At 59.8% G+C, this 112044-nt stretch carries 116 protein-coding genes (1 of these 116 only partly in view); 26 read left to right on the top strand and 90 right to left on the bottom strand.

Annotation, left to right across the window (positions count from 1 at the left end; all coding sequences use genetic code 11):
* From AC07VO_RS13745 to AC07VO_RS13730, 4 genes are all read right to left on the bottom strand, one after another.
* A protein-coding gene (locus AC07VO_RS13745) for a DsbA family protein (RefSeq protein ID WP_172901241.1) crosses the window boundary here: on the bottom strand, window positions 1-360 show its 5' portion. 243 nt of this gene lie to the left of the window's left edge; the window shows 360 of its 603 coding nt (coding positions 1-360); it begins with the start codon at window positions 358-360; its stop codon lies off the left edge, out of view.
* A 36-nt stretch (window positions 361-396) separates the two neighbouring features.
* Entirely contained in the window at window positions 397-1338 is a 942-nt protein-coding gene (gene trhO, locus AC07VO_RS13740) for an oxygen-dependent tRNA uridine(34) hydroxylase TrhO (RefSeq protein WP_018929865.1), read from the bottom strand.
* A gap of 102 nt (window positions 1339-1440) precedes the next feature.
* Window positions 1441-1740: a BolA family protein gene (locus tag AC07VO_RS13735; RefSeq protein ID WP_007939900.1), complete on the bottom strand. Its 300-nt coding sequence runs from the start codon at window positions 1738-1740 to the stop codon at window positions 1441-1443.
* Between the two features lie 12 nt (window positions 1741-1752).
* On the bottom strand, window positions 1753-2283 hold the full coding sequence (locus AC07VO_RS13730; protein WP_018929867.1) for a DUF2059 domain-containing protein: 531 nt from the start codon (window positions 2281-2283) through the stop codon (window positions 1753-1755).
* Window positions 2284-2475: 192 nt separating this feature from the next.
* Between AC07VO_RS13730 and AC07VO_RS13725 the strand changes: the two genes are divergently transcribed.
* Window positions 2476-3870: a class II fumarate hydratase gene (locus AC07VO_RS13725; RefSeq protein WP_086944621.1), complete on the top strand. Its 1395-nt coding sequence runs from the start codon at window positions 2476-2478 to the stop codon at window positions 3868-3870.
* A gap of 131 nt (window positions 3871-4001) precedes the next feature.
* Here AC07VO_RS13725 and AC07VO_RS13720 read toward each other — a convergent pair whose 3' ends face one another.
* Complete coding sequence (locus AC07VO_RS13720) at window positions 4002-4961, bottom strand: DMT family transporter (RefSeq protein ID WP_064621206.1); 960 nt, start codon at window positions 4959-4961, stop codon at window positions 4002-4004.
* A gap of 201 nt (window positions 4962-5162) precedes the next feature.
* Between AC07VO_RS13720 and AC07VO_RS13715 the strand changes: the two genes are divergently transcribed.
* Window positions 5163-5366 (top strand): DUF6316 family protein, encoded by a 204-nt coding sequence (locus tag AC07VO_RS13715; RefSeq protein WP_138867015.1) that lies wholly within the window; start codon window positions 5163-5165, stop codon window positions 5364-5366.
* 86 nt (window positions 5367-5452) lie between these two features.
* On the opposite strand, the gene AC07VO_RS13710 is transcribed toward AC07VO_RS13715, so the two are convergent.
* Window positions 5453-6637 (bottom strand): thiolase family protein, encoded by a 1185-nt coding sequence (locus tag AC07VO_RS13710; RefSeq protein ID WP_192350935.1) that lies wholly within the window; start codon window positions 6635-6637, stop codon window positions 5453-5455.
* A 105-nt stretch (window positions 6638-6742) separates the two neighbouring features.
* The gene (pap, locus tag AC07VO_RS13705) at window positions 6743-8266 is read right to left on the bottom strand and encodes a polyphosphate:AMP phosphotransferase (RefSeq protein ID WP_028938966.1); all 1524 of its coding nucleotides are present in this window, start codon (window positions 8264-8266) and stop codon (window positions 6743-6745) included.
* 320 nt (window positions 8267-8586) lie between these two features.
* Here pap and mnmC point away from each other — a divergent pair, with 320 nt between their 5' ends.
* The 5 genes from mnmC (at window position 8587) to AC07VO_RS13680 (ending at window position 15737) form a co-directional block, all read left to right on the top strand.
* Window positions 8587-10569: a bifunctional tRNA (5-methylaminomethyl-2-thiouridine)(34)-methyltransferase MnmC2/FAD-dependent 5-carboxymethylaminomethyl-2-thiouridine(34) oxidoreductase MnmC1 gene (gene mnmC / locus AC07VO_RS13700; RefSeq protein ID WP_495007590.1), complete on the top strand. Its 1983-nt coding sequence runs from the start codon at window positions 8587-8589 to the stop codon at window positions 10567-10569.
* Between the two features lie 122 nt (window positions 10570-10691).
* Window positions 10692-12464, top strand: coding sequence for an N-acetylglutaminylglutamine amidotransferase (locus AC07VO_RS13695; RefSeq protein WP_495007589.1), 1773 nt, complete (start codon window positions 10692-10694; stop codon window positions 12462-12464).
* Between the two features lie 3 nt (window positions 12465-12467).
* Window positions 12468-14216: an N-acetylglutaminylglutamine synthetase gene (gene ngg, locus AC07VO_RS13690; RefSeq protein WP_495007588.1), complete on the top strand. Its 1749-nt coding sequence runs from the start codon at window positions 12468-12470 to the stop codon at window positions 14214-14216.
* Between the two features lie 37 nt (window positions 14217-14253).
* Window positions 14254-15444 (top strand): osmoprotectant NAGGN system M42 family peptidase, encoded by a 1191-nt coding sequence (locus AC07VO_RS13685; protein WP_064616633.1) that lies wholly within the window; start codon window positions 14254-14256, stop codon window positions 15442-15444.
* Between the two features lie 65 nt (window positions 15445-15509).
* On the top strand, window positions 15510-15737 hold the full coding sequence (locus AC07VO_RS13680) for a YheU family protein (protein WP_003199186.1): 228 nt from the start codon (window positions 15510-15512) through the stop codon (window positions 15735-15737).
* Window positions 15738-15742: 5 nt separating this feature from the next.
* Here AC07VO_RS13680 and csrA read toward each other — a convergent pair whose 3' ends face one another.
* The 3 genes from csrA to AC07VO_RS13665 all read right to left on the bottom strand — a co-directional run bounded on the left by csrA (window position 15743) and on the right by AC07VO_RS13665 (window position 17295).
* Window positions 15743-15928 carry a carbon storage regulator CsrA gene (gene csrA, locus AC07VO_RS13675; protein ID WP_064616631.1) on the bottom strand — a complete coding sequence of 62 codons (186 nt, stop codon included), beginning with the start codon at window positions 15926-15928 and terminating at the stop codon, window positions 15743-15745.
* 153 nt (window positions 15929-16081) lie between these two features.
* Window positions 16082-16414 (bottom strand): YnfA family protein, encoded by a 333-nt coding sequence (locus tag AC07VO_RS13670; RefSeq protein WP_495007587.1) that lies wholly within the window; start codon window positions 16412-16414, stop codon window positions 16082-16084.
* Between the two features lie 65 nt (window positions 16415-16479).
* Window positions 16480-17295, bottom strand: a complete 816-nt coding sequence (locus AC07VO_RS13665; RefSeq protein WP_018929879.1) for an SDR family oxidoreductase — start codon at window positions 17293-17295, stop codon at window positions 16480-16482.
* Between the two features lie 288 nt (window positions 17296-17583).
* Between AC07VO_RS13665 and AC07VO_RS13660 the strand changes: the two genes are divergently transcribed.
* Window positions 17584-17742, top strand: a complete 159-nt coding sequence (locus AC07VO_RS13660) for a DUF3309 family protein (RefSeq protein ID WP_172901242.1) — start codon at window positions 17584-17586, stop codon at window positions 17740-17742.
* A 60-nt stretch (window positions 17743-17802) separates the two neighbouring features.
* Here the strand turns inward: AC07VO_RS13660 and AC07VO_RS13655 are convergent, their stop codons facing one another.
* From AC07VO_RS13655 to AC07VO_RS13610, 10 genes are all read right to left on the bottom strand, one after another.
* Window positions 17803-19896: an LTA synthase family protein gene (locus tag AC07VO_RS13655; protein WP_018929880.1), complete on the bottom strand. Its 2094-nt coding sequence runs from the start codon at window positions 19894-19896 to the stop codon at window positions 17803-17805.
* A 353-nt stretch (window positions 19897-20249) separates the two neighbouring features.
* Window positions 20250-20852, bottom strand: a complete 603-nt coding sequence (locus AC07VO_RS13650) for an START domain-containing protein (RefSeq protein ID WP_018929881.1) — start codon at window positions 20850-20852, stop codon at window positions 20250-20252.
* 41 nt (window positions 20853-20893) lie between these two features.
* Window positions 20894-21148: a YkgJ family cysteine cluster protein gene (locus tag AC07VO_RS13645; RefSeq protein WP_495007586.1), complete on the bottom strand. Its 255-nt coding sequence runs from the start codon at window positions 21146-21148 to the stop codon at window positions 20894-20896.
* 167 nt (window positions 21149-21315) lie between these two features.
* A complete protein-coding gene (locus AC07VO_RS13640) occupies window positions 21316-21783 on the bottom strand; it encodes a hypothetical protein (RefSeq protein ID WP_026286700.1) in 468 nt (155 codons plus the stop codon).
* 87 nt (window positions 21784-21870) lie between these two features.
* Complete coding sequence (locus AC07VO_RS13635; protein ID WP_018929883.1) at window positions 21871-23310, bottom strand: aminotransferase-like domain-containing protein; 1440 nt, start codon at window positions 23308-23310, stop codon at window positions 21871-21873.
* A 202-nt stretch (window positions 23311-23512) separates the two neighbouring features.
* Window positions 23513-24325 carry an OmpA family protein gene (locus AC07VO_RS13630; protein WP_192350925.1) on the bottom strand — a complete coding sequence of 271 codons (813 nt, stop codon included), beginning with the start codon at window positions 24323-24325 and terminating at the stop codon, window positions 23513-23515.
* Entirely contained in the window at window positions 24322-24678 is a 357-nt protein-coding gene (locus tag AC07VO_RS13625; protein ID WP_064616625.1) for a DUF4398 domain-containing protein, read from the bottom strand. Before AC07VO_RS13625 ends, AC07VO_RS13630 begins: the two co-directional genes overlap by 4 nt.
* Window positions 24679-24687: 9 nt before the next feature.
* Window positions 24688-25536 carry a substrate-binding periplasmic protein gene (locus tag AC07VO_RS13620; RefSeq protein ID WP_086944613.1) on the bottom strand — a complete coding sequence of 283 codons (849 nt, stop codon included), beginning with the start codon at window positions 25534-25536 and terminating at the stop codon, window positions 24688-24690.
* An 80-nt stretch (window positions 25537-25616) separates the two neighbouring features.
* A complete protein-coding gene (locus AC07VO_RS13615; RefSeq protein ID WP_086944612.1) occupies window positions 25617-26546 on the bottom strand; it encodes an electron transfer flavoprotein subunit alpha/FixB family protein in 930 nt (309 codons plus the stop codon).
* A 2-nt stretch (window positions 26547-26548) separates the two neighbouring features.
* Complete coding sequence (locus AC07VO_RS13610; protein WP_007903904.1) at window positions 26549-27298, bottom strand: electron transfer flavoprotein subunit beta/FixA family protein; 750 nt, start codon at window positions 27296-27298, stop codon at window positions 26549-26551.
* Window positions 27299-27845: 547 nt separating this feature from the next.
* On the opposite strand from AC07VO_RS13610, the gene AC07VO_RS13605 reads away from it, so the two are divergent.
* Window positions 27846-29510, top strand: coding sequence for an electron transfer flavoprotein-ubiquinone oxidoreductase (locus tag AC07VO_RS13605; RefSeq protein WP_018926183.1), 1665 nt, complete (start codon window positions 27846-27848; stop codon window positions 29508-29510).
* A gap of 83 nt (window positions 29511-29593) precedes the next feature.
* Here the strand turns inward: AC07VO_RS13605 and AC07VO_RS13600 are convergent, their stop codons facing one another.
* Window positions 29594-30484, bottom strand: coding sequence for an AraC family transcriptional regulator (locus tag AC07VO_RS13600; RefSeq protein WP_018926184.1), 891 nt, complete (start codon window positions 30482-30484; stop codon window positions 29594-29596).
* 190 nt (window positions 30485-30674) lie between these two features.
* Here AC07VO_RS13600 and AC07VO_RS13595 point away from each other — a divergent pair, with 190 nt between their 5' ends.
* Window positions 30675-31727, top strand: a complete 1053-nt coding sequence (locus AC07VO_RS13595) for an NAD(P)-dependent alcohol dehydrogenase (protein WP_019650465.1) — start codon at window positions 30675-30677, stop codon at window positions 31725-31727.
* Here AC07VO_RS13595 and AC07VO_RS13590 read toward each other — a convergent pair.
* The 10 genes from AC07VO_RS13590 to AC07VO_RS13545 form a co-directional block, all read right to left on the bottom strand.
* Entirely contained in the window at window positions 31724-32527 is an 804-nt protein-coding gene (locus tag AC07VO_RS13590) for an IclR family transcriptional regulator (RefSeq protein WP_018926186.1), read from the bottom strand. The two genes, AC07VO_RS13595 and AC07VO_RS13590, sit on opposite strands and share 4 nt — an antisense overlap.
* A gap of 60 nt (window positions 32528-32587) precedes the next feature.
* A complete protein-coding gene (locus tag AC07VO_RS13585) occupies window positions 32588-33898 on the bottom strand; it encodes an MFS transporter (RefSeq protein WP_495007585.1) in 1311 nt (436 codons plus the stop codon).
* Window positions 33899-33981: 83 nt separating this feature from the next.
* Window positions 33982-35130, bottom strand: coding sequence for a galactonate dehydratase (gene dgoD / locus AC07VO_RS13580; RefSeq protein WP_007903915.1), 1149 nt, complete (start codon window positions 35128-35130; stop codon window positions 33982-33984).
* Between the two features lie 47 nt (window positions 35131-35177).
* The gene (locus tag AC07VO_RS13575; protein WP_018926189.1) at window positions 35178-35798 is read right to left on the bottom strand and encodes a 2-dehydro-3-deoxy-6-phosphogalactonate aldolase; all 621 of its coding nucleotides are present in this window, start codon (window positions 35796-35798) and stop codon (window positions 35178-35180) included.
* 19 nt (window positions 35799-35817) lie between these two features.
* Window positions 35818-36810, bottom strand: a complete 993-nt coding sequence (locus tag AC07VO_RS13570) for a 2-dehydro-3-deoxygalactonokinase (RefSeq protein WP_495007584.1) — start codon at window positions 36808-36810, stop codon at window positions 35818-35820.
* A 349-nt stretch (window positions 36811-37159) separates the two neighbouring features.
* Entirely contained in the window at window positions 37160-37657 is a 498-nt protein-coding gene (locus AC07VO_RS13565; RefSeq protein WP_019650460.1) for a hypothetical protein, read from the bottom strand.
* A gap of 2 nt (window positions 37658-37659) precedes the next feature.
* On the bottom strand, window positions 37660-38397 hold the full coding sequence (locus AC07VO_RS13560) for an alpha/beta hydrolase family protein (protein ID WP_495007583.1): 738 nt from the start codon (window positions 38395-38397) through the stop codon (window positions 37660-37662).
* Window positions 38398-38403: 6 nt separating this feature from the next.
* Window positions 38404-38898: a PAAR domain-containing protein gene (locus AC07VO_RS13555; protein WP_064616611.1), complete on the bottom strand. Its 495-nt coding sequence runs from the start codon at window positions 38896-38898 to the stop codon at window positions 38404-38406.
* A 14-nt stretch (window positions 38899-38912) separates the two neighbouring features.
* Window positions 38913-39557 carry a hypothetical protein gene (locus AC07VO_RS13550; protein ID WP_064616609.1) on the bottom strand — a complete coding sequence of 215 codons (645 nt, stop codon included), beginning with the start codon at window positions 39555-39557 and terminating at the stop codon, window positions 38913-38915.
* 155 nt (window positions 39558-39712) lie between these two features.
* A complete protein-coding gene (locus tag AC07VO_RS13545) occupies window positions 39713-40195 on the bottom strand; it encodes a GNAT family N-acetyltransferase (protein ID WP_018926195.1) in 483 nt (160 codons plus the stop codon).
* 245 nt (window positions 40196-40440) lie between these two features.
* Between AC07VO_RS13545 and AC07VO_RS13540 the strand changes: the two genes are divergently transcribed.
* The 3 genes from AC07VO_RS13540 (at window position 40441) to AC07VO_RS13530 (ending at window position 41910) form a co-directional block, all read left to right on the top strand.
* Complete coding sequence (locus AC07VO_RS13540) at window positions 40441-41094, top strand: HD domain-containing protein (protein WP_019582749.1); 654 nt, start codon at window positions 40441-40443, stop codon at window positions 41092-41094.
* Between the two features lie 127 nt (window positions 41095-41221).
* On the top strand, window positions 41222-41476 hold the full coding sequence (locus AC07VO_RS13535) for a hypothetical protein (RefSeq protein ID WP_018926197.1): 255 nt from the start codon (window positions 41222-41224) through the stop codon (window positions 41474-41476).
* A gap of 53 nt (window positions 41477-41529) precedes the next feature.
* Complete coding sequence (locus AC07VO_RS13530; protein WP_477743477.1) at window positions 41530-41910, top strand: Rho termination factor N-terminal domain-containing protein; 381 nt, start codon at window positions 41530-41532, stop codon at window positions 41908-41910.
* Window positions 41911-41952: 42 nt separating this feature from the next.
* Here the strand turns inward: AC07VO_RS13530 and AC07VO_RS13525 are convergent, their stop codons facing one another.
* The 10 genes from AC07VO_RS13525 to AC07VO_RS13480 all read right to left on the bottom strand — a co-directional run bounded on the left by AC07VO_RS13525 (window position 41953) and on the right by AC07VO_RS13480 (window position 52850).
* Window positions 41953-42882, bottom strand: coding sequence for a PfkB family carbohydrate kinase (locus AC07VO_RS13525; RefSeq protein WP_495007582.1), 930 nt, complete (start codon window positions 42880-42882; stop codon window positions 41953-41955).
* Window positions 42875-44341, bottom strand: a complete 1467-nt coding sequence (locus AC07VO_RS13520) for a purine-cytosine permease family protein (RefSeq protein WP_018926200.1) — start codon at window positions 44339-44341, stop codon at window positions 42875-42877. The genes AC07VO_RS13525 and AC07VO_RS13520 overlap by 8 nt, the downstream gene beginning before the upstream one ends.
* A gap of 154 nt (window positions 44342-44495) precedes the next feature.
* Window positions 44496-45494, bottom strand: a complete 999-nt coding sequence (locus AC07VO_RS13515) for an ADP-ribosylglycohydrolase family protein (protein WP_495007581.1) — start codon at window positions 45492-45494, stop codon at window positions 44496-44498.
* Window positions 45491-46204 (bottom strand): GntR family transcriptional regulator, encoded by a 714-nt coding sequence (locus AC07VO_RS13510; protein WP_026286427.1) that lies wholly within the window; start codon window positions 46202-46204, stop codon window positions 45491-45493. The genes AC07VO_RS13515 and AC07VO_RS13510 overlap by 4 nt, the downstream gene beginning before the upstream one ends.
* A gap of 198 nt (window positions 46205-46402) precedes the next feature.
* Complete coding sequence (gene araH / locus AC07VO_RS13505) at window positions 46403-47371, bottom strand: L-arabinose ABC transporter permease AraH (RefSeq protein WP_018926203.1); 969 nt, start codon at window positions 47369-47371, stop codon at window positions 46403-46405.
* A 9-nt stretch (window positions 47372-47380) separates the two neighbouring features.
* A complete protein-coding gene (gene araG / locus AC07VO_RS13500) occupies window positions 47381-48925 on the bottom strand; it encodes an L-arabinose ABC transporter ATP-binding protein AraG (RefSeq protein ID WP_495007580.1) in 1545 nt (514 codons plus the stop codon).
* 65 nt (window positions 48926-48990) lie between these two features.
* Window positions 48991-49995 carry a substrate-binding domain-containing protein gene (locus AC07VO_RS13495; RefSeq protein WP_018926205.1) on the bottom strand — a complete coding sequence of 335 codons (1005 nt, stop codon included), beginning with the start codon at window positions 49993-49995 and terminating at the stop codon, window positions 48991-48993.
* A 130-nt stretch (window positions 49996-50125) separates the two neighbouring features.
* On the bottom strand, window positions 50126-50944 hold the full coding sequence (locus tag AC07VO_RS13490; protein ID WP_018926206.1) for an SDR family oxidoreductase: 819 nt from the start codon (window positions 50942-50944) through the stop codon (window positions 50126-50128).
* 273 nt (window positions 50945-51217) lie between these two features.
* Window positions 51218-52093, bottom strand: coding sequence for an SMP-30/gluconolactonase/LRE family protein (locus AC07VO_RS13485; RefSeq protein ID WP_018926207.1), 876 nt, complete (start codon window positions 52091-52093; stop codon window positions 51218-51220).
* Window positions 52094-52133: 40 nt separating this feature from the next.
* Window positions 52134-52850 carry a FadR/GntR family transcriptional regulator gene (locus tag AC07VO_RS13480; RefSeq protein WP_495007579.1) on the bottom strand — a complete coding sequence of 239 codons (717 nt, stop codon included), beginning with the start codon at window positions 52848-52850 and terminating at the stop codon, window positions 52134-52136.
* A gap of 243 nt (window positions 52851-53093) precedes the next feature.
* On the opposite strand from AC07VO_RS13480, the gene AC07VO_RS13475 reads away from it, so the two are divergent.
* Window positions 53094-53966: an esterase/lipase family protein gene (locus tag AC07VO_RS13475; protein WP_019582740.1), complete on the top strand. Its 873-nt coding sequence runs from the start codon at window positions 53094-53096 to the stop codon at window positions 53964-53966.
* 57 nt (window positions 53967-54023) lie between these two features.
* Here the strand turns inward: AC07VO_RS13475 and AC07VO_RS13470 are convergent, their stop codons facing one another.
* The 17 genes from AC07VO_RS13470 to AC07VO_RS13390 form a co-directional block, all read right to left on the bottom strand.
* Entirely contained in the window at window positions 54024-54584 is a 561-nt protein-coding gene (locus AC07VO_RS13470; protein ID WP_064616598.1) for a DUF1285 domain-containing protein, read from the bottom strand.
* Window positions 54585-54600: 16 nt separating this feature from the next.
* Complete coding sequence (locus tag AC07VO_RS13465) at window positions 54601-55206, bottom strand: DUF4823 domain-containing protein (protein ID WP_064616596.1); 606 nt, start codon at window positions 55204-55206, stop codon at window positions 54601-54603.
* A 246-nt stretch (window positions 55207-55452) separates the two neighbouring features.
* Window positions 55453-56421, bottom strand: coding sequence for a GTP 3',8-cyclase MoaA (locus AC07VO_RS13460; protein ID WP_018926212.1), 969 nt, complete (start codon window positions 56419-56421; stop codon window positions 55453-55455).
* 146 nt (window positions 56422-56567) lie between these two features.
* A complete protein-coding gene (locus tag AC07VO_RS13455; protein WP_007942012.1) occupies window positions 56568-57206 on the bottom strand; it encodes a TetR/AcrR family transcriptional regulator in 639 nt (212 codons plus the stop codon).
* A gap of 383 nt (window positions 57207-57589) precedes the next feature.
* Window positions 57590-58381: a TatD family hydrolase gene (locus AC07VO_RS13450; protein ID WP_018926213.1), complete on the bottom strand. Its 792-nt coding sequence runs from the start codon at window positions 58379-58381 to the stop codon at window positions 57590-57592.
* A 14-nt stretch (window positions 58382-58395) separates the two neighbouring features.
* Window positions 58396-58752: a PilZ domain-containing protein gene (locus tag AC07VO_RS13445; protein WP_018926214.1), complete on the bottom strand. Its 357-nt coding sequence runs from the start codon at window positions 58750-58752 to the stop codon at window positions 58396-58398.
* Between the two features lie 32 nt (window positions 58753-58784).
* On the bottom strand, window positions 58785-59771 hold the full coding sequence (locus tag AC07VO_RS13440) for a DNA polymerase III subunit delta' (RefSeq protein WP_018926215.1): 987 nt from the start codon (window positions 59769-59771) through the stop codon (window positions 58785-58787).
* Window positions 59764-60396 carry a dTMP kinase gene (tmk, locus tag AC07VO_RS13435; RefSeq protein ID WP_018926216.1) on the bottom strand — a complete coding sequence of 211 codons (633 nt, stop codon included), beginning with the start codon at window positions 60394-60396 and terminating at the stop codon, window positions 59764-59766. The genes AC07VO_RS13440 and tmk overlap by 8 nt, the downstream gene beginning before the upstream one ends.
* A gap of 19 nt (window positions 60397-60415) precedes the next feature.
* On the bottom strand, window positions 60416-61606 hold the full coding sequence (gene mltG, locus AC07VO_RS13430; RefSeq protein WP_495007578.1) for an endolytic transglycosylase MltG: 1191 nt from the start codon (window positions 61604-61606) through the stop codon (window positions 60416-60418).
* 3 nt (window positions 61607-61609) lie between these two features.
* A complete protein-coding gene (pabC, locus tag AC07VO_RS13425) occupies window positions 61610-62425 on the bottom strand; it encodes an aminodeoxychorismate lyase (RefSeq protein ID WP_064616590.1) in 816 nt (271 codons plus the stop codon).
* Window positions 62425-63669 (bottom strand): beta-ketoacyl-ACP synthase II, encoded by a 1245-nt coding sequence (gene fabF, locus AC07VO_RS13420; RefSeq protein ID WP_026286429.1) that lies wholly within the window; start codon window positions 63667-63669, stop codon window positions 62425-62427. Before fabF ends, pabC begins: the two co-directional genes overlap by 1 nt.
* Before the next feature lie 109 nt (window positions 63670-63778).
* A complete protein-coding gene (gene acpP, locus AC07VO_RS13415) occupies window positions 63779-64015 on the bottom strand; it encodes an acyl carrier protein (protein WP_003175607.1) in 237 nt (78 codons plus the stop codon).
* Window positions 64016-64207: 192 nt separating this feature from the next.
* Window positions 64208-64951, bottom strand: a complete 744-nt coding sequence (fabG, locus tag AC07VO_RS13410; protein WP_064616588.1) for a 3-oxoacyl-ACP reductase FabG — start codon at window positions 64949-64951, stop codon at window positions 64208-64210.
* Window positions 64952-64967: 16 nt separating this feature from the next.
* Window positions 64968-65906 (bottom strand): ACP S-malonyltransferase, encoded by a 939-nt coding sequence (fabD, locus tag AC07VO_RS13405; protein ID WP_026286430.1) that lies wholly within the window; start codon window positions 65904-65906, stop codon window positions 64968-64970.
* Between the two features lie 125 nt (window positions 65907-66031).
* Window positions 66032-67042: a phosphate acyltransferase PlsX gene (gene plsX / locus AC07VO_RS13400; protein WP_018926222.1), complete on the bottom strand. Its 1011-nt coding sequence runs from the start codon at window positions 67040-67042 to the stop codon at window positions 66032-66034.
* A gap of 3 nt (window positions 67043-67045) precedes the next feature.
* Window positions 67046-67228 (bottom strand): 50S ribosomal protein L32, encoded by a 183-nt coding sequence (gene rpmF / locus AC07VO_RS13395; protein ID WP_003179396.1) that lies wholly within the window; start codon window positions 67226-67228, stop codon window positions 67046-67048.
* A 13-nt stretch (window positions 67229-67241) separates the two neighbouring features.
* A complete protein-coding gene (locus AC07VO_RS13390; protein ID WP_007942001.1) occupies window positions 67242-67769 on the bottom strand; it encodes a YceD family protein in 528 nt (175 codons plus the stop codon).
* Between the two features lie 105 nt (window positions 67770-67874).
* Here AC07VO_RS13390 and AC07VO_RS13385 point away from each other — a divergent pair, with 105 nt between their 5' ends.
* On the top strand, window positions 67875-68453 hold the full coding sequence (locus tag AC07VO_RS13385) for a Maf family protein (protein WP_442115304.1): 579 nt from the start codon (window positions 67875-67877) through the stop codon (window positions 68451-68453).
* Between the two features lie 59 nt (window positions 68454-68512).
* On the opposite strand, the gene sppA is transcribed toward AC07VO_RS13385, so the two are convergent.
* The 3 genes from sppA to rluC are packed head-to-tail and all read right to left on the bottom strand — an operon-like array spanning window position 68513 to window position 71135.
* Window positions 68513-69502 (bottom strand): signal peptide peptidase SppA, encoded by a 990-nt coding sequence (gene sppA, locus AC07VO_RS13380; RefSeq protein ID WP_064616586.1) that lies wholly within the window; start codon window positions 69500-69502, stop codon window positions 68513-68515.
* A 24-nt stretch (window positions 69503-69526) separates the two neighbouring features.
* Window positions 69527-70189 carry an HAD-IA family hydrolase gene (locus AC07VO_RS13375; protein ID WP_018926225.1) on the bottom strand — a complete coding sequence of 221 codons (663 nt, stop codon included), beginning with the start codon at window positions 70187-70189 and terminating at the stop codon, window positions 69527-69529.
* On the bottom strand, window positions 70176-71135 hold the full coding sequence (rluC, locus tag AC07VO_RS13370) for a 23S rRNA pseudouridine(955/2504/2580) synthase RluC (RefSeq protein ID WP_007941997.1): 960 nt from the start codon (window positions 71133-71135) through the stop codon (window positions 70176-70178). Before rluC ends, AC07VO_RS13375 begins: the two co-directional genes overlap by 14 nt.
* Window positions 71136-71835: 700 nt before the next feature.
* Between rluC and rne the strand changes: the two genes are divergently transcribed.
* Window positions 71836-75030 carry a ribonuclease E gene (rne, locus tag AC07VO_RS13365; RefSeq protein WP_230139462.1) on the top strand — a complete coding sequence of 1065 codons (3195 nt, stop codon included), beginning with the start codon at window positions 71836-71838 and terminating at the stop codon, window positions 75028-75030.
* Window positions 75031-75121: 91 nt separating this feature from the next.
* Here the strand turns inward: rne and AC07VO_RS13360 are convergent, their stop codons facing one another.
* The 12 genes from AC07VO_RS13360 to AC07VO_RS13305 all read right to left on the bottom strand — a co-directional run bounded on the left by AC07VO_RS13360 (window position 75122) and on the right by AC07VO_RS13305 (window position 86581).
* The gene (locus tag AC07VO_RS13360; RefSeq protein ID WP_230139491.1) at window positions 75122-75715 is read right to left on the bottom strand and encodes a nucleotidyltransferase family protein; all 594 of its coding nucleotides are present in this window, start codon (window positions 75713-75715) and stop codon (window positions 75122-75124) included.
* Complete coding sequence (locus AC07VO_RS13355; RefSeq protein WP_018926228.1) at window positions 75712-76695, bottom strand: XdhC family protein; 984 nt, start codon at window positions 76693-76695, stop codon at window positions 75712-75714. The genes AC07VO_RS13360 and AC07VO_RS13355 overlap by 4 nt, the downstream gene beginning before the upstream one ends.
* Window positions 76695-79016 carry a xanthine dehydrogenase family protein molybdopterin-binding subunit gene (locus AC07VO_RS13350; RefSeq protein WP_495007577.1) on the bottom strand — a complete coding sequence of 774 codons (2322 nt, stop codon included), beginning with the start codon at window positions 79014-79016 and terminating at the stop codon, window positions 76695-76697. Before AC07VO_RS13350 ends, AC07VO_RS13355 begins: the two co-directional genes overlap by 1 nt.
* A complete protein-coding gene (locus tag AC07VO_RS13345; protein WP_007941956.1) occupies window positions 79013-79483 on the bottom strand; it encodes a (2Fe-2S)-binding protein in 471 nt (156 codons plus the stop codon). Before AC07VO_RS13345 ends, AC07VO_RS13350 begins: the two co-directional genes overlap by 4 nt.
* Window positions 79484-79726: 243 nt before the next feature.
* On the bottom strand, window positions 79727-80746 hold the full coding sequence (murB, locus tag AC07VO_RS13340; protein ID WP_495007576.1) for a UDP-N-acetylmuramate dehydrogenase: 1020 nt from the start codon (window positions 80744-80746) through the stop codon (window positions 79727-79729).
* Complete coding sequence (locus AC07VO_RS13335; RefSeq protein ID WP_018926232.1) at window positions 80743-81207, bottom strand: low molecular weight protein-tyrosine-phosphatase; 465 nt, start codon at window positions 81205-81207, stop codon at window positions 80743-80745. Before AC07VO_RS13335 ends, murB begins: the two co-directional genes overlap by 4 nt.
* Complete coding sequence (gene kdsB / locus AC07VO_RS13330) at window positions 81207-81971, bottom strand: 3-deoxy-manno-octulosonate cytidylyltransferase (protein ID WP_495007575.1); 765 nt, start codon at window positions 81969-81971, stop codon at window positions 81207-81209. The genes AC07VO_RS13335 and kdsB overlap by 1 nt, the downstream gene beginning before the upstream one ends.
* Window positions 81968-82153: a Trm112 family protein gene (locus tag AC07VO_RS13325; RefSeq protein ID WP_003179363.1), complete on the bottom strand. Its 186-nt coding sequence runs from the start codon at window positions 82151-82153 to the stop codon at window positions 81968-81970. Before AC07VO_RS13325 ends, kdsB begins: the two co-directional genes overlap by 4 nt.
* Window positions 82154-82178: 25 nt before the next feature.
* The gene (lpxK, locus tag AC07VO_RS13320) at window positions 82179-83189 is read right to left on the bottom strand and encodes a tetraacyldisaccharide 4'-kinase (protein ID WP_138866993.1); all 1011 of its coding nucleotides are present in this window, start codon (window positions 83187-83189) and stop codon (window positions 82179-82181) included.
* Entirely contained in the window at window positions 83189-83617 is a 429-nt protein-coding gene (locus tag AC07VO_RS13315) for an ExbD/TolR family protein (protein WP_018926235.1), read from the bottom strand. The genes lpxK and AC07VO_RS13315 overlap by 1 nt, the downstream gene beginning before the upstream one ends.
* The gene (locus tag AC07VO_RS13310; RefSeq protein ID WP_007941964.1) at window positions 83614-84249 is read right to left on the bottom strand and encodes a MotA/TolQ/ExbB proton channel family protein; all 636 of its coding nucleotides are present in this window, start codon (window positions 84247-84249) and stop codon (window positions 83614-83616) included. Before AC07VO_RS13310 ends, AC07VO_RS13315 begins: the two co-directional genes overlap by 4 nt.
* 97 nt (window positions 84250-84346) lie before the next feature.
* Window positions 84347-86581 (bottom strand): DNA internalization-related competence protein ComEC/Rec2, encoded by a 2235-nt coding sequence (locus tag AC07VO_RS13305; protein ID WP_495007574.1) that lies wholly within the window; start codon window positions 86579-86581, stop codon window positions 84347-84349.
* Window positions 86582-86717: 136 nt separating this feature from the next.
* Between AC07VO_RS13305 and AC07VO_RS13300 the strand changes: the two genes are divergently transcribed.
* A complete protein-coding gene (locus AC07VO_RS13300; RefSeq protein WP_018926237.1) occupies window positions 86718-87239 on the top strand; it encodes a DUF2062 domain-containing protein in 522 nt (173 codons plus the stop codon).
* Between the two features lie 71 nt (window positions 87240-87310).
* On the opposite strand, the gene AC07VO_RS13295 is transcribed toward AC07VO_RS13300, so the two are convergent.
* From AC07VO_RS13295 to AC07VO_RS13280, 4 genes are all read right to left on the bottom strand, one after another.
* Entirely contained in the window at window positions 87311-88090 is a 780-nt protein-coding gene (locus tag AC07VO_RS13295) for an ABC transporter permease (RefSeq protein ID WP_018926238.1), read from the bottom strand.
* Entirely contained in the window at window positions 88087-89019 is a 933-nt protein-coding gene (locus tag AC07VO_RS13290) for an ABC transporter ATP-binding protein (protein ID WP_018926239.1), read from the bottom strand. Before AC07VO_RS13290 ends, AC07VO_RS13295 begins: the two co-directional genes overlap by 4 nt.
* Before the next feature lie 133 nt (window positions 89020-89152).
* A complete protein-coding gene (locus AC07VO_RS13285) occupies window positions 89153-89776 on the bottom strand; it encodes a glutathione S-transferase family protein (protein ID WP_018926240.1) in 624 nt (207 codons plus the stop codon).
* Window positions 89777-89819: 43 nt separating this feature from the next.
* Entirely contained in the window at window positions 89820-90479 is a 660-nt protein-coding gene (locus AC07VO_RS13280) for a transglutaminase-like domain-containing protein (protein ID WP_495007573.1), read from the bottom strand.
* A gap of 237 nt (window positions 90480-90716) precedes the next feature.
* Between AC07VO_RS13280 and AC07VO_RS13275 the strand changes: the two genes are divergently transcribed.
* Together AC07VO_RS13275 and AC07VO_RS13270 are read left to right on the top strand one after the other, a co-directional pair.
* A complete protein-coding gene (locus AC07VO_RS13275; protein WP_495007572.1) occupies window positions 90717-93173 on the top strand; it encodes an acyl-CoA dehydrogenase in 2457 nt (818 codons plus the stop codon).
* A gap of 108 nt (window positions 93174-93281) precedes the next feature.
* A complete protein-coding gene (locus AC07VO_RS13270; RefSeq protein ID WP_007938686.1) occupies window positions 93282-93689 on the top strand; it encodes a PA2817 family protein in 408 nt (135 codons plus the stop codon).
* A gap of 69 nt (window positions 93690-93758) precedes the next feature.
* On the opposite strand, the gene AC07VO_RS13265 is transcribed toward AC07VO_RS13270, so the two are convergent.
* Window positions 93759-94757 carry a LysR family transcriptional regulator gene (locus AC07VO_RS13265; protein WP_064616565.1) on the bottom strand — a complete coding sequence of 333 codons (999 nt, stop codon included), beginning with the start codon at window positions 94755-94757 and terminating at the stop codon, window positions 93759-93761.
* Between the two features lie 90 nt (window positions 94758-94847).
* On the opposite strand from AC07VO_RS13265, the gene AC07VO_RS13260 reads away from it, so the two are divergent.
* The 6 genes from AC07VO_RS13260 (at window position 94848) to AC07VO_RS13235 (ending at window position 99909) form a co-directional block, all read left to right on the top strand.
* Window positions 94848-95474: an alanyl-tRNA editing protein gene (locus AC07VO_RS13260; protein WP_018926244.1), complete on the top strand. Its 627-nt coding sequence runs from the start codon at window positions 94848-94850 to the stop codon at window positions 95472-95474.
* 92 nt (window positions 95475-95566) lie between these two features.
* Window positions 95567-96337, top strand: coding sequence for a 2OG-Fe(II) oxygenase (locus AC07VO_RS13255; protein ID WP_019581187.1), 771 nt, complete (start codon window positions 95567-95569; stop codon window positions 96335-96337).
* Between the two features lies 1 nt (window position 96338).
* Window positions 96339-96977, top strand: coding sequence for a LysE family translocator (locus AC07VO_RS13250; RefSeq protein ID WP_495007571.1), 639 nt, complete (start codon window positions 96339-96341; stop codon window positions 96975-96977).
* 572 nt (window positions 96978-97549) lie between these two features.
* Window positions 97550-98779 (top strand): type II and III secretion system protein family protein, encoded by a 1230-nt coding sequence (locus AC07VO_RS13245; RefSeq protein WP_064616561.1) that lies wholly within the window; start codon window positions 97550-97552, stop codon window positions 98777-98779.
* Between the two features lie 122 nt (window positions 98780-98901).
* On the top strand, window positions 98902-99618 hold the full coding sequence (locus AC07VO_RS13240; protein ID WP_026286433.1) for a tetratricopeptide repeat protein: 717 nt from the start codon (window positions 98902-98904) through the stop codon (window positions 99616-99618).
* A gap of 18 nt (window positions 99619-99636) precedes the next feature.
* Window positions 99637-99909, top strand: coding sequence for a DUF3613 domain-containing protein (locus AC07VO_RS13235; protein WP_018926249.1), 273 nt, complete (start codon window positions 99637-99639; stop codon window positions 99907-99909).
* Window positions 99910-100342: 433 nt separating this feature from the next.
* On the opposite strand, the gene AC07VO_RS13230 is transcribed toward AC07VO_RS13235, so the two are convergent.
* From AC07VO_RS13230 to AC07VO_RS13175, 12 genes are all read right to left on the bottom strand, one after another.
* The gene (locus AC07VO_RS13230) at window positions 100343-101311 is read right to left on the bottom strand and encodes a type II secretion system F family protein (protein WP_477743489.1); all 969 of its coding nucleotides are present in this window, start codon (window positions 101309-101311) and stop codon (window positions 100343-100345) included.
* A 29-nt stretch (window positions 101312-101340) separates the two neighbouring features.
* Window positions 101341-102327: a type II secretion system F family protein gene (locus tag AC07VO_RS13225; protein ID WP_064616557.1), complete on the bottom strand. Its 987-nt coding sequence runs from the start codon at window positions 102325-102327 to the stop codon at window positions 101341-101343.
* Window positions 102324-103763 carry a TadA family conjugal transfer-associated ATPase gene (locus AC07VO_RS13220; protein WP_111455151.1) on the bottom strand — a complete coding sequence of 480 codons (1440 nt, stop codon included), beginning with the start codon at window positions 103761-103763 and terminating at the stop codon, window positions 102324-102326. The genes AC07VO_RS13225 and AC07VO_RS13220 overlap by 4 nt, the downstream gene beginning before the upstream one ends.
* A 3-nt stretch (window positions 103764-103766) precedes the next feature.
* Window positions 103767-104987 (bottom strand): AAA family ATPase, encoded by a 1221-nt coding sequence (locus tag AC07VO_RS13215; RefSeq protein WP_064616555.1) that lies wholly within the window; start codon window positions 104985-104987, stop codon window positions 103767-103769.
* Entirely contained in the window at window positions 104981-105475 is a 495-nt protein-coding gene (locus AC07VO_RS13210; protein ID WP_018926254.1) for a TadE family protein, read from the bottom strand. The genes AC07VO_RS13215 and AC07VO_RS13210 overlap by 7 nt, the downstream gene beginning before the upstream one ends.
* Window positions 105475-105954, bottom strand: a complete 480-nt coding sequence (locus tag AC07VO_RS13205; RefSeq protein WP_064616553.1) for a TadE/TadG family type IV pilus assembly protein — start codon at window positions 105952-105954, stop codon at window positions 105475-105477. Before AC07VO_RS13205 ends, AC07VO_RS13210 begins: the two co-directional genes overlap by 1 nt.
* A gap of 8 nt (window positions 105955-105962) precedes the next feature.
* Window positions 105963-107306: a TadE/TadG family type IV pilus assembly protein gene (locus AC07VO_RS13200; protein ID WP_477743490.1), complete on the bottom strand. Its 1344-nt coding sequence runs from the start codon at window positions 107304-107306 to the stop codon at window positions 105963-105965.
* Between the two features lie 75 nt (window positions 107307-107381).
* A complete protein-coding gene (cpaB, locus tag AC07VO_RS13195) occupies window positions 107382-108188 on the bottom strand; it encodes a Flp pilus assembly protein CpaB (RefSeq protein WP_064616549.1) in 807 nt (268 codons plus the stop codon).
* Window positions 108189-108203: 15 nt separating this feature from the next.
* Window positions 108204-109529 (bottom strand): DUF8689 domain-containing protein, encoded by a 1326-nt coding sequence (locus tag AC07VO_RS13190; RefSeq protein ID WP_111455155.1) that lies wholly within the window; start codon window positions 109527-109529, stop codon window positions 108204-108206.
* A gap of 2 nt (window positions 109530-109531) precedes the next feature.
* Complete coding sequence (locus AC07VO_RS13185) at window positions 109532-110062, bottom strand: A24 family peptidase (RefSeq protein WP_018926259.1); 531 nt, start codon at window positions 110060-110062, stop codon at window positions 109532-109534.
* 27 nt (window positions 110063-110089) lie between these two features.
* Entirely contained in the window at window positions 110090-110284 is a 195-nt protein-coding gene (locus AC07VO_RS13180; RefSeq protein ID WP_018926260.1) for a Flp family type IVb pilin, read from the bottom strand.
* A 155-nt stretch (window positions 110285-110439) separates the two neighbouring features.
* Entirely contained in the window at window positions 110440-110634 is a 195-nt protein-coding gene (locus AC07VO_RS13175) for a Flp family type IVb pilin (protein WP_018926261.1), read from the bottom strand.
* A gap of 412 nt (window positions 110635-111046) precedes the next feature.
* Between AC07VO_RS13175 and AC07VO_RS13170 the strand changes: the two genes are divergently transcribed.
* Window positions 111047-111910, top strand: a complete 864-nt coding sequence (locus AC07VO_RS13170) for a helix-turn-helix transcriptional regulator (protein WP_064616543.1) — start codon at window positions 111047-111049, stop codon at window positions 111908-111910.
* Window positions 111911-112044 lie beyond the last annotated feature (134 nt).

Below are 112044 nucleotides of genomic sequence, written 5' to 3'. Positions count from 1 at the left end.
CAACACGCTGGCACGGGTAACGTCGCGACCTTCAGCATAGAACGCATGCTGGATCAGCCCGAGCAGTGTCCAGGCGCAATCCGGCGCCAGGCTGCGCGCAGTCACCAGCGCCCGACAGGCAGGCTCGGTGTCGTAGACAAACCCGTCGGGCAACGCGCCTTCAAACTTGAACGGCTGGCCGGTGGCCTCGTGAACCGCCTGCCAGTGCTCAAGGATATAGCGCCGGGTGGTCGGCTCCAGCGCCGCGCCACTGCCGGTGCGCAAACCACCCACCACCAGATGCAACTCCACACCCGCCGCCTGCGCCTGCTCAACCAGCGCTTTGGCCACCGGAGCGAAGCCCCAGCACCAGGAACACATCGGATCCATCACATAGAGCAGGCGTGCAGACATGGTTCAAGCCTCGGAAGCGGATTGCTTGTAGTTGTAACCGATCGGGTGCGGCATGTTGCGCGCCTTGGCCAGTTCGATCTGCTTCTGCCGGTCGATGGCACTGCGACGGGTTTTCTCGCTCAGCTTATCCCAGCAGTGCGGGCAACTGATGCCGGCCACATAGTGCTCGGATGCGCGGTCTTCAACGCTGACGGGCGTACGACAGGCATGACATTGATCGTAGTCGCCTTCGCTGAGATCGTGACGAACGGTCACGCGGTTATCGAACACGAAGCAGTCGCCCTGCCATTTGGTTTCTTCCTGCGGCACCTCTTCGAGGTACTTCAGGATGCCGCCCTTGAGGTGATAGACCTCGTCGAAACCCTGGCTGAGCATGTAGCTCGACGCCTTCTCGCAGCGAATGCCGCCGGTGCAGAACATCGCGACTTTCTTGTGCACGGCCGGGTCGAAGTTGGCTTTGATGTAGTCGGGGAATTCGCGAAAACTGGTGGTCTTCGGATCGATGGCGCCTTCGAAGGTGCCGATCGAGACTTCGTAGTCATTGCGGGTGTCGATCAACAGCACTTCCGGATCGCTGATGAGTGCGTTCCAGTTCTGCGGATCCACATAGGTGCCGACCTTTTTGTTCGGGTCCACGCCCTCAACGCCCAGGGTGACGATTTCTTTCTTGAGTTTGACTTTGGTGCGGTAGAACGGCTGTTCGTCGCAGTACGACTCTTTGTGGTCGATGTCGTCCATGCGCGGGTCGTTCTTGAGCCAGGCCATCAGCCCGTCGATGCCTTCGCGGCTGCCGGACACGGTGCCGTTGATGCCTTCTTCGGCGATCAGCAGCGTGCCTTTGATGCCGTTGTCGATCATCGCTTGCAGCAGTGGCTCACGCAGATCAACGTAATTTTCCAGGGTGACGAACTTATACAGTGCCGCCACGACAATCTGTTGTGTCATGGGTAATTCTCCAGGTGGCTACCCTCGTAAGGGGTGAACCGGATGCGAAAAAAAACGCGCCGGGTAAGCGGCGCGTTGCGGATTCTAGCAAAAAACCAAGGGTTAATGCTTGCTGCCGCCAGCACAGGTCGGCGAGGCCGGAGCCGCATCGATCTGCGCCCATTCCTCCGGCGTGTAGGTATGCAGCGCCAACGCATGGAACTCGCCCATCAGTTCGCCCAAAGTGCCGTACACCTTCTGGTGACGCTTGACGCGATTGAGCCCTTCGAACTGCCGGCTGACCACCACCGCCTTGAAGTGGGTCTGCAACCCACGGCTGTGCATATGGCTTTCATCCAGCACTTGCAGGTGCTCGGGCTGTAGCAGCCCCAGCGTCGATTCGATGCGTTGTTGCATGGTCATACCCGGCTCCGCTTAAGGCTTTTTCTTGGCTGCAGGAGCAGCGGCGCCGGCTTTAGGATCCAGCTCGTTAGTCATGTCAGCCAGCAGTTTGTTGACCACAGGCACCGCGCTTTCCAGCTTGGCTTGAGTCATCTGGGCCGATTGCTGAGTCAGCTGCGGCATTTTTTCCAGGACTTTCTTGCCCAGTGGCGACTGGTAGAACGCCACCAGATCCTTGAGCTCGGATTCGCTGAAGTTGGTGGTGTAGAGCTTGACCATGTCCGGCTTCAGCTTGTTCCAGCCAATGGCTGCGTCCAGCGCTGCGTTGGCCTTGGCCTGATAAGTTTCCAGAACGGCTTTCTTCGACTCAGGGGCTTTGGTCTGTTCAAAGCGCTGAGCGAACATTTGCTGCACTTGCATGTACACCGGAGTGCCCAGTTTGTCAGCGTGCGCCAGGGTCAGGAAAGCTTCGGCACTGGCGTTGTGGCTGGCGGTATCGGCAAAAACCTGGCCGCTGGCGCAAACCAGTGCAACCGCGGTACAGATGGCACGAAGACGAGTCATCGAGTTTCCTTTTCTAGCAGGCGAGGTATAACCCCAAGGGCGCCCATTCTGCGCCTAAAAAAGTGTGTCGCTCAACCCCAAGCCTTGTCGCGACTGATTTAGAGGGGTTGAACGGTCAAATTCCAGACTGATGGAACCACAACCGGCGATCACAGCCTAAACTGCGCTATCAGACCTACAGGAGTGTGCATGATGAGCCGTATCGAAACCGACAGCCTGGGCCAGGTGGAAGTCCCGGATGACGCTTACTGGGGCGCTCAGACGCAACGCTCGCTGATTAATTTCGCCATTGGCAACGAACGCATGCCGCTGGCTGTGTTGCATGCCCTGGCCCTGATCAAGAAAGCCGCGGCACGCGTCAACGATCGTAATGGCGACCTGCCCGCCGACATCGCCCGCCTGATCGAACAAGCGGCCGACGAAGTGCTCGATGGCCAACATGACGACCAGTTCCCGCTGGTGGTCTGGCAGACCGGCAGCGGCACCCAGAGCAACATGAACGTCAACGAAGTGATCGCCGGTCGCGCCAACGAACTGGCCGGCAACCCACGCGGTGGCAAGAGCCCGGTGCACCCCAACGATCACGTCAACCGCTCCCAGAGTTCCAACGACTGCTTCCCCACGGCCATGCACATCGCGACGGTTCAGGCGGTGCAACAGCATTTGCTGCCGGCGATCGCTGAGTTGTCCGGCGGCTTGGCGGAGCTGTCCGCGCGGCACATGAAACTGGTCAAGACCGGTCGTACCCACATGATGGACGCCACGCCGATTACCTTCGGTCAGGAACTCTCGGCGTTCATCGCACAACTGGATTACGCCGAGCGGGCGATCCGCAACGCGTTGCCGGCGGTTTGTGAACTGGCCCAGGGCGGCACCGCGGTCGGCACCGGGTTGAACTCCCCCCACGGTTTTGGCGAAGCGATCGCCGCCGAACTGGCCGCCCTCTCCGGCCTGCCGTTCGTCACCGCGCCGAACAAATTCGCCGCACTGGCCGGTCATGAGCCACTGACCACGCTGTCCGGCGCCCTGAAAACCCTCGCCGTGACCCTGATGAAAATCGCCAACGACCTGCGCCTGCTGGGCTCCGGGCCACGTGGCGGACTTGCCGAAGTGAAACTGCCGGCCAACGAGCCGGGCAGCTCGATCATGCCCGGCAAGGTCAACCCGACTCAGTGCGAAGCCCTGTCGATGCTGGCCTGCCAAGTGTTGGGCAATGACGTCGCCATCGGTTTTGCCGCCAGTCAGGGGCACCTGCAATTGAACGTGTTCAAACCGGTGATCATCCACAACCTGCTGCAATCGATCCGCTTGCTGGGCGACGGCTGCAGCAACTTCCAGCAGCATTGCATCGCCGGCCTGGAACCGGATGCCGAGAAAATGGCCGAGCATCTGGAACGAGGCTTGATGCTGGTGACGGCGCTGAACCCGCACATCGGCTACGACAAATCAGCCGAGATTGCCAAGAAGGCCTACAGCGAGGGGCTGACACTGCGTGAGGCGGCGTTGAAGTTGGGGTATCTGACCAATGAAGAGTTCGATGCGTGGGTGAGGCCGGAGAATATGCTGGAGGCAGGGGCCAAGGGCTGAGTTCTCTAGCGCCCGACAGTCAGTCATCGCGGGCAAGCCACGCTCCCACAGGATTTGTGTCAATCACAACACCCGTGAGCGACCCAAAACCTGTGGGAGCGTGGCTTGCCCGCGATGAACGATAACGCGGTCTAACTGGCTGCCATCCGCACCCGCCGTGCCCTGAGCCCGGCGATCAACGATGGCCCCAACGCCACCAGCGCCGACCCGAGCACCACCAGCACCGCCCCGCCATAACCCAGACCGTTGATCGTTTCGGCATGCACAAAATCAGGCCATAACCAGGCAGCCACGGCCACCGCGGCAAAGGTCACCAGCGGCGTGATCGCCAGCGTCGCGCTGACCCGCGACGCTTCCCAATGGGCCAGGGCTTCGGCGAAGGCGCCATACGCGATCAGGGTGTTCAAGCAGCACGCCAGCAGCAACCAGCCTTGCAGCGGGCTCAGTTGCAGCGCTTCCAGCGGATGCACCCACGGCGTCAGCAACAGCGCGCAGAACAGGTAAATCACCATCATCACCTGCAACGAGTTCCACACCGTGAGCAACTGCTTCTGGCCCAAGGCATAGAAGGTCCAGACCGTCGACGCCAACAGCACCATCAGCACACCCGCGGTGTAATCGGTCAGGGAGGTGAGCAACTCGCCCAGGCGCTGATTGAAGAACAGTGCAAAGCCGATCAGCAGCACCAGCAGGCCAATCCCCTGCCCCACGCTGAAACGCTCCTTGAACACGAACAGACTGGCGATCAGCAACATGATCGGGCCCATCTGCACCACCAGTTGTGCGGTGCCGGCGCTGAGCAGGTTCAGGCCCATCAGGTACAGCACGTAGTTGCCGACCAGTCCGAGTACCGCCATCAACACCAACCAGCCACCGCGCGGGCCGAGGACTTTGCGACTCGGCAAGCGTCTGGTCGCCGCCAGATATATGAACAGGCACCCGCCGGACACCATCAGGCGAAACCAGGTCACTGTCACTGGGTCCATCACCAACAGCACTTGCTTGAGTTTGATCGGCAGAATTCCCCACAACAACGCGGTCAGCAAGGCCAGGAATAAACCGTACACCCAGCGACCCGATGAAATATGCATGCTGCCCCCGAAGCCCATTGGCAAGAATGCTCATTCTAGGCTCAGACCGAAGCGCGACACAGGGACAGTTGCCCTCGGGCCGCGAATGAAACTGTGCGGGTCGCACCATGACATTGACGGGATGCCGTCGATCAGCTCGCCAGGCGTTGCAAAGGGTTCATGCATAAGCTCATTGAAACCGCCCTCTGCAGGAGATCGCCCATGTACGGCATGCGCGCCCAGGACACCACCCCCGCCACGCACTTTCGCTGTGACCGGTTGTGTCGTGTCAATGGGGAGTTGTATTTCACCACCCGGGAACAGACCCTGGAGGGGCCGTTCGATAATCCGGCGACGGCCGAGAAGGAGATCCAGGCTTATATCGAGCGGATGCAGGCTTTGAGCATGAACATGTCATCGAGATGACAACACCCGCGAGCATAACTGCTCTCGCGGGGTGTAAGCGCAACATACAAGGAGCGAGGCTTGCCCGCGAAGGCGACCTCACGGAATTACCGCACCGCCTCAAACAACCCCGTAGCCCCCATCCCGCCCCCCACGCACATGGTAACGATGCCGTAACGCAGGTTACGCCGCTGCAACTCGCGCACGATGTGCCCGACCTGACGCGAACCGGTCATGCCGAACGGGTGGCCGATGGAAATCGAGCCGCCATTGACGTTGTATTTGTCGTTGTCGATTTCCAGCCGATCGCGGCTGTACAGGCATTGCGAGGCGAACGCTTCATTGAGCTCCCACAAATCAATGTCGGCAATCTGCAACCCCTTGGCCTTGAGCAACTTCGGCACCGAGAACACCGGGCCGATGCCCATCTCGTCCGGCTGGCACCCGGCCACGGTGAAACCGCGAAAGAAGGCTTTGGGCTTGAGCCCCAGCGCCAGGGCTTTTTCCAGGCTCATCACCAGGGTCATCGAAGCACCGTCGGACAGCTGCGAAGAGTTGCCGGCCGTTACTGAGCCGTCTTCGGCAAACACCGGTTTCAATCCCGCCAGGCTTTGCAGGGTGGTGTCGGGGCGGTTGCAGTCATCGTGATCGACAATGCCGTCGAGGATCTGCACCTGGCCGGTGGCCTTGTCTTCAACGCGATACTTCACCGCCATCGGCACGATTTCATTGTTGAACAACCCGGCGGCCTGCGCCAGAGCGGTACGTTGCTGGCTTTGCAGGGCGTACAGATCCTGCTCCTCGCGGCTGACGCTGTAACGACGCGCGACGATCTCGGCCGTCTGGCCCATGGGGAAATAGATACCTGGCACCTGCTCTTTCAGCAGCGGGTTGATCAGGTGATCAGTGTTGACGCTTTTCATGGTCAGGCTGATCGACTCGACACCACCGGCGACGATGATGTCGCTGCAACCGGAAGCGATCTGATTGGCGGCAATCGCGATGGCCTGCAAGCCCGACGAACAGAAGCGGTTAAGGGTCATGCCACCCGTGCCGATGCCCAGGTGCGACAGCACCGCGACGTTGCGACCGATGTTGTAACCCTGGGCACCTTCGTTGGAACCGGCGCCGACGATGCAATCCTCGACGCTGGCCGGGTCGACGTCATTGCGCGTGAGCAGCGCGTTGACACAGTGGGCCGCCATGTCATCGGGACGGGTCATGTTGAACTTGCCGCGAAAGGATTTGGCCAGGCCGGTCCGCACGCTGTCGACGATCACCACTTCACGCATGGCATACACCTCATTGTTGTTGTCAGTCGGGAGTTGGATCGAGCATAAGCCCCACTCATGACTGACCGCGACAATCATTCACCCCGCGTATGCGTAACCATCGGCTCAGCGCTTGCGCTTTTGCAGTTTCTTCTCCCGTTTGTCGGACTTTTCGAATGCTGCTTCCAGCGCCTCATTGAGGGTGCGCAATACCTTGACCCGCGCCCAGCGCTTGTCGTTGGCCTCCACCAGGGTCCAGGGCGATACCTCGGTGCTGGTGCGGTCGACCATATCGCCGACCGCAGCGCGGTAATCGTCCCACTTGTCGCGGTTACGCCAGTCGTCTTCAGTAATCTTGAAACGCTTGAAGGGGATCTCTTCGCGCTCCTGGAAGCGCTCCATCTGAGTCTGTTTGTCGATGGTCAGCCAGAACTTGACCACGATCACCCCGGCATCGTCGAGCTGCTCTTCGAAGTCGTTGATCTCGCTGTAGGCACGCAACCAGTCCGCCTCGCTGCAAAAACCCTCGATGCGCTCCACCAGCACCCGGCCATACCAGGAACGATCGAACACAGTGAATTTTCCCCGCGCCGGAATATGCCGCCAGAACCGCCAGAGATACGGCTGCGCCCGTTCTTCTTCGGTAGGCGCGGCGATCGGCACGATGTTGTACTGACGTGGGTCGAGTGCCGCGGCCACCCGACGGATCGCCCCGCCCTTGCCTGCCGCGTCGTTGCCCTCGAACACCGCGATCAACGCGTGACGACGCATGCGTTTGTCGCGCATCAGCCCGGAAAACCGTGCCTGCTCGGTAATCAGTTGCTCTTCGTAATCGTCCTTGTCCAGGTTCAGGGTCAGGTCCAGGCTGTCGAGCAGATTCACGTGATCGACGCTGGGAGACAAGGGCGCGGCACTGACTTTGTGCGGGTGAATCCTGGGTCTCTTGAGCGCGCTCTGCAGGCCCTCGAGCAGAATCTTGCCAACCGCCAGGCTGCGATAACGCGCATCCAGGCCAGCAATCACGTGCCACGGCGCGTAGTCGCGGCTGGTGCGGCGCAGTACCCGTTCGCCGTACTTCACGAACTTGTCGTAGGTCGCGGATTGTTGCCAGTCCAGCGGGCTGATGCGCCAGCTGTGCAGCGGATCGTCGTTCAGCGCCTTGAGCCGCGCTTTCATTTGCTTCTTGGAGAGGTGAAACCAGAACTTGAAGATCAGCGCGCCTTCGTCGCACAACATCTTCTCCAGTCGCTCGGCGCCGTTGATGGCTTGATCGAGTCGCGGATCCTTGAACAAACCATGAACCCGCCCTTGCAGCATCTGGCTGTACCAGTTACCGAAGAAAATCCCCATGCGCCCCTTGGCCGGGAGCATCCGCCAGTAGCGCCAGGCGGGTGGTCGAGCCAGCTCTTCGTCAGTCTGCTGGTCGAAGGTGCGGACCTCGATCAGGCGCGGGTCCATCCATTCGTTGAGCAACTTGACCGTCTCGCCCTTGCCGGCCCCTTCGATGCCGTTGATCAAAATGATCACTGGAAAACGGTGTTGCTGCCGAAGTTCGAACTGCGCTTCGAGCAAGGCTTCACGCAGGGCCGGCACTTCGGCTTCATAGGTTTCTTTGTCAATGGCATGACCGATTTCGGCGGATTCGAACATGGAGACGCTCCTTCCAGGATTGAGCAAGACTAGCGGATTGACGTCTCATGCGCAGGACAAATCCATCTTTGAGACTGATACGAACCCTGTGGCGAGGGAGCTTGCTCCCGCTGGACGGCGAAGCCGTCCCGATACCAAAAAACTTGTACTCCGGGGGTACATAGACAACCAACTTGCGGCTGCTTCGCACCCGAGCGGGAGCAAGCTCCCTCGCCACAAAACGACGATTCTCCCTGCCCCCCGAATGTGGCACTTGCCACGGATCAAGCACCACCGTGGCGATCGGCTAGAATGGCGGTCTTGCCGTTGCCGAGCCTGCCATGAAACCTGTATTGCCCCACGCCCAGCTCGACTGGGACGACCAAGGTCGCCCGCGTTCGCGGGTGTTCGATGATGTGTACTTTTCCGACCAGTCAGGCCTTGAAGAAACCCGTTACGTGTTTCTGGAGCAAAACGATTTGCGCGACCGCTTCGCCGCATTGCCGGCGGGCGGGCGTCTGGTGATTGGCGAAACAGGTTTCGGCACCGGACTGAATTTTCTCTGTGCCTGGCAGTTGTTCGAACAGCACGCAGTGGCCGGTGCGCGGCTGCATTTTGTCAGTGTCGAAAAGTACCCGCTGAGCACCGCCGATCTGCAACGGGCCCTGGCGTTATGGCCGGATCTCAAGCCGTTCGCCGATCAATTGCTGGCGCAATACGTGGCGATTCATCAAGGTTTCCAGCGCCTGGTGCTGGGCAATGGCCGCGTCACACTGACCCTGCTGATTGGCGATGCACTGGAGCAGTTGCCACAACTGGACGCTCAGATCGACGCCTGGTTCCTCGACGGTTTCGCCCCGGCGAAAAACCCCGACATGTGGACTGCCGAGCTGTTTGCCGAACTGGCGCGTCTGGCGGCACCCGGCTCTACCATCAGCACGTTTACCAGCACCGGCTGGGTACGCCGTCTGTTGAACGCCGCAGGCTTCAAGATGAAACGCACGCCAGGCATCGGTCACAAGTGGGAGATCCTGCGGGGCACCTTTCTTGGCTGGCCTGAAGAGACCGCATCACCTGCCGCGACTAAACCCTGGTTCGCTCGCCCAACCCCGCCGACCGGCGAGCGCCGCGCCCTGGTGATCGGTGCCGGGCTGGCCGGTTGCGCCAGCGCCGCCAGTCTCGCCGCGCGGGGTTGGCAAGTGAGCCTGTTGGAGCGCCACGAAGCACTGGCGCAGGAAGCCTCGGGTAACCCTCAGGGTGTGCTGTACCTTAAGCTTTCGGCCCACGGCACCTCGCTGTCGCAATTGATCGTCAGCGGTTTTGGTTACACCCGGCGCCTGCTGGAACAGTTGCAGCGCGGCGTCGACTGGGACGATTGCGGGGTCTTGCAACTGGCCTTCAATGCCAAGGAAGCCGAACGTCAGGCGCAATTGGCCGCGGCTTTTTCGCCAGGCCTGGTACACCTGCTCGATCAACCGCAAGCACAGGCCCGGGCCGGCATCGAACTGGAGCACGGCGGCCTGTTCTTCCCCGAAGGCGGCTGGGTTCATCCTCCTGCGTTGTGCCAGTGGCAGGCGTCTTCAACGAACATTCAGTGGCTGCCCCATCGCGAGGTGCTGGAACTGCGCAAGGTGGAGGATCAATGGCAGGCCTGGGACGGCGAGGCACTGCTGGCCAGCGCGCCCGTGGTGATTCTGGCCGGCGCCGCCGAGATCAAGCGTTTTCCCCAGAGCGCCGAGTTGCCCCTCAAACGCATTCGCGGCCAGATCACCCGACTGGCGCAAACCCCTGAAAGCCAGAGCCTGGCAACCGTCGTCTGCGCCGAAGGCTATGTGGCACCGGCACGTCTGGGCGAACACACGCTTGGCGCCAGCTTCGATTTCAAGAGTGATGATCTGACCCCGACCGTCGCCGAGCACCTCGGCAACCTGGCGTTGCTCGAAGAAATATCCACCGACCTGGTCACCCGCCTGCATGTTCAAGACCTGGACCCGCAGCAGCTTGAAGGGCGCGCGGCGTTCCGCTGCACCAGTCCCGATTACCTGCCGATCGTCGGACCACTGGCCGATCAGGCCAGCTTCGCCAATGCCTATGCCGCGCTGAGCAAAGATGCCCGGCAAGTGCCCGACGTGCCCTGCCCGTGGCTTGATGGGTTTTACGTCAACAGCGGTCATGGTTCTCGCGGTTTGATCACCGCGCCATTGTCCGGCGAACTGTTGGCGGCATGGCTTGAGAACGAGCCTTTGCCCTTGCCCAAAGCCGTGGCCGAGGCCTGCCATCCCAACCGTTTTGCCTTGCGCCAGTTGATTCGCGGAAAAGTCTGATACACCGACTTATAACTTATCGGTCTAAAACTCCAGGGATTCAGCCGGGTCAGTTTCCGGGTACCCGCCGTTTTTGGCGGGTATCGATTGACCCTCCCCAACGGAAAAACCGGTAAGGACTTATGTGCGGATTAGCTGGAGAATTACGTTTCGACCATCAGCCTGCGGACCTCGCAGCCATTGAACGAATCACCCATCACCTGGCTCCACGCGGCCCTGACGCGTGGGGGTTCCACAGCCAGGGGCCGATAGCCCTCGGCCATCGGCGCCTGAAAATCATGGACCTGTCGGACGGCTCGGCGCAGCCGATGATCGATAACCAACTGGGTCTGTCCCTGGCCTTCAACGGCGCCATCTACAATTTCCCGGAACTGCGCACCGAGCTGGAAAGCCTCGGTTATGCCTTCTACTCCGGTGGCGACACCGAAGTGCTGCTCAAGGGCTATCACGCCTGGGGTGAAGCGCTGTTGCCCAAGCTCAACGGCATGTTCGCCTTCGCCATTTGGGAGCGCGACGCCCAGCGTCTGTTCATCGCCCGCGACCGTCTCGGTGTGAAGCCGCTGTACCTGTCGCGCACTGGCCAGCGCCTGCGCTTTGCCTCGGCATTGCCGGCATTGCTCAAGGGCGGCGACATCAACCCGATCCTCGATCCAGTGGCGCTCAATCATTACCTGAACTTCCACGCGGTGGTCCCGGCCCCGCGCACCTTGCTGGCGGGAATCGAGAAGCTGCCGCCGGCGAGCTGGATGCGCATCGAAGCGGACGGCACCACCGAGCAGAAAACCTGGTGGACCCTGCCCTACGGCCCACACGCCGACGAACTGAATCTGACCCTCGAAGACTGGCGCGACCGCGTGCTCGATAGCACCCGTGAAGCGGTGGCGATCCGTCAACGGGCGGCGGTCGACGTCGGTGTGTTGCTGTCCGGTGGCGTCGATTCCAGTCTGTTGGTGGGGCTGTTGCGCGAAGTCGGGGCCGAAGACTTGTCGACCTTTTCCATCGGTTTCCAGGATGCCGGCGGCGAGCGCGGTGATGAATTTCAGTATTCGGACTTGATCGCCAAACACTACGGCACCCGGCACCATCAACTGCGTATCGACGAGCAAGAGATCATCGAGCAACTGCCGGCGGCGTTCCGCGCCATGAGCGAGCCGATGGTCAGCCATGACTGCATCGCCTTCTACTTGCTGTCCCGGGAAGTGGCCAGGCACTGCAAAGTGGTGCAAAGCGGCCAGGGCGCGGACGAGTTGTTCGCCGGGTATCACTGGTATCCGCAGGTGGACGGCGCGAGCGATCCCTATGCAGCGTATCGCGATGCGTTTTTCGACCGCAGCCATGCCGACTATGCCGCCACAGTGCAGCCGAAATGGCTGACAGCCAACGATGCCGCCGGCGACTTCGTGAAGGAACATTTCGCACAACCCGGTGCCGACGCGGCGGTGGACAAAGCCCTGCGCCTGGACAGCACGGTGATGCTGGTGGACGACCCCGTCAAACGGGTCGACAACATGACCATGGCCTGGGGCCTGGAAGCGCGCACGCCGTTTCTCGACTATCGCCTGGTGGAATTGTCAGCGCGGGTGCCGGGCAAATTCAAACTGCCGGATGGCGGCAAGCAAGTCCTGAAAGAAGCGGCGCGGCTGGTCATTCCAAGCGAAGTGATCGACCGTAAAAAGGGCTACTTCCCGGTGCCCGGCCTCAAGCATTTGCAAGGCGACACACTGAACTGGGTGCGTGAACTGCTGCTCGATCCGAGTCAGGATCGCGGCTTGTTCAACCCCGCCATGCTCGACCGCCTGCTGACCGATCCGCAAGGCCAGTTGACCCCGTTGCGCGGCTCCAAGCTGTGGCAATTGGCGGCCCTGAACCTGTGGCTCAGTGAACAAGGAATCTGATCGATGAAACCCCACGCCACGGCTTACAGCCAACGCCTGTTGCGCGGTCAGGCGCCCTCCTACGAACGCTTGCAGGCACGCCTGGCCGAAGACGGCAGTGCATTGAGCGCCGCGCCCATCGCCGTGCATTGCGGTTGGGGCCGGTTGTTGATCGGCCATACCTTTCCCGATGCGGCGAGCCTCGCCCAAGAGTTGCTCAATGAGCAGCCCGGTGAGCGGGACATCGCCTTGTACGTCGCCGCCCCCCAGCAAGTGTTGGGGCTGGAACCGGCGCAACTGTTTCTCGACCCGTCCGATACTTTGCGCCTGTGGTTCAGCGATTACCGTCAGGCCACCCGGGTGTTTCGCGGTTTTCGCATTCGTCGGGCGCAAAGCGAGGCGGACTGGCAGGCGATCAATCAGCTGTATCAGGCCCGCGGCATGCTGCCGATCGATGCAGGTTTGCTGACGCCCCATCATCAGGGCGGCCCGGTGTACTGGCTGGCCGAAGACGAGGACAGCGGCGCGATTATCGGCAGCGTCATGGGCCTCAATCACCACAAGGCATTCAACGATCCGGAAAACGGCAGCAGCCTGTGGTGCCTGGCGGTGGATCCGCAATGTTCCCGCCCAGGCGTCGGTGAAGTGCTGGTGCGGCACTTGATCGAACACTTCATGAGCCGTGGGCTGAGTTACCTGGACCTGTCGGTGCTGCACAACAACCGTCAGGCGAAGAGTCTTTACGCCAAGCTCGGTTTTCGCAACTTGTCGACCTTTGCGATCAAGCGCAAGAACGGTATCAACCAGCCGTTGTTTCTCGGCCCCGGCCCCGAAGCCGAGTTCAATCCGTATGCGCGGATCATCGTCGAAGAGGCTCATCGGCGCGGTATTGAGGTGCAGGTGGATGACGCGCAAACCGGTCTGTTTACCTTGATCCACGGCAGTCGTCGGGTGCGTTGCCGCGAATCCCTGAGCGATCTGACCAGCGCCATCAGCATGACCTTGTGCCAGGACAAAAGCCTGACTCACAAGGTGCTGAAAAACGCCGGCCTCAAACTGCCCGCACAACAACTGGCGGGAAGCGCGGACGACAATCTGGCGTTTCTCGACGAGCACGAACGGGTGGTGGTCAAACCGCTGGACGGTGAACAGGGCCAAGGGGTGGCGGTGGATTTGCGCAGCATTGAGGAGGTCCAGCAAGCCATCGAAAACGCCCGTGCATTCGACAGTCGAGTGCTGCTGGAAAGTTTTCACGAAGGCCTCGATTTGCGGATTCTGGTGATCGGCTTCGAGGTGGTCGCGGCTGCCATTCGCCGGCCGGCGGAAGTGGTGGGCGATGGTCAGCATTCCATCGGTGCGCTGATCGAAGCCCAGAGTCGTCGCCGCCAGGCGGCAACCAGCGGCGAAAGCAAAATCCCGCTGGATCAGGAGACCCAACGCACCTTGCAGGCGGCGGGTTATGACTACGGCAGCATTCTGCCGGCCGGCGAGCACTTGTTCGTACGGCGCACGGCGAATCTTCATACCGGCGGCATCCTTGAAGACGTCACGGCGATTCTGCATCCAGCCTTGGTGGACGCGGCGGTGCGCGCGGCGCGAGCGCTGGATATTCCGATGGTCGGGCTCGACCTGATGGTACCGGCCGCCGACCAGCCGCAGTACGTGTTTATCGAAGCCAATGAACGCGCCGGCCTGGCCAACCATGAACCGCAGCCGACGGCCGAGCGGTTTGTAGATTTGTTGTTTGCACATAGTCAGCCGGCAGTCCCTTAGTGATGTGTTGTCTGTACCAACACCATCAGGAGTTTCCATGACCAGCAAAATTCCCGAACCGGATCTCGATTACCTGCAAAAAGTCCTGCTGGAAATGCTCGCCATTCCCAGCCCGACCGGGTTCACCGACACCATCGTGCGGTACGTGGCCGAGCGCCTTGAAGAGCTGGGCATTCCCTTTGAAATGACCCGTCGCGGCACTATCCGCGCGACTCTCAAGGGCAAGAGGAACAGTCCGGACCGAGCAGTCTCCGCTCACCTGGATACCATTGGCGCGGCGGTTCGCGCGATCAAGGACAACGGACGCCTGACCCTGGCGCCTGTCGGCTGCTGGTCCAGCCGTTTTGCCGAGGGCAGCCGCGTCAGCCTGTTCACCGACAACGGCGTGATCCGCGGCAGCGTGTTGCCGCTGATGGCTTCCGGGCACGCGTTCAACACCGCCGTGGATGAAATGCCGATCAGCTGGGATCACATCGAATTGCGCCTGGACGCCTATTGCGCCACCCGCGCCGATTGCGATTCGCTGGGGATCAGCGTCGGCGATTTCGTCGCCTTCGACCCGTTGCCGGAGTTCACCGAAAGCGGCCACATCAGCGCCCGTCACCTCGACGACAAGGCTGGCGTTGCCGCACTGCTGGCGGCACTGAAAGCGATTGTCGACAGCGGCGAAGAGTTGATGATCGACTGCCATCCGCTGTTCACCATCACCGAGGAAACCGGCAGTGGTGCGGCGGCTGCCCTGCCCTGGGATGTCAGCGAATTCGTCGGCATCGACATCGCGCCGGTCGCGCCCGGCCAGCACTCCAGCGAACACGCGGTGAGCGTGGCGATGCAGGATTCCGGCGGGCCTTATGACTATCATCTGTCGCGGCATCTGCTACGCCTGGCCGCTGACAACGAACTGCCGGCACGTCGGGACCTGTTCCGCTATTACTTCAGCGATGCTCACTCGGCCGTCACCGCCGGCCATGACATTCGCACCGCCCTGCTGGCCTTCGGTTGCGACGCCACTCACGGCTACGAACGTACCCACATCGACAGCCTTGCCGCTCTCAGCCGTTTGCTCGGCGCCTACATTCTCAGCCCGCCGGTATTCGCCAGCGATGCACAACCAGCCACGGGATCGCTGGAGCGGTTCAGTCACCAGATCGAGCACGAGACGCAGATGGAAAGCGATACCCGGGTACCGTCGGTGGATAGCCTGCTGGGACAGCGCACAGAAAGCTGAGGCGAACACTGGTGATGTGTTCATATCCGCCGTAGCATCGCGCCAATGTTTAACCGAGGTGCCTTATGCTGATCCCCCACGACCAACTTGAAGTCGACACCCTGACCCGCCTGATCGAGGATTTCGTGACCCGTGACGGCACGGACAACGGCGATGACACGCCGCTGGAAACCCGTGTGTTGCGTGTGCGTCAGGCATTGACCAAGGGCCAGGCGCTGATCGTCTTCGATCCGGAAAGCGAGCAATGCCAGTTGATGCTCAAGCACGACGTGCCCAAGCACCTGTTCGACTGAAGCCCTTAACGAGCCTTGGCTTTTGCCTGTTTGATCTGGATGCGCTCGTAGACTTCGGCGCGGTGTACGTTGACCTGCTGTGGCGCTTCAACACCGAAGCGCACACTGCTTCCGTTGACGGCGAGCACCCGCACGGAAATGTTGTCACCAATGGATATCAATTCGCCCACAACGCGACTGAGTACAAGCATGGCATTCATCCTTCAGGGTTACCGGTCCCTGAAGATGCCCTGCGCAGAGCGGGTCTTCAATGCAACGACCGCAAAACAGTCCCGCCCTACAATGCAGGCTGCATCACCCTGACGGACGTGTCTGACAAACCGCTTGAATGAAGGATCGATCCGTCAGGAAGCGGTAAGGCGCGGACCAAACAAAATGACAGTCGCCCCGAGTACACACAGCGCCACGCCGATCCAGTCCGAGCCCAATGGTCGAATCCGCTCGACCACCGCCAGCCAACCAACCGACGAGATGATGTAGATGCCGCCGTAGGCGGCATAGGCGCGACCGGCGTAGTTCGCTTCGACCCGGGTCAGCAGTAGCGCGAATAACGTCAGGCTGAACAAGGCCGGGATGACCCACCACACGCTTTTACCCTGGCGCAGCCACATCCAGAAAGCGAAGCAGCCGGCGATTTCGAACAGCGCGGCGAGGAAAAACCACAGGTAATTGAGCATGCAGACGTCTCGTTGGGATGGCCGGTTGGCGGCCACCCTAACGACGGTGTTGCGCACAGGCAAGTTCAGCCTGCGTTTTGTTTGGCCTTGGCGCGCATTTTGTCGGCCATCACAGTCATTTCGTTGTAGAGCAATTGCGGGTCTTTCTGTTTGATCGCCCAGGCCATACGGCCCTGCTCGTGAGGCAGGATCAAGAATTCGCCAGCGGCGACCTGCTGATAGATGTAGTCGGCAATGTCAGCAGCGGTGATCGGTGAGCTTTCCAGCAATTTGCCGACCTGGGCTTTCATGGCCGGGGTCGGGCCACGGAAGGAGTCCAGTAGATTGGTCTGGAAGAACGACGGGCAAACTACATGCACGCTGACTTCCTCATGGGCCAGTTCAATCAGCAAACTTTCGGACAACGCCACCACACCCGCCTTGGCCACGTTGTAGTTGCTCATGGCCGGGCCTTGCATCAGCGCCGCCATCGAGGCGATGTTGATGATTTTGCCTTTGCTTTTCTCCAGCAGCGGCAGGAAGGCCTTGCAGCCCTTGACCACGCCCATCAGGTTGATCGCGATTTGCCAATCCCAGTCCTCCAGCGACAGTTCACTGAAGAACCCGCCCGAGGCCACGCCGGCATTGTTGACGATGACATCGATACCGCCAAGTTTCTCTTCGCAGGCTTGGGCGAAGGCGGTCAACTGACTGTAGTCGCGCACATCGCAGCGCTGAATGAAGCCGTCACCGCCGGCTTCGCGCACCAACTTGAGGGTTTCCTGCAGACCGGGCTCACTGACATCCGACAAGGCCAGCTGCCAGCCTTCACGCGCCCAGCGCAGCGCGATTTCGCGACCCAGGCCTGAGCCCGCGCCAGTGATCATCATGCGATTTTGCATAGCAAACAGCCTTGTTGTTCCGGGGAAGATGCACCGAGTGTAGCGAAGGATAATGCGCGACCCACGCTCCATCAGAGTGCTGAATGGCCAGCGATGAACCACGGCGCGGTGCGGTTGTTTCAACTTCGAAACAGAGCAAAAGAAATAAACATACTTTCCAAAAACATTAAAAAAACTTGGAATTTTTCTTCATAGCCATGAGTCGGATTTTTTAAGCAGCTAGGATTAATACAAGTCCAGCTGATGGCTAAAACGCCAGGTCAAACCCACAACGCTTCCAACAAGGAAATAGACATGGGCACAATTCTTATCGTTATTCTTATCCTGTTGCTGATAGGCGGCCTGCCGGTCTTCCCGCACTCCAGAAGTTGGGGTTATGGCCCGTCCGGTATCATCGGCGTGGTGTTGGTGGTGCTGTTAATCCTATTGCTGCTTGGCAAGATATAGAGATTCTACCGGCGAAAAAAAGAGGCCCTGCGAAGGGCCTCTTTTGTATTCCGGAAAAACTTAGTCCGGTTTGCCGTCAACCACACCGGCGGTGTTGTCCAACAGGCTCTTGGTAGCCGTCTGGATGAACGACTCGAGCTTCTGCTTGAGCGCCGCTTCGTCAGCCGATGCCGGGATCACTTCACCTTTCGGGTTAGCGCCCAGTTCGTATTGATACAACCTTGGCGGCATCTCTTTAGGCAGTACCAGCACGCGGTCCGCGGTGAGCAAGGCGACCGTCTGATCGCTGCCCGACGGCTTGATCATGCCGAAACCCTTGTCACCTTCCGGCAGGTTCAGCAAGTCACGCCCCCAGCATTGATGGACCACATCGCCACCCACGCGGCCCATGATGGTCGGCACGATGTCGATCTGGGTGCCCACAGTGTGGTCGACCTGACCGAATTTTTCCTGTATGCCCGGCCCGATCATCAGCATCGGCACGTTGAAGCGGCCCAGGTCCATTTCGGTGATCTGTTGTTCGTTGCCAAAACCGTGGTCGCCGACGATCACGAACAGGGTTTCCTTGAAGTACGGCTCTTTGCGAGCCTTTTCAAAGAACTGACCCAATGCCCAGTCGGAGTAGCGCATGGCGGTCAAGTGTTCGTTGAGGCTGCCACGATCGGTCACCCGCTCCACCGGCAATGGTGTCGGCAAGGCGTATGGCGTGTGGTTGGACAGGGTTTGCAGCAAGGCATAGAACGGTTTCTTGTCCTTGCCGTCGCGGGCTTTCAACTCTTCCAGGCCACGGTTGAACATGTCCTGGTCAGACACGCCCCAGGTCGGGTCGGAGAACACCGGGTTGACGAAGTCATTGCGCCCGATGAAGTTGGTCATGCCCTGGTTGCTGAAGAAGCCCGACTGGTTGTCCCAGGCGAAGTCGCCGTTATAAACATACACATCGTCGTAGCCACGAGTGCTGAGCAACTGTGGCAGGCCGGACAGTTTGTGGCTGCCTTCCGGGGTCTGCATCAGGTATTCGAAACCTGGCAGGTTCGGGAAGCAGGCCATGGTGGCGAACATACCTTGGTGGGTATGGGTGCCGTTGGAGAAGAAACGGTCGAACAACAGACCTTCTTTCGACAGTTTGTCGAAGGAAGGCGTGATCTCGCCCGGACGTCCCAGAGCGCCCACCGAGTGACCGGCGAAGCTTTCCATCAGGATCACCACGACGTTCTTGATCGGCAGTGTCTTGTTGGCGTCGGGGGTGTAGTTGCGACGCACCGCGGCGGTCTCCGGGTTCACCAGTTTGTCGCTCGGAGTCAGCAGCATATCGCGCACGGTCTGCTGGGCCAGAGGTTGTTCCAGTGTGGCTTTCCAGATGTTGTCGCGCTCTTCGGACATCCGGCTCTTGGCCGCGGCGATCAGCGACAGCGTGCCGTTGAGGCCCAACTGGTTGGCGAAATTCGAGTCGGTGGTGTAGACGTCACCCCAACGCAGCGGCGGGCCCTGGCGCAGGGTGCCACGCGCCGCGACCACACAGACCATCAGGCAGACCACGAACACCACGCCGCGCGCATACCACGGAGCGACCTGGCGCGTGCCGATGCTGCCACCGCTGAACGGCCCGCGAGGACGTGTGGCGCGGTCGGCGCCCTTGAACGCGAGGGTCAGAATCAACGTGCCCACACCCCAGGCCAACAGGTAGCGAACTACCGGAAAACCGTACCAGAGCATGCTCATCACGGTTTTCGGGTCTTCTTTCACATACTGGAAGACCAGGCCGTTGAGGCGCTGGTGGAACTCGCGGTAAAAGTCCATCTCCATCAGGCCGAGGAACAGCGCGATACTCGAGGCAACAGTCAACCAGAGCCGGAAGAACCCGCGGGCCGCCATGGCCCGGGCGCTGAACAGGGCCAGCAGCAGCGGAACGCTGAGGTAAACCACCAGGCGCAAGTCGAAACGCAGGCCATTGGCGAACGCTTCCAGGAAGGTCGAAGCCGGTGTGTCGAGGATCATCGAGCGGTTGTAGACCAGCAGCGCGACGCGCAGCAGGCTGAACATGACCATCATGATCAGGGCGCACAACAGCGTGTAGGCCAGATGCGATTTGACGGTCGGTTGCAGCAGGCGACTAGTAGCTCGCTGCTGATTCAGGGCGTCCGGGTTTGCCATGTCGTTTTAGGACCCATTGGAAGTTGAAGTTACAAAAATACAGTGGCGCCTTGCCCTCTGTTGGCCATCCTCGGCCCCGGGGCGTGCGCGGTGCGCAAATGTTGCACGATCAACCGCGGCATTGCCATTGATTACTGCCCGACAGCCAAACTGCCGCTCATAGCGGTCAGGGACAAGCGGCGTGGGCGCAAAGTTGTGGGGTTGATTCGTTGAGGCGAATTGTCTTGGAGAGATTGTGAAAATTTCGTTCAACGCATATCCGGAAACAAAATAACTCCCCTCCCCTGGTAGAAATGAAACGCCCCGATTTGATCGGGGCGTTGTTGAACAGGCCGCATCAACTGGATACGCGGCTACTTCTCGGCGCGTTCTTTCAGGGCTTTGAGAGTATTGAACGGCGCATCGACCACGAACTTGTTGGCCAACCACGACGGCACGCTGCCGCCTGGATCAGTGTGAACCTGATAAGTCACTTCGACTTGATCGCCTTTAGGCACGAACTTCCAGAAACCCTTGACCTGGGCGACCCGTACAAAACCCTTTTCTTCCGGAAGGTACTTCGGCTGCCCTTCCAGCTCGCGGGTCAGGCTGCCATCAGCGCCGTCAACGGTAGTGACATGCAACACCGAATCGCGAGCAGTGACCGGCCAGGGTGTATTGAACTGAGTGTAGGTCCAGCTCTGGTTGCCTTCGTGCTTGAGCAGCTTCTGGACCTTGCACTCGTGAATCCAGGCGCAGGCTCCCGGAACATCTTCCTGCAGTGCACGCAGTTTGGCCATGGTGGTCTTCATGATCGTTACACCACGGTAAGCCTTGTATTGGGAACCGGCCACCTCACTCAAGGACACCTTGATGCCATCTTCGTCCTTGGCGGTTTTCCAGTCTTCGGCCTGGGCCGTGGAGGCCAGCAAAACCGTCAAACCACACAGCACAGCGATACGATGCAGCGAACCCATAGTCTTATTCCTTATTGTTGAAGTTCCGTTCGTTGAACACATCACGCGGCCGTCATTTGCTCCCACCAGCCCAGCAATTTGATCGCTTCGTCGCGGCTGCTTCCGCAAACCTCGACATCGGCCTCAAATGCCAAACACACCGCGGGGCGTTCCGGCTTGCCGAAAATGCTGCACAGGTTATCGGCAGACAGTTGTACGCATCGTTCTCCGGCGGCTTTGCCATTGGGCATGCCGGGAATCGGTGAACTGATGGAAGGGGCAATGCAACAGGCGCCACAGCCTTCACGGCATCTCATGACGACAAGCTCCTCGCGACGAGCAATGTGTTAAAGGGACGCGGCACAGAGTAACGGCTAAAACAGTTGTTTTAAATTACCCGGGCCCGGGTTTTTACGCTCAAACGAACGTGACTGACCAGTCTCCGACAAAGCGTCTGTTTCGCGGGTCACGAACTGGGGGAAATTTACTGCTTGAACTCGAATTCCAGTGCCGCGCCTTCAACGTCCCGGCGCTCTTCATTGCGCCGTTGCAGCTGCATTTCGTTGCTGATCAGGCGACCGTTCAGCTGAAACGGACTGCTTTTGCCACCGAACATTTGCGGCAACACCGCATCGTGTCGAGGCAACGGTACCGTGCCGACCGGTTTCAATTCATCGACCTTATCCTTGGGCAAGCTCAAGTCGAGATTGGCGGGAGGGAGGTTGGTTTTCAACACTTCGCTGGCTGGTTTTGACTTGGAAGCAATGGGAGAACGCTTTTTGACCGGGGCAGCCTTTTTTTTGACCGGAGCGGTTTTTATAGCCGTCGCCGGTTTTTTCGCGGTTGCGGCGGCTGTCGGTTTTTCCTGAACGGAAGCCGCCATGACACCTTCCGCATGACAAGTCATCAACAGGCAGATCAATAACCAGGCAGAAGGAAAAATCGGCTTCATGGACCCAACGACGCGAACGGCAGAAGGTTATATGCTCGCCTGTTGGAGGCGACAAGACAAGCGGGCAGTTCATAACTGCCCCGCAAGTCAAAAACCGCTCGTTGTCTCCTGACACAATTGCGTCGCCAGCAGCCCCAGTGTCATCAATGCACGCTCGGCCTCGCGGTTCCAGGGGATGCCGCAGTTCAGGCGAATGCAGTGATTGAATTGCTCGGTGTTACTGAAAATAAGCCCCGGCGCAATGCTGATGCCCTGCTGCAGCGCACGCACATGCAACTCTTGCGTATTGACCCGCCCCGGCAAACTGACCCACAGAATGAAACCGCCGGTAGGCCGGGTCATCTGTGTGCCTTCCGGGAAGTATTGCTGCACTGCCAGTTGGAAAGCGCTGAGGTTCTTGCGGTACTCCTGACGGATGTAACGCAAATGCCGGTCGTACCCGCCGTTCTCCAGATAGGCGGCAATGCCCATTTGCGTGACACTGCAGGCCGAATGCGTGCTGAACGTCTGCAAGCGCTGAATTTCCTGCTGGTACTTGCCGGCAATCATCCAGCCGATCCGCACGCCGGGCGACAGGGTTTTGGAGAAGCTGGAGCAATAAATCACCCGATCCAGCCGGTCATAGGCCTTGAGCGATTTGGTGCGCCCCTGCTCGAACATCAGCTCGCCATAAATATCGTCTTCAACGATCTGGATATCGAAATCCGAGGCCAGGCGCAGCAGTTGTTTCTGCCGCTCTTCGGGCATGGTGCCGCCCAAGGGATTGCTCAGGCGCGTGGTCAGCACCAGTGCCTTGATCGACCACTGGTTGGCCGCCAATTGCAAGGCTTCGAGGCTCATGCCGGTGGCCGGATCGCTGGGGATCTCGATGACTTTCAGCCCCAGCAGATCGGCCAGTTGCAGCAACCCGTAATAGGTCGGCGACTCGGCGGCGATCAGATCGCCCGGCCGGGTCAATACGCGCAGAGACATCTGCAATGCATCGACGCAGCCGTGGGTGATTACCACTTCCGACGGATCAACCACCACGCCGGCATCGCGCATGCGGATCGCCACTTGCCGACGCAACGGCTCGAAACCAGGGCTGAACATATAGCTGAACGCGCGCGGACTATGGAAACGGGTGACTTTGGCCAGTTGCTGATGCAGTGCCCGCACCGGCAGATAATCGACACTCGGTACAGCCGCGCCCAACGGGAAGACCCCCTCACGGCGGGATTCGACCAGGACTTGCTGAATGATGCTGCTGCGGGTGACCAGGCCTGGGCGCTCGACCCGGGCGATGTCCGGGGTCGGTGCCGTCAGGGCGGGTGTCTGGTGCACGTAGTAACCGGATTGCGGCCGGGCACGGATCAGCCCTTGATCTTCAAGGTTGGCGTAGGCCTGCAACACCGTCGCATGGCTGACGTTGAGCTGCGAGCTCATCTTGCGCACTGAAGGCACGCGCTCTCCCGGCTGATAGACGCCACGGCGGATGTCTTCGGCCAGTTGCTGAGCAATACGTTGATAGAGCAAGAGATTGGTCATGACGCAGCACTCGATTTCACGGGCATTTTATTCTTGTGTGAAACAATACCGGAACAGTTTAGAAGTGTACTGGGACAGTTACTACAATAGTCGACCATACAGTGCGGTGTCAGCAAAAGCTGTACTGTTTTACGACGCATTTGACGGGCGCAAAAAAACCCGGCGCTGCTGAGCAGGCCGGGTTTTTCCAGTGACGCAGCCCTTAACGGGCCGCGCCGAGCTGGCCTTTTTCGTCGGAGAACACAATTTCCACCCGACGGTTCTGCGCACGACCGCGCTCGGAAGCGTTGGCGTCCACCGGGTACTCATCGCCGTACCCTTCAACCTGGATGCGTTTGTCGTCGATGCCCAGGTCTGTCAATACATCAGCCACCGATTGCGCCCGGTCGCGGGACAGCTTGAGGTTTTCCTGTTTACCGCCAGTGCTGTCGGTATAACCCTCGATCCGCACCACACGCTTAGGGTTGAGCTGCAAGAACTGGACGATTTTCAACACCACGCGGTTCGCCGAGCTCTTCAGCTCCGCTTCACCGGTATCGAACAGCACATCACCCAGGGTCATCACCAGACCACGGTCAGTCTGGGTGGTCGCCAACGCCACGATCTGCTCTTCGAGCCACTTGCCCTGTTGCTGCACGCTAAGCAACTTGGACTCACGCAGCGCCAATTGCAGGCGCTGACGCTCGAGTTCGAGCTTCGCTGCGCGCTCTTCGTTGAGCACTTGATTGGTATGTTCCCGGGCGATTTCGCTGTAGCGCTGGCTCAGGTAGGCGTAATGGGCCACGTCCGAACCGCTGCCCCAGTAGCTGGACAGTCGATCGGCGCGGGCCAGGGACTCGCCGGCACGGATCACGTCCTTGGGCGCGATACGCAACACGTTGGAGTCTTCCTTGACCTTCTGGAAGTCGGCACCGGCCTGCTGCAACGCCACTTCGCTGTGTTGACCGGCGCAGCCATAAAGGCTTGCGCAGCCGACCAGGATCAAGCCGCCGAGTGCTTTGGTCTTCAGGTTCATTGAGCATCTCCCAGTTGCTTGCGCAGGCGGGCGATGCGGGTATTGAGCACGTTCAACTGCGCCTCACTCTTGAGGGTCAGAACCCGGGCTTCGGCCAGGCGCGCGTCCAGCTCGGCCTGCTCGGCCCGCATGCGCGCATTCTTGAAGGACTGGTCGGCCATGTTGCCCTTGGCGCGGTTGAACTTGTCCTGGGCCAGTTTCAGCTCCGGCACTTCCTCGGCGGTAGCGCCCACGGCCTTGGCTTGTTCGAGGGCCTGTTCGGTCAGGCGTATTTGTTCATTCGGCGCCGGATCGGCTGCACAACCCGCCAGAGCCAGAACGGCCAGGGCAGCGAAAAGAGGTCGAATACTCACTAAAAATCCCTACTGTTTTGGGGTACTGACAGGTTGTGGCTGCGGCTGTGAGCCTTGCGCTTTCCAACGCTCGATATTGCGCAGCAACGCAGCTTCCGTCAGTCCGGAGGCGGGCAATTCTGTCATCTTTTTGGCCAGCTGTCCGCGCAACCAAGGATCGTTACAGGCGGAGTTATGGGAAACCGCGACGTACAGGCCGGGTTTGTCGATGGGTTGTGAGTGGGCCATCAAGTCATTGGCCATCCCCAGCGTTTGCACCATGGCCATGCCCGAGTAGCGACCGGCGAGGACAAACTCCACCTCGCCCAGCAGCAATTTCTGAAAGGCCTGAGTCAGATTGGGTGTGCGCAAGAGGGTCAATTGCTGCTCGGCGAAAGTGCCGAATGAAGGGCTCACTCGAGCCTTTTCCGACAACGCGCCGGGATGACCGTGGAGGTCCTGCGCTTCGTTGTAAACCAATAACGAGTCGTTGCGAGTCCAGACCAGATAATCGTTTTCCAGCATCGCAGGATGGATGTAATCCAGATTTTCCAGTTCAGTGACCATCAACGGCGCATCGGCCAGCATGTCCATCCGCCCGCTGCGCACTTCATCCAGGGCCTGGGAGCGTTTGCCGGCATAGAGCAGCTCAACCTTGATGCCCAACTCCCCCGCCACTTGTTGCAACAAATCAGCGCTGGCGCCAATCAGGTGCTTAGGGTTTTGCGGGTCTTGCCACAGGTACGGCGGTGCGTCGGGACTGCCGGTCACGATCAAGCGTTCGCATTTGCCTGCAGCGCTGGACAGCCCCGGCATCAGCGCCAGACTTAAACACAATCCTGGCAAAAAAGAGCAGCCAAACCAGTGGCGCAGATCCATGGCAACACTCTCCCCACTCAAATCCGGAACAAAAAAAACCCGACCAAAAGGCCGGGCTCTTTATAAGTCAAGCCGCCGGATTAGACCAGCTTCTCGAACTCAGGGATGGCTTCGAACAGGTCTGCCACCAGGCCGTAATCGGCCACCTGGAAGATCGGCGCTTCTTCGTCCTTGTTGATCGCCACGATCACTTTGGAGTCTTTCATGCCGGCCAGGTGCTGGATCGCGCCGGAGATCCCGACGGCGATGTACAGCTGTGGCGCAACGATCTTGCCGGTCTGACCGACCTGCATGTCGTTGGGTACGAAACCTGCGTCAACCGCAGCGCGCGAAGCACCGACGGCAGCGCCCAGCTTGTCGGCCAGGGCGTACAGGTGTTTGAAGTTGTCGCCGTTCTGCATGCCACGACCACCGGAAACGACGATCTTGGCAGCGGTCAGTTCCGGACGATCGGACTTGGCCAGTTCTTCGTTGACGAAGCTGGAAGTGCCGGCGTTGTGAACAGCGGCAACAGCTTCAACGGCGGCCGAACCACCTTCAGCCGCCACCGGGTCGAAACCGGTCGCACGCACGGTGATCACTTTCACTGCAGCATTCGATTGCACAGTAGCGATGGCGTTACCGGCGTAGATCGGGCGCTTGAAGGTATCGGCGCTTTCTACCGAGATGATCTCGGAGATCTGGTCAACGTCCAGCTGAGCGGCGACGCGCGGCAGGATGTTTTTGCCGTTGGAAGTGGCGGCAGCCAGGATGTGGCTGTAGCCCTTGCCCAACTCGGCTACCAGTGGAGCAACGTTTTCCGGCAGCTGATGTGCGTAAGCAGCATTGTCAGCGTTCAGGACTTTGCTCACGCCAGCGATTTTCGCAGCGGCTTCAGCCACGGCGCCAGCGCCCTGGCCTGCAACCAGAACGTGGATGTCGCCACCGATCTTGGCGGCAGCAGCAACGGTGTTCAGCGTGGCCGGGGCCAGCACTTTGTTGTCGTGTTCGGCGATTACCAAGATAGTCATGATTAGATTACCTTCGCTTCGTTTTTCAGTTTCTCGACCAGTTCAGCCACCGACTTGACCTTGATACCCGCGCTGCGTGCAGCTGGCGCTTCGACTTTCAGGGTCTTGTTGGTGGAGGCGGTGGAAACGCCCAAAGCGTCTGGAGTCAGCACTTCGAGAGGCTTCTTCTTGGCTTTCATGATGTTTGGCAGGGACGCGTAGCGCGGCTCGTTCAAACGCAGGTCGGTGGTGACGATGGCCGGCAGTTTCAGGGAAACCGTCTGCGCGCCGCCGTCGATTTCGCGGGTCACGGCAACTGTATCGCCGGACACTTCGACTTTCGACGCGAACGTGCCCTGACCGTAGCCGCTCAATGCCGCGAGCATCTGGCCAGTCTGGTTGTTGTCGCTGTCGATGGCTTGTTTACCGAGGATCACCAGCTGTGGCTGCTCCTTGTCGACCACTGCCTTGAGCAGCTTGGCCACGGCCAGGGAAGTCAGGTCTTCAGCGGATTCGACGAGGATGGCGCGGTCGGCGCCCAGCGCCAGCGCGGTGCGCAGTTGCTCTTGAGCGGTGGACGGGCCGATGGAGACGACGACGATTTCAGTCGCCACGCCTTTCTCTTTCAGACGTACGGCTTCTTCCACGGCGATTTCGCAGAACGGGTTCATCGACATCTTGACGTTGGCGAGGTCGACGCCGGAATTGTCCGCCTTGACGCGAACCTTGACGTTGTAATCCACAACGCGTTTGACAGCTACAAGAACCTTCATGGATTCCTCGTTACTCTCCGGTGAAAAGAAAGTCGCCTAGGCGAACCTGGCGGTTGATGCACATGGGGCACAAGGGCACCTCTAAAAACGCTGGCAGGTGTATCGGGTGAACCTTGCTCACGAGACTGATGACCGTTCGTCAGGGGTGACCGACAAGTCATTCATTACCGTGGCGTGTAAACTGCGCGCGATACCTGCGCGGCGCTTCACCTTGTACTGCCATCGCCCTGTCTTTAGAGGTGCTCTTGAAACCTGTATTCAGCCTACGGCGAGCGCAAAACCGCCCGTATCTTGACCGGAACACCTATTCCGGTCAATACGGCAAAATGGCCAGTCATAAGCCGCGTGACTTTGATTTATCTGGCTTTGAGCCGATTCAAACAAACGTTTGTATTGGACGCTAAGAGTGGTGTAGATATAATGCGCCACCCAAAGAGAAAGGTGGTTCATCGATTGTCCTCTGTGCCGAACTATGGGGAATTCATGAATGCGACACCCAACCTCCAATTAGAAAAAAAACTGTTGAGCCTTGAGTAGGAGATAGCCTGTGGAACGCGAATACATGGAATTCGACGTGGTCATCGTCGGTGCCGGCCCCGCTGGCCTGTCCGCCGCCTGCCGTTTGAAGCAGAAGGCCGCCGAAGCCGGTAAGGAAATCAGCGTCTGCGTGGTCGAAAAAGGCTCCGAAGTCGGCGCTCATATCCTGTCCGGTGCCGTGTTCGAACCACGGGCCCTGAACGAACTGTTCCCGGACTGGAAAGAACTCGGCGCGCCGCTGAACACGCCAGTTACCCGCGATGACATCTTCGTTCTGAAAAACGCTGACAGCGCGCAGAAGATTCCAGACTTCTTTGTGCCCAAGACCATGCACAACGAAGGTAACTACATCATCTCCCTGGGCAACCTGTGCCGCTGGCTGGCCCAGCAGGCCGAGAACCTGGGCGTGGAAATCTACCCGGGCTTCGCCGCCCAGGAAGCGCTGTTCGACGAGAACGGCGTAGTCCGCGGGATCATCACCGGCGATCTGGGCGTTGACCGCGAAGGCAATCCGAAAGAAGGCCTGTACACCCCAGGCATGGAACTGCGCGCCAAGTACACGCTGTTCGCCGAAGGTTGCCGCGGCCACATCGGCAAGCAGCTGATCAAGCGTTTCAACCTCGACAGCGAAGCCGACGCCCAGCATTACGGCATCGGCCTGAAAGAAATCTGGGAAATCGACCCGGCCAAGCACCAGCCTGGCCTGGTGGTCCACACCGCCGGCTGGCCGCTGGACATCATGGGCACCGAGAACACCGGGGGCTCGTTCCTCTATCACCTGGAAAACAACCAGGTGGTGGTCGGTCTGATCGTCGATCTTTCCTACAGCAACACCTTCCTGTCGCCGTTCGATGAGTTCCAGCGCCTCAAGCATCACCCGGTGCTCAAGCAATACCTGGAAGGCGGCAAGCGCGTCAGCTACGGCGCTCGCGCCATCTGCAAAGGCGGCCTGAACTCGCTGCCGAAAATGGTCTTCAAGGGCGGCGCTCTGATCGGTTGCGACCTCGGCACCCTGAACTTCGCCAAGATCAAGGGCAGCCACACGGCGATGAAGTCTGGCATGCTCGCCGCTGACGCGGTGGCCGACGCGCTGTTCGCCGATCTGGACGGCACGCAAGAGCTGACCACTTATGTCGAAGCATTCAAGAAGAGCTGGCTCTACGACGAACTGTTCGCCAGCCGCAACTTCGGCCCAGCGATCCACAAGTTCGGCGCCATTGTCGGCGGCGGTTTCAACTGGATCGACCAGAACATCTTCGGCGGCAAACTGCCGTTCACCCTGCACGACACCAAGCCGGATTACGCGTGCCTGAAACTGGCGGCCGACTGCAAGAAGATCGACTACCCGAAACCGGACGGCAAGATCAGCTTCGACAAACTCAGCTCGGTGTTCATCTCCGGTACCAACCACGAAGAAGAGCAGCCGTGCCATCTGAAGCTGGCCGACGCGAGCATCCCGATCAGCAAGAACCTGCCGCTGTACGATGAACCTGCCCAGCGTTACTGCCCGGCCGGCGTGTACGAAGTGGTCACCCAGGAAGACGGCGAGAAGCGCTTCCAGATCAACGCCCAGAACTGCGTTCACTGCAAGACCTGCGACATCAAGGACCCTGCACAGAACATCACCTGGGTGGCGCCGGAAGGCTCCGGCGGCCCGACTTATCCGAACATGTAAGTCGACCGTCTGAACAACAAGGCTCCCTGAACGGGGGCCTTTTTGTTGCCCGCAATTCAAGCGTCACCACAAGAACCTGTGGATCAGGCAGCGCGCTCATCCCCCGGATTACGCTCGAAGTAGCGCTTGTACTCACGGCTGAACTGCGACGTGCTCTGATACCCCACCCGATGCGCCACCTGGGCCACGCCCAATCCTTCGCCCTGCAGCAAGCGCTGGGCCTTGAGCAAGCGCAAACGCTTCAGATACTGCACTGGCGACAACAAGGTGCAGCGTTTGAAATGCTCATGAAACGTCGACGCGCTCATGTTCGCGCAACTGGCCAGGGCGTCGACGTTCAGCGGCTCGGTGTAATGGGCATGCAGATGGCTCAGGGAGGCCGCGATCCGGGCGAACTGCCCCTGTTGCTCCACCAGCGCCCGCAATACATCAGCTTGCGGCCCACGCAAGGCGACGAACAACAACTCACGCAATCGCGCCTGTCCCATAACCTGGCTCTCCAGCGGGTCGTGCAGACAGCGCAACAGCCGCTCAACACAACCCCGCATCGCATCATCGAGCACCGCCGAAGTCATGGACTCTGGCGTCTGCGCCGCGATACAGCGCCCCGACGCCAGCCCCATGGCCAACACCAACTCACCGAGCAACACCCGGTCAATGGCGATGGAAATGCCCAGCATCGGGCCATCGGGCGCGGAAAACGTCTCGCACTCGAACGGCACCGGCAGCGCCTGAATCAAATAATGCCCGGCACCGTACTCCAGAGTACGCGACCCCAGATACGCCAACTTACTGCCCTGGGCGATGATGACCAGGCTTGGCTCGTAGATTTGCGGGCCACGGGCCAAATCACAACTGGCCCGCAAAATCTGCACGCCCGGCAACGTGGTAGGCGTGAAACCATCGCGGGTGGTCAGCGGCTGGATCAGCGAAACCAGCGTGGCATTGGCATCGAGATGACGGGTCAACAACATGGAGAGCTCTTCACAAAAAAGTCGCGAAAAAAGGGATGAAAACATCATCGCAGGTCTGAACGCCAATGCGGCCAATCAACGGCGCATACCGGAGGATTAGGCATGACACCCGGAGGAATCGCCATGGCCGGTCACCCGTGCGGTGCCCAGAATGGCTCGCCTCACCTGTCACTGCTTTGCGAGGTTCACCATGTACACCGCCATCGGATACGCCGCTCAGTCGCCCACCACTCCCCTCGCCCCGATGAAATTCGAACGCCGCAGTCCACGGCCCGACGACGTCGCAATCGAGATTCTCTACTGCGGCGTCTGCCATTCCGACATCCACCAGGCGCGCAACGAGTGGGGCATTGCGGTTTACCCGCTGATGCCCGGCCATGAGATCGTCGGCAAAGTGACCGCCGTCGGCGCGAACGTTACTAAACACAAAGTCGGCGATCTGGTCGGCGTCGGTTGCATGGTCGACTCGTGCCGCCATTGCGAAGCCTGCCAGGCCGATTTGGAGCAATACTGCCTCGAAGGCCCGACCATGACGTACGCCACCCCGGACCGGGTCGATGGCAGCAACACGATGGGCGGTTACTCCGACAGCATCGTGGTCAGCGAGCACTTTGTCGTGCGCATCCCGGAGAAGCTCGACCTGGCCAGCGCCGCGCCGATTCTATGTGCCGGCATCACCACCTACTCGCCGCTCAAGCACTACGGTGTGAAGGCCGGTGACAAGGTCGGGATTCTTGGCATGGGCGGTCTCGGTCACATGGGGATCAAGTTCGCCAAGGCGATGGGCGCTGAGGTGACCTTGTTCACCCGCTCGGCGAGCAAGGCTGAAGAAGGTCGTCGCCAAGGCGCGGACCACGTGATCGTGTCCACCGATGCCGAACAGATGAAGGCCGCCGCCGGACAATTCGACTTCCTGCTGGACACCATTCCGGTGCAGCACGACCTCAACCCCTACCTCGATACCCTGCGTTTCGACGGCGTGCACATTCTGGTGGGCTTGATCGAGCCGATCGATCCGCCGGTGCATGCTGCCAAACTGGTATTGGGTCGTCGCATGCTGGCCGGCTCACTGATCGGCGGCATCGCCGAAACCCAGGAAGTACTGGACTTCTGCGCCGAGCACGGCATCTCCTGCGACATCGAAATGCTCGACATCCGCCAGATCAACGAGGCTTACACCCGCATGATCGCCGGTGACGTGAAATACCGCTTCGTGATCGACATGGCGACGCTGAAACTCTAAACCTTCAGGCCCAATTCCGCCGACAGCCGGGCTGTGACCCCTTTGATCAGGGGAATCAGCTCGGCCATTTTTTCCAGCGGCATGTACGGCACGGTGCTGGCGATGCTGATGCCGGCGACAATGCGCTTGCTGGCATCGCGAATCGGTGCCGCCACGCAGCGGATCGACGGTTCGTTGTCTTCCAGGTCGAAGGCGTAACCGCCGGCCACGTACTCGATCATGCGCTGCTGAAACTGCTCCCAGGATTGCTCTGGGTGCTGCGGCCAGAACTGATTTTTCCCGCCCACCGGCAAGCTGATTTCATACAGCCGTTGCCATTCTTCCTGCGAGTCATCGAGCATCAGCGCCTTACCAATCCCGGTACGCGCCAACGGCATGCGATGGCCGACCCGCGAACGCATTTCCGGGCCATTGCGCCCCGGATTCTTGAGCAGGTACAGCACCTCGTCGCCTTCACGAATCGCCAGGTGAATGGTGTCGCCGGTCAATGCCGACAACTCATCCAGATACGGCCCGGCCAGCGTCACCAACGGCAGCTCTTCGCGCGCCTGAAAACCCAGCTCGATCAGTTTCGGCCCCAACAGATAGCCGACCTGCGGCACGACCCGCAGATAACGCTCGTCCACCAGGCAACTGGCCAGACGATGGGTGGTGCTGCGCGTCGTGCCGATCAGCCGGGCGATTTCCTTGAGATCGCGGGCGCCACTGGCCACCGCCTGCACCACACCCAGGCCGCGAAGCAGTGTCTGGGTGCCGGTCGGCGCGGCGTCCTTGGCGATTTTTGGGGCGTCTTCCTGCATATCCAGCCTTTACCGTTGAGCGAGGGAACGGGCGGCATTATGGTCGCCGGACGGCTGCGACTACAACTTGATACGCTCGACCTTGCCCACCAGCAACACGTAGGACAGAGCACCCAGCAACGCAAGAACAGAGATATAGGTGATCGCCGGGGCAAACGAATCACCGGAGGCAAGGAAACCGATGACAATCGGCGTGGTAATCGCCGCCAGGTTGCCGATGAAATTGAACACCCCACCGGTCAGTCCGAGCAAGCGTGCCGGGGCCAGGGTCGACACCAGCGACCAGGTGATCGAGGCCAGACCGTTGCCGAAGAAAGCCAGCGCGAGGAAGGCAATCACCAGCGGCGTCGACTCGACGAAGTTGGCGCCGATGATCGAGGTGGAAATCAGCAGTCCGCCAATGATCGGTAGCTTGCGGGCGAAGCCTACGGTGTAGCCGCGACGGATCAAAAAGTCCGAGAAGAACCCCGAGCACAGCACGCCGACAAACGCTGCGAGAAACGGCAGCGACGCCAGCAAGCCAGACTTGATGAAGTCCATGCCGCGATATTTCACCAGGTAAGTCGGGAACCACGTCAGGAAGAACCATAAAGTCGAATTGAGGCAGAACTGGCCGAGGTAAATGCCCCACAACTTGCGCTTGCTCAGGACAATTCCGAGGTCGATCCAGTTGAATTTCGCCTTGGCCCTGGCGGCTTCGGCCTGAATATCCACCAACCCGCCACCCTCGCGGATCAGCTCGATTTCCGCGTCATTGGCGCCCTTGAAATCCCGTGGTTCGCGATACACCGCGTACCAGATCACCGCCCAAAGAATGCCCACCACACCAGTGCTGACAAACACCATGTGCCAGCCATATTGGTGTTGCAGCCAGGCAAGCACCGGCGTCAGGAACGCCAGGCCGACGAACTGCCCGGAGGTGTAGAAACCGATGGCTGTTGCGCGTTCGCGCTCGGGGAACCAGGTTGTCACTACGCGGCTGTTGATCGGGTACGCCGGCGCTTCCAGTGCACCGACCGCCATGCGCAGCACGAACAATGCAATAAAACTGGCGGCGAAACCGAGCATCACCGTGGCCAGCGACCACAGCAGCAATGCAACGCTATAGAGAATGCGCGGCGGCACCCGGTCCACCAGCCAGCCGCCGGGGATCTGCATGACGGCGTAGGTCCAGCCGAATGCGGAAAAAATCAGCCCGACATGAATCGGATCGATGCCCAGGTCGCTGGTCAGCGCCGGGGCGGCGATGGACAGGTTGCTGCGGTCCAGGTAGTTGATCACCACCGTGATGAACAACAGAACCATGATGAAAAAACGCTTGCGACTGGGCGTCACCAACGACGCCTGCCCGGTGAGGGTTTGCGGTTGCATGGAGGTGCCTCTTCTTATGTTTATTGAGGTCATGGTGGTTGATCGTCCCTACGCTCTGCGTGGGAACGATCACCGCGTGAGTTTCACCACTCAGCAAAACTGCCATCGGCATGGCGCCAGATCGGGTTGCGCCAGCGGTGGCCGACGGCAGCACGCTCAATCACGTATTCCTCGTTGATCTCGATCCCCAAACCCGGCCCATTGGGGATCTTCACGAAGCCTTTGTCGTAGTCGAACACCCGCGGATCTTTCACATAGTCGAGCAGGTCATTGCTCTCGTTGTAATGGATGCCCAGGCTTTGTTCCTGAATGAACGCGTTGTAGCAAACCGCGTCCAGTTGCAGGCACGCCGCCAGGGCAATCGGCCCCAATGGGCAATGCAGCGCCAGCGCCACGTCGTAGGCTTCGGCCATGTTGGCGATCTTGCGGGTTTCGGTGATGCCGCCCGCATGGGACGCATCAGGCTGGATGATGTCGACGTAGCCTTCGCTGAGCACACGCTTGAAATCCCAACGCGAGAACAACCGCTCACCGAGGGCAATCGGTGTGCTGGTCAGCGGCGCCAGCTCCTTCAGCGCTTCGTAGTTTTCACTGAGCACCGGTTCTTCGATGAACATCAGTTTGTACGGGTCGAGTTCCTTCATCAGCACCTTGGCCATCGGCTTGTGCACCCGACCATGGAAGTCCACGCCGATGCCGACATTCGGGCCTACCGCATCGCGCACGGCGGCAACGTTGGCCAGCGCCAGGTCGACTTTCTCAAAGGAATCGAGGAATTGCAGCTCTTCGGTGCCGTTCATTTTCACCGCGGTGAAACCACGGCTGACCGCTTCTTTCGCGGCGCGAGCAGTGTCCGCCGGGCGATCACCACCGATCCAGGAATAAACCCGGATCTTGTCCCGCACCTGGCCACCCAGCAAATCGCTGACCGACACACCCAGCGCCTTGCCCTTGATGTCCCACAATGCCTGGTCGATACCGGCCAGCGCGCTCATGTGGATCGCCCCGCCCCGGTAGAAGCCGCCACGGTAGAGCACCGTCCAGATGTCTTCGATGTTGCGTGGATCTTTACCGATCAGGTAGTCGGACAATTCCTCGACCGCAGCAGCGACGGTGTGCGCGCGGCCTTCGACCACGGGCTCGCCCCAACCGGTCACGCCCTCGTCGGTCTCGACCTTGAGGAAGCACCAGCGCGGCGGAACGATGAAGGTGGTGAGTTTGGTGATTTTCATCTCTATTGTCTCTCTTGTAGATGCAGCGCTCACAGCGCCAGAAAGTCTTAACGCAGAGCGTTCCATGCAGCGACATATGCCTTGGCGCGCACCGCTACTTCGTCAGCCGTCATGCCCGGTTTGAACAACCCGGAGCCGAGACCGAAACCTTTGACGCCGGCCTCGACAAACACCTGCATGTTGTCTGGCGTAATCCCGCCCACTGGCACCAGCACCGTCCCCGCAGGCAACACCGCCAGCCAGGCTTTCACTACAGCTGGGCCCATCTGCTCGGCCGGGAACATCTTCAGCACATCCGCCCCTTCGGCCAGCGCGGCAAAGGCTTCGGTCGGCGTCGCCACGCCCGGCGACAGGAACAGCCCCGCTGCCTTCGCCGCGCGCAACACCTTGGCATCGCTGTGGGGCATGACGATCACCTGGCCGCCCGCCGCTTTCACCTGCTCGACCTGTTCCGGCGTCAACACCGTGCCCGCGCCGATCAGGCAATCGGCGGGTAATGTGCTGCGCAGGATGCGGATACTTTCGTACGGTTCAGGGGAATTAAGCGGCACTTCGATGACGCGAAATCCGGCCGAATACAGGACTTCGCCGACGGCTGCCGCCTCTTGCGGACGCAGGCCACGCAAGATCGCGATCAGACCGTTTTGTGCCAATGCTTGCTTGAGCATGTCAGACCTCCAGTCAGGTTTAACGGGATGAGGATGTCGTGATCAGTCCGGCGGCGACCGCCAACTGCCACAAGCCGCGTTCGGTAGCCTGCTCGGCCAGGGTCACCCGGGTAAAACCGCAGGCGTCGAGCGCCCGGCTGTAGCGAGCGCAGAGTTGAGCGTTGCCGATGAGGATGATCGAGGGCAGGTGCACGCTGTTGCGCCGACGTCGCTGAACGGTGGCCAGGGCCGACAGTTCATGGCCGATCAGCAGGCCGGACAGATAGTCCGGCTGAGCGGTGGCACTCAGCTCGCCGGTCAGCCCCAGACTGCGGGCACTGAACAACGTGGACAGCGGCCCGATCTCGCCATCCGCCGACAGCGCCACTTGCACGCCACGGTCAAACGCTTCGCCATCAAAAGACCCGCCGCGCTGCTGGGTGCGCCCGAGAATGCTGTGTTCGCTGAGTACGGCGAAGACTTCGCCGGTCATGAAGGTATCGAAATGCACGATGCAGCCGTCGGCCACTTGCACCCATTTCGAATGACTGCCCGGCAGGCCTATCAGCAGATCCCTACCCGCCTCGCCCGGCAGATTCTGCAATACGCCGAGGACCTGGGTTTCCTCGCCACGCATAACGTTGGGCAAGTGCGAACGCTGAATCACACCCGGCACGATGTGCACATCGACACCGCGAAGACTGCGAACGGTTTGTAGGGAAGTTCCGAGATTGGCGACATTCGCCGGCGTGTCGCAGTAAGCCGCTTCGCGCCAGCCCTGAGCACTGCCGACCATGCCACAGGCAATCACCGGAACGTCGGGCTGCGCGTCGAGCCAGTCACCGCAAGCCTCATCAAAGGCCAGTTCAAAACCGTCGGCGCATGCCTGACCGGCGATGGTTCGCGGCGTCTTGGGCAACTGCATGATCCCGGACGACAGCGCACGCTGTTCCAGCACCTGGCCACCGAAGCCGAGTTTGTAAGCACGTAATGAGGTTGTCCCCCAATCGAGCGCGATCAATTGCGCCAGCATCGCTTCACCTGTTTTGTTTTTTGGCAGTGAGTGAGCTGGACTATAGACCTGGACGCAGAGAAATCTCAATATATAAATATCATTCCCACATTATGGGATTTACAAATATAGCTAGATTTTCTTCGCCAAAGCTCTGCAACTCGGCCTCACCCACCGCGTGGGTTAGACCGCCGAGATTGCTGATTTCAGTCAGGGGTATACGTACTGGAAATCGGCCTTCGATGAGGGAAAGGCCGGGGTTTTCAAGATCACCGTGAGGCAGGCACTTGATGGTTTGATGAGCGGTAACTGGGAAGCGAGTGTGCAGTAAGGCTGCTTGCTTTCTGACAAGAAGCCTAACCGTTCGCTATTACTCTTTAGCAGCTGCCTTCAACAGATCTGCTGTCGGCACGCGCATAACATTTGAGAAGTATGTTTTGTAACGAGTGGTATGAACTCTGAACGTGCACAACATGAACTCACGCTTATCGAGAATCTCACGCAGTGCTTGACCGGTGAGAATAGTCTCTTTCCCTTGCAGTTCCTCAGCCTCGCGGAAGAGGATCATTGAAATATAATGCTCACCTGAAGAGTCTTTCACAAATTCGACAGTCCCTCTTCCAGAGCGTTTTATGTAATGCCCGACGGAAAAGTCAAGATCATCTTCCAGCGCACATACCAATCCCTCACCGATCTTGGACTTGAACAAACCCAAAAGCTCTGTATCACTGGTAAACCTTATCTGATAGGAATTACCACTCGGTGAAGTTTCCACCTTCTCGTAATGAAGCGTCGCGATGGGTCTTCCGTGATTTGAAGAGCACGAAGCACACAACACCATAAAAAGACAAAAAACAAAATTGCGCATAGTTATTTCTCTTTAAAGTAGCTGAGTATGGACTCCGCCAACAACTGGCGAGCAGACTTTCCACCGCCTAACGGCTTCGCGAACATAATGTTCGCATCTGCATGATTGACATCCACCCTGCCACTTACATTCGGACCCGACGTAATCTCCCATTGCTCACCGAAGTCCGCAACAAAGTCAGACACGTTCCGGTCGTTTACTTTTGCAGCTCGGACATTGATCCAGAATTCTGCTTTGGGTTTAGGAGTCAACCTGTAAATATTGGAAATGCCGTAGACAATTTTCCCTTCGCCCACCGGGTCCAGAGTAATCAACATCCTTATTTTGTACCCCTTATCCGTCAATACACTGGAGAGGTGTGCACCGTTCCAGCCACCCAGACTGTGTCCAACAATATAAACCGCTGTGGAGGTGTCAGGAATTTCACTCAGAACATTTTTTGCCAAATCTTCATCAGTTATAAATTTATTGTAGGCCATTGCCCGTACAGGGCACCGACAGAGATAGTTCAGAGCATCAGCATCCGCCAACACGTCGTCACGAACATAACTGACGTTCCAGTTAGGACCACTCAAGTAGTAACTTTCCTGATCCCCAGCCCCACCGATAAAAAAGATAAATATTTTCTTTACCGTAATGGCAACCTGCTTCACCGAAGTGTCTTTTGGGTCTGTCAGTGGATGATCGCAAACCTGTCTTTTCGGCAACGCTTCCTTCGCTGCCGCGTTTTCACCTGGCATCCCCAATTACTCCACAAACAATTTAATGGTTTCAGCCAAATGCGAACTGACAGTATGGGTAAACCCGGACGCATCCGTGATGCCATGCTCTTCGCTGCCGTCCCCACGCTGAATGGTGTAGGGGTGATAGGGAACCGGCTCTCCAGTCGCCTCATTGACCACTTGCAACCTGTCCGTGAAATGCACCGGCATCGGCAACAACCCACTGAACGTGGCGCCTCCCCCGCTTTGCCCAATAATGACGGTGCCGGAGCCTCCAACCACCACGTTGCCATGCCCGCCCGTACTATCGAGCGTTGCAGCGTTGAGGCCATTGATAAATACCGTGCTGGAGACCGCGCCGGTGATCGGGCTGCCGCAGGCGGATTTATCGGTCATTCGGGCAGCGCCGAGGCCGTCGAAGAACACGTCCGGGGAACCAGACACGATCGGGTTGGTGCCATGGCCCGGCAACGGGCACGCGGTCGGGTCGGTGACGCGCGCAGCGGGTTTTCCACTCAAGTCAAAGCTCCTTGCTACTGAGGTTCAGGGTGAGGCTGATAGATATCAATGTCGGCCGCGGCGAAGCGCCAGCGGTTATCGACCGGGTCGAATAGCGCGTGACAATCGTCATGGCTGTCGGGAGATGAAACGTTGTGAAGGGTTTGCCAGGCTTCGGCGACTTGCCATTCCATATCCGCATCCGAGACGCTGTCGAAGTCATTGAGCCAAGCGTTGTAGTCGCGCAAGCCGATCCGGTTATAGGACGTCTGCAGCAGGCTAGTCATTTGCGGGCCGAAGTCGATGTAATGCTCTGCGGTCCATTGACCGATGTCGGAATAGACGTACCAGCCCATGGGCAACAATGTGCCATCGTTCAATAACGATTGATCCGCCAGGACAACGAAGCCACAGCAGACGTGCAGCGTCAGCCAGCCCTGATGATCCTGGATCAACTGATTTGGATCGAACGTGCGAAGCGGGACAACGCGGTACTCCTCAAGACCGCGACTGCGCGCCATCAACTCGGCATCCAGACGCGAGACGAACGCCCGGATCGCCTTACCGCCCGTGCGATTGAGGGTGCAAAGGATGTCCACCGGCTGGCGATGGCGGTCGTCCGTGGAGCCGAGTTTTTTCACCAGGCCATACAAACGCATCGTCGCCCGAAGTCCGCTCATCGCCAGTCACTCATTGACGCGGCGAAGGCTCCACGGGCGTGGAGAAAGGGTGCCAAAGGCATTGCAAGTGTCGTCCGTGAGCGCGCAAAAGGCGCACAGAATGCAGGACTAGAGCGGTGTAGACAACCGATGCGTATCAGATCGCCATCAATCGATCAGCCGCCCTCGGCAAAATCCCTTAGCACCGCCCCATCCATCCGATACCGCACCCACTCTTCCTGCGGTTGTGCGCCTAGGGATTTGTAGAATTCAATCGCCGGTTTGTTCCAGTCCAGCACGCTCCATTCGAAACGGCCGCAGTCATTGGCACAGGCGATTTTTGCCAGGTGGCGCAGCAAGGTTTTACCGGCGCCGCCGCCCCGTTGTTCAGGGGTGATGTAGAGGTCTTCGAGGTACAGGCAATTGCTGCCCAGCCAGGTGGAATAGCTGAAGAAGAACACCGCGAAGCCGATCGGCAGGCCATCGCGCAGGCAGATCAGGCCATGGGCGGTGGCGCCTTCGCTGAACAGGCTGCGCTCGATGTCGGCGACGCTGGCGATGACTTCGTGGCGGGCACGTTCGAAGTCGGCCAGTTCAGTGATGAACGCGAGGATTTGCGGAGCATCGCTGGGGGTTGCCGGGCGGATTTCGATCGTCATGGACGTGCCTTGTCAAAAGTTGAAAACGCCATACTAAGTCCGCGCGCGGCGCTCGTCACATTTGAAATGATGGAGGGGGCCTTTGTGGCTAATGTCGCTTCGCTAAGTAATCTCAGCCGTAACACACTCTCCGTAGCAGCAGCCTCGCAGGCTCGGCAGCTGCTACGGATTGCATTTACGGTTTAACTTACTGGCATTGGAGCAAGCTCCCTCCCCACAAAAGCGTTTTCATACTTAGGACATTTATGAGCACCGCTGCTTTCGCACCTCTGCAGAATCTGGCTTCTGAACTGCTGCCCCATGCGCTGGAACCTGGCGAGGATGGCGCCCACGATCTGTCGCACTTGCAACGGGTATGGCACAACGTGCGCACGCTTCATGCTGAAGAAAGCGGTGATCTTGAGGTGCTGCTGGCCGCCGTGCTGTTGCACGATTGCGTGGCGGTGGAGAAGAACTCGCCGCTGCGTTCCCAGGCGTCACGGCTGGCGGCGCAGAAAGCGTCGACAGTGCTGACAGCCATGGATTGGCCTGACGCAAAAATCACCGCGGTCGTCCATGCCATTGAGGCCCATAGCTTCAGCGCCAACATCACACCCACGACCCTCGAAGCCCGAATCATCCAGGACGCCGACCGCCTCGACTCCCTTGGCATGCTCGGCGTGGCGCGTACTTTCTACATTGCCGGGCGCATGGGCAGCGCGCTGTACGACCCTGTGGACCCGGAGGCAAACGAGCGGGACTACGATGACAAACGCTTTTGCCTCGATCATTTCCAGACCAAATTGCTGCACCTGGCGGACGGCTTCCAAACGACCACCGGCCAGCGTCTGGCACAGGTTCGCCATCAACGCTTGAAGGGATTCATGGAGCTGTTCAAGGAAGAAATCGGCGTCGGCTGAGGAGCCAGAGCCACACCGCTCGTCGTTCATCAGGCACCAATCCCGGTCGGGGACGGACCAATATCGAGTAAGGGCTCGCCAATGCGAGCGAGGAGCAACACTCGTCCATCCCAACCAAGAGGTCACCATGAACGTCGATAAAAACCTGGAAAAAGAAGTCCTGACCCGCCTGCTGCATGCCCATCCAAGCGGCTTGGGCAAGGAGGTTCTGGACAATTACCGGGGGGAGAAAGTCGTGGCCAGCACCCTTGCGACGCTGCAGGAGCGTGGGCTGATCCAGCACGGTCATGTGATCTGCAACGAAGCCGGCGAGCACTCGCTGAACCTGCCGATCAAACTCAGCGCCGCTGGGGTTGAGGCGGCGCGCAAACTGGATAACTAACCGAGCAGGAGCTGGCGAAGCCTGCGCCAGCTCCTATAGCCAGGAGAAATCCCATGCCTCGTGGAAGCAAAGACAAATACACCGCCGAGCAGAAACGCAAGGCCGAACACATCGAAGAAAACTACGAACGCAAAGGCGTGTCGAAAGATGAAGCCGAGGCCCGCGCCTGGGCGACGGTAAACAAGCAGTCGGGTGGCGGTGAGCGCGCCGGCGGCTCGGGACGCAAGAAACCGGCCGCTGCCAAGTCTGCCGATCGCAAGGAATCAGCCCGCCGTGCAGTCGCCACCCGTGAGGGCAAACCGCGCAACAGCAAGGCGTCACGCGATACCCAGACGGTGGACAGCCTGATGAGGGAAGCCCGGGCGAAGAAGATTCCGGGGCGCTCGAGCATGCGCAAGCAAGAGTTGATCGAGGCGTTGCGCAAGGCGGGTTGAAAGTCAGGATTAAGGGTGAATTTGAGGGCCGATGGCGGCTGATCAGGCGCTGAAAGTTTCGCGGATCAACGCGTCCACCTCCACCGCCCCCGGCGAAGTCGCCGGCCCCCAACGAGTGACCGCCAACGCCGCTGCCGCGTTCGCCCGCCGTGCCGCTTCAGCCGCCGACAAGCCCTGCGCCAACCCGGCCACAAACACCCCGGCATGGGCATCCCCCGCACCGTTGCTGTCGACGGCCGAGACCTTGAATCCCGGCACCTGCTGACGGTCGCCATGCTGGCTGATCCAGCAACCCTGCGGCCCATCGCGAACCACCATCAGGGCGTCCGTCGGCAACTGATCCGCCAAAATATTCAACGCCTCGGCAGTGTCCGACGTCCCGGTAAACCGAAGCGCCTCGACACGGTTGCTGGTCCACAGATCGATGCGCGGCAGCAAGGCCTTCATCAGCGGTGCGTCCGGCGAATCCACCAACGGTCCCGGATCGAATACCACTTTGATCCCGTCCGGCAACTCCAGCACCCAATCCACCAGCACCTGAGCCTTGCCGGCATGCAGCAGGCTGTAGCCGCTGACATAGACAAAGTCGCCCGCCTCGGCCGGCACACTGGCCAGGTCTTCGGCGGTCAATTCGCCTTCGGCACCGATGTAGGAAATGAACGTACGTTCGGCCGAGGCTTCAGTCAGTGCGACACACAACCCGGTGTCGCGCTCAGCACGGTGAGCGATGCCGATCCGAATGCCTTCTGCCGCCATCGCCTCCCGGGCCAGATCACCAAAACGGCCGTTGCCATGGCGCCCGAGGTAAACCACCGGCAAGCCGTTCCGTCGGGCCGCGGCCATCACATTGAAACCGCCGCCCGCCTCGAAACGGGCGGATTGCGCCAGCGCGTCACCGCCCGAATGAGGCAATCTATCCACGGCCATGACCAGGTCGATGATGACCTGGCCGGTGTGCAGCAGCCTAGACATGCGCAGGCTCGAGCAACGCGGTACGACGGTCCTTGGCGCCGCCGAGCACCCAGTAAATCCCGCCAGCCACCACGAACGTCACGATCCAGCCCAAGCCGTTGTGGCCCAGCCATGAGTCGGACAGGAAGCCCCGGAACCAGACATCTTGTTCAGTGGTGCCAATGGTGGTGAAGCTGAAACCCAACACAATCGCCACCGCCCACGCACCGAATGCACGCCACTCGACGCCGCCGCGATACCAGTAGGCGCTGCTCGGGCTGACGTCCAGCAGGTCCTTGGGGCTGTAGTAATGACGATGGATCAGGTCGACCACGAAGATCCCGACCCACGCCGTGATGGGCACCGCCAGCAAGGAAATGAAGGTAATGAACGGACCGTAGAAGCTCTCGGCGATCAGCATGAAATAGATCGAGCCGGCGAAGATCGCCACGATATCGACCACCACCGCGTACACGCGCTTGACCTTCAGGCCGAGGGTCAAGGTGGTCAGCCCGGCGGAGTACACCGACAGGTTGTTCGACAGCAGTAGCCCGCCGAACGCGGTGATCAGGTACGGCACCGCCATCCAGCTCGGCAGCATGTCGCGGATCGCGACAATCGGGTCAGTGGCCGAGGCCAGATCGTTGTTACCCACCGACAGCAGACCGCCAAGGGTGATCAGCAGCACCAGCGGAATCCCCGCACCGAACGCCGCCGACGCCACCAGGCGCACCGCTTTGACGCTGCGGTGCTGGTAGCGCGACATGTCCGCGCCGGCGTTGGCCCAACCGATCCCGGTGCCGGCGGCCATGGTGCCGATGCCGATGATCATCGCGCTCAGCGGTGCTGGCGTGGCATTGAATACGGCGCTCCAATCGATGGTCGCGCAGAGGAAACCACCGACCAGGATATTCAGCGCACCGAACACATAGGTTGCCCATTTCTGGATCACCAACAATGTGGCGTGGCCGAGACCGGACACCGACAACGTCAGCAGCACGAAAATCGCGATGAACACCAGGGTCAGCAGCGGCGCGCTTTTGGCTTCCACCGGCGAGCCGAACACTATCGAGCACAGCGACAGCAGGACGAACGCGGCGGTGGTGGTATTGACCGTTTCCCAACCCAGGCGCGACATCAGCGAGACTAGCGTCGGGCCGATATTGCCACGTACGCCGAAGATCGCTCGCGACAGTGTCAGGCTCGGTGCGCGGCCACGACGACCGGCAATGGAGATGATCCCCACCACCGCAAAAGAACCGGCGGCACCAAGGATCGCGACGATGATCGCTTGCCAGATCGCCAGGCCGCGAAAGGCCACCAGCGTGGCACCCAACGGCAAGCCGAGAATGGAAATGTTGGCCGCGAACCAGACCCAGAACAGTTGCAGCGGATGACCGTTGCACTCCCCCTCCGGTACCGGTTCTATACCACGGGTTTCCAGTTGTCCGGCGCTTTGCCCGGCGTTCGATGAACTCATGAAAATGCTCCTTGCAATTGTTATGGTGTGGGCAATCTCGGAGGACAAAACAACAGCCGGCCGTCCTGCCCGTGTTTGTGCGTTCCATTGCGGGTGAAAAATTCAAGTATGCGGCGTGTTCATCGCGGGCAAGCCCGCGATGGGGCCAGTCCAGTCAACGTAAAGCCAACAGTCCTTTTACCAACGGTTCCAACTCCAACGAGTTAACCGCTTTAACCTGCTCGATCATCGCCACCGGCCAACTCTCAAGCCCCAGACAGGCCCCGAGCATCGCGCCGAGCATCGCCGCGATGGTGTCGGTGTCACCGCCCAGGCTCGCGGCCATGCACAGCGCTTCAAAGGCCGTCATCTCGCCGATGGCCACTTGCTGGGCCAGCGCAAACGACACCACCACCGATTCCTGTGCGGCCACCGAAGTGCCGATCACGTCGTACAGCAAATCCGCCAGCAACGCCTTGTCGCTGTCGATGCCGATACTCCGCGCCCAACTGATGCGCGAGGCAATCCGCCCGCCGGCGACCCAGTGGCCGTGACTTTCTGCCTGCTGCGCGAATTGCTGGCCGAGGTTCAACGCCTCGCCCAGGTCCATGCCGTTGATCCCGGCGGAAACCACTGCCGCCACCGCCGCCGCACTGGCAATCCCCAGCGTGGTGTTGTGGGTCACCTGACAGGCTTGCACCACGGCGCGGATGAAACGCTCTGGATCGGCGACATCGGCCGCAATCCCCACCGGGGTGATGCGCATCGCCGCGCCATTGGTGGTGCCATAGCGCCCCGCCTCTTCCAGCGAGTGGCCGGCGAGGATCATTTCGATCGCGCGTTTGGTCGAAGGGCCGAGCAAGTCTTGCGAGCCCTTGGCCTGCATCCCGGCTTCCCATTCGATCAATCGTTGGGCCAGTACCGCCGGTTCGATCCGGCCCTCGCCCTCGATCAACAACCGAGCGACCAGAATCGCCTGCTCGGTATCGTCGGTGATAGAACCTTTGGGCAGGTTCGCGGCAATCGGTTGATCGGGGCCTGCGTCTTGCAGATCGGTGATTTCAACGAAGCGCGCCTTGATGTCGGCGCGGCTCAGGGATTGGGTCGGCATGCCCAGCGCATCGCCCAGGGCCAGTCCATAGAACGCGCCGAGGGCACGGTTGAGCGCGGTCATTTTGGAGCTCCAAACTGCAAATGCAGACGAAAGTGCACCGGATCGAGCAGGCTTTCGACCTGCTCCATAAAACGGTTCTGACGGTCGTAGGTGGTGCGCAGGGCCTTGAGGAACACCGTGCCGACCGGGCGCCCGAGCAGTTCGGCGTCTTCGGCGTTCAAGGGTTCGGCACCGATCCACTGATCGCCGTGCTCGCCGACATAGCCGTAGGCAGCCAACGTGATGGTCAGGGAGTTATCAATCAGTCCCACTCGCGGCAGGCCTTCCAGGCCTCCGGTCGCGGGCATTAACGCGCGTTCCAGAGACACCAGCGTACCGTCGGTGGCGCGCCGGCGACGGTCGAGGGTGATGAATTGATCGGTGCCGAACCGCGACAGCAGGTCAGGACGGGTCACCGCCTCCAGTCGCAGCACTTCGGTATTGATCAACGCCCCGCTGTCCGCCAGTGCCTGGGCCCAGCCGCTGCTCTGATCGAGCACTACGCCGTCGTAAGTAACGATGGAACCGACTCCGCTTTGCGTGGCGATGTAATGACGCCGTTTCAGTTCGGCCAGGGCTTCACGCAGCGTGCCGCGGCTGACCTTGAATTCTTGAGCCAACTGATGTTCACCCGGCAATAGCAAGCCGTCCTCCATGAGGCCGCTTTCGATGCGCCGGACAAGCTCATCGATAATCCGTTGTTTCTTGTCAAATCGTACCTGTCTAACCATGTACAAAGTGATAACCGAAAGGGATTAGGGCGAGCAAGGGATATTTTGTGGCTGGATTGTGTGACAGACAGACCGCTTTCGCGGGCAAGCCTCGCTCCTACAGGGGGATCTGCACGGTACTGTAGGAGCGAGGCTTGCCCGCGAAGGCGTCGGCACATCCAGTATCCATGTGCCGGGCATCCCGCTCCCCCGGGAAAATCAGCGTTGTTTCAGTCGGTCGATCACAACCGCCAGCAACAGGATCGAACCACGAATCACGTACTGATAGAAGGTATCGATGTTCTTCAGGTTCATCGCATTCTCGATGATCGCCAGAATCAGCACCCCGGCAATCACATGCCGAATCATCCCGATCCCGCCGCTCAGCGACACCCCGCCCAACACGCAAGCCGAGATCACTGTGAGCTCGAAACCCTGGCCAATCATCGGCTGCCCCGAGGTCATGCGCGACGCCAGAATCACCCCGGCCAACGCACCAATCACCCCGTGCACGGCGAAGATGATGATCTTGGTTCGGTCAACGTTGACCCCAGCCAGCAACGCCGCTTCCTGGTTGCCACCGATGGCCATGGTGTTGCGCCCGTAGGTGGTGTAATTCAGCAGCCAGCCGAAAAACAGGAAGCAAACGATGGTGATCAGAATCGGCACCGGCACACCGAATAACTGGCCATTACCGAAGACGAAAAACGACTCCTGGGACACGCCCACCGCTTTGCCGTTGGCAAAAATGTAAGCCAGGCCACGAACGATCTGCATCGTCGCCAGTGTGGTAATCAATGCATTGACCCGCAGCTTGGCGATCACGATCCCGTTGATCAGACCGACAATCAGCCCCATCACCAGCGCCGCACTGACGCCGAGGAACACGCTGTTGGTGTCGCGCATCACCACCGCCGCGACCACGCCGGCGCAGGCAATCACCGAGCCCACGGACAAGTCGAAGTGCCCCGACGCCAGGCAATACAACATGGTGCAGGCGGCAATTCCGGTGGTGGAAATCGCCAGGCCCAGACCCCGCATGTTCAGCGGCGACAGGAAGTTGTCGATCAGCAAGGTGCAGAGCACGAAGATCCCGACGGCCGCCAGCAGCATTACCCAGTCATCGAGAAAGCGTCGCAGGTCCAGCGGTTTGCGCGGGGTTGGCAGAGCGTTGTTTTGGATGGTCATAGTCACCTCTCAGTTCGCCACGTCGGCAGCGCGTTGGCGTGGCAAAGCCAGTTGCAGCAGGTTGGATTCATTGGCGTGTTCGCGGGTCAGTTCGCCGCGCATCGTGCCTTCGCAGAGCACCAGGATGCGGTCGGAAATACCCATGACTTCCATCAGGTCGCTGGACACCACAATCACCGCAATACCGCTGGCGGCCAGGTTGTGGATGATCTGGTAGATCTCGGCTTTGGCGCCGATGTCGATGCCGCGTGTAGGCTCATCGAGCAGCAGGACTTTCATCGGCATCGACAGCCAGCGACCGAGAATCGCCTTCTGCTGATTGCCGCCGGACAGGTACATGATTTTCTGCGCCGCGTTGGGCGTCTTCACCTTCAGCGCCTTGATCTGCTTGTCGGCGTTGCCCTTTTCCCACAGCCCGCGCAACAGGCAACCGAAGGTGGAATGAGCACCACGAGCACTGATGTTGATGTTCTCGGCGACACTGGCGAGCGGCAGGATGCCCTCCTTCTTGCGGTCCTCGGGGCACAGCAGAATCCCCGCCGCAATGGCATCGCGCGGTGAACGCAGTTTCAGTTCATGTCCACGCAACTCCAGGCGTCCGGCCGTGTTGTGGGTAAGTCCGCTGAGCATGCGAAACAGCTCGGTGCGGCCCGCGCCAACCAAGCCGAACAGACCCAGAATCTCGCCCTTGTGCACCTCGAAACTCACCGGTTCACGCAAACCCGGCCCCAGCAAACCGTCAACCTTGAGCGCCACCGCGCCACGCGGGCGGCTGCGGTAATCGTAGATATCCTGAATGTCGCGACCGACCATGCACGTCACCAACTGGTCATGGGTCAGCGCGCTCATGTCCTCGAAGGTGCGCACGAAGCGACCGTCCTTGAACACCGTTACCGCGTTGCAAATACGGAACACTTCCTCCATGCGATGGGAGACGTAGAGCACCACTTTGCCTTCGTCGCGCAGGCGCCCGATGATTGCCATCAAGCGATCGATCTCCCGCGCCGACAGGCTGCTGGTGGGTTCGTCGAACGCAATCACATGCGCGCCACGGGACAGCGCCTTGGCGATTTCCACCAGTTGCCGCTGACCGAGGGACAAGCGCCCGACTTTCTCTTGTGGATCGATTTCATCGGCCAGGCCTTTGAGGCAGGCCAGTGCCTGTTGCCGCAAAACGCTGCGATTGATCAGGCCGAAACTTGCCGGCAGATGCCCAAGAAACAGGTTCTCGGCCACGGTCATTTCCGGCACCAGGTGCAGCTCCTGATGGATCACCGCGACCCCGCTGCCAATGCTGTCGGCAGTGGATTTGAAGACCCTCGTCTGCTCGCCGATCCGCAGGTCGCCGCTGCTCGGCGTGTAAGCACCGCCGAGGATCTTCAGCAGTGTGGATTTACCGGCGCCGTTCTCGCCCATCAAGGCATGAACCTGCCCCGGATGCGCGACGAAGCTGATGCCGTCCAGCGCCTTCACCCCGGGAAAGGTTTTGCCGATCCCGTTGAAGCGCAGGCTGCCGCCAATGCGCTGTTCATCTGTTTGTACGTGTGCGTGCATAACCCACCTCATCACACCGATCAGGCGGCCCCGTCGCCGGGGCCGCCAATGAAATCAACCGACCCTCAATTCCACAGGCCGATCTTTTCCAGTTCCTGCTTGAAGTTGTCGCGCGTGATCAGCGTCACGTCGTCCATGGCGGTGTATTTCGGCGGTTCTTTGCCGGTGGTGACCCACTCGTGCATCATGCTGGCGGTGTTGTAGCCCTCGATGTGCGGGCTCGGCAGCATCGAGCCGAAGAAGCCGCTGTTGGCTTTCTTCAGTTCGCCGATGGCATCGGTGCCGTTGATGCCGATACCGATTACGTTGGCGGCGGCAAAACCGGCGCTTTCGGTGGCGCGCACGCCGCCCAGCACGGTGTTGTCGTTCATCCCGCCGATGATCAGGTTTTTCGCCCCGCTCGGGAGCTTCACCAGCGCCGAGTTGGTGGCGTCCATGCTGCCAGGTACGTCGAGGGTTTTCAGGGCCGAGAACAGAATGTGGTCTTTCGGCATCCCGGCGTCTTCCAGGGCTTTAACCGAACCGTCGGTGCGTTTCTTGCCGGTATCGAGTTCGTTGAAGGTGTTGATCACCGCATAGGTTTGTTTCCAGTCCCAGCCGCGTTTTTTCGCTTCGGCGGCCATGGCGGCGCCCTGCTTCTGGCCAACTTCGAAAGCTGCCATGCCGAGGTATGGCACGTCCTCCATGAACTTGCCGCCGGCATCGACGAAACGGTCATCGACAGCGATCACTTTCAAACCGTTGAGCTTGGCCTTTGCCATGATCGCAGGGCCCAGGGAGACGTCCGGCGGGCAGATCACGAAGCCCTTGGCGCCGTTCGCCGCCAGGCTGTCGATGGCCGAAAGGGTTTTCTCGCCATCAGGCACAGCGATCTTGATGACGGTGAAGCCCTTGTCCTTGGCGGCCTTTTCAGCGAAGGCCCACTCGGTCTGGAACCAGGGCTCTTCGGCCTGCTTGACCAGAAAACCGATCTTCACTTCCTCGGCCGCCAGCAACGTACTGCTCAGGCTGACCGCGGTGACCGCCAAAGCGGCACAGCACAGGGAACGGATCCCACGACGACGTTTCATAAGCTGACTCCTTGTTATTTTTTTTGAGCGTTAGTTGAAAGCCAATACAGCGGTCGAAGCATGTAGCCAATAGTCATATCGTATGATGATTGTATTTCAGGCGTAGTTTTGCGCCTGAAACCCAAGTTATTCAGTCGTGGTACATGACCGAACGACCACCATCGATGGTGATGCACGAAGCGTTGATGAATGGCGCCTCATCGCTGGCCAGGAACACGGCAGTCATCGCCACTTCGATTGGCTGACCGATGCGGCGCGGTGGATGCAAGTCGAAGGCCCGTTGACGTTCGGCATGAGGGTCGGCAAAGCCGTTCCAGTAGTCGACGTTCAGTTGGGTTTCGATATAGCCCGGTGCGATGGCGTTGACGCGAATGCCCTTGGGTGCGTATTCGATGCCCAAGGCGCGGGTCAGCCCGAGCAAGCCATGCTTGGCCACCGGGTACGGGAAGCAGCCGGGAATGATGTGAGTGGAATGGGTCGAGGCGATGTTGATGATGCTGCCGATGCCCTGCTCGATCATCTGCGGCAGCACGGCTTTGCAGCCATACCAGGCGCCGTCCAGGTCGATGGCGAAGCAACGATGCCAGTCGTCCTCGGTCATTTGCAGCGGATCACGGAACACGTTGACCCCGGCGCAGTTGACCAGCACGTCGATGCGACCGTGAAGCTCAATGGCCAACTTGGCCATGGCGTGCAGGTCTTGCTGGCGCGATACGTCGGCCTTGATCGCCACGACATCCGCGCCTTGTTCACGCCAATGCGCCGCGACTTTTTCGACTTTCTCGGCCTGGATATCGCTGATGACCAGCTTGGCTTGCTGGGACGCAAAGGTCGCGACAATCGCTTCGCCGATCCCCTGAGCGGCGCCGGTCAACAGCACGACCTTGTTTTTGAGGCGCTCACCCTTCGGCGGTTCGGGCACCGGTGGCAAGGAAAGGGGTTCAGCCATGGATCAACACTCCTGTTCGAGGGCACGACGAAAACCGGACATCTGTCGATGTCCGGTCAAAAGGCTTTTGGGAATAGGCAGGCAGGCGTGCAAACGCCCGGGCGCCGGGGCGGCCTGAAGCACTGTCGACCCAAGGGAGGACGGTGGAATATCGCTGCATCACTTCACCTGTTTTGTTTTTTTAAGTGTGAGTGCGTGTAACTGATGGGGCCGACTATAAACCCGGCCACCAACAAATCTCAATATATAATTTTGTATCCCATATTTTGGGATTTAGCCTGCAAATCTCTGACAGGGCTTTCCGGGCACATCGACTCGAACCGACAACACCGCACCATCCAATGGATGGTTGAGCGGGCTCGCCGCACTGGTGATGTACAAGGTCTTGAAGTCTTCGCCACCAAACACGCAACTGGTGGGGCGACTGACAGGCAGTTCGATCACCCGATCGACATGACCGTCCGGGCTCAGCCTGAGCAAGCAACTGCCGTCCCAGCGGGCGTTCCAGATATAGCCCTCGGCATCCATCGCCGAGCCGTCGGGGCCACCCCGTTCGTGGGGGCCAAACCAGACGCAGGCGGTGTCGAGGTTGCCGTCGGTATGGATGAAATGTTGGTACAACGTACCGTCGAGGCTGTCGGCGAAATACAGGGTTGTGCCGTCGTCGCTCCATAGCAATGTGTTGGGGATGCCGAGCCCTCGAAGCAGCGGCGTGACCCGAGCATCGCGGTCGATGCGAAACAGGCCACCGGAGCGGCGCACGATCGGCAAATCTTCGCCCTGCTCGCCGATGTTGTTTTGCATGGTGCCCAGCCAGAGCCGGCCCAAGGCATCGCAGCGGGCTTCGTTGGCGCGATTGCCGGGTTGCGGATCGGCCACACAGAGCAAGGTCAGCCGAGGCTCCAGGCCGGGAGAGTTCAGGTCCAGCCGATAAACCCCACTGCTCAATGTCACCAGGGCATCGCCACTTTCGCAGGGGATGAATGCGGACACGTGTTCCGGCATCTGCCAGATTTCCACATTGGCGCCGATCAATCGCAGCGCCTGTTGGCCGGCGATATCGACCCAGTACAGCGCCTGGGTCGGTGCATCCCAGAACGGACCTTCACCGAGTCGCGCACGGTGTTCGGTAACCGCAGTCCACGTCATGAAACCTCCTTTTTATGCTTTTATGTGGGAGCGAGCCTGGTCAGCTTACCTTCTTGTCGGCCATGACTTGGGGGTAAAACCGTTTGATCGCCAGGTCGGCGTTATCGATCAGGGTCATGCAGGCCCACACACCCCGCGCAGCATCCCGGGCGGCGATGGCGTCGGCCATGTCTTTGTGAATCGGCAAGGTTCGGCGCAGTTCGTCCGGGTCGGCGGCAGACACTTCGAACGACACTGCCAGCAGCGCGCCGAGGGCCGGGACCATTTGTTCGATGAATTGATTGTGGCTGGCGGCGAGGATGCACTCATGGAAGAACTGGTCGGCGCGGTTGTAATCGATGCCGCTGTCTACGGCTCGTTCCAGCGCGTTGTAGGCCTGAAGCACGGCTTGCACTTGTTCCACCGTCGCGCGCTCGCAGGCCCAACGCACCGCCATCGGTTCGATGGTACGACGCAGGTCAAGCAAGTCGTCGACGAAGTTTTCCGGCAAACCGCTGCGCGACAGCCAGCCGACGACTTGTGGATCGAAGAGGTTCCAGCGCCGTACCGGCAACACCCGCGTGCCGACCTTCGGCCCGACTTCGAGCATGCCTTTGGCGACCAGGGTTTTGATCGCTTCGCGGATGACCGTACGGCTGACCCCAAGCTGCTCGCCCAAGTCGGCTTCAACCTTGATGGTCTGACCGGGCTTCACCTGGCCAGCGGCAATCCAGCACCCCAGCCAATCAACCGTCGACGCGTGAAAACTGCTGGACATGGGTACCTCACCGCCCGGTGAAAATAAAAATGAAACGACACGAAAGCCGTTCGCAATGGATGCCCACGCTAATCATCATATGATTGGGTGTCAATTGGATTTTTCTGGAGTTCTTGCCAACACAGGCATGACTGTTCGTCCGATTACTCCCCCGGCGCTTTGAACCCACCCATTTTGTAAACTACGGTTAGCCCGCAACAGATCAGGCTGTTTCATTAAAATCCGCTATCGTCAGGTATGAACATGGACATGGATGCGTCTACGAAATACCCCATTGTGTTGGTTCACGGTCTTTTCGGCTTCGACAGAATCGCCGGTTATCCGTACTTCTTCGAAATCGAGGAAGCCCTGGAACGTGCTGGTGCCCAGGTGTTTGCCGTGAATATTCCAACCGTCAACGGCAATGAGGAACGCGGTGAAAAACTGCTCGAACACGTCGACCGTATTTTGCGGGAAACGGGCGCCGCCAAGGTCAATCTGATCGGCCATAGCCAAGGTCCGCTGGCCGCACGCTACGTCGCAGCCCTGTACCCGGAAAAGGTTGCGTCGGTCACCTCGGTCAGTTGCCCTAACCACGGCTCCGAGATTGCCGACCAACTGCACAAGGCACTGACACCCGGAGAATTACCCGAAGCCTTGGTATTAGCCCTGTTAGGCGCAGTCGGCACCTTCATTTCGTTGATCAGTGGCCATCCGGAAAACCCCATCGACCCTCAAGCGGCGTTCGAATCGCTGACCAGCGCAGGCCTGGCCGCCTTCAATCGCAAGTACCCGCAAGGGCTGCCAAAGGTTTGGGGCGGGGAAGGCAACGAAGTTGAGAACGGCGTGTATTACTACTCCTGGAGCGGGATCGTGCAGAACTTTCAAAGCCTGCAACTCCTCGACCCGACCCATTTGAACTGTAAAGTGCTGTCACAGTTATTTTATAAAGAGAAGCACGCCAATGATGGGCTGGTCGGCCGCTACAGCTCTCATTTGGGCAAAGTGATCCGCTCGGATTACCCCATGGACCACTTTGATGCAGTCAACCAGATGGCCGGGATCAACAGTTGGAACGTGAGCCCGGTGATGCTCTACCTTGAACACGCCGCCCGGCTCAAGAGCAAGGGTTTGTAAGCCCATAAAAAACGGCCCGCTGCAATAACGGGCCGTTTCGTTTCTCGGGTTCAGCGCTTACGGCTCAAGTCCGATCGGGAAAAACTCGCCACCGCTCCAGACACCGAGCCAGCTCTGCCCGTCAATCTCACGGCTCACCGCCAGCTCTACCAATTGATAGAACACATTGCGGTGAATCAGCGCTTCAAGGTTGCTGCGCACATGCACGTACGGTGCGGGCTCCTGAGTCACCGAGTCGATCACCACGCGCATGGGGTGCTCGACACCGGCGTCGGTGGTTTCATCGACGTTGGTGGTAAAGCGCAAGACCTGAGCCTCACCCTCGCCTTCGACTTCCACGGCTATCGCCACGAACGGTGCGTCGTCGACCTTGATGCCGACCTTTTCGACTGGAGTAATCAGAAAGTAATCATCGCCGTCGCGGCGAATGATGGTGGAGAACAGCTTGACCATCGGCTTGCGCCCGATCGGCGTGCCCAGGTAATACCAGGTGCCGTCGCGGGAGATGCGCATGTCGATGTCGCCGCAGAAGTCGGGGTTCCACAAGTGGACCGGTGGCAAACCTTTGGTTTTGGGGATTTGTCCCAACAGGTCATTGGCTTTTTGCGGGCCACTCATGGCGTTCTCCTTTTAATTACTGATCGCTGAGCCCCAACAGGCTACGAGCGTATTGCTCCAGCGGCGGGCCCAGAAGATCTTCTGGCCTGTTATCGTAGAACGTCAGTAAACCGCCACGACTCTTGATACGTGCAGTATCGATCAAATACTGGGTGCTGGTCTCGATCAACATGATCTGAATGACGCCACTGTCGATCCCGAGGCGATCCGAGCGCTCCTGGTCGATCAAATCGTCCGCGTTGCCGATGCGGTCGTCGGCCTTGGCAAAACGTGTATAGAGCAGGTAGTGAGCACCGGCGGCACGGGCTTCTCCCATGGCGGCGTCGAGGCCTTCCGGCGCGCGGGCGCGGCGGACCATCGGGAAATATTCGATAAAGCCGTTGAAGGCTTCTTCGGCCACCACGTTAGGTCGCGGAGAAGCAATGCCCGGTGGCGCGAAGGCGCCCTGGGCGATGTAGATGAAGGAGTCCGGCTGAATGCGGATGTTATTCACGCGACGGCTGTCGCTATGGTCCAGCAGCCCCACGTCGCTCATGTGGTAGCGAGTTCCTTCGGCCATATCGCTGACATTCATGCAGCCGCCAAGTGCCAAAACGGCCAGCAGCAAAACCAGGCTACGCATCCTTCCCTCCAGAAGCCGGTGACGGAAAACCGGCGAATGGCCGAGGGATGCAGCTTCCGCGCCAGCTCAGGTCATGTGCATTTTCAGTCTGAACAGACCTGTGGCGAGGGAGCTTGCTCCCGTTCGGCTGCGCAGCAGTCGTAAGTTCCAGGGAATGCGGAGCGTTTGGTAATTTTAGGGCCGCTTCGCGCCCCAGCGGGAGCAAGCTCCCTCGCCACAGCAAGCGCCCTTCACCGCAAGACCCGGTCAGCCGCCGATGATTTTCATGATGGTCGCGCCACCGGAGAACGCCACTTCCTGCTTGTCCCCCAGAGCCTTCACCAGCAGTCGCTGCAAGGCCGGCAATGCCTGATGACGGGGTTTGTCCAGCAGATCGCCGACATAGTGGCGATTGCTCGACGACAGGCAGCCATGCAGCCAGCCAGTGGACGACAAGCGCAGACGCGAGCAGGTGCGGCAGAACGGCACGCTTTCGTTGGCGATCACGCCGAAGTGGCCCTGTCCCGGAATCTCGTAGCGCACCGCCGTGGCATCGACCGGCGCGTCGGCCTGCAGATATTCGTAGTGTTCGCCGATCAGGCTCAGCAATTGCTGAAGGCTGACGAACTGTTGCAGGAAGGCGTTGGAATCACTGGCCAAGTGACCCATGCGCATCAACTCGATGAAGCGCAGCTCGTAGCCGCGTTCCAGGCAGTAATCGAGCAATGGCATCACCTGATCGAGGTTTTGCCCACGCAGCGGCACCATATTGACCTTGATCTTCATGCCGGCTGCCGCGGCCTGGGCCATGCCGTCGAGCACGGTCGCCAGATCGCCGCCGCGGGCAATGCTGCGGAAAGCCCCGGCGTCCAGGGTATCGAGGGAAACGTTGATGCGCCGAATGCCGGCATCCACCAGCAGCGGCAGCTTCTTCGCCAACAGCTGGCCATTGGTGGTCAGGCTGATGTCCGCCAGCCCCATCTGCCCGACGGCGGTCATGAAGGCTTCGAGCTTGGGGCTGACCAGTGGCTCGCCACCGGTAATGCGCAGACGCTCGATGCCGGCTGCTTCGATCAGATAAGCCACGCCGCGTGCCATCGCCTCGGCCGACAACTCATCCTGCGCAGCCACCAGCCGTTTGCCGTTGGGCACGCAGTAGGTACAGGCGTAGTTGCAGGCGGAGGTCAGACTGATCCGCAAATTGCGAAAACGCCTGCCTTGACGGTCAACGATCATGGATCACTCCGGCGAAAGAAGATTCGAACGCGCAAAACTTGACTCACAAATCAAGTTTTAGCAAGCCCTATGCCTGAGTATATTCCTGCGGTACTGCGCCACGTAGCTAAATCATGGCTCATGGCGCAATTAGACAACTGGATGGCTCAGCTGCTCGGAGTGTCGGTATCGCGCTTGCGCTTGTTGCCCATGCGCACGCCGATGTCCATCAGGAACTGGAAGAAACCTTCCTGATCTTCCAGCACATTGCTCCAGAACGGCGAGTGATACAGCGCCACGGCGCCATGCACCAGCGCCCAGGCTGCGCAGTAATGGAAGTAAGGCGGCACGTCTTCGAGCTTGCCTTCGCTGATCCGGCCCTTGATCAGCAGGGTCAGGCGTTCGAAGTTCGAGGCGCGGATCTTGTGCAGTTCCTCGACCATCTCCGGTACCTGGTTGCCCTTGACCACCTTTTCTTCCAGGCGATCGAACAACCGATAGCGTTGCGGATCGCGCATGCGGAATTCGAAGTAGGCCCGGGACAGGGCTTCCTTGTCCTTATCGACATCGGCGGAATGCAACAGCTCGTTCAAATCACGCTCGTAGTCGAGCATCAGGCGCAGGTAGATCTCCGCCTTGGATTTGAAGTGCTTGTAGATCGTGCCTTTGCCGATACCTACGGCATCAGCAATCATCTCGACGGTGACACTGTCTTCACCTTGTTCGAGGAACAGCTTGAGCGCGGTATCGAGAATTTCTTGCTCGCGGCGACGAAACTCACGGACCTTACGAGGTTCTTTATGCATAAGAAAAGGTCTGTAGGGGTCAAAATTCGAAGCCGCGTATTATGCCTAACTTACGCCAAAATGCACGGATCATCCGACCATATATGTGTTTCTTGATGAATTCACGCGACCTCGCCGGCTGATGAGAACTCAACCGAAGCGCACGTATTCCAAATTTGTTTAAAAACCCGACCAACCAAACTGGACTCGGCGCGATACTGATCAATACTTCAACTGTCGGCGAGGCATCTCCCCCAAGTGTCGCGCCGATGAAGGTACCAAAGGATTGCGTGCCTTTGTTTTACTCCTAATGGTCTTAACCCGGATTCACCCCCCAGAACCCGGGTTTTTTTTGCCTGCAATTTGGGAGCAAAGCCCGCCACAGGTTGCGACTTTTTCCAACGTTACGCCGATGCCCTGACGTGCGCCAACGGAAATAACCGCTTGAAATTCTCGGTAGTCTGCTCGGCAAATCGCTCGTAGGGCTCGCCTCGTAACATTGCCAGAAATTCCGCTACCTCACGCACGTACTGCGGCAGGTTCGGTTTGCCGCGATACGGGATCGGCGCCAGGTACGGCGAATCGGTTTCCACCAGCAAGCGGTCGGCCGGCACTTTGCTGGCCACATCGCGCAAGGCATCGGCATTGCGAAAAGTGACAATACCGGACAGGGAAATGTAATAACCCATATCCAGCGCGGCCTTGGCCATCTCCCAGTCTTCGGTGAAGCAATGCAGAACGCCTGCTTGAGGCAGCGCCGCCTCACGCAGCAGTTCGAGGGTGTCGGCCCGGGCGCCCCGGGTATGAATGATTACCGGCTTGCCGGTCTGTTGCGCCGCTTGCAGGTGCAGGCGGAACGACTCCTGCTGCAACTCTGCCGCTTCCGGTTCGTAGTGGTAATCCAGGCCGGTTTCCCCGATCGCCACCACCCGCGGATGATTGAGTTCGCGCAACAGCCAATCCAGCGCCGGAGCGGCACCGGGCTGCACATCCAGCGGATGCACGCCGACCGAACAATCGACGTCGTCGTAGCGTTCGGCCAGGGCTTTGACATCGGCGGCGTTATCGGCGCTGACGCCAATGCACAGAAAGTGCCCTACTCCCCTCTGACGAGCTGCGTCTAGCGCGGCATCCAGGGAGCCGTCGTGGGCGGTGAGGTCGAGGCGATCAAGGTGGCAATGGGAATCTACAAGCATAAAAGGGCTGCAACTTACATCGTATGAGTGGGACGGTCGGACTTCAGGGCTCCGGCCAGATGGGTTTCGATTCGACTGCGCGCGGTGTTATCGCCTTCGTTGAATTGCACGCCGACTCCAGCGGCGCGGTTGCCCTGGGCACCTTTGGGGGTAATCCAGGTGACCCTGCCGGCGACCGGGATCTTTTCCGGTTCGTCCATCAGGTGCAGCAGCATGAAGACCTCATCGCCCAACTTGTAGCTCTTGTTGGTCGGGATAAACAGGCCACCGTTCTTGATGAATGGCATGTAGGCCGCATAGAGCACGGACCTGTCCTTGATGGTCAAGGACAAAATGCCATTGCGCGGCCCCGGACTGATGGGTTCATTCATGCTGACCTCCATTTCTGATGATCAGAGTCTAGTCACCTCTGGGCAGGCAAGGATACCCATTGCACCAACAGCGCCTCCAGCAACAGCGCCGGATTGAGGTTGGCCTTGCTCATCACTTTCTGCCGCTGGGCTAGAATCCAGTCCTGAATATTCAGGACTTTATCCTGAGCGGCTTTCTGCGCCAGGTATTGAATGACCTTGCGCATGTCCGCCAGCCCCAGCCCCGCTTCATCCTGAGTCAACTGATAACGCAGGATCAGGCTCGACCAGTCGCAGAACCAGTCGAACAGCAGCAACATGGGAATGGTTTTCCATTCCTCGGCCAGTTGCGTCGGCGATTGCTGCTGCTTGAGCAACTTCTTCACGCCCTCGACCACCAGCGCCCGCTGCTCGCGCACGCCCTGGGCCTGCAATTTGACCGCGGCCAATGGCGAACCGGCAGCAAGGGTCAGCAGTTCAATGCGCTCGTCTTCCGAGCAGTCCGGCAACGTCTTGGCCAGCCACGCCAGACTCATGGCTTCGCTCGGCAAAGGACAGGCCTGCTGTACGCAACGGCTCTTGATGGTCGGCAGCAGACGACTGGTCTGGTGGCTGACGAGCAGCAATACGGTGTCGCCGGACGGCTCTTCAAGGCTTTTTAGCAAGGCGTTGGCGGCGTTGATGTTCATCGACTCGACCGGCTCGATCAGCACCACTTTGCGACCGCCCATCTGCGAAGTCTGAACCACGAAGCTGACCAGGTCACGCACCTGATCGACCTTGATCGCCTTGTCTGCCTCTTCCGGTTCCAGGACGTAGTTGTCGGGATGACTACCGGCCTTGAGCAGAAGGCAGGATTTGCATTCACCGCAGGCGCCCTGGGCGGTCGGACGCTGGCACAACAAACTGGCCATCAACCGCTCGGCCAGCGCACGCTTGCCGATCCCGGCCGGGCCATGCAGCAGATAGGCATGGGCGTGCTGGGCACGACCGGCCAATTGCTGCCAGAGACTGTCCTGCCACGGATAGGCTTCAGCCACGGGTCAACTCCAGCAGACGTGGCAGCAAGACATCCAGAGACTGCTGAACCTGCGCCAGCGGTTGAGCGGCATCCACCAGGACATAACGCGCAGGATCCGCTTTGGCACGCTCGAGGAAGGCACTGCGCACGGCATCGAAGAACGTGCGGCCTTCAAGCTCGAAACGGTCCAGGCGACCGCGGGCGCTGGCGCGGGCCAGGCCCACTTCCACCGGCAGATCGAAGATCAGCGTCAAGTCCGGGCGCAGATCGCCCTGCACGAACGTTTCGAGGGTCGCGATGCGCTCCAGCGACAAACCGCGACCACCGCCCTGGTAGGCATAGGTCGAATCGGTAAAACGATCACACAGAACCACCGCACCACGGACCAGCGCCGGGCGGATCACCTCGGCCAGGTGCTGGGCTCGCGCAGCGAACACCAACAGCAGCTCGGTGTCAGGGTTCATGACCTCATCGACCGGCGCCAACAACACATCGCGGATCCGCTCGGCCAGGGGCGTGCCCCCCGGCTCCCGGGTCAACACCACCTCGATCCCGGCGGCGCGCAGACGCTCGGCCAGGTATTCGCGATTGGTGCTCTTGCCGGCACCTTCCGGGCCTTCCAGGGTAATAAACAAGCCAGTCACAGGCAGTCCTTAATCAGAGTCATTGCGGGCTTTGCGGCGCCGGAGCATCCCGCTCGGGTGCTGGCGCAGGCTCTTGTGCAGAGTCTTGCGGCGCTACTTGTGGCACGTCTTCGGCCGCCGTATCAGGCGAAGCCGCCGGGATTGGCGCCTGGGCATCTTCCGTCAGCGGCGTGGTAGTCGGTGCCGGGCTGGAACGGTAATCGGCACGGCGATTGAGCTGGAACTCCCGCACCGCATTGTTATGGGCGTCCAGATCATCGGAGAACACGTGACTGCCATCACCGCGCGCAACAAAATACAGGCTGTTGCCGTCCGCCGGATTCAACGCCGCATGGATCGCCTCGCGGCCGACCATCGCAATCGGTGTCGGCGGCAGGCCAGCGTTCAAGTAAGTGTTATACGGCGTCGGCTCCTTGAGATGGGCGCGGGTCAACTTGCCGTTATAGCGATCGCCCAAGCCGTAGATCACCGTCGGATCGGTCTGCAGCAACATGCCCATCTCCATGCGCCGCACGAACACGCCGGCGATTTGCCCGCGCTCCTGCGGCACGCCGGTTTCCTTTTCCACCAGCGAGGCCATGATCAGCGCCTGATAGGGTTCGGTATAGGGCACGTCGGCAGAACGCTGGCTCCATTCCTTGGCGAGGACTTCGTCGAGACGGTCGTAAGCCTTCTTGAGCAGATCGACGTCAGTCATGCCACGCACGAAACGGTACGTGTCGGGGAAGAAGCGCCCTTCGGGGAAAATCCCGCCGTGCCCGAGCTTGTCCATCACCTGGCTGTCGCTCAAACCGTTGAGGGTCTGTTCGAGCTTTTCATCCTTGGCCAGGGCTGCGCGGACCTGATGGAAATTCCAGCCTTCGACCAGCGTCAGGCTGTACTGAACCATTTCCCCGCGCTTCCACAGGTCGATCAGCCCTTCGACTGTCATGCCGGGAACCATGCGGTATTCGCCGCTGTGCAGCGGTTGGCCCGCCAGGTTGAAGCGCCAGTACACACGCAGCCAGAAAGCGTCCTTGATGACGCCATCGGCTTCAAGTCGAATGAAAGTGCGGTTCGGCGTAGTGCCTTTGGGCACTTCCAACAGCTGTTCCTGGGCGATGTTCAGCGGCTGTTCCAGCGCCGAATGGATTTTCCAGGCGCAAGCGCCCGCCAACAGCCCCGCCAGAACCAGTCCGGTTTCCAGCAGCAGCAATAATTTACGTCTCACGAATCAGGCATCCAGTAGCGCACGGGCAATGGTTTGGAGTTTACGGGTGAGCGGCCCAACCGGCCAGCTCAGTGCGGCATAGGCGCGCACCGGCCAAACGCCATAAACGCTGTTGCAGACAAAGACCTCATCAGCCCATTGCAGCTGTTCGAGGGTAATGTCGATGATTTGTGTGGGAATCCCCAATGACTCGGCTTGAAACAATAATTCGGCACGCATCACGCCTGCCACGCCACAACGTTTGAGATCGGCGGTCACCAGCACGCCATCGCGCACCAGGAACAGATTACTGAACACACCTTCGATCACCCGCCCGACCTGATCCAGCATCAAGCCTTCAGCATGCTCGGTGTCCTGCCATTCGGAACGGGCGATAACCTGCTCCAGACGATTCAGGTGCTTGAGACCGGCAAGCAATGGCTGCTTGGAAAGCCGTGTTGTACAAGGGAACAGGCGCACGCCCTGCTTCGCATGCACAGCCGGATAGGCAGCAGGAGGATTGCCTTGCAGAATGCGCCGGGCCTGGGCCGAGGGATCGGGGGCGTAACCGCGCAGGCTGTCGCCGCGGGTGAGGATGAGTTTGAGCACGCCCTCGCCCAGTGCGGCGGCATAAGCCAGCAGCTCCGCGCGGATCAGCTCATGATCGGCGGCAATCGCCAGGCGCGAACAGCCCTCGGCCAGACGCGACAAATGTCGATCCAGCAACAACGGCTGCCCGCCCTTGACGGCGATGGTCTCGAACAGACCATCGCCGTAAGCCAGGCCGCGATCTTTCAGCGACAAAGCGTCAGCCGGTTGACCGTCGACCCAGCTGTCCATCAGTCAGCGAACCGGCGGAACACCAGCGAGCCATTGGTACCGCCAAATCCGAAGGAGTTGGACAGCACCACGTCGATATCCATGCCGCGCGCGGTGTGGGGTACGAAGTCGAGGTCGCAGCCTTCGTCCGGCTCATCGAGGTTGATGGTCGGCGGGGCTACCTGACTGTTGATTGCCAGCACGCTGAAAATCGCCTCGACCGCCCCTGCGGCACCCAGCAGGTGACCGGTCATGGACTTGGTCGAACTGACGGCCAGCTTGTAGGCGTGATCGCCGAACACCGATTTGATCGCACAGGCTTCGGCGAGGTCGCCAGCCGAGGTCGAGGTGCCATGGGCATTGATGTACTGCACCTGATCACCATTGATCTTCGCATCGCGCAAGGCATTGGTGATGCAACGCGCAGCACCCGCGCCATCGGCCGGTGGCGAGGTCATGTGGTAGGCATCGCCACTGGTGCCGAAACCGATCAGCTCGGCGTAAATGGTCGCGCCACGGGCCTTGGCGTGCTCCAGCTCTTCGAGAACCAGTGCGCCAGCACCGTCGGACAGCACGAAGCCATCACGACCCTTGTCCCATGGACGGCTGGCACGGGCCGGCTCGTCGTTGCGGGTCGACAGTGCGCGGGAGGCACCAAAGCCGCCCATGCCCAGACCACATGCAGCCATCTCGGCGCCACCGGCGATCATTACGTCGGCTTCGTCGTACATGATGTTACGTGCCGCCATGCCAATGCAGTGCGTACCGGTGGTACACGCCGTGGCGATGGCGTAGTTAGGTCCCTGTGCACCCAAGTGAATGGACAGGAAACCGGAAATCATATTGATGATCGAGCCAGGCACGAAAAACGGAGAAATCCGCCGTGGGCCGGAATCATGCAGTGTGCGGCTGGTGTCTTCGATATTGGTCAAACCGCCAATACCCGACCCCATGGCCACGCCGATACGCTCGCGATTGGCGTCGGTAACCTCAAGACCTGCGTTACGCACGGCTTGAAAACCTGCAGCCAGACCGTATTGAATGAACAGGTCGAGTTTGCGGGCTTCCTTGACCGACAAGTATTCCTCGACATTGAAGCCCTTTACCGAGCCGCCAAAGCGGGTGGAATAGGCAGAAAGGTCGGTGTGTTCGATCAGACCAATGCCACTGCGGCCAGCCAGAATGCCCTGCCAGCTGCTCGGCACATCCGTGCCCAGTGGCGACAACATACCCATACCGGTGACTACGACGCGTCTACGCGACACAGCACTCTCCTTTTTTCAAATGACGACTTCGCACAAGGCCTAAAGAAAAAACCGCACGCCATGATGGCAGTGCGGTTTTTCCATGACAGCGAGCGACGACTAAAAACTATTACGCCTGATGGCTGGTAACGTAGTCGATTGCTGCTTGTACAGTAGTGATCTTTTCAGCTTCTTCGTCAGGGATTTCGGTCTCGAATTCCTCTTCCAGAGCCATCACCAGCTCAACGGTGTCAAGGGAGTCGGCACCCAGGTCTTCAACGAAGGAAGCGGTGTTGACCACTTCTTCTTCTTTAACGCCCAGTTGCTCAGCAACGATTTTCTTGACGCGCTCTTCGATGGTGCTCATACCTTGTTTTCACTCCTAATGGACAAATTCAGGCAGCTGGCCAGTGGGTAAGTGTATAGAAAGACTTTTCAGTTTTTCAACTGAAAGCTTCACTCCTCAAACCCTGCGGCCCTCTGCCGATAAAATAGATTGCAGCTTTATAACGGATTTTAGACAGCTCGTATGACATTTTTTTGAAGCAATCCGTCACATTTAACTCATGTACATCCCGCCGTTCACCGGGATTGTAGCCCCAGTAACGTAAGCCGCACCGTCGGACGCAAGAAAAGCGACCACAGATGCGATCTCTTGAGCTTGCCCCAGACGACCCAGCGGAATTTGCGTCTGCAAGGCTTCACGCTGCGCATCGGGCAGTTCGCGGGTCATATCGGTGTCGATGAACCCTGGGGCCACCGAGTTTACCGTAATCGAACGCGAACCGACTTCACGCGCCAGCGCACGGCTGAAACCTTCCAGACCGGCCTTGGCGGCTGCGTAGTTTACTTGGCCTGCGTTGCCCATGGCACCCACAACCGAGCCAATACTGATAATTCGTCCCCAACGGGCTTTGGTCATACCGCGCAAAACGCCCTTGGACAGGCGGAACAGACTGTTCAAGTTGGTGTCGACAACGTCATGCCATTCGTCATCTTTCATGCGCATCATCAGGTTATCGCGGGTGATACCGGCATTATTGACCAGGATCGCCGGCGCACCGAACTGCTCCTGAATGCTCGCCAGCACGGCCGCTACGGACTCGTCGCTGGTGACATTGAGTTCCAGGCCAGTGCCCTGAATACCGTTTTCTTTCAGAGTGGCGGCGATACGCTCGGCACCCGATGCGGAGGTCGCAGTACCAACAACGATGGCACCCTGACGACCCAGCTCCAGAGCGATAGCCTGGCCGATACCACGGCTGGCACCGGTGACCAGTGCAACTTTACCTTGCAGACTCATGCAAGCTTCTCCTTGATCAGACCAGCGCTGCACGGGCGGCAGCGAAAGCATCTGGGGTATTGAGGTTAGAGGTCGACACGCCTTCAGCGCAACGTTTGTTCAGACCGGCCAGGACCTTGCCCGGACCGCACTCGACCAGTTGGGTTGCACCCTTGGCAGCCAGCGCCTGGACCGATTCGACCCAGCGCACAGGCTTGTAAAGCTGCTCAAGCAGATCGCGCTTGAGGGTTTCCAGATCGGCTGGTACGTCGGCACTGACGTTCTGCACTACCGGAATCTGCGGCGCCTGCCAGTCGATCGCTGCGATCGACTCAGCGAATCGCTCGGCGGCCGGACGCATCAACTCGCAGTGGGACGGCACGCTGACCGGCAACGGCATGGCGCGCTTGGCACCACGCGCCTTGCAGCCTTCGATGGCGCGTTCGACCGCAGCCTTGGCGCCGGCAATCACTACCTGGCCCGGCGAGTTGAAGTTGACTGCGCTGACCACTTCACCTTGCGCCGCTTCGGCGCAGGCTGCCAGCACATCAGCATCGTCCAGACCGAGGATAGCGGCCATGCCGCCCTGCCCGGCCGGAACGGCCTCCTGCATCAATTGACCGCGACGCTCTACCAGCTTCACCGCGGCGCCCAGGCTCAGGCTGCCCGCAGCCACCAGGGCGCTGTATTCACCCAGGCTGTGACCGGCAACGTAAGCCGGACGCGCGCCGCCTTCAGCCAGCCACAGACGCCACAAGGCGATCGAGGCAGTCAGAATGGCCGGTTGGGTTTTATCGGTTTGATTGAGTAGTTCTTCCGGCCCTTGCTGGGTCAGCGCCCACAGGTCGTAACCCAGAGCATCGGAAGCTTCTTTGAATGTTTCAAGGACCACCGGGTGTTGCGCGCCCAACTCGGCCAGCATGCCGAGGGACTGCGAACCCTGTCCTGGAAAGACGAATGCGAGGGAAGCAGACATGTAACAAGCCCCTAATGATCTTGTCGTCGGAGAATTGACGTCCCGCCAGGGGAACGCAAGAAACTGACAGTTGGATGGCTCATTGAACTGAGCGGTCACATTTAAGCATTGTCTGACGAAAACGCCTAAGGCAACAAATCTTCCAGGCGCCCATGAAGACGTTCCGGCAAGTTTTCCTGGATCTCGATCAAGGCGCGCTGAATCGCACTCTGGAAGCCCTGAACCCCCGCCGAACCATGACTTTTCACGACAATTCCCTGCAAACCGAGAAAACTTGCGCCGTTATGGCGTGCCGGCGCCAGCTCGGCCTGCAAGCGCTTCATCAGCGGCAGCGCCAGTGCGCCTACCAGTTTCGACGCGAAATTTTTCTTGAACTGGGCCTCGATGCGCCCGGCGATCATGGTCGCCAGGCCTTCGCTGGATTTGAGCAGGATATTGCCGACAAAGCCGTCACACACCACCACATCCGCCTCGCCACGGTACAAACCGTCGCCCTCGACAAACCCGATGTAGTTCAGGCCACGCGCATTTTGCAGCAGGGTCGCCGCCAGCTTGACTTGCTGATTGCCCTTGATGTCTTCGGTGCCGATGTTCAGCAACGCGACCCGTGGACGAACGACGCCCAGGGCTTGCGCCGCCACAGACCCCATCACCGCAAACTGCAACAGATGCTCGGCACTGCAATCGACATTGGCGCCCAGATCGAGCAACTGGCAGAAACCTTTCTCGGTCGGAATGGCGGCGACCATGGCCGGCCGATCGATCCCCGGCAAGGTTTTGAGCACAAACCGCGACAACGCCATCAGCGCACCGGTATTGCCGGCACTGACGCACGCCTGGACCTTGCCATCACGCAACAACTCCAGCGCCACGCGCATCGACGAATCAGGCTTGCCGCGCAGGGCCTGGGCAGGCTTTTCGTCCATGGTGATGACTTCGGACGCCGGCACAATCGACAGGCGCGAGCGATCCGCTGCCGATTGGCCAGCGATCAGTTCTTCAAGTAGGGAGGGTTGACCGACAAGGGTCAGGTGCAGCGAGGGCGTAGCTGACAGACAAGCAAGGCTGGCCTGAACAATGCTGCGGGGACCGAAGTCCCCGCCCATTGCGTCAATCGCGATGACTTGAGCGGACAAGGATTACTCGTCAGCGCCCTTGTCGATCACTTTACGGCCACGGTATACGCCTTCTGGCGATACGTGGTGACGCAGGTGAACTTCACCGGTGGTTTTTTCTACAGACAGGGTGCTAGCCTCGAGAGCATCGTGCGAACGACGCATGTCACGGGCAGAGCGGGATTTTTTGTTCTGCTGAACAGCCATAATTGATTAACTCCTAAACGTTTGGGTCACGCTTTAACTGCGCCAATACACTGAACGGGTTGGACCGCGTTACCTCGTCCTCGCTCGGTTCGGGCTCATCTGCTCCCGCCGGCTGCTGGCATTCTTCCGGATGATGAGCAGGCACAATGGGCAAGGCGAGCAGAAGCTCCTCCTCGATCAGTGACTGCAGATCCAATGGATCTTCGCCCAGTTCCAGCACGTCATAACCTTTCGGCAACGACTGGGTATTCGCACCCTCCTTCACCACAGCATAACTGCATTCGCTATGGATCGGCAGGGTGACCAGCTCAAGACAACGCTGGCAAACCATTTTGACTTCGGTGTCGATAAAGCTGTGGATTACCACAGACTTACGTTCATCTCGTTCAAAAACGAATTTAGCCTGCACCGTACCGACATTGTCGGAAAGCGGGTCGCAGAGTCTCTCCAAATCGGCCAGCAGCATTTCACCTTGAAGGGTGGTGCCACGGTCAGCCAATTTGCGCGGGTCAACGTGAGGTGGAATCGGGTCATTCAACATAGGCGCAGCATTATAGGGATGCCCCCAGCCATGTCAAAGGAAATTCAGCCCTGTCCGCCACTTGAGCCTGCGTTAGAATTCGCCCCTTGCCCTTTGGAGATGCGCATGCTGCCTTTATTACTCGCTTCAAGCTCGGTTTATCGCCGGGAATTGCTGGCCCGCCTGCAGCTGCCGTTTACTTGCAGCTCGCCGGATATTGACGAAAGCCATCGCCCGAACGAATCAGCCATCGAACTGGTAAAGCGCCTCGCCGAAGAAAAAGCCCGGGCACTTACCGCCAGTCATCCTGCTCACCTGATCATCGGTTCGGACCAGGTCGCGGTACTTGGCCAGCGAATTATCGGCAAGCCACACAGCTTCGAAAAGGCCCGCGAACAACTGCTGGCATCGAGCGGTGCCAGCGTGACATTCCTCACCGGCCTGGCATTGCTCAACAGCCAGACCGGCCACTGCCAGGTCGACTGCGTGCCGTTTACCGTGCACATGCGCGCACTCGACGAAGCACGCATCGAACGCTACCTGCACGCCGAACAGCCCTACGACTGCGCTGGCAGCTTCAAGGCTGAAGGATTGGGGGTGAGCCTGTTTCAAAGCACCGAAGGCCCTGACGCCACCAGCCTGATCGGCCTGCCACTGATTCGCCTGGTTGACATGTTGCTGGCTGAAGGCGTGCAAATACCCTGAACCGCTGCGCGCGCACAAAAAAACCGGCCACACAGGCCGGTTTTTTATGCAGACAACGATCAGCGCAACGCCGGCCCCTGGAAGCCCATCCACATCGCCAAATGCTCAGCCACGCTGGCACCGAGCTTTTTCGAGAAGCGATCAAACGGCGACTCCTCGATAGTGAAGTCCACCAGCTCTTTCTCGCCAATCACGTCACGCGCCACCGAACTGGCACTGCCCAGACCATCAATCAAGCCCAGCGGCAGCGCCTGCTCACCGGACCAGACCAGCCCGGAGAACAGCTCCGGATGATCTTTGTCCTTGAGACGATCGCCACGCCCCTTCTTGACGCTACTGATGAACTGCTGATGAGTGGTGTCGAGCACACCCTGCCAGAACTGAGTTTCTTCAGGCTTCTGCGGCTGGAACGGATCGAGGAATGATTTGTGCTCGCCAGAGGTGTAGGTACGACGCTCGACACCCAATTTTTCCATGGTGCCGACAAAACCGTAACCGGCCGCGGTCACACCAATGGAACCCACCAGGCTCGCCTTGTCGGCATAGATCTGATCTGCCGCACTGGCAATGTAATAGGCACCGGAAGCTCCCAGATCCGAGATCACCGCGTAAACCTTGGTATCCGGATGCAAGCCGCGCAAACGACGAATCTCGTCATAGACATAACCCGACTGCACCGGACTGCCGCCCGGACTGTTGATCCGCAGGATCACACCCTTGACCTTGTTGTCCTCGAAGGCTTTACGCAGACTGCCTACGATATTATCTGCACTCGCCGGTTCTTTGTCGGCGATCATGCCGGTTATATCGATCAGCGCCGTGTAAGCGGAACCGCGAGTGGCGCTTTTTTCCATATCCATCAGCGGCGAGAACAAGAACAACGCAAGCAACAGATATGCAAAGGTCAGCAGCTTGAAGAAAATCCCCCAGCGACGGGATCGGCGATGCTCCTGCACACTGGCCAGCAGGGTCTTTTCCAGCAGCTTCCAGCTTTTTTCGTCACCGCTCTCCGCGCTCGCCTTGGCGGGTGCTTTCCATTCGTCGGTCATGACATTTACCCCTGCAAAAAACCGTTATGCCCGCTGACTCAGCCAGGCGCGCAATTCTGAAAAACGATCAATGGACAGCCGCGGTTCGAACTGCTGCAACGCCTCAATCGATTGAGCGCCATAGCTGACCGCCACCGAATCCATGCCGGCGTTGCGCGCCATCTGCAGATCGAAGGACGAATCCCCGACCATCAGCGCCTGCTCCGGACGAACCTCGCAATGGGCGAGAATCTGCTCAAGCATCAACGGATGGGGCTTGCTGGCCGTTTCATCGGCTGCGCGAGTGACATCAAAATAATCTTCCCAACCGTGAGCTTTCAGCACCCGGTCCAGCCCGCGCCGAGCCTTGCCGGTGGCAACCGCCAGGTGATAGCCGTCAGCACGAAACGCCTCCATCGACTCAAGCACGCCCTCGAACAACGGCGAAGGAACAGCCTCTGCCGCGATGTAGTGCTCCGCATAATAGTCACGGAAAGCCATAAGCTCGCCATCGCCGATCTCGGGATACAAAGTCCGAATCGCCTCCGGCAACCCGAGACCGATAATGCCTTTGACCGCAAAATCATCGCGCAACGGGAAGCCAGAGCGCCTGGACGCCACGTGCATCGCCTCGACAATCCGACCAATGGAGTCTGCGAGCGTACCGTCCCAATCGAAAATCAGCAGCTTGTAATCAGATGGGCGCACTCAATCGCTCCACGGTTTTGGCCCACATCTCGTCGACCGGTGCCTGCAACTTCAGCTCGCCGCCATCAGGCAGCGGCACGGTCAGCATGTAGGCATGCAGGAATAGACGCTTGCCGCCCAGGTCACGAATTTCCTTGCTGAAATCTTCATCGCCGTACTTGGTGTCGCCGGCGATGCAATGCCCGGCATGCAAAGTATGGACGCGAATCTGGTGAGTGCGACCGGTGATCGGCTTGGCTTCGACCATGGTGGCAAAGTCACCGAAGCGGCGCAGCACCTTGAACACGGTAAGAGCCTCCTTGCCTTCTTCGTCGACTTCGACCATGCGCTCGCCGGAGCGCAGATTGCTCTTTTGCAACGGCGCACGGACTTGTTTGATCGAGGTCGCCCAGTTGCCGCGCACCAGCGCCATATAGCGCTTGTCGACGCCATCACCGCGCAATGCGGCGTGCAAGTGACGCAACATGCTGCGCTTTTTGGCGATCATCAGCAGGCCGGACGTGTCCCGGTCGAGGCGGTGAACCAACTCGAGCTCTTTTGCATCAGGACGTAACTGACGAAAGGCTTCGATGACGCCGTAATTCAAGCCGCTGCCGCCGTGAACCGCGATGCCAGCGGGCTTGTTGATCACGATCAGCGCCTTGTCTTCATAGACAATCGAGGCCTCGAGCCGCTGCAGCAGCCCCTGCGCCAGTGGCACGGGCTCGTCGCGCTCGGGCACGCGAACCGGCGGCACGCGCACGATGTCGCCCGCCTGCAGCTTGTATTCGGGCTTGATCCGACCTTTGTTCACCCGCACTTCGCCTTTACGCAAAATGCGGTAAATCAAGGTCTTGGGCACGCCTTTGAGCCGAGCGAGAAGGAAGTTATCAATACGTTGGCCGGCATATTCCGGCGAGACCTCAAGCAGTTGTACGCCTGGGGTCGAAGGGGCAGTAGTCGTCATGGTGCAGATGATAACAATTTTTTATGGAATTGAAGCACTTAATCATTGCTGCTATAGTCGCGAACGCCGCCAAAAGTGGCCTGGACAGCGGACTAACGGTCAAAAACCGGCCCTGACCAACGCAATTCACGAGGACGAGAGGCCGTCCTACGGGGCTTTCGCTACGTAACGGCAGAGTTTGCAGTTGTAACAAGCGCAGGTGACATAAGGCCTGAATCATGCCGCAAAGCAGAGTTTTCACTCGCCTTCCGAGCAAATATTCACGGCCAGTTCACAAAGTGCAGTCAGCTGCAAACGACCCCGAGCGAACGCTTCGGAAACAACGCCTAAATTAGCCATGATGCGTGACCTCCCCTTTCGGAGCTCACGGTAAATGCCAACCCGCTGCGGATTCTGCGCGCGGCAGCACCCGAATTATCAGGGATACGTGTAGGGTGGAGATGCACAACCGCTGGACTGTGTAGCAATAGGCTTTATCAAGACGCTTCATCTCGTCCACAGCCGCCGGTTGATTCCTCCTCCTGACTGAGTGCTTAAGTAGCCACAGCAAGCAGGACGCGTACGTCGCGATACCGGCCCAATTGGTCGGACATCGCTGGACACGGGAATGGCCAACCGCTCCCGACGCACCTGACACCGACCGTGAGAAGTCGTGTGTGCCGAACGCCGTTTCCGGCAGCCCGGAAACCGACGGTACTACATGAAAAGAATGCTGATTAACGCGACTCAACCTGAAGAGTTGCGTGTTGCACTGGTAGATGGCCAACGCCTCTACGACCTGGACATCGAATCCGGTGCACGCGAGCAGAAGAAGGCCAACATCTATAAAGGCCGGATTACTCGCATCGAACCAAGCCTTGAGGCTGCCTTTGTCGATTTCGGCTCTGAGCGCCACGGCTTCCTGCCCCTCAAAGAAATCTCCCGCGAATACTTCAAGAAAACTCCCGAAGGCCGCGTCAACATCAAGGACGTCCTGAGCGAAGGCCAGGAAGTCATCGTTCAAGTCGAAAAAGAAGAACGTGGCAACAAGGGCGCCGCCCTGACCACCTTCATCAGCCTGGCCGGTCGTTACCTGGTTCTGATGCCGAACAACCCGCGTGCCGGCGGTATCTCCCGTCGCATCGAAGGTGAAGAGCGCAACGAACTGCGTGAAGCCCTCAACGGCCTGGTTGCACCGGCCGACATGGGTCTGATCGTTCGCACTGCCGGCCTTGGCCGCAGCAGCGAAGAAATGCAGTGGGACCTCGACTACCTGCTGCAACTCTGGACCGCCATCAAAGAAGCCTCGCTGGACCGCGCCGCGCCGTTCCTGATCTACCAGGAAAGCAACGTGATCATCCGCGCCATCCGCGATTACCTGCGCCAGGACATCGGCGAAGTGCTGATCGACAGCGTTGAAGCCCAGGACGAAGCCCTGACCTTCATTCGCCAGGTGATGCCGCAGTACGCCAGCAAGATCAAGCTGTACGAAGACAGCGTTCCGCTGTTCAACCGCTTCCAGATCGAAAGCCAGATCGAAACCGCCTTTCAGCGCGTCGTCGAACTGCCTTCCGGCGGCTCCATCGTCATCGATCCGACCGAAGCCCTGGTGTCCATCGACATCAACTCGGCGCGCGCCACCAAAGGCAGCGACATCGAAGAAACCGCTCTGCAGACCAACCTTGAAGCCGCCGAAGAAATCGCCCGTCAGTTGCGCTTGCGCGACATCGGCGGCCTGATCGTCATCGACTTCATCGACATGACCCCTGCCAAGAACCAGCGCGCCGTGGAAGAGAAAGTCCGCGAATGCCTGGAAGCCGACCGCGCCCGCGTGCAAGTCGGTCGCATCTCGCGCTTCGGCCTGCTGGAAATGTCCCGTCAGCGCCTGCGTCCATCGCTGGGCGAAAGCAGCGGCATCGTTTGCCCGCGTTGCAACGGCACCGGCATCATCCGTGACGTTGAATCGCTGTCGCTGGCGATCCTGCGCCTGATCGAAGAAGAAGCCCTGAAAGACCGCACCGCCGAAGTTCGCGCACAAGTGCCGATCCCGGTGGCAGCGTTCCTGCTCAACGAAAAACGCAACTCGATCACCAAGATCGAACTGCGCACCCGCGCCCGCATCGTCATTCTGCCGAACGATCACCTCGAAACGCCGCACTTCGAAGTTCAGCGTCTGCGTGATGACAGCCCGGAAGCCAGCATCAACCAGTCCAGCTACGAGATCGCTGCTGCCGCTGCGGAAGTCGAAGAAGTCCAGCCAGCCGCCGCGACCCGCACCCTGGTTCGCCAGGAAGCCGCAGTCAAGACTGCACCGGCTCGCGCCAATGCTCCGGTGCCGACCGAAGTCGTCGCCGCTCCGGTAGCTGCGCCGGTTGCCGCGCCTGAGCCAAGCCTGTTCAAGGGCCTGGTGAAGTCGCTGATCAGCCTGTTCGCGACCAAGGAAGAGCCAGTTGCGCCGGTCGTGGTTGAAAAACCAGCGACTACCGAGCGCCCTGCCCGCAACGAAGAGCGTCGCAACGGTCGTCAGCAGAGCCGCAACCGTAACGGTCGCCGCGATGAAGAGCGCAAGCCTCGTGAGGAACGTGCACCGCGTGAAGAGCGCGCACCACGTGAGCCACGCGAAGAGCGTCAACCACGCGAAGCCCGCGAAGAAACGCCAGTAGTAGCCCGCGAAGAGCGCGCACCACGCGCCCCTCGTGAAGAACGTGCACCGCGCGCACCGCGTGAAGATCGCAAGCCACGTGGCGATCGTGAAGAACGTCCGGTTCGTGAACTGCGCGAGCCTCTGGATGCCGCTCCGGCCGCCGCTGCCACCGCTGAAGAGCGTCCGGCCCGTCAGCCACGCGAAGAGCGCGCTCCACGCCCACCGCGTGAAGAACGTCAACCACGCACCGAGCAAGCCGCTGCTGCCGCTGCCGAAGAAGAGCTGCCAACCAACGAAGAGCAACTGCAGGAAGATGGTCAGGAAGTCGCCGAAGGCGATCGTCCACGCCGCCGCTCCCGTGGCCAGCGTCGTCGCAGCAACCGTCGTGAGCGTCAGCGCGATGCCAACGGCAACGTGATCGAAGGTTCGGAAGAGTCCGAATCCACTGAAAACGCCGAAGCGCCAAGCGCTGCCGATCTGGCCGCCGGCCTGGCTGTTACCGCAGCCGTTGCCAGCACCGTGATCAGCGCACCTGCTGAAGCACAAGCCAACGAGCAAGCCGAACGCGCTACTGCTGCCACTCTGGAAACCGCTCCGGTTGAAGCGCCAGTGGTTGAAGCGAGCACGCCGGTGGAAGTCATCGCCGCTCCGGAAATCGAAGTGGCCCCGGTTCGTGAAGCACAGCCTGAAGTTGAAGCTGCCGCCGAACCAGTGGTTGCTGCAGAACCTGTCGTTGAAGCACCAGTGGCTGAACAGGTACGCGAAGTTCGTGAAGAACAAACCACGTTCAACTGGGTTGCCGAGCCACCGGTTGCTGTCGAAGCTCCAGCGCCAGTCGCTGAGGCTCCGGTTGCTGAAGCCCCAGCGGCTGAAGCCACGGTCTCCGAGCCAGTGGTTGCGGCTGCCGAGCCTGCTCCGCTGCTTGAAGCACCGGTGGTTGCCGAAGCTGCACCCGTGGTCGAAGCCGCCCCTGTCAGCGCTCTGACTCCAAGTGGCCGTGCGCCGAACGACCCGCGTGAAGTACGTCGTCGCAAGCGTGAAGCCGAGCGTCTGCAGAAGGAAGCCGAACTGGCTGCCGCTGCTGCTCCGGCCGCTGCCGAGCCAGCACCGGTCGTTGCTGAAGTCGTCGAGGCAGCCCCTGCCCCGGCCGCTGAAGTGTCTGCCGAGCCGGTTGAATCCGTGATCGACGAAGCACCGCGCTCCGTACAGGAAGCGGTAGAGCAACACGAGCAAGCCCTGGAAAAAGAGCACGAGCCTAAACCCCTCGCCTGATTCCATCGGCCACTAAAAAGCCCCGCCTGGTGATCCCATGCGGGGCTTTTTTATGTCGGTTGCTTCGCAGGAAAACCGCGATGGCGGTGCATCAGGCGAAGACCAACCTCTCTGGCGTGTCCACATCCCACAACACACCCGGATCCTCCACCGCCACCTCGACCACCCTCGCCTGCGCAAACAGTGACTTGGCGCCCTGATCGCCGGTCAACGCCATCAATCCCGGACCGAAGCTTCGCCCGAACCCCACCGGATGCCCATATTGCCCTTCATGCACCGGCACGCTGATGGTGTCATCCGCAATGGCCGCGACGACCTGCTCAATGCTCGACGGCAGGATAAACGGCATATCCCCCAGCATGATCAGCCAGCCACCGAGGTGCGAACAGGCCGCCACACCCGCCGCAATGCTGTCGCCCAGGCCGGTCGTCTCGATTCGCACAATCTCGCAACCATAAGCCTGCGCCATGCGAATCACTTGCGGGCGGTCCGCGGTGGTGACCAGCACACGCTTCTCGAGTGTGGCTGGCAGATTCACCAGCACCTGCTCGATCATTGAGTGCACGGTGATGCCATCACGGGCGGTGCAGTCCACCAGCAACTTGTCCTTATCGTCACCCGCTACCTGTCGAAACCGGCTGCCCTGCCCGGCGGCTAGAACGATAACGCCAATGGAGTCACTCATACGCCCTCCTGCAACGGCCTCTTCTGCTTGAGCTCGATGCCGTTCTTGATCGCCACAATCTCGGCCAGCAGCGACAAGGCGATTTCCGCCGGAGTATGGCTGCCGATGTGCAAGCCGATCGGGCCGTGCAAGCGCTCGATGGCCTGTTGGGACAAGCCTAGCTGAGCCAGGTTGTCCCGGCGCTTCTGACTGTTGACTCGCGAACCCAGCGCACCGACATAAAATGCCCTGGAATCCAGGGCCGTGAGCAGCGCCATGTCATCCAGGCGCGGATCGTGGGTGAGCGCGACGATGGCGGTGCGTTCGTCGGTCTGGATGGTCAGCACTGCTTCGTCGGGCATGCCCGGAACGAAGCGACCGTGTTGTTCTTCCCAGCCGTAGACGAACTCGGTGCGCGGATCGCAGATCAGCACTTCGAAATCCAGCAGCCGTGCCATCTCGGCGACATACCGCGATAGCTGCCCCGCGCCGATCAACAACAATCGCCAACGCGGGCCGTAAATGGCTCGCAGTGTGTTGCCATCAAAACTCAGCACATCGTGCTTGTTCGCCGGCTGCAGAACCACTTCACCGGTCGCAATATCCAGCGAGCGCGCAACAATTTCATGCGCCTCGCAGCGCGCCAGCAACTGGGCGACCCAAGCCGGATCGCCGACGCGCTCCTCGGTCAGGCGCAACGTGCCGCCGCAGGGCAAACCAAACCGCGCGGCCTCCTCACGAGTGACGCCATAAGTAATCAACTGCACCGGAGGCCCATCGGCCGGGATACGGCCATCGTGCAGCCGGGCAATCAGGTCATCCTCGACACAGCCACCGGACACCGAGCCAATCACTACGCCATCGCCACGCAAGGCGAGCATGGCGCCAGGTGCCCGGGGCGCGGTGCCCCAGGTCTGAACCACGCTGTACAACATCACCCGCTGACCGGCGCGGCGCCATTCCAGCACGCTGCGCAGGACGTTCAGATCGACGCTGTCCATCAGGCGTCAGCCTTCTGCCAGCCTTGCAGCTGATAGCGAACCGGCAAGTTACGGATGCGTTTGCCGGTGGCCGCGAAGATCGCGTTGCACAGCGCTGGCGCAATCGGCGGCACGCCCGGCTCACCGACCCCGCCCAACGGTACATTGCCCGGTGGCGTGACCAGGTGCACGGCGACTTCCTTCGGTGCCAGGGACATGCGCGCCACTTCGTACATGTGGAAGTTGTCCTGCTGGACCTTGCCGTCCTTGAAGCTGATTTCCCCCAGCACCGCGTTGCCCAGGCCCATGACGCAGGCGCCTTCGAACTGCGAGCGAATTCGCTCGGGGTTGATCTGCGGGCCGCAATCCACGGCGATGTCGGCTTTGTGCACGATCAGTGTGCCATCGTCTTTGACTTCGACTTCGATCACGGCTGCCACATAAGTGACAAAGCTGTAATGCACCGCCAGGCCCAAGCCACGGCCCTTGGGTAGCTTACGCCCCCATCCGGCGGCTTTAGCGGCGGTTTCCAGCACGGTGCGCATCCGCGCGGTATCGATCGGATAACGCTCGGGGGATTCGCCGTAGTTCCACTCTTCACTCAAGGTACGCGGATCGATCTGACGGTCCGGGCCAAGCAGCTTGATCTGGTATTTGAGCGGGTCCTGGCCGGCCTTATGCGCCAGTTCATCGACAAAGCACTGAATCGCAAAGCCATGAGGGATGTTCGACACAGAGCGATACCAGCCGACCCGCGTGTGGACCGCTGCTTCAGGGTTTTCCAGGCGCACGCTGGGGATCGCATAAGCCATGTTGGTAAAACCCATGCCCAGCTCGAAAGCCGCTTCATGGTTCATCCCCGGCGCGAACAGCGCGGTGATGCTTGGCGCCACCGTGCGGTGCAGCCAGCCAGACGGCAAGCCGTCCTTGTTCAGACTGGCCTTGAGGTATTCGGCAGACACGGTGTGGAAATACGAGTGGTGGATGTCGTCTTCACGGGTCCACTGCACCCGCACCGCTTTGCCCGGGAATTCCTTGGCCAGGATCGCCGCTTCAACCACGAAGTCCGGCTTGGACTTACGACCAAAACCGCCGCCGAGCAAGGTGACGTTGAACGTGACGTTATCGAACGGAATGCCCAGGCGCTCGCCAATCCGCTCGCGGGTGACTTGCGGCGCCTGGCTTGGCGCCCAGGCCTCACACACACCGTCCTTGAAACGGGCGATGGCGACCATCGGCTCCATCGGCGATTGCGCCAGGTGCGGCAGATAGTAAGAAGCTTCAAGGGTGCTGTCGGCAGCGCTCATGGCCTGGTCGATGTTGCCGGTGTTGCGCACCACTTTGCCGGGCTTGAGCGACGCGGCTTCGAGTTCCTTGCGGTAGGCGATCGAGTCGTAACTGGCGTTGGGGCCGTCATCCCACTCGATCTTCAGCGCTTCGCGGCCCTTGATCGCCGCCCAGGTGTTGCTGGCCACCACAGCCACACCGCCAAGAGGCTGGAACTCGGACGGCAATGGACGGCTTTCGATTTGCAGAACCTTGATCACCCCCGGGACTTTCATCGCAGCGCTGGCATCGAAGGATTTGACCTTGCCGCCGTAGACCGCCGGACGGGCGATGGTGGCGAAAAGCATGCCGTCGAAATGCACATCGGCGCCGTAGACCGCGCGACCGTTGACGATGTCCGCACCGTCGATGGCCTTGGTGCCTTCCTTGCCGATGTAGCGAAACTCCGACGGCTGCTTGAGCCGCAGGCTGTCGCGAGCCGGCACCGTAAGCGCACTGGCTGCTGCAGCCAACGCGCCGTAGCCCAATTCACGGCCAGTCGATTTATGGATGACCTTGTGCAGTTGCGCATGGCACTCGCTGACCGGCACTTTCCATTGCGCGGCAGCAGCTTGCTCAAGCATGGTCCGCGCGGCAGCACCGCAACGGCGCATCGGCTCGTACCAATGACGCATGCTGCGCGAGCCGTCGGTGTCCTGATTGCCGAAACGTACTTCATCGCCCGGCGCCTGTTGCACTTTGACCTGTGCCCAGTCGGCTTCCAGTTCATCGGCCACCACCATGGACAGACTGGTGCGCACGCCCTGGCCCATTTCCGAACGGTTGCAAATCACCGTCACGCTGCCATCGGCGGCGATGCTGATGTAAACCTTCGGGTCATCGATCCAGCCGTTGGGCATGCCGTCGGCACCGAATTTCTGCTCTTTTTCGGCGGCCAATGCATCCTGCCAGCCCCAACTGGCAGCCAGCACCAGCGCACTGGTGGCGCCCACGCCTTTGAGGAAACCGCGTCGGCTGAGATTACTCAGCGCAAAATCATTCGGTAGCTGGCTCATGCCTTGGCCTCCTTCAGGTGAGTGGATGCCTGGCGGATGGCGGTCTTGATCCGGTTGTAGGTGCCGCAACGGCAAATATTGCCGACCATCGCCTCCTCAATCTGCTCGTCGCTGGGGTTCGGGTTGGTTTTCAGCAGCGCGGTGGCCGACATGATCTGTCCGCCCTGGCAATAACCGCACTGAGCCACGGCGCTGTCGAGCCAGGCTTGCTGGACGACTTTGCCCACCGGGTCGGCGTGCAGGTTGTCGATGGTGCTGACGTTCTGGCCGACCACCGAGCCGATCGGTGTGATGCAACTGCGCGCTGGCGCGCCGTCGATATGAATGGTGCAGGCGCCGCACAGGCCCATGCCGCAGCCGAATTTGGTGCCGTTGTAGCCAGCCACGTCACGGATCGCCCAGAGCAGCGGCATGTCCTCGGTGACATCGAGTTGATGATCTTGACCATTGAGTTTCAGGGTAATCATGGGCACGCCCGCATAGTTATAGAGGTTATGGGGTCGAGCAATCTGCCGCTTGGGGTTCGCGGTTCACTACACGCAGATCGACTCAGGCTAATCGGCTCTCATATGTAGACGCGACGTCTGCACCGGGCCTTTGATGGAGCAAATGTTTGCATCGTTAGCTGGCTAAGTTAACTGAGCATTAACAAAAAAGCCCTGCACATTTGAAAATGTGCAGGGCTTTTTATTCAGCCTGAAAGCGTAGCCTCAATACTGGTTGGGTTCCATTTCCAGGTCGACCTTGAAACGCTCTGCAATGTCGTTCTGAATGCGCTGCGCCAGATTCAGCAATTGCAGGCCCGTTGCGCTGCCGTAGTTGACCAGCACCAGCGCCTGTAATTTATGCACACCGGCATCGCCGTCGCGAAAGCCTTTCCAGCCGGCGCGTTCGATCAGCCAGCCCGCCGCTAGCTTCATTTGCCCATCGGGCTGCGCATACGCCACCAGATCCGGGTATTCACCCTTGAGTTGTGCCACGAGTGCGGCGGGCACCAACGGATTCTTGAAGAAGCTGCCGGCATTGCCGAGCACCGCCGGGTCCGGGAGTTTTTCGCTGCGGATGCTGCAAATGGCCTGGCTGACATCGGTCGGCGTCGGGTGATCAATACCCTGCTCGGTCAGGCGCTGACGCACCGGGCCGTATTCCAGGTGCAGGTGCGCGGTGCGCGTAAGGGTGAAACGCACCCGCAGGATCAACCAGCGCCCCGGCTCCTGTTTGAACAGGCTGTCGCGGTAGGCAAAGTTGCACTCGGCCAGTGTGAAGTCCCGCAGCTCGCCGGTCTGGCGATCGAGGGCTGTCAGGCCGGCGAATACGTCCTTTATCTCGACACCGTAAGCGCCGATGTTCTGCATCGGTGCGGCGCCGACGGTGCCGGGGATCAGGCTGAGGTTTTCCAGCCCCGACCACCCTTGCGCCAGGGTGTGCTGCACAAACGGGTGCCACGGCTCGCCCGCCTCGGCTTCGATCACCACCTGGTTGCCGTCATCGCTCAGCAGGCGAATCCCCCGTGTGGCCATGCGCAACACCAGTGCTGGCACATCGGCGGTCAGCAACAAATTGCTGCCACCACCGATCACCAGCACCGGCACTTCGTGTTCCACCGCGTAGACCAGGGCTTCGCGCACGTCGGCATCGCTATGGGCTTCGGCAAACAGCCGCGCCTGAACGTCCACGCCAAAGCTGTTGTACGGTTTGAGCGAAACCCGGGGTTGAACCTGCAAACTCATAGCCGTCCCTTCAATTCGATCACCAGCAGATCGCTGGCGCGCTCGATCAGGTCCAGTACCTGTTCGAAGCCTTGGTCGCCGTCGTAATAAGGATCCGGCACTTCATCGACTTCCGACTGGTAGCGACGCAGGAACAAATCCAGCTCGGCCTTGCCCTTGGCCGGTTGCATGGTCTTGAGGTGGCGCAGGTTGCTGTTGTCCATCGCCAGAATCAGGTCGTAAGTGGCGAAATCGGCGCGGGTCACTTGCTGGGCGCGCTGGGCGGACAGGTCGTAGCCGCGCAGTTTCGCCGCAGCCTGGCTGCGCTTGTCCGGGGCCTTGCCGACGTGCCAGTCACCGGTGCCGGCAGAAGCCACTTCGACTTGATCGGCCAGCCCCGCCTCACGCAGCTTGTGCCGCAATACGCCCTCAGCCGTGGGGGAACGGCAGATGTTGCCCAGGCAGACGAACAGAACCCGCATCAGGCCTCCAGCAGGCGACGAACGCGCTCGAGATCTTCAACGGTGTCGACGCCGGTGGGCGGTGCGATCAGCGCATCGGCGACGTGAATCCGCACGCCGTGCCAGAGGGCACGCAGCTGTTCCAGAGACTCGGTGTTTTCCAGCCAGCACGGGCCCCAGGTGACGAAGTCCTGAAGGAAGCCGGCACGGTAAGCATAAATGCCGATGTGGCGGCGATATGGCACGCCTTCCGGCAATTGCTCGCGGCTCTTGACAAACGCGTCCCGAGCCCACGGCAAGGTGGCACGACTGAAGGTCAGCGCCAGGCCATTGAGGTCGCTGACCACTTTGACCACATTGGGGTTGAACAGGGTTTCGACGTCTTCGATCGGCTCGGCCAGGGTGGCCATGCGTGCTTCGGTGTGAGCAGCCAGGTTGGCGGCGACCTGATCGATCACGCTTGGCGGGATCAACGGCTCGTCGCCCTGAACATTGACCACGATCGCGTCCGGGGCCAGGCCCAGTTTCGCCGCAACTTCAGCCAGGCGGTCAGTGCCGGAGTTGTGATCTTCGCGAGTCAGCACCACTTCGGCACCAAAGCCCTTGCAGGCCTCGACGATGCGCGCATCGTCAGTGGCAACCACCACGCGCTGGGCGCTGCTTTTGCTCGCCTGTTCCCAGACGTGCTGGATCATCGGCTTGCCGGCGATCAGCAGCAGCGGCTTGCCCGGCAAGCGGGTGGAGGCGTAACGCGATGGAATGACAACGGTAAAGGCTGTGGTCATTTATCCAGACGCTCATCGGTGGTCAGGGTGCGCGCTTCGCTTTCGAGCATCACCGGGATGCCGTCGCGAATCGGGTACGCGAGGCCGGCGCCCTTGCTGATCAGCTCGGTTTTGTCGGCGCTGAGCTTGAGCGGGCCTTTGCAGACCGGGCAAGCGAGGATGTCGAGCAATTTGGTGTCCATGTACATTCCCTGGATAGAAACGGAGTTAAGGCAAAAGACGAGCCGGCAACAGGCGCATCAGCTGTGTATCGAACCAGGCCACGAAGGCCGGCGATGGCGCAGCATCGACCGCCAGGTACCACCAATCGGCGGCGGCGAAGGCACGGCACTTCACCGCGTCCTTTTCTGTCATCACCACTGGCAATGACGGTGTGAAATTCAAGGCCTGCACGCTGTATTCGGCGTGGTCGGCGAATGCATGGGGCACTGGCCGCCAGTGTAGCGTTTCGAGGGTCGTGAAGAAACGCCGGGGATTGCCGATCCCGGCCACGGCGTGCAGGGCCTGACCGGCCGGAAAGTGGTCCAGAGGCCGCCGTTCGCCGCTGTGCAGGTTGACCAGTTCGGTGGGTTGCAATTGAAAGGCAAAACCGTCTTCGCGATCATTGGCAGCGCCGTTGTACAGCACTGCATCGACGCTTTGCAGGCGCTCGACCGGTTCGCGCAATGGTCCGGCGGGCAGACAACGGCGGTTGCCCAAGCCGCGAGCGGCGTCGATCAGCACCAGTTCCAGGTTTCGAGCCAGCCGGTAATGCTGCATACCGTCGTCGGAGAGGATCAGGTCCAGCGGCTCACTCGCCAGCAAGGCTTTGACCGCACGGCTGCGGTCCGGGTCGATCATCAGCGGCACGCCGGTGCGCTGGACGATCAACAGCGGCTCATCGCCCGCCACGTCCGCGCCTTGATCCGCCGCGACCCGCCACGGCAATTGCGGCGGTTTGGCGCCGTAACCACGGCTGACCACTCCGACCCGCAGACCGCTGCGCTGGCAGTGCTGGATCATCCACAGAATCAGCGGCGTCTTGCCCGTGCCGCCCACCGTGATGTTGCCGACCACGATCAGCGGCACCGGCGACTGATAGATCTCGCCCTCGCCCGCCAAAAAGCGCTCGCGCTTGCCATTGACCACGCGTCGATACAGCCATTCAAGAGGCTGCAACAGCTTCAACGCCGGATGACCTTCGTACCATGCGGCGAGCAATCGATCGGACATGGCCATCAGGACGCCGGCGCCGCCTCGACAGTGGTCATGCGCAAGTGGCTGAAACCGAGCTTGCCGGCAGCGTCCATCGCGGTGATGACGGACTGATGGGGGGTTTTGCCATCGGCGCTGATGGACAACGGCAGATTGGTGTCGCCATTGGATTCTTTCTGTAACGCTTCCATCAGGCTGGTGAGGTCGTTCTTCGGCAACAGCTGGTTATTGACCGAATACGCCCCGTCGGCGCTGATGGCGATGTCCAGTTGCTTGAGCTGCTGGTCTTCGGCCGGGGAGCCGCTGACCGCTTCCGGCAGGTCGACGCGCAACTGGGTTTCACGGGTGAAGGTGGTGGTCACGACGAAAAACAGCAACAGGATAAACACCACGTCGATCAGCGACGCGAGGTTAATGTCTACCGTTTCCCGTGGTTTACGACGGAACTTCACGCTTTACCCTCGGCCAGGTCCACGTCGCGATCGCCCTGAATAACCTCGACCAGTTTGATCGCCTCTTGCTCCATGCCCACCACCAGCTCATCGATCCGGCGTTGCAGGAAGCGGTGGAAGAACACGGCCGGGATACCGACCATCAGGCCCGCGGCGGTGGTGATCAGTGCCTTGGAAATACCCCCGGCCAGCACCGCGGCGTTGGTGCCCATGCCCGTGCCCATGAACGCACTGAAAATATCGATCATGCCCAGCACCGTACCCAGCAGCCCCAACAACGGAGCCATGGCGGCGATGGTGCCTAGGGCGTTGATGTAACGTTCGAGCTCATGAATCACCCGCGCGGCGGCCTCTTCGATGCACTCTTTCATGATCTCGCGACCATGCTTGGAGTTCGCCAGACCGGCAGCCAGGATCTCGCCCAGCGGAGAGTTGGCGCGCAACTCCTTGAGTTTTTCTTTATTGAGTTGCTTGTCCTTGATCCAGACCCAGACCTGCCCAAGCAAGTGCTCCGGGGTCACGCGGCTGGCGCGCAGGGTCCAGAGACGCTCGGCGACGATCGCCATGGCCGCGATGGAACTCAGAATGATCGGCAGCATCATCCAGCCGCCGGATTTGACCAATTCCCACACAGTGACAGTCCCCTCGAAAAAGTGCGCCACTCTAACATAGGGGGTGGGCGCACCGAAGACCGCGATGTCGCATCCGGTCGGGCTTTAATGACGCGGGCTACTGGCGCAATACTGGCGGATCGCGCCAGAAACGCCGTTCCTGAAGCATCGTCCAAGGTGGTTTGAAGCGCCCCAGTTGTAGACGAATGGCACCCTGCTCGGCGCTGTCGTAGATCGCCATGCCACGCTTTTGATAACGCGCCACGACTGTGGGATGGGGATGACCGAAAGAATTACCGTTGCCACGGGAAATCAGCACCGCTTTAGGCAGCAGAGCGCTGAGCAACGCCATCGAAGATGAACTGCGACTGCCGTGGTGCGGGGCCTGCAACCAGTCCGTCGGCACCGCCAATGGACCTTCGAGCAGCACCCGCTCGGCCGCGGTATCGATATCGCCGGTCAGCAACAACCGCTCGCCGTTGGCTTCGATCTGCAGCACGCAGGATTTCTGATTGCTGTCGCTGGCCGACGACCACTGCCAGAGCTGGAACCGCACGTCGTCCCAGGTCCACTGTTGACCGCTCTCGCAGCCCTCGGCATGTAGCTCCTCCGGCAGGGCCAGTGGGTCGCCACTCAGTACCCGAGTCACCGGCACACCGCTGGCAATCGCTCGCGCACCGCCGGCGTGATCGGCGTCGGCATGGCTGATCAGCATCAGATCAAGTCCATTCACCCCCAGTTTGCGCAATGTTGGCAACACCACCCGCTCACCCAAGTCGATATCGCCGAACCGTGGCCCGGCGTCATACAGCAGAGTGTGATGGCGGGTGCGCACCAGAATGGCCAACCCCTGGCCGACATCCAGTTGCCAGATTTCGGCGACGCCTTCAGGCAGCGTGTGCCGGGGCGCAAAAACCAGCAACAGCAACATCGGCCAGCCCAGCAGGCGCAACGGCACCCCCGGTGGCAGTAACAGCAGAAATGCGCCCAGCGCGCCGAACGCCCAAACCCACAACGGAACCGCCACCGGCACCCACGCGGGCAATTGCCCGGCCACCAACACCAGCCCCTTGAACAAAAGGTCGATCAGACCGCCAGCCAACCACAGTAACCCCTCGCCCACATAGGGAACGGGCAACAGCAGCGTTCCGAGCAAGGCCGGCGGCAAGACCAGCAGGCTGATCCAGGGCACCGCCAGAAGATTGGCCAGCGGCCCGCTGAGACTGATCGGCAACCCCAGTACCAACAGCAGCGGGCACAGACCGATTGCGATCAGCCATTGGGCACGGGTCCAGGTTTGCCACCAACGCCACGGGCCCAATCGCCCGCCAAAGGTGAAAATCAGCACCGCTACTGCCGCAAAGGACAACCAGAAACCCGGTTGCAGGCTTGCCAGCGGGTCCAGCAGCAAAACACCGTCAAGCGCCAGCAACAGCGGCCACCAGGCGCCGAGGTGACGAAACCGTAGCCGCCACAACAACAGCAGACCAATCATCAGGCAGGCCCGACGCACCGGCACCTCGAAACCGGCCAGCAGCCCATAACCGAGCGCCGCCGCGAACGCCAGCCCACACGCCCATGGCAGCCACGGCAAGCGCCTGGGCCATAAGCCATAGCGCGCCAGCCCGGCGATCAGCAGATACACCAGCCCCGCCAGCAAACCAATGTGTTGTCCGGAAATCACCAACAGATGCACGGTGCCGGTGTCTTGCAGCACCTGCCAGTCCTCACGGCTCAGCCCGGCGCCGTCCCCCAGCACCAACGCCGTCAGCGCTCCCGTTCGCCCGTGCGCATCCACGGCCTGCAAACGCTGACGAATGCCGTCGCGCCAGGCCCACTGCGCTTGCCCCAGTCGCTGACCGTCCTTGACGGTCCCAGTGGCGCCAATACGTTGGGCCAGCAACCAGGCGTCGTAATCAAAACCATGAGGGTTGAGCAGCCCGGCAGGACGCTTCAATTTGACTGCCAGCCGCCACCGCTCGCCACTGTTGACGGGCGGCCCGCCATACCAGGCCAGACGCAGGTGCCGGGGCAGTTGGGTGCGACGCGACTGACTGTCTGTCAGTTCGAAACGCACTACACCCTCGGCCTGCTGCGGCAACCCGGTAACCCGGCCTTCGACCCAGCGAGTCTCGCCATCGAGCTTCAGCGCCAGGCGATCATCCAGCGCCCACTGCGCATTCGCACACGCCCAACTGAAGCCAAACAACCAAAATGCCAGTGGAAAGGTTCGAAACGGCAACAACATCAAACCCACTACCGGCAACAACAGCCACAACCCTGTCGGCGGCAGTGCCGGCAAAAAACGCAGGGCCAGCAGACCCAACGCCAGCGCCATCATCCCTGTGCGCATAAGCCCGTCCTTGAGAGTCCCCTCCCTAGGCTTAGCCGTCGCGCCGCACAGGCGTCGTTAACAATTGTCACAAAGTCTGAATGGGCGGTTCGTAGAATCCAGACATACTTGCCGCCTTAACCGACCGAGAAGCCTTATGCCCCGGCGCTTATTCAAACGCTACATGCCAGACCCGACCAGCATCAGGGAACACAAATCCTTACGCTTTCTTGGCACCCTGCTGCATGACCCGAACCTCTGGCACCTCAATCGTCATTCCGTCGCGCGGGCCATGGCCGTCGGCCTGTTCGCGGCGTTCCTGCCCATCCCGTTGCAAATGCTGTTGGCGGCCATCCTCGCCATCGTAGTGCGCGGCAACATGCCGATAGCGGTCAGCCTGGTCTGGCTGACCAACCCGATCACCATGCCGGCGGTGTTCTTCTGCACCTACCAGACCGGCGCCTGGTTGATGGACGTCCCCGCCAGGAGCTTGCCGGACGAGTTGACCTGGGCATGGATCAGCGGCGAGCTCTCGACTTTGTGGCAACCGTTTTTACTGGGCTCGGTGGTAACGGGGCTGGTGCTTGGGGCGTTGGCTTATTGTCTGGTGATGATGTATTGGCGCTGGTGGGTGAGTCGGCAGTGGGCACGGCGTAAGCGCAGCCGGATGCAGGAATGAAAAACGGCCTCCACTTGGGAGGCCGTTTCTTTTTGCGGTGTTTGCCCGCGAAGGCCGTGACACGGTCTTGATCAGGTACGCATCCCGCGCCCACTCACCAGCAGCCGCGCACAACCGATGTACAGCACAACAGTCGCTACCAGCATGAAAGCAATCGCCACGCTGATCTTGATGTCCGACACGCCAAGAATGCCGTAACGGAAGGCGTTGACCATGTGCAGCACCGGGTTGGCCAGCGAAACGGTCTGCCAGAACGGTGGCAACAAGCTGATCGAGTAGAACACCCCGCCCAGGTACGTCAGCGGTGTCAGCACGAAGGTCGGGATGATCGAGATGTCATCGAAATTGCGTGCAAATACCGCGTTGATGAAACCCAGCAACGAGAAGATCGTCGCCGTCAGCAGCACCACCAGAACGGTCACGCCCAGGTGATGCACCTGTAGCGTGGTGAAGAACAGCGACAGCAGCGTCACGATGAGCCCGACCATCAACCCGCGCAGCACGCCGCCCAGGGTGTAGCCGATCAGAATCGTATGGGGCGACACCGGCGACACCATCAGTTCTTCGATGGAGCGCTGGAACTTGCTGCCAAAGAAACTCGACACCACGTTGCCATAGGAGTTGGTGATCACCGACATCATGATCAGCCCCGGCACGATGTACTCCATGTAGGTGAAGCCACCCATGCCGCCGATTTGCCGACCGATCAGATTGCCGAAGATCACAAAGTACAGAACCATGGTGATGGCTGGCGGCAGCAAGGTCTGCGGCCAGATCCGGGTGAAGCGCTTGACCTCACGGTAAACGATGGTATTGAGGGCAACGAGGTTGGGTTGCAGCTCGGAACTCATACCGCCACCTTCGACAGATTTTTCTCCACCAGGGACACGAACAACTCCTCGAGGCGATTGGTTTTGTTACGCAGGCTCAACACTTCGATGTTCTGCTGCGCCAACTGGGTAAACAGCGCGGTAATGCCCATGGCCTTGTCGACCTGGACTTCCAGCGTATGACTGTCGATCAGTTTGGCCGGGTAACCAAGCAACTGCGGCGCCACTTGCAAGGTGTTCTTCAGGTCCAGCAGGAACGTCTCGACATGCAGTTGGCTGAGCAACTGCTTCATGCTGGTGTTCTCGACAATGGTGCCGTGGTCGATGATGCCGATGTTGCGGCACAACTGCTCAGCCTCCTCCAGGTAGTGGGTGGTGAGGATGATGGTGATGCCTTTCTTGTTCAGTTCAGTGAGGAAGGTCCACATCGAGCGACGCAATTCGATGTCCACCCCCGCCGTCGGTTCGTCGAGGATCAGCAGGCGTGGCTCGTGAACCAGCGCCCGGGCGATCATCAGTCGGCGCTTCATGCCGCCGGACAGGGAGCGCGACGGCACATCGCGCTTGTCCCACAACCCCAGTTGGGTCAGGTACTGCTCGGCGCGTTCCTTGGCGATTCTCGCCGGGATGCCGTAGTAACCGGCCTGGGTCACGACGATGTCGAAGGTCTTTTCGAACTGGTTGAAGTTGAACTCCTGGGGCACCACACCAATGCAGCGCTTGAGCGCCGCTGGTTCCTTGTCCAGGTCGTGACCGAACACATTCACCGTGCCGCTGGTTTTGTTCACCAAGGTCGAGATAATGCCGATGGTCGTGGATTTGCCGGCGCCATTCGGGCCGAGCAAAGCGAAAAAGTCACCTTCGGCGACGTCCAGATCGATACCACTCAAGGCCTGGAAACCGTTGCCGTAGGTTTTGGTTAGCTGCCGGATGGACAGAGCGGAACTCATATCGGATTTACGCACCAGGAAGGGAAGGAAGGAATAAATAAGGGCGGGCGGCGAGCAATGCAACCGCGGCGCATGAGCGCAATGGTGCTTGTCGCCGCCACACAAGTACAGTCACGCGTGTTGATAGTGAGTATTAAGTCAACGCGGTCATGACGGCTTTGCGATAGGCCGGACGCTGTTTCAACCGTGCGTACCAGGCTTCTAGATGTGGCAGCGGCGCGCGCTCGATCGGCATCTCGAACCAGGCATAAATGAAGCTGCCCAAGGGAATGTCGCCCATGCCGATCTCATCGCCCGACAGGTATGGCTTAACCGCCAGCGCTTGATCGGCCATCGACAGCAGATCGTCGCACTCCTTGATCGCAGCCTTGATGGCCGGCCAGTCCTGCTGCTCTTGCGGGGTGCGCAACACGCCCCAGAACACCGTGCGAAACGGCGCGGCAAAACTTGAGGTGGTCCAGTCCATCCACTTTTCGGCCGAGGCACGGGCTTGCAGGTCCGTCGGATACCAGGCAGTGCCGCTGGCATGGCGAGCCACCAGGTAACGCACGATGGTGTTGGATTCCCACAGCACGAAGCCGTCGTCTTCGATCACCGGCACGCGACCGTTGGGATTCATCGCCCGGTACTCAGGCGTGTCGACCACGCCAAAGGCACCGCCGGCGTCGATGGCTTCATAGGCCAGGCCCAGCTCTTCGGCGGCCCACAACGGTTTTCTGACATTCGACGAATTTTTCCGACCCCAGATTTTCAGCATGACCGCCCCTTGTTGGATGAATGCGCAGGCAGCATACGCCGGATCAGGCGCGACTCAAATCGCTCTGCATGTCACCCAGTTGCAGCGGCAGCCGCTCGCCGAACAAATGCGGATAGCACTTTTCCAGGTGCTCGAAAAAAAACGCTTCAGGCACATCGGTGAACTGGCCGTGATCGACCAGGTATTCCATCAGTTGCTCGCCGTCACGGTTGAAGGGATGGAACACACTGTGGTTGATCCCGTCGAACTCCAGCGGCGCGACATTGAACAACTCGCAGAGTTGTTGATTGAAAGCCGGCGTGGCTTTGACCCAATGGTCGTCCAGATACAGCTCGGTGTAGCCGTGCATGGCGAACACATCGCTCTTGAGCAGTTCGAGCAGGCGCGGCGTCGACAGGTGATTGCGCACATCCGCCAGACCGATACGCGCCGGGATCCCGCAATGCCGAGCGCAACCTGCCAGCAGCGTGGCTTTGGGCACGCAATAACTCTCCCCGGCCGCCAGCGCATAGCTGCCGCGCAAGGTCTGCGGATCACGGCTGAAGGTGTAGGGGTTGTAGCGCACGGCCTCGCGCACGGCGTAATAGAGATTGATCGCCTGCTCCTGCGGATCGCGCCCGGCGCCACGATGTTTTTCGGCGAACTCCACCACCGAGGGATGGTCACTGTCGATGAAGCGGCCGGGACTCAGATACGCGTGCATGGGAGCTATCTCCTGGGGGAAGCCACGAGTCTAGCGACACCTTCAGCACAGAGATAACGACGTTTCGGCCAAATATCAGCGCTTGCCCGCCCTGTTGACGAGCCCTCCATCGAAATAACTGACGAAGTCCGGCCGTTTCGTCCTACAAGCTCAACCCGATCGCTCCGACCACCCACTTTTATGGATGCCGTCTAAGCTCTGAGAGTGGTTTTGCCCCTGGCTTCAGGAGAATTAATTATGCTGCTGTTGTGGATACTGGTTCTGGTGGTCGGGATTGCCTGGCTGGCACATCGCCGCACCGCGCCTCTGCCCGCTTTGGGCATCATCGCTGTCTATCTGCTGGCGATGGGCATCTTCAGACATGCGAGCCATGCCCCCGTCTGGCTGCTGCTGATTTTCTGGGTGTTGCTCGCGGCCGTGGCCGCCCCCCTGTTGCTGCCGGACCTGCGCCGAAAACTGTTCACGGCGCCCATATTCAACTGGTTTCAAAAAAACCTGCCGCCCATGTCGCAAACCGAGCGTGAAGCCATTGAAGCCGGCACGGTCTGGTGGGATGGCGAGCTGTTCAGCGGTCGTCCGGACTGGAACAAGCTGCTGGCCTATCCAAAAGCGCAACTGAGTGAAGAGGAACAGGCGTTTATCGATGGCCCGACCGAAGAGCTCTGCGCCATGGTCAGCGATTGGCAGATCGGCCAGTTGATGGATCTGCCGCCCAAGGCCTGGGATCACATCAAGCAGCATGGCTTTTTTGCCCTGATCATTCCCAAGGAGTACGGCGGCAAAGGCTTCTCGGCTTATGCGCACTCCCAGATCGCGATGAAACTGGCGACCCGCAGCGGTGACCTGGCCTCCACCGTCATGGTGCCCAACTCCCTCGGCCCGGCGGAACTGCTGCTGCACTACGGCACCGACGAACAACGCAATCATTACCTGCCACGGCTGGCCCGCGGCGACGATATCCCCTGCTTTGCCCTGACAGGCCCGATGGCCGGTTCCAACGTCGGGGGCATGACCGACACCGGGGTGATTTGCAAAGGTGAATGGGAAGGCCAGGAAACCCTTGGCTTGCGCCTGAACTGGGAAAAACGCTACATCACCCTCGGTCCGGTGGCGACCTTGATCGGCCTGGCCTTCAAGGCCTATGACCCGGACCATCTATTGGGTGACAAAGTCGACCTGGGGATCAGTCTCGCATTGATTCCAACCCAGACACCCGGTGTAGACATCGGTCGCCGTCACTTGCCGCTGGGCGCCGCCTTCATGAACGGCCCGAACGCCGGCAAGGATGTGTTCATACCGCTGGAGTTCATCATTGGCGGTCAGGAAATGCTCGGCGAAGGCTGGATGATGCTGATGAACTGCCTGTCGGTCGGGCGTTCCATTTCGCTGCCTGCCATCGGTACCGCCGCGGGCAAGTTCAGCAGCCTGGTGACAGGCCAATATGCGCAGGTTCGCGAGCAATTCAACGCACCGCTGTCAGCCTTCGAAGGGATTCAGGAAGCACTGGCGCGGATCGGCGGCAGTACCTGGCTGATGGACAGCGCGCGGATGCTCACCGCCAACGCCGTCGACCTCGGCGAAAAGCCGTCGGTGCCCTCCGCCATCATCAAATACCACCTCTCCGAACGCGGTCGCGAATGCATCAGTCACGCCATGGATGTTCACGGCGGCAAGGCCATCATCATGGGCCCGAACAACTATCTCGCGCGTAGCTGGCAAGGTGCGCCCATTTCCGTCACGGTCGAAGGTGCGAACATCCTGACACGCAACCTGATGATCTTCGGCCAGGGCGCTATTCGCTGCCATCCGTTCGTGCTCAAGGAAATGGCCCTTGTCCACCGCGAAGACAAACAACAGGCGTTGATCGAATTCGACGCCCTGCTGCTCAATCACATTGGTTTTGCCGTGAGCAACGCCGGCAGCACCCTGGTGCTGAACCTTGGCTTCGGACATTTCGAACACATGCCCGGGGACAAGCTCAGCCAACGCTACGTGCGCGCCCTCAACCGTCAGGCCGCGGCATTTGCCATGCTTGCAGACCAGTGCATGATGCTGCTGGGCGGCGACCTGAAACGCCGCGAACGCTTGTCCGCACGTCTGGGCGATGTGCTCAGCTACCTGTATCTGGCTTCCGCTGCGCTCAAGCGATATCACGATCTCGATTCGCCGGAGCATATGCGTCCGTTGTTCGCCTGGGCGATGGAAGAGAGCCTCGGCCAGTCCGAACGTGCGCTGGACGAACTGCTGACCAACTTTCCGAACAAGGTACTCGGCTGCCTGCTGCGGGTACTGGTGTTCCCGTTCGGTCGCCGGCACAGAGGCCCGTCGGACAGACTGGCGGCCAAAGTCGCCGCAGTCCTCGGCCGCGCCAAGGGCGACCCGACCCTTGAGGAGTTATTGGCGGGCTGCTATCGCCCGCAATCGATAGAGGATCCGGTCGGCGCCTTGCAGCACGCCTGCGACTTGCTGAACGCCGCCAAACCGCTACAGAAAAAACTCAACACGGCGCTGAGAAGTCGCCAGGTCAAACCCTCTGTCGGGGAGTCGGTCATCGATGCCGCGCTGGAGGCTGGCGTCTTGCAACCGGTTGAAGCCGAGACCTTGCGTGAGGTGGAAGTGGCGCGGCGCAAGGTGATCGACGTCGATGATTTCGATAAAGAGGTGCTGGTGCTGGGCAGGGGCAAGGTCCGCTAATCCAGAGGACCGTGTGTCGCCTTACCATCATGGGGTGCTTTACCCTGTGAAAAAGGGGCGCGGGAGCTTTATACTCCTGCGCCCGTTTTGCTCTTGAGGACTTATCTCGTGTCCAATGTCGTTGCCGATCATCTCGTCTTGCTCGACCACCTGCGCAGTATCCTGGTCGCCGTAGGTGAGGCCGAACAGGTTCCCGAAGAAAGCCATGCCTTGTTCCTGGAGCGCTTCGACGAACTGCGTGCGTTGCTGCCGGTCGACCCGATCGAAAGCCAATACCTGGGCCAGGACATCCTGTGCCAGATCATCACCCGCTACCCACAAATCGCCCACCTGGTGCCGCGCGATCTGCTGTGGTACTTCGCCGGTGACTGCCTGCACTACATGCCCGATGATGAAATCGACCTGTACCAGGCGCTGGAAGAACGTCGCTTCGAAGCCGAACAGAACGATGAACCGTTCGACTGGAATCAGGAAAAACAGCTGCTGGCGATGTCGAACCAGGACAGCAAGCACTGATCTCCAATCAGTAACGCAAAAGGCCCGCATGGTTAATCATGCGGGCCTTTTTTGTTGGCCGGGTAAAGATCAAAACAACCCATCACTCTCCGGCAACTCATACGCTGCCGCGCCCTTGCCCATCGCGCTTGGCTTGCCCGGATTGCTCAAGGTCGGCTCCTTCTCCAGGCATTCCACCAGATAGTCGATGAACACCCGTAACTTGGGCGGCAGATAGCGGGTGGGCGAATGCAGCAGCCAGGCGCCTCCGTGGTAGGACGCCAGAAAGGTCCAGTCCGGTAATACCTGCACAATCAGCCCCTGTTCCAGCGCATAACGGGCGGTGAAGTACGGCAGGCTACCGATCCCGATGTGTTGCAATACCGCGCCCAATCGCACGCCCGTGTGATTGGCGGCGTAACGTCCGCGCACGCCGACGGTCACGGCTTTACTGCCTTTCTTGAACTTCCAGCGCGCATCGCTCGGGGTTTCGCCCAGATAGATGCAGCTGTGATTGAGCAAGTCGTGGGGATGAGTCGGTGTGCCGTGCTCGGCCAGGTACTGCGGCGTGGCGCAGAGCAAATGGTCGATGGTCAACAATTGGCGCCCCACCAGCCCCGCAGGGGGCCGATCGGTAATACGGATGGCCAGGTCGACGTTGTCATCGATCAAATCCACCTGGCGGTCCTCGAGCAACAACTCCACATCCACTTTGGGATAACGCCGCAGAAACTCCGGCATATGTGGATGAATCACAAATCGCCCGACGGCCTTGGGCACGCTGACGCGCACCAGCCCTTCCGCTTCCTGGGTGAACTGACCGCTGATTTCCATCACCGACTTCGCCGCGCTGACCATCTCCTGGCAGCGCTTGAACACCTCTTCGCCTCCGTCGCTCAGGCGTAGCTTGCGCGTGGTTCGTTGCAACAAACGCGTGGCAAGCGCCTTCTCCAGCCGCGAAATGCTGCGACTCACCGCCGAGGGGGAAGACCCCAACTGACGCGCCGCTTCGGAGAAACTGCCGGTTTCGACAACCTTGACGAAAATCGCCATTTCACCGAGCAGCGGCAGGGGAAGATTTATGCTCACAGCGCAACAGTCCTTTGATGGTTGAACGGATTATCACGCAATTCCACGGTTCATATAATAAAAATAGAAACTTTAATAAGGGCATGGAATATGACGCTTCGCCTCTTTTTCCATAGTGATGACCTCAGGGCCAACGTGGAAGTCCTGGATTGCACGCCCTATGAGAACGAGTTCGCCGTGGTGCTGCGCGCCACTCTGTTTCACCCTCAGGGCGGCGGGCAACCCTGTGATACCGGCTGGATCGGCGAAAGCCAGGTGCTGCGCGTGGTGCAGGAAACGGAGCGGATCATCCATTTCGTCGACCACCCGGTAAAACTCGGCATGATCCAGATTCGGGTCGACGAGCAACGCCGCCAGTTCAATACGCGCATGCATTCGGCGGGGCACCTGATCGGTCACTTCGTCCAGGCCATGGGCTGGATGCCGATCAAGGCTCATCACTGGCCGGATGAAGGACGTGTGCAATTCAAACCGGGCGATGGCGCGCAGGAGGTTGATGCCCAGACGATTCAGCACGGCATCAAGCAATGGATCGCCCATGATCTGCCACGCTTGACGTCGTTGCGCGAAGGCGCCCGTGAAATCGGTTTCGGTGAGCTGCCCGCCTACGGCTGCGGCGGCACCCATGTACGTAGCCTGAAGGATTTGGGCAAGGTCACGATCGCTTCCCTTTCGCAGAAAAAGGGAACGCTGTCAGTCCACTACCACGTGGATTGAGCTTTTGGGCGATGTCGACCCCGTCATCGCCTGACGCCGGAGGAGCCTGCGTTCGCGGGCTCTGTTGACTATCTGATAGATGGACCTAAGACATGATGCTTGACGTCGAGCGTCTCGATGAGACGTGCATACAAAAACTGGCCAACGAAGAAGTCCTCGCCATCCGCGTCAGAGGCTTGTTGCCTCGGCCACTGGCGATCCAGATCGGCGACAAGATCCTCGCCCCCGGCTTTGAAGGCTACATCAACGCACCGAGCATCGGTCGTATCGGCATGGCGTTTTACGAAGCGGAAAACCAGCCACTGCTGATCGAAGACTATTTCGAGCGCGCCACCAGCAACATTGCCGAGTTGCGCAGCCGTTGTGCGCCCTACTCCTCGCCTGTCGACACCCTGCGCTGCATGCTCGATGAGTCCTGGCCGGCGGGGGCGCATCTGGAAAATCTCTATGGCCGCAAGATGTATGTCGGGCTATCGCGCGTGGTCAAACCCGGCGTGTGCTTCCTTGCCCATCACGACATTTTCGCCAAGGACGCCCCGGACAGCTTCCAGGCCAGAAGCCTGGAAGCGCAGTTCGCCTGCAATGTTTACCTGAACATGCCGACCGAGGGCGGCGCTTTGCAGATGTGGGACCACGACATTTCCCCGGACCAGTTCGACGAGATGCGTGGCGACAGTTACGGCATCGATCCGGCCTTGCTCGGCCCTCCGACCCTGGAGATTCGCCCTGAGCCGGGTGATTTCATCATGTTCAATTCACGCCGCATGCACTCGGTGACGCCGGGTGTGGACGATCCGCGATTGAGCCTTTCTTTCTTTGTCGGCTACCGCGGCAATGCTTCCCCCCTGACTTTCTGGAGTTGAGATGTTTTCGAATTACCTGGGCGAGTTTCTGGCGCTGGCAACCATCCATTTTCTGGCCGTGGTAGCTCCCGGGCCGGACTTCGCCGTGACCATCCGCCAAAGCGTGCGTTTCGGGCGTTTAGTGGGCATCTGCACGGCGCTGGGCATCGGCGCGGGCATTTCCGTGCATGTGCTGTACACCTTGCTCGGCGTCGGCGCATTGATGCACACCACGCCTTGGCTATTGACGGCGGCCAAAGTGATCGGGGGGGCCTACATTTTGTACCTCGGTGTGAGCCTGTTGCGCAGCAAACCCAAAGTGGCGACTGAAGGCGACAACGGCGCGGCAGCGTCAACTGAGCAGCAGACCCTGTTCAAGGCCTTCAGCACGGGGTTTCTGACTAACGCCACCAACCCCAAGGCTACGCTGTTCTTTCTGGCGATCTTCACCACCATCATCAGTGCCTCGACACCGTTGCAGATACAGGCGCTGTACGGGTTGTGGATGTGTTTCGTGAACGCCTTGTGGTTCGTGATCGTGGCCCTGTTCTTTTCCAGCGCCCGGGTGCGACTGCTGTTCATGCGCCTGGGCCACTGGTTCGAACGAACCATGGGGGTGATCCTCATTCTGTTCGCCGGGCGCCTGATTCTGTCCATGTAAGTCATGCTGCCTTAGTCGCCTCGTCGAACCGCACTTTATGCGGCTCCCACGCCAGCAACGCGGCTATCTCCGCACTCTGCCCTTAAAGTTTTGTTTTAAATCATGGCGCTTTGCTTTGTTTGAACTACCTTCAAACAAGAAGAAGTCATAACGGTTTGAATTTTGACGTTTAGGTTCAGAGATCAGATAGCGAATTGGCAAAAGGAGTTACCTCACTATGATCCTGACAGGCGTTTTCCGGCGCAGAGCTGTGATTGCCGGTTGCTTTTTAGGGGAGTCAGGTTGGCGGGAAGTGCCGCCTATAACCGCGATGGTTGTCGAGCCTGAGCCTGTTGCTCGGGTCGGCAGCCCAGGTATCTGGATCACTAAAAGCCGTTTTAGAAGGTCGCTCGCTGTTCATTCGGATCAGCGTATTGCACCTGCTTGCGTGTAGCACCAAGGAATATTGCCGGGGGCATTAATCGTTAGTGGTAAGTGCTCTGGCGAGGTTGAGGGTCGACTCAGGCCCCTTGTAGTGATCCAAGGCAACTTGGTTTGCCTTGTAGATGGCCTATTCAGCGAGGATGCACTTAATGAGCTATCGTACCGTGCCCGCTTTCAAGCGAATTATCCATGGCCTGTTCTGGATGGGCCTCAGCGTGGACGCGGCTCAGGCCGCGGCGGCCAATTGTTCGCAGATGGACAGTATGCCGACAACGTTCGAGGTCGGTCAGGGGCTTCAGAGTGAACTGCGCACTCCGGTTCCGGTGACGCAACTGGCCGTGGGTGACCCGAAAATTGCCGATGTGCAACCCAGCGGCAACAACCCCAACGCCTTCCTGCTCACTGGTCTGACACCGGGCACCACCAGCCTGATGGTCTGGACCGGCTGTTCGAAAGAGCCGCGCCATAGCATGGTGTTCGTCAAGGGCCGGGCCACCTCGGCGCTGACCAGCGCGTCGACCGGACCTTACGAAGACCCGCTGCTGCCGAGCCAGGTACAGACCGATATTCGCTTCGTTGAAGTCAGCCGGACCAAACTCAAGGAAGCCTCAGCGTCTATTTTCGGCACCCGCGGCAACTTCCTGTTCGGCTCGCCGAGAACCTTGCCTACCATTGGCGGCGTCGTCACACCGTCGGTGCCGGTGGACAACGGCATGTTCAACCTCAACTTTGCTACCGGTAATACCCTGGTAGCGATCAACGCGCTGGAAGGCAGCGGTTTCGCCTATACCCTGGCGCGGCCAAGCCTGGTGGCGCTCAGCGGGCAGAGTGCGAGCTTCCTGGCCGGCGGTGAAGTACCGATTCCGGTGCCCAGTTCGGGCAGCGATAACATCTCCATCGAGTACAAGGAGTTCGGTATCCGCCTGACTCTGACGCCAACCATCATCGAGAAAAACCGTATCGCCCTGAAGGTGGCGCCGGAAGTCAGTGAACTGGACTTCACCAACGCCGTGAGCATCGCCGGCACCATAGTTCCGGCGCTGACCATACGCCGTACCGACACCAGCATCTCCCTGGCCGACGGCGAAAGCTTCGTCATCAGCGGCCTGATCAGCACTCGCAACAATTCCCAGGTGAACAAATTCCCGGGGCTGGGCGATATCCCGATTCTGGGCGCATTCTTCCGCGACAACTCCGTCAACCGTGAGGAGCGCGAACTGCTGATGATCGTCACCCCGCATCTGGTCCAGCCCCTGGCGGCCAATGCACAACTGCCATCGTTGCCTGGCGAGCAGCTGCGCAATTACGACCCGAACTTCTACCGCATGTTCTTCCTAGAAAATGGTGATTTCGACAGTAAGACCGGGCTCTCGCAATGAACCGGAGCCAGACGCTGAACCGGGCTTTCGCCCTCACTCTTAACGGTGACCTTGAGCGCTTGGCGGGCCAGCTGTATTGCCATTGGCCAGGCGTTCAACGTGTTGTAGCCAGAGGACACTCGATGAAAGCAGTCATTGCAATAACGGCGACATTGATGCTCGCAGGTTGTGCCACCAACGGTATTGTTTCGCGACCGGGCAGTTGTGCCAAACCCGCTTCGGAGCAAGAGTTGGCCCTGAACCTGGCCGACAACATGGCCAACGAAGGCCGTTTGTATGCCAGCCTGGCGAACCTGGAAGGTTTGCCCGATGACCTGGTCCAGGTTCGTCTGCGCAAGGCCCGGGTGCTGCGCTTGATGGGGCGTAAAGATGCGGAGCCGTTGTATCAAAGCCTGCTCGGCACCTGTCTGGCCGCTGAAGGGGAACATGGCCTGGGCCAGTTGGCCGCGGCCAAAAATGATAACGCCGGCGCTACCACTCACCTCGAACGCGCGGTGAAGATGTCCCCCACCGACGACAAGATGCGCAATGACCTGGGGGTCGTCTACCTCAATCAGCGACGGATCCCTGAAGCACGCTTCGAGTTCATGACGGCCATGGAGCTCAAGCAGGCGGATTCACTGGCGGCACTCAACATGGTGACGCTGCTGATCTATCAGGATAACTGGAAGGCGGCTGCCGAACTCGCGAACCGCGCCAGCTTGAGTCCCCAGCAAGTTGCAGAGGCTCAAACCCGAGCAGAAAAACTCAAGGCCTCTGCCAAAAAAGCGGTGGCTTCCGAGGGGAATCGCAAGACTGAGGCCGTAGTCGATGCCTCAGCCAATGCTGCGATCAAGTAGAACGTACGAGGAGTCGAGATGAATACCAAAGGGCTGTTGATTGTGTGCATGGCTTGCCTGTCCACCAGTGCCTGGGCTATTGAGCCAGGTCCCTCCTCGGCGCCGCAAAAGGGCACCGAACAGTGGATGCAGCTACAGATTCGTGGTGTGGTTGCCTCCCCTTTTCGACAAACTGCATCGGTCACTGAGCGTGACCTGTCCTTCCAGCGCTGGCTGAACAGCTTCACCTACCCGATCCCGATGTTCTTTGAGCAGAAGGCTGGGGGGAAAATGACCTCCAGCAGCAACTGAGGGACGTCAATGGATGATCAACCTCTGGCATCGTCCAGAGTAGCCTGGCTAAAACGCCAGGCTTAATCACGTCTGCTGGAAAGTATTGGCATCTACACATTGTTCAGTTCTGACCGAGTCCCCCTGGAGCGCAATGCTGTTCACTTAAACAGTTTCAGCCGCGACGCATTCTTTGTAGCAGCTGCCGAAGGCTGCGTTCGGCTGCGCAGCAGTCGTGAGTCCGGCTGCCGTGATGTACCTGACGCACCGCAATGGCTGATTTTACGACTGCTTCGCAGCCGAACGCAGGCTTCGCCAGCTGCTACAGATCGCATTACGGCTTAAGTGAACAACATTGCCCGTAGGAGCGAGCGGTGTAGATCTTGGGAGGGGAAGTACAGATCAGGTTCGGGTGGCAAGGCCATCTGATTCGACAGCCCCCCACCCGATCCTCTTACATATTTCCGAATGCTTTCATTACGCCAATCATGGCCGGGCCGATGGCGACCAGAAAGAAGCTCGGCCACAGGCAGAAAATCAGTGGAAATATCAGCTTGGTGCCGATTTTCGCCCCCGCCTCTTCGGCGGCCTGCGTACGCCGATCACGGAATTCATCGGCATAGATGCGCAGGGTGTCGGCCACGCTGGTACCAAAGCGAATACTCTGCGCCAACAGGCTGACCAACCCTTGCACGTCCTCCAGACCGGTGCGTATGGCCAGTTGTTTGAGCGCCTCGGTACTGGTGATGCCCGCGCGGATCTGCGCATTGACCAGGGCCAGCTCTTCAGCCAGTTCAACATGACTGACCGACATCTCTTCAGCCACCCGTTCAATGGTCGTGGGCAGTGACAGGCCTGACTCCACGCAGACCACCATCAGATCCAGCGCATCTGGAAACGCGATACGCAGCCGGTTTTGACGCGCCTGCTTACGCTTGGCGACATACAGCGCTGGCAGCAACCATCCGATACCGGCCACCATGACCACCAACAACAGCCCCACAGCCAGGGAAACCTTGGGAATCAGCGGCAACAGCAGCAACGCAAGACCGACCATCAACAGCGGTAACATCAAGCGCACCGCCCAGTACATCTGCACCGCCGAAGAGGAGCGGTAACCCGCATGCGTCAACAGAGTCTGGGTAACTGACGCCTGGGCCGATTCAGCCGAGGCAAAACGCTGGCCGACCCGCTCCAGCAACAGCTGCAGATTACCCGGAGCTTCCTGCCCTGCCGTATTGCCCAAATAACCGCGCTTGATCAGCGCCAGACGACGCTGTACCGGGTCCTGGAGACCCAGCATCAGCAACATCAAGGCGACGACCGCAAGCACCGTACTCAAACCGATCGCGCCAAGGAACAACAGGCGCGCTACTTCCTCGCTCCCCGTGAACCGACTGAACAACCCGAGTAAAAAGTCCATGACCTGTACCTCCCGGTAGCGAATATCGCTTAAACCTGAATCCGGATGATTTTTCGTATCCAGAAAATCCCGATCAACATGGCGCAGAAAGCCCCGATGATCAGCTTGTGGCCTATGGGATCATTGAGCAGCACAGGCATGTAGCTGGGGCTTGTGAGCACGATCGCAATAGCCAGCACAAAGGGAATCGCCACCAGCACCCAGGCCGACATGCGCCCTTCCGCCGACAGGGTTTTGATCTTGCGCTGAAAGCGGAAACGCCCGCGGATCAGCCGACTCAGACGCTCCAGCACTTCCGTCAGATTGCCGCCAGTCTCGCGGTGGATGAGGATCGAAGTCACCAGCATCATCACCGTCATGCTGGGCATGCGCTCCAGCAGGCCGAGCATGGCCCGGCGAACATCGTTGCCATAGTTGATGTCGGCAAAGGTCAGGCCGAACTCATGAGCGACCGGCCCCTTGTGCTCCTCGGCGACCAGACGCAGGGTTTCGTTGAACGGGTGCCCGGCACGCAAGGCCCGGCACATGGCATCCAGCGCATCCGGCAGGCCTTCCTCAAACGCAGCGAAACGTTTGCTACGGTCACGAGAAATTTTCAGCAGGGGTAACCAGAACACCCCGAAGCCTGCCAGCAACGCCATCCACCAGACGGTCACGACCATCCAGATCGAGATGCCCGCACACGCACCCAGGAACAGCCCGAGCAAGATCACTCGATAAGCGCGGTATTCATGGCCGCCCTGCTCGATCATCTGCGTAAGGCTCGCCATGAACGGCAACTGCTCGAGCATGGCCTCCAGTGGCGACAAACGTGTCAGGTATTTCTGCCGCAACACCGTCTGCATGTTGGGCAAATTGTTGGCTTTTTCCAGTACATGCAAACGGCCGCGGATGCGCTTGCGCATCTTGCCCGCTTCGCCGAACACCGGCACCACCACGCCCTGGGACAAGAGGAACACGGCGATAAACACCATGCCCAGGAACATCACAATGAATTCAGCAGGAATATGGCTCATGGCTGCCGTGCCTCCATCCATTCAGGCCTGAACATCGTCAGCGGCAACTCGATGCCGCGCTTGGCCAGCACATCGCGGAAGGCCGGAATCATGCCGCTGGGACGATAATCGCCAAGCACTTCACCGTTTTCACCCATGCCCTGGCGCGCAAAGGAGAAAATTTCGGTCATGGTGATGATCTCGCCTTCCATGCCGTTGATCTCTTGCACGCTGACCAGCCGGCGCTTGCCGTCCTCCTGACGTTCCAGCTGGATCACCACATCGATGGCCGACGCGATCTGCTGACGCATGGCCTTGATCGGGAAGGTCGCCCCGCTCATCGACACCATGTTCTCGACTCGCCCCAACGCATCGCGCGCGGTGTTGGCGTGGATCGTGGTCAATGAACCGTCATGGCCGGTGTTCATGGCCGTCAGCATGTCCAACGCCTCGGCACCGCGCACTTCGCCGATCACAATGCGGTCCGGGCGCATCCGCAAACTGTTGCGCACCAACTCCCGCTGACTCACCTCGCCACGCCCTTCGATGTTCGAAGGCCGGGTCTCCAGGCGCACCACGTGGGGCTGCTGCAGTTGCAGTTCGGCCGAGTCTTCGATGGTGACGATCCGCTCGTTGTGCGGGATGAAACTGGACAACACGTTGAGCATGGTGGTTTTGCCGCTACCGGTACCGCCGGAAATCAGCACGTTCAGGCGCCCGCGGACAATCGCCTTGAGCAGCAGCGCAATGGCCGGGGTCAATGTCCCCACCTGAATCAGGCTGTCGGTATTGAGCAGGTCCACCGCAAAGCGGCGAATCGACATGCTCGGGCCGTCGATGGCCAGCGGCGGGATAATCGCGTTGACCCGCGAACCGTCCTTGAGCCGGGCGTCCACCAAGGGCGAGGACTCGTCGATACGCCGACCCAGGCTGGACACGATGCGGTCGATGATATTCAGCAAATGCTGATCATCGCGAAAACGCACATCGGTCCGTTGCAGTTTGCCGAAGCGCTCGACATAGACCGAGGCATAGCCGTTGACCAGAATGTCGGACACGCTGTGATCGGCCAGCAACGGCTCCAGAGGCCCCAGACCGAGCACCTCGTCGGTGATCTGCTTGATGATCAACTGGCGGCTGGTGGTACTCACCGGTGCCGAATGCTCGTCGAGCAGGCGCTGGCAAATATCACGGATCTGCCGTGAGGCCTCGGCCTGTTCAAGGGAGTCCAGCAAGGACAGGTCCATGACCTTGAGCAATTGCTGGTAGATTTTTTCCCGCCACTCGGCTTCCACCGGGGTGACCTGGCTTCTGGTTTCGTAAAGAACGTCCGGTGTTGCACGCTCCCACGCCATTATTTCCTCTGCCGGATCCAGCAGGTCGTCGCCCTGAGCAGCTGACGATGCTGCGGGTTTACCGGACTGTTTGCGCAAGCGGTTACGAAAGTCGCTGATCATGGGTCATCCCCCGAAAAAACGGTTGAAGGCGCGTTTGAGTAAGCCTTTGTTCCCGGCCACCTGTTGACCGACCAGGTCCTCGGTCATGTCGCGCAGGGCGGTAGTAATCGCGGCCCTCGGCGCATGCAGCCCCAACGGCACGCCAGTGTTCTGACTCTGGCTGACCAGGTTGAAGTCGTTGGGTAATTTCGACAGATTGGTGCAGCGCAGTGCCTCGCCAATATCCTTGAGGCTGATCGCTGCGGCCTTGTCATAGCGGTTGACCACGATCTGCAACTGATCGCCGCGCACGCCCAGGTCATCGCGAAGAATCCGCACCAGGGAGCTGGCATCGCGCAGATGACTGACGCTCTGCTGCACCACCACGTACACCCGGTCCACCTGTTCCAGCACGGAGCCGGTGAGGTGGTCGATTTGCCGCGGCAGGTCGATCACCACCCAGTCATAGCTGGCGCGGGCCAGTTGCAACAGGGTGTCAAGTTGCTCGGGTTGGGCATCCTGCGGCAGGCACAGCTCACCGGCCCGACCACCCAGCACATGCAAGGTCGGGCTGAAGTGGCTGCAAAAACCGCGTAGCGCGACGCTGTCCATGCCATCGATCTGATGCAGCACCTCGAGATGGCTGTGCGTCTGCGCCACGTCCAGGTAATGCGTCACGCTGCCGAATTGCAGGTCCATGTCCAGCAATAGGGTGCTGCCGCCCCTGACGCTGAGCTGTTGAGCCAGGTTGCAGGCCAGCAAGGTTCCGCCGGAGCCGCCCTTGGCGCTCATCACGGCGATCAATTTCCCTTCTGTCCCGCTGCCGGTGCGAACCTCCATGACCAGGCGATTCAAGGCAGCAACCAGTTCGGTCTCGGCGATAGGCTCCGGCAGCACGTCACGGGCGCCGGCCTGCATCGCCAGGCGCATGCCTTCCTGCTCGGTCAGCAGACCGCACACCAACATCGGCGGACGCTCATGGGCCGGACGCTGCAACAGCGCCGCCAATTCTTCGCGCCACAGATGGCTGACGCGCAACAGCAACAGATCAGGCATGCGGTCCAGGCCGTAGAGCGGGTCGACATGCCCATTACTCACCAGGCGAGTGCTCACCTCCAGGCAGGGCATGCGCTGGCAGACGCTCTGCAGATCGCGCAACGAGGTGGCATCACGGCTGCTGATCAGCAACCTCAGCCCAGCCTTGCCGGTCGAAGTGGAGAGCGGGGTATCCTTGGTATTCAGCATGGTGTGATCTCCCCGGAATCGGAATGACGCCCGAGGCTTTCGCGTGGCAAGGTTGCCTTGAATGCAGGCAAGGTAATGGGCACGCCGAACCCGGGAATAAACAGATTGAAAACGAAGCCTTGCAGACTCAACTGGACATAGCGGATGGCACGAAAACCAGTGGCGCTGACCAGGTCGCCGGGATTGGCCACCACTGCACCGTTGACGTCCAGATAGGTCAGCGTCAGGTTGGTGGTGGCCAGGCTCGTGATCAGCTGGCTCGTGCCGGCGTCGGTCGAGGCGTTGAAGATCGCCCGCCGCAAGACCACCGGATCGCTGATGTTGCACACCGCTGCCAGCCGCGCACCACGCCGCGCGGCTTCATCCAGCGCACTGACCGTGAAGTACAGGCGGCCCATTTCCACCACACCGAACAACAGGATGAACACCAGCATGCCGATGAAGGCGAACTCCACGACATAGGTGCCGTGCATGCGTTTTTTATTCATCACAGCACCCTCATGACAGTGGTGGCAACCAACGGAATGGCCAGCGCAAACTGCCCACCGATAAGACCAGGAAACGTGCCGACACAATTGCCACTGCCAATCACCGGGCAGAAGCTATAGGTGATGGTGACTCGCACATGGTCGGTGCCTACCGCGGCGACCGCTACGTTCGCGGTCGTCAACCCTGACACCACAGCGCTGCCAGTAGCGCTGGGCACGCCATAGACCGCGACGTTTTTCGTCTGGGTCAGCAGCGTATTGCTCAGAGCGATAGCGCCGAGCGTCGAGTCCCAGGCCTGGCTGGCGACAAAACGGTCGGCATCACGGCTGGCCTGCAACAGGACGTTGTACTGGTAGAGCATGCGGCCGAATTCGCCGAGGCTCAGTAACAACAGAAGCAACAGCGGCAGGACGAGGGTGAATTCCACCAATGCCACGCCTCGCTGAGCCTGTGGTCGCTTGAATGAGTGAAGTCCCATGACGCCTCCTACGAGTCTGTGCTCGGAGTGCCAGTGCCGCTGCCAATATAGGTTTTGTAGAGTTGAATGATCTGCGGGCCGACATCGGTGGACGGCGAGGGGCCGGCTACGTTATCGCCTTCGCACTCCTTCACAAACTGGCCGAATATCTGCGATTCCGTGCCGCCGTTGCTCATGGGCTGTACCACGAAATAGCAACCAAAACCCAGGACCGGCACCGAGGTTGTACCCCCCTGTTTACCGGTGCAGTCGCCCACCACGATTTTCAGCATCCGACGCTCGAACACCCCACCGCTCTGACAGCCGCTGCCGGTCCCGGCCACACACGCGGCAGTGCTCGCACGCCAGTCGTTGTAGTCCAGTATCGCGTTGGCGCCCGCCGTGAGATTGCCGCCGCTCGATGTGACGGTTTGCCCCTTGTACATCTTTTGTCCCGTTGCATCGTCGTATGTGATCGCGGGGGTGCTGGACGTGGTTACCAGATCTGGCGGGTAGTCCGAGGCACTGACCGGGCCGTTGTAGATGCCGAAGCGCGTATTCAACCCTTGAGAGGTAGGGCCGACCTTGTTGCCAGGGGCGGTCTGGACGTTCTGCCCGACGTTGCGGCAAACCGTGCCGCCTCCGGCCAGGTCATCCCTGACGGTACTGCCGCCGGAGCCAAAGTCGAGCAACTGAAAGTTGCCTGGGCCAATGGGAGATGAATTGCCGGCAGCCGTCTTCAACACCTGCAAATCGCCAAACTGGAAGCCCCAGAACACGCCCGCGGCCGGGTTGTATTTAGTCGGGTCGCCACAGACCATCAATGGGGCAAGATCACAGGGGCTGGTAGGGCTGGGGCCGGCGGTGGCGATCGCCGCCACGGCCTTGTTCCCAAGGCCCGCAGTGCCTAACGTCTGAACGAAGCTCCAGAAAAAACCTGTCAGTTGATAGCTCGGTACCGATACCCGAACGTACTTGGCATTTGCCGGCCCGGGATAGGAGAACGGGCCATAGACGCTGCTGGAGAGTTCCACCGTCGCAAATGCGCCTGGGTTGCCGGCGACCGCCGTTGCCAATTCGGTGTTGCCCGTGGCATTGGCATTTTGCGTCAGCGTATTGAGCGCGGCAGTGCGTGTCGCGCTGGCCATGGTGGCAGCACCTGCCACCTCAAGCAGGGTTTTGGCGCCACTCAGGGCAGCGGCATCCACAGCGTTTTGCAGGCGCGTCTTGTTCAACATCATGTGCCCGCCGTCCAGAGCCAACGCCGCTATCATGGAAATCGCCGCCAGGGCGATCACCATCAGTACGCTCACCGCTCCTCCCTGGCGCCTTGGCGTCGCAGTGAACGGCCGCTGAATACGAAGATTCATCATCAAGCCCTCGTTTGCCGATACTGATCCGGATCGGCTCCGCCAATACCTTGGTGCACAGGCACCCCTACCGCTCTGTCAACGAACTTTCACTAAACTGGTCTGGATCCCGCGAATGATGGTGACAGCCCCGCCACCCTCGGCACGGTGCACCACGCGTTTTTGCACTGGGGCAGCGGCCACAACCATGGGGGCCGGCGCAGCAGGCGCGGCGGTCACGATTTTTTTCTCGGAGTTCAGCGGATTGCGCAGCGCCAGTTGCAGCTTGCCTTCCGTTTGCGCCGTGACCAGGGTTTCCGCCTCGGCGGCCGTCATCTCCAGCGTCACTGCGCGCACCACCACCGGTTGGGTCTTGTCGGTACCCGCCGTCTGATCCACCGCCAACACCCGCAAGTTCTCAAGGATGGTCCTGGACACGGCACTGTTACTGCCGGCACTGGTGGTTTTGGTCGCCAGTACATCGACCCGGTTACCCGGCAGGAGGAATCCGCCCACACCCACCACATCGTCCACGCGTACCGAAATGGCACGTTTGTCTGTGGCAATCAGAGAGGCCAGGGTACTGCCGCCCAGATGCTCGCTCAGGCGTGCGCTGCGCATGACGTCGCCACGCAAGATGTCGAACGTTGCGATCTTGCCCACGGCCTTGTCGCTGGAGTCGAGAGCATCGTCCGGGATCGTGTCCATCGGCATGCGTACGGTCGTGACCTGTTGGGCCTCGACCATCTGCCCGAATGGAATCTCTACCGTGGCAACCACCACGCTTCGAAGATGGTCATCCGGAGTAGCATTGAGCCGCGCGCTCAGCCAGGAGTCGGCCATCCATGCAGCCCCAAGGCCCATGACCAGGGAAACGCCTATCAGGGAAACAGTACGAGAGCTCATGTCAGTATCTCCGTATCAAAGAAAGTCGAGCTGGACGAAGTAGTTGTGCCAGGCCCATTCCAACTCTTGTGGTGACAGTGCCCCGGTACCGCCGATATAACGCTGACGGTCGAGGGCCATGTTCAGGAGATCGCGGGGATGGCAAGGCACCAGGGGCATGCCTTCACTTGCATAAAGCCTTTGCAGTACATAACGCAGCAGCAGGGGGTCAAAAGGAATACCCAGACGCTCACATTCCTGACGCCAGATCTTTTCGTACTCCTCGGGCTTCAGGTAACCGAACTGCAACTTGTAGCCAATCCGCCGCAAGAAGGCCTCATCAGCCAGTTCCAGGGGATTGAGGTTGGTGGAGAACACCAGAACCAGATCGAATGGCAGCTCGCAATGCCGACCACCGCCCAAATTGAGGAAGTCGCGCTTCTCCTCCATCGGGACGATCCAGCGATTGAACAGCTCAGCGGGTGCCATGCGCTGGCGGCCCATGTCATCGATGATGAACAGGCCATTGCTGGCCTTGAGCTGCAAGGCGGCCTGGTACTGGCGGGTGAAGGGGTCATAGCGAACATCCAGCTGTTCCATGCTCAACTCACCGCCCGTAATGACGACCGGGCGTTTGCAGCACAGCAGTCGACGATCGATCCCTTCGTTGAGCATCAGATTGTTCTGTTGACCGTTGTCATCCAGCCGCTGATGCACCTGCGGGTCATAGATCTCGATCACCGACTCGTTGATCACGATGGCATGAGGTACCCAGATGGCCTCGGCGAACAGACGAATCAACCGACTGCTGACGTAGGTCTTGCCGGTACCCGCGGGGCCATAAATCATGATTGCGCGCCCGGAGTTCAGGGCCACACCCAGTTGATCGAGCATCCCCTCCGTGAGCACTACACCGGTGAGGGCCTTGTGCATATCGCTTGAGCTGATGCGACCATGGTGAATGGTCTGGATTTTGATCAGGGAACGGTAGGTACTCACCGGGAAGGGGGCCGCGCCGATATAGCCGCTGCGTGACAGCGCATCGCGGGCAGCACTGCGACCGCGTTCGGTCAGGCTATAACGCAGCTGCCCACCCGATTGCCCCACCTGACCCAGGACTTCGACACGACCGTCCTTGCGCAGAAACGCCAGGACTTCTTCAAGTACGGCGCCAGTCAGCGCCAGGCGCTCCACCAGTCGCGGCATGTCCAGCACGCCGGCGTCGTACAAATGCTTGCATACCAACTCACCGAGAAAACTGTCGGTCAGACCCGTCTCGCGGATTGTGCAAGGCTGAGGAGCCAGCCGTTGCACCGCTTCCCGATCGCTGGAGTAGGCATCACTATCGACAATGACGTGCATGACTAACCTCCCAATCCACCGGCAACCAGTTGCCAGTAGACGCTGTTTAAAGTGCCGATCAAGATTGCGATCGAATAAGGAAAAGGTTTGCCGGCGACTTCATCCGAAGTCGGCGCCAGATAGGCCTGCGCCCTGAGAATCAGCCAATAACGCCCCAGGGTCTGCAACAATTGCCCGCGAACCAGCACGATCAGGAAACCGCACACCCCACCAGCTATCAGGCTGAACATGGCTGCCCACAAGGCGAAATGGAACGGAAGAAAGCTGCCGACCATGGCCATCAACTTGACGTCGCCAGCAGCCATGCCTCCCAGGGCATACATCGGCAGAAAGAACGCAAAACAGATCAGGATACCCAACAGGCTGTCACCCAATCCGCTGATACCACCTGAATAAGTCTGACCGGCCAATCCCAGGGCAATGCCCAACAGGACCAGCGTGTTGGGGATACGGTGGCGAAGCAGATCGCTCACCACCGCGACGCCCAGCAGTCCTAGCAGTAAAACAGTCGACACCAGCAATTCCATGGACATGGCGCGTCTCCCCTACCGGGATTATCGTTAGCAGGCAACGTTGCCGTTGACCGCCTGGCACAGCGCTCTGATCTTGGTATCTACAGCGCCGCCCAAAAGAACGAAGGCTGCAGCCACAGCTACCGTAATCAACCCACCTGCCACCGCGTATTCCACAATGGTCAGGCCATCTTCATCTTTGGCGAACTTGCTTATCGAAGTTCTGATTGTTTGCAGAGTCATTTTGTGTACCTCACTTCAGCGGTCATACGGCTCGGAAAGTACATTGGCGGGGACAGCCGCGAAGTCCATTGAGTTATCCGGTCGCTCTATCAGCAAAACAGCAACAACCGGTCATTCATGGACTTCGCCGCGTCCCGCCACCGTAAATTTCGTTATCAGCACGCAACGTTGCCGTTGACGGCCTGGCACAGCGCCCTGATTTTGGTATTCACGGCACCGCCCAAAAGCACGAACGCAGCGGCAACAGCTACCGTAATCAGCCCACCGGCCACGGCGTATTCCACGATGGTCAGGCCGTCTTCGTCTTTGGCGAACTTCACTACCGAAGCCTTGATTGTCTGCAGATTCATTTTGCCCACCTCACTCGAATGTTGTTTTTTCCGGAAGGCAGTACGTTCTGCACTGCCTGATGCAACCCTAGTCAGGGGCAAGGCATGGGCGTTAGGAAGATTTTGCACATCACTAGGACTTTTTTGCGGGTGCGGCCAAATACGGTTATTGGCCTTTGCAGAAGTAGCAGGAGGGGTAAAACAAGGGATGGCTCGCGAATACCACTGACTTCGATTTACAAGCGACGAGCGGCTGATACCTGGTTCATAGACGACACACCAACAGACTGTTGCCTGGGACTGATTTCCAGGCAACGCATAGAGCGGATAGAACTAAAATTCGTCTTTCTTATCAGTATTTAATCTGCAAAGTGATGGCACGTTAGCAATACTACTCAGCGAAGAGGGGCCCGTAGAACCGCAGAGTAGAGACATGACGTCCAACATGACCAGAAGGCCATCGCTGCTTTGGTTCGATCTGACTCACGATCGTTCCACGAAGGAACTCATCGCGCAGTTCGAGGAGACTTGCGACTGCAAACTGGCGAAAAATTCCGTGCTGCCCAGCGGGGAACAGGCAGACATGATCTGCATCCATTTCGATCGCCCCGACACCCCCGGCTTGAGGTTGTTGCTGGAGATCAAACGCACCACCCCTACCATCCCGATTACCATGTTCACCGTGCAGCACTCAGAAGAATTGGCCGTCTGGGCCATGCGCTCCAGTGTCTGGGAATACATGGTGCTCCCGCTCACCAACGCCGAGAGGAAGCGCTACCTGACGGCTCTGCTGCAGCTTTGCGAATTGCGCCGCAATGCCGGTCAGGACAAGACATTGCTGATCGACCACTCGCCCACTCTGCCAGAGAGCATCCGCCTGACCTCCGGGCACCAAAAACACCAGGCGCTGAGCCATACCATGCTGTACATCGACCAGCACTTTCGGGACAGCATCGATCAGAGGGATTTGGCCAAGCGCTGCGGCATGACGACTTTTCGCTTCAGTCGTCTGTTCAAAGAGGCCAATGGCGTCGGTTTCACCGATTACATCCTGGACAAGCGCATGAGTTTCGCCAAACAACTGCTCGACAACAGCCAGATGCCGATTACCAGCATCGGCTATGAAGCCGGCTTCAAGGATCCTTCCTACTTCGCCCGCGCCTTCAAGCAGTTCGTCAACTGCACGCCCAGCGAATACCGTTTGGCCAGCCAACTTAGAGCGGTAGCAGCGCAACCACCACTGGAAGATACAACCATTGAAGCACTCGAAAGCCTGGTGCAGAGCCTTGGAAGTTGAGGCAGGTTTTTTACGCGCATAAAAAAACGCCGCTCAAATGAGCGGCGTTTTTTTTGAATTTGGAGCGGGAAACGAGACTCGAACTCGCGACCCCGACCTTGGCAAGGTCGTGCTCTACCAACTGAGCTATTCCC

The organism is Pseudomonas sp. GW821-FHT03E01 (assembly GCF_059420765.1).
The sequence above is the reverse complement of the archived record's forward strand: the minus strand, read 5'-3'. Positions and strand labels throughout refer to the sequence as shown.

Coding starts and splice junctions, on each gene's coding strand:
- trhO (WP_018929865.1), bottom strand. CDS start 1,338: ATGACACAACAGATTGTCGTGGCGGCACTGTATAAGTTCGTCACCCTG.
- AC07VO_RS13735 (WP_007939900.1), bottom strand. CDS start 1,740: ATGACCATGCAACAACGCATCGAATCGACGCTGGGGCTGCTACAGCCC.
- AC07VO_RS13730 (WP_018929867.1), bottom strand. CDS start 2,283: ATGACTCGTCTTCGTGCCATCTGTACCGCGGTTGCACTGGTTTGCGCC.
- AC07VO_RS13725 (WP_086944621.1), top strand. CDS start 2,476: ATGAGCCGTATCGAAACCGACAGCCTGGGCCAGGTGGAAGTCCCGGAT.
- AC07VO_RS13720 (WP_064621206.1), bottom strand. CDS start 4,961: ATGCATATTTCATCGGGTCGCTGGGTGTACGGTTTATTCCTGGCCTTG.
- AC07VO_RS13715 (WP_138867015.1), top strand. CDS start 5,163: ATGTACGGCATGCGCGCCCAGGACACCACCCCCGCCACGCACTTTCGC.
- AC07VO_RS13710 (WP_192350935.1), bottom strand. CDS start 6,637: ATGCGTGAAGTGGTGATCGTCGACAGCGTGCGGACCGGCCTGGCCAAA.
- pap (WP_028938966.1), bottom strand. CDS start 8,266: ATGTTCGAATCCGCCGAAATCGGTCATGCCATTGACAAAGAAACCTAT.
- mnmC (WP_495007590.1), top strand. CDS start 8,587: ATGAAACCTGTATTGCCCCACGCCCAGCTCGACTGGGACGACCAAGGT.
- AC07VO_RS13695 (WP_495007589.1), top strand. CDS start 10,692: ATGTGCGGATTAGCTGGAGAATTACGTTTCGACCATCAGCCTGCGGAC.
- ngg (WP_495007588.1), top strand. CDS start 12,468: ATGAAACCCCACGCCACGGCTTACAGCCAACGCCTGTTGCGCGGTCAG.
- AC07VO_RS13685 (WP_064616633.1), top strand. CDS start 14,254: ATGACCAGCAAAATTCCCGAACCGGATCTCGATTACCTGCAAAAAGTC.
- AC07VO_RS13680 (WP_003199186.1), top strand. CDS start 15,510: ATGCTGATCCCCCACGACCAACTTGAAGTCGACACCCTGACCCGCCTG.
- csrA (WP_064616631.1), bottom strand. CDS start 15,928: ATGCTTGTACTCAGTCGCGTTGTGGGCGAATTGATATCCATTGGTGAC.
- AC07VO_RS13670 (WP_495007587.1), bottom strand. CDS start 16,414: ATGCTCAATTACCTGTGGTTTTTCCTCGCCGCGCTGTTCGAAATCGCC.
- AC07VO_RS13665 (WP_018929879.1), bottom strand. CDS start 17,295: ATGCAAAATCGCATGATGATCACTGGCGCGGGCTCAGGCCTGGGTCGC.
- AC07VO_RS13655 (WP_018929880.1), bottom strand. CDS start 19,896: ATGGCAAACCCGGACGCCCTGAATCAGCAGCGAGCTACTAGTCGCCTG.
- AC07VO_RS13650 (WP_018929881.1), bottom strand. CDS start 20,852: ATGGGTTCGCTGCATCGTATCGCTGTGCTGTGTGGTTTGACGGTTTTG.
- AC07VO_RS13645 (WP_495007586.1), bottom strand. CDS start 21,148: ATGAGATGCCGTGAAGGCTGTGGCGCCTGTTGCATTGCCCCTTCCATC.
- AC07VO_RS13640 (WP_026286700.1), bottom strand. CDS start 21,783: ATGAAGCCGATTTTTCCTTCTGCCTGGTTATTGATCTGCCTGTTGATG.
- AC07VO_RS13635 (WP_018929883.1), bottom strand. CDS start 23,310: ATGACCAATCTCTTGCTCTATCAACGTATTGCTCAGCAACTGGCCGAA.
- AC07VO_RS13630 (WP_192350925.1), bottom strand. CDS start 24,325: ATGAACCTGAAGACCAAAGCACTCGGCGGCTTGATCCTGGTCGGCTGC.
- AC07VO_RS13620 (WP_086944613.1), bottom strand. CDS start 25,536: ATGGATCTGCGCCACTGGTTTGGCTGCTCTTTTTTGCCAGGATTGTGT.
- AC07VO_RS13615 (WP_086944612.1), bottom strand. CDS start 26,546: ATGACTATCTTGGTAATCGCCGAACACGACAACAAAGTGCTGGCCCCG.
- AC07VO_RS13610 (WP_007903904.1), bottom strand. CDS start 27,298: ATGAAGGTTCTTGTAGCTGTCAAACGCGTTGTGGATTACAACGTCAAG.
- AC07VO_RS13600 (WP_018926184.1), bottom strand. CDS start 30,484: ATGTTGTTGACCCGTCATCTCGATGCCAATGCCACGCTGGTTTCGCTG.
- AC07VO_RS13595 (WP_019650465.1), top strand. CDS start 30,675: ATGTACACCGCCATCGGATACGCCGCTCAGTCGCCCACCACTCCCCTC.
- AC07VO_RS13590 (WP_018926186.1), bottom strand. CDS start 32,527: ATGCAGGAAGACGCCCCAAAAATCGCCAAGGACGCCGCGCCGACCGGC.
- AC07VO_RS13585 (WP_495007585.1), bottom strand. CDS start 33,898: ATGCAACCGCAAACCCTCACCGGGCAGGCGTCGTTGGTGACGCCCAGT.
- dgoD (WP_007903915.1), bottom strand. CDS start 35,130: ATGAAAATCACCAAACTCACCACCTTCATCGTTCCGCCGCGCTGGTGC.
- AC07VO_RS13575 (WP_018926189.1), bottom strand. CDS start 35,798: ATGCTCAAGCAAGCATTGGCACAAAACGGTCTGATCGCGATCTTGCGT.
- AC07VO_RS13570 (WP_495007584.1), bottom strand. CDS start 36,810: ATGCTGGCGCAATTGATCGCGCTCGATTGGGGGACAACCTCATTACGT.
- AC07VO_RS13565 (WP_019650460.1), bottom strand. CDS start 37,657: ATGCGCAATTTTGTTTTTTGTCTTTTTATGGTGTTGTGTGCTTCGTGC.
- AC07VO_RS13560 (WP_495007583.1), bottom strand. CDS start 38,397: ATGCCAGGTGAAAACGCGGCAGCGAAGGAAGCGTTGCCGAAAAGACAG.
- AC07VO_RS13550 (WP_064616609.1), bottom strand. CDS start 39,557: ATGAGCGGACTTCGGGCGACGATGCGTTTGTATGGCCTGGTGAAAAAA.
- AC07VO_RS13545 (WP_018926195.1), bottom strand. CDS start 40,195: ATGACGATCGAAATCCGCCCGGCAACCCCCAGCGATGCTCCGCAAATC.
- AC07VO_RS13540 (WP_019582749.1), top strand. CDS start 40,441: ATGAGCACCGCTGCTTTCGCACCTCTGCAGAATCTGGCTTCTGAACTG.
- AC07VO_RS13535 (WP_018926197.1), top strand. CDS start 41,222: ATGAACGTCGATAAAAACCTGGAAAAAGAAGTCCTGACCCGCCTGCTG.
- AC07VO_RS13530 (WP_477743477.1), top strand. CDS start 41,530: ATGCCTCGTGGAAGCAAAGACAAATACACCGCCGAGCAGAAACGCAAG.
- AC07VO_RS13525 (WP_495007582.1), bottom strand. CDS start 42,882: ATGTCTAGGCTGCTGCACACCGGCCAGGTCATCATCGACCTGGTCATG.
- AC07VO_RS13520 (WP_018926200.1), bottom strand. CDS start 44,341: ATGAGTTCATCGAACGCCGGGCAAAGCGCCGGACAACTGGAAACCCGT.
- AC07VO_RS13515 (WP_495007581.1), bottom strand. CDS start 45,494: ATGACCGCGCTCAACCGTGCCCTCGGCGCGTTCTATGGACTGGCCCTG.
- AC07VO_RS13510 (WP_026286427.1), bottom strand. CDS start 46,204: ATGGTTAGACAGGTACGATTTGACAAGAAACAACGGATTATCGATGAG.
- araH (WP_018926203.1), bottom strand. CDS start 47,371: ATGACCATCCAAAACAACGCTCTGCCAACCCCGCGCAAACCGCTGGAC.
- araG (WP_495007580.1), bottom strand. CDS start 48,925: ATGCACGCACACGTACAAACAGATGAACAGCGCATTGGCGGCAGCCTG.
- AC07VO_RS13495 (WP_018926205.1), bottom strand. CDS start 49,995: ATGAAACGTCGTCGTGGGATCCGTTCCCTGTGCTGTGCCGCTTTGGCG.
- AC07VO_RS13490 (WP_018926206.1), bottom strand. CDS start 50,944: ATGGCTGAACCCCTTTCCTTGCCACCGGTGCCCGAACCGCCGAAGGGT.
- AC07VO_RS13485 (WP_018926207.1), bottom strand. CDS start 52,093: ATGACGTGGACTGCGGTTACCGAACACCGTGCGCGACTCGGTGAAGGT.
- AC07VO_RS13480 (WP_495007579.1), bottom strand. CDS start 52,850: ATGTCCAGCAGTTTTCACGCGTCGACGGTTGATTGGCTGGGGTGCTGG.
- AC07VO_RS13475 (WP_019582740.1), top strand. CDS start 53,094: ATGGACATGGATGCGTCTACGAAATACCCCATTGTGTTGGTTCACGGT.
- AC07VO_RS13470 (WP_064616598.1), bottom strand. CDS start 54,584: ATGAGTGGCCCGCAAAAAGCCAATGACCTGTTGGGACAAATCCCCAAA.
- AC07VO_RS13465 (WP_064616596.1), bottom strand. CDS start 55,206: ATGCGTAGCCTGGTTTTGCTGCTGGCCGTTTTGGCACTTGGCGGCTGC.
- AC07VO_RS13460 (WP_018926212.1), bottom strand. CDS start 56,421: ATGATCGTTGACCGTCAAGGCAGGCGTTTTCGCAATTTGCGGATCAGT.
- AC07VO_RS13455 (WP_007942012.1), bottom strand. CDS start 57,206: ATGCATAAAGAACCTCGTAAGGTCCGTGAGTTTCGTCGCCGCGAGCAA.
- AC07VO_RS13450 (WP_018926213.1), bottom strand. CDS start 58,381: ATGCTTGTAGATTCCCATTGCCACCTTGATCGCCTCGACCTCACCGCC.
- AC07VO_RS13445 (WP_018926214.1), bottom strand. CDS start 58,752: ATGAATGAACCCATCAGTCCGGGGCCGCGCAATGGCATTTTGTCCTTG.
- pabC (WP_064616590.1), bottom strand. CDS start 62,425: ATGGACAGCTGGGTCGACGGTCAACCGGCTGACGCTTTGTCGCTGAAA.
- acpP (WP_003175607.1), bottom strand. CDS start 64,015: ATGAGCACCATCGAAGAGCGCGTCAAGAAAATCGTTGCTGAGCAACTG.
- fabG (WP_064616588.1), bottom strand. CDS start 64,951: ATGAGTCTGCAAGGTAAAGTTGCACTGGTCACCGGTGCCAGCCGTGGT.
- fabD (WP_026286430.1), bottom strand. CDS start 65,906: ATGTCTGCTTCCCTCGCATTCGTCTTTCCAGGACAGGGTTCGCAGTCC.
- rpmF (WP_003179396.1), bottom strand. CDS start 67,228: ATGGCTGTTCAGCAGAACAAAAAATCCCGCTCTGCCCGTGACATGCGT.
- AC07VO_RS13390 (WP_007942001.1), bottom strand. CDS start 67,769: ATGTTGAATGACCCGATTCCACCTCACGTTGACCCGCGCAAATTGGCT.
- AC07VO_RS13385 (WP_442115304.1), top strand. CDS start 67,875: ATGCTGCCTTTATTACTCGCTTCAAGCTCGGTTTATCGCCGGGAATTG.
- sppA (WP_064616586.1), bottom strand. CDS start 69,502: ATGACCGACGAATGGAAAGCACCCGCCAAGGCGAGCGCGGAGAGCGGT.
- rluC (WP_007941997.1), bottom strand. CDS start 71,135: ATGACGACTACTGCCCCTTCGACCCCAGGCGTACAACTGCTTGAGGTC.
- rne (WP_230139462.1), top strand. CDS start 71,836: ATGAAAAGAATGCTGATTAACGCGACTCAACCTGAAGAGTTGCGTGTT.
- AC07VO_RS13360 (WP_230139491.1), bottom strand. CDS start 75,715: ATGAGTGACTCCATTGGCGTTATCGTTCTAGCCGCCGGGCAGGGCAGC.
- AC07VO_RS13355 (WP_018926228.1), bottom strand. CDS start 76,695: ATGGACAGCGTCGATCTGAACGTCCTGCGCAGCGTGCTGGAATGGCGC.
- AC07VO_RS13350 (WP_495007577.1), bottom strand. CDS start 79,016: ATGAGCCAGCTACCGAATGATTTTGCGCTGAGTAATCTCAGCCGACGC.
- AC07VO_RS13345 (WP_007941956.1), bottom strand. CDS start 79,483: ATGATTACCCTGAAACTCAATGGTCAAGATCATCAACTCGATGTCACC.
- murB (WP_495007576.1), bottom strand. CDS start 80,746: ATGAGTTTGCAGGTTCAACCCCGGGTTTCGCTCAAACCGTACAACAGC.
- AC07VO_RS13335 (WP_018926232.1), bottom strand. CDS start 81,207: ATGCGGGTTCTGTTCGTCTGCCTGGGCAACATCTGCCGTTCCCCCACG.
- kdsB (WP_495007575.1), bottom strand. CDS start 81,971: ATGACCACAGCCTTTACCGTTGTCATTCCATCGCGTTACGCCTCCACC.
- AC07VO_RS13325 (WP_003179363.1), bottom strand. CDS start 82,153: ATGGACACCAAATTGCTCGACATCCTCGCTTGCCCGGTCTGCAAAGGC.
- lpxK (WP_138866993.1), bottom strand. CDS start 83,189: ATGGCCATGTCCGATCGATTGCTCGCCGCATGGTACGAAGGTCATCCG.
- AC07VO_RS13305 (WP_495007574.1), bottom strand. CDS start 86,581: ATGCGCACAGGGATGATGGCGCTGGCGTTGGGTCTGCTGGCCCTGCGT.
- AC07VO_RS13300 (WP_018926237.1), top strand. CDS start 86,718: ATGCCCCGGCGCTTATTCAAACGCTACATGCCAGACCCGACCAGCATC.
- AC07VO_RS13295 (WP_018926238.1), bottom strand. CDS start 88,090: ATGAGTTCCGAGCTGCAACCCAACCTCGTTGCCCTCAATACCATCGTT.
- AC07VO_RS13290 (WP_018926239.1), bottom strand. CDS start 89,019: ATGAGTTCCGCTCTGTCCATCCGGCAGCTAACCAAAACCTACGGCAAC.
- AC07VO_RS13285 (WP_018926240.1), bottom strand. CDS start 89,776: ATGCTGAAAATCTGGGGTCGGAAAAATTCGTCGAATGTCAGAAAACCG.
- AC07VO_RS13280 (WP_495007573.1), bottom strand. CDS start 90,479: ATGCACGCGTATCTGAGTCCCGGCCGCTTCATCGACAGTGACCATCCC.
- AC07VO_RS13275 (WP_495007572.1), top strand. CDS start 90,717: ATGCTGCTGTTGTGGATACTGGTTCTGGTGGTCGGGATTGCCTGGCTG.
- AC07VO_RS13260 (WP_018926244.1), top strand. CDS start 94,848: ATGACGCTTCGCCTCTTTTTCCATAGTGATGACCTCAGGGCCAACGTG.
- AC07VO_RS13255 (WP_019581187.1), top strand. CDS start 95,567: ATGATGCTTGACGTCGAGCGTCTCGATGAGACGTGCATACAAAAACTG.
- AC07VO_RS13250 (WP_495007571.1), top strand. CDS start 96,339: ATGTTTTCGAATTACCTGGGCGAGTTTCTGGCGCTGGCAACCATCCAT.
- AC07VO_RS13245 (WP_064616561.1), top strand. CDS start 97,550: ATGAGCTATCGTACCGTGCCCGCTTTCAAGCGAATTATCCATGGCCTG.
- AC07VO_RS13240 (WP_026286433.1), top strand. CDS start 98,902: ATGAAAGCAGTCATTGCAATAACGGCGACATTGATGCTCGCAGGTTGT.
- AC07VO_RS13235 (WP_018926249.1), top strand. CDS start 99,637: ATGAATACCAAAGGGCTGTTGATTGTGTGCATGGCTTGCCTGTCCACC.
- AC07VO_RS13230 (WP_477743489.1), bottom strand. CDS start 101,311: ATGGACTTTTTACTCGGGTTGTTCAGTCGGTTCACGGGGAGCGAGGAA.
- AC07VO_RS13225 (WP_064616557.1), bottom strand. CDS start 102,327: ATGAGCCATATTCCTGCTGAATTCATTGTGATGTTCCTGGGCATGGTG.
- AC07VO_RS13220 (WP_111455151.1), bottom strand. CDS start 103,763: ATGATCAGCGACTTTCGTAACCGCTTGCGCAAACAGTCCGGTAAACCC.
- AC07VO_RS13215 (WP_064616555.1), bottom strand. CDS start 104,987: ATGCTGAATACCAAGGATACCCCGCTCTCCACTTCGACCGGCAAGGCT.
- AC07VO_RS13210 (WP_018926254.1), bottom strand. CDS start 105,475: ATGAATAAAAAACGCATGCACGGCACCTATGTCGTGGAGTTCGCCTTC.
- AC07VO_RS13205 (WP_064616553.1), bottom strand. CDS start 105,954: ATGGGACTTCACTCATTCAAGCGACCACAGGCTCAGCGAGGCGTGGCA.
- AC07VO_RS13200 (WP_477743490.1), bottom strand. CDS start 107,306: ATGATGAATCTTCGTATTCAGCGGCCGTTCACTGCGACGCCAAGGCGC.
- cpaB (WP_064616549.1), bottom strand. CDS start 108,188: ATGAGCTCTCGTACTGTTTCCCTGATAGGCGTTTCCCTGGTCATGGGC.
- AC07VO_RS13190 (WP_111455155.1), bottom strand. CDS start 109,529: ATGCACGTCATTGTCGATAGTGATGCCTACTCCAGCGATCGGGAAGCG.
- AC07VO_RS13185 (WP_018926259.1), bottom strand. CDS start 110,062: ATGTCCATGGAATTGCTGGTGTCGACTGTTTTACTGCTAGGACTGCTG.
- AC07VO_RS13180 (WP_018926260.1), bottom strand. CDS start 110,284: ATGACTCTGCAAACAATCAGAACTTCGATAAGCAAGTTCGCCAAAGAT.
- AC07VO_RS13175 (WP_018926261.1), bottom strand. CDS start 110,634: ATGAATCTGCAGACAATCAAGGCTTCGGTAGTGAAGTTCGCCAAAGAC.
- AC07VO_RS13170 (WP_064616543.1), top strand. CDS start 111,047: ATGACGTCCAACATGACCAGAAGGCCATCGCTGCTTTGGTTCGATCTG.